This window comes from Azospirillum sp. Marseille-Q6669 (genome assembly GCF_965111635.1).
This window is the reverse complement of the sequence record NZ_CBCOOP010000001.1, coordinates 1,735,001-1,849,846: the sequence shown is the minus strand read 5'-3', so window position 1 is coordinate 1,849,846 and position 114,846 is coordinate 1,735,001. Positions and strand designations below refer to the sequence as shown.

The 114,846-nt window shown below is 70.0% G+C and carries 93 protein-coding genes, 2 rRNA genes and 1 pseudogene (2 of these 96 only partly in view); 58 read left to right on the top strand and 38 right to left on the bottom strand.

Annotated features, from left to right (window positions below; genetic code table 11):
• Positions 1–588, bottom strand: the 5' portion of a protein-coding gene (locus ACWPXE_RS08150) for a GntR family transcriptional regulator (RefSeq protein ID WP_454017404.1). 87 nt of this gene lie to the left of the window's left edge; only the first 588 of its 675 coding nucleotides appear in the window; it begins with the start codon at positions 586–588; its stop codon lies beyond the left edge, outside the window.
• Positions 589–745: 157 nt separating this feature from the next.
• Here ACWPXE_RS08150 and ACWPXE_RS08145 point away from each other — a divergent pair, with 157 nt between their 5' ends.
• The 7 genes from ACWPXE_RS08145 (at position 746) to ACWPXE_RS08115 (ending at position 9,328) form a co-directional block, all read left to right on the top strand.
• Positions 746–1,567: an ABC transporter permease gene (locus ACWPXE_RS08145; RefSeq protein WP_103040514.1), complete on the top strand. Its 822-nt coding sequence runs from the start codon at positions 746–748 to the stop codon at positions 1,565–1,567.
• Positions 1,568–1,634: 67 nt separating this feature from the next.
• Positions 1,635–2,639: an ABC transporter substrate-binding protein gene (locus ACWPXE_RS08140; protein WP_200528063.1), complete on the top strand. Its 1,005-nt coding sequence runs from the start codon at positions 1,635–1,637 to the stop codon at positions 2,637–2,639.
• Between the two features lie 90 nt (positions 2,640–2,729).
• The gene (locus tag ACWPXE_RS08135) at positions 2,730–3,500 is read left to right on the top strand and encodes an ABC transporter ATP-binding protein (protein WP_454017403.1); all 771 of its coding nucleotides are present in this window, start codon (positions 2,730–2,732) and stop codon (positions 3,498–3,500) included.
• A gap of 35 nt (positions 3,501–3,535) precedes the next feature.
• Entirely contained in the window at positions 3,536–4,384 is an 849-nt protein-coding gene (locus ACWPXE_RS08130) for an alpha/beta hydrolase (RefSeq protein WP_454017402.1), read from the top strand.
• Entirely contained in the window at positions 4,381–5,367 is a 987-nt protein-coding gene (locus ACWPXE_RS08125) for an ornithine cyclodeaminase family protein (protein WP_454017401.1), read from the top strand. The genes ACWPXE_RS08130 and ACWPXE_RS08125 overlap by 4 nt, the downstream gene beginning before the upstream one ends.
• A gap of 30 nt (positions 5,368–5,397) precedes the next feature.
• Positions 5,398–7,092, top strand: a complete 1,695-nt coding sequence (locus tag ACWPXE_RS08120; protein ID WP_454017400.1) for a methyl-accepting chemotaxis protein — start codon at positions 5,398–5,400, stop codon at positions 7,090–7,092.
• Positions 7,093–7,264: 172 nt separating this feature from the next.
• Positions 7,265–9,328: an NAD(+) synthase gene (locus ACWPXE_RS08115; RefSeq protein WP_454017399.1), complete on the top strand. Its 2,064-nt coding sequence runs from the start codon at positions 7,265–7,267 to the stop codon at positions 9,326–9,328.
• Between the two features lie 5 nt (positions 9,329–9,333).
• Here the strand turns inward: ACWPXE_RS08115 and ACWPXE_RS08110 are convergent, their stop codons facing one another.
• Positions 9,334–9,837: a hypothetical protein gene (locus ACWPXE_RS08110; protein WP_454017398.1), complete on the bottom strand. Its 504-nt coding sequence runs from the start codon at positions 9,835–9,837 to the stop codon at positions 9,334–9,336.
• The gene (locus ACWPXE_RS08105; RefSeq protein WP_454017397.1) at positions 9,834–11,327 is read right to left on the bottom strand and encodes a nitrilase-related carbon-nitrogen hydrolase; all 1,494 of its coding nucleotides are present in this window, start codon (positions 11,325–11,327) and stop codon (positions 9,834–9,836) included. The genes ACWPXE_RS08110 and ACWPXE_RS08105 overlap by 4 nt, the downstream gene beginning before the upstream one ends.
• Before the next feature lie 394 nt (positions 11,328–11,721).
• On the opposite strand from ACWPXE_RS08105, the gene ACWPXE_RS08100 reads away from it, so the two are divergent.
• Positions 11,722–12,477 carry an SGNH/GDSL hydrolase family protein gene (locus ACWPXE_RS08100; protein ID WP_454017396.1) on the top strand — a complete coding sequence of 252 codons (756 nt, stop codon included), beginning with the start codon at positions 11,722–11,724 and terminating at the stop codon, positions 12,475–12,477.
• 169 nt (positions 12,478–12,646) lie between these two features.
• Here ACWPXE_RS08100 and ACWPXE_RS08095 read toward each other — a convergent pair whose 3' ends face one another.
• From ACWPXE_RS08095 to ACWPXE_RS08075, 5 genes are all read right to left on the bottom strand, one after another.
• Positions 12,647–13,381, bottom strand: coding sequence for an amino acid ABC transporter ATP-binding protein (locus ACWPXE_RS08095; protein ID WP_040134624.1), 735 nt, complete (start codon positions 13,379–13,381; stop codon positions 12,647–12,649).
• Positions 13,359–14,018 carry an amino acid ABC transporter permease gene (locus ACWPXE_RS08090; RefSeq protein ID WP_094305082.1) on the bottom strand — a complete coding sequence of 220 codons (660 nt, stop codon included), beginning with the start codon at positions 14,016–14,018 and terminating at the stop codon, positions 13,359–13,361. The genes ACWPXE_RS08095 and ACWPXE_RS08090 overlap by 23 nt, the downstream gene beginning before the upstream one ends.
• Positions 14,015–14,686 carry an amino acid ABC transporter permease gene (locus ACWPXE_RS08085; protein WP_454017395.1) on the bottom strand — a complete coding sequence of 224 codons (672 nt, stop codon included), beginning with the start codon at positions 14,684–14,686 and terminating at the stop codon, positions 14,015–14,017. Before ACWPXE_RS08085 ends, ACWPXE_RS08090 begins: the two co-directional genes overlap by 4 nt.
• 79 nt (positions 14,687–14,765) lie before the next feature.
• Entirely contained in the window at positions 14,766–15,557 is a 792-nt protein-coding gene (locus tag ACWPXE_RS08080; RefSeq protein ID WP_035677591.1) for a transporter substrate-binding domain-containing protein, read from the bottom strand.
• Between the two features lie 61 nt (positions 15,558–15,618).
• A complete protein-coding gene (locus ACWPXE_RS08075) occupies positions 15,619–16,296 on the bottom strand; it encodes a GntR family transcriptional regulator (protein WP_040134628.1) in 678 nt (225 codons plus the stop codon).
• Between the two features lie 266 nt (positions 16,297–16,562).
• On the opposite strand from ACWPXE_RS08075, the gene ACWPXE_RS08070 reads away from it, so the two are divergent.
• Genes ACWPXE_RS08070 through ACWPXE_RS08060 form a run of 3 tightly spaced genes read left to right on the top strand, consistent with a single transcriptional unit; the run spans position 16,563 to position 19,111 of the window.
• On the top strand, positions 16,563–17,354 hold the full coding sequence (locus ACWPXE_RS08070; RefSeq protein ID WP_454017394.1) for an SDR family NAD(P)-dependent oxidoreductase: 792 nt from the start codon (positions 16,563–16,565) through the stop codon (positions 17,352–17,354).
• 51 nt (positions 17,355–17,405) lie between these two features.
• Positions 17,406–18,578, top strand: coding sequence for a zinc-dependent alcohol dehydrogenase (locus tag ACWPXE_RS08065; protein ID WP_454017393.1), 1,173 nt, complete (start codon positions 17,406–17,408; stop codon positions 18,576–18,578).
• A 14-nt stretch (positions 18,579–18,592) separates the two neighbouring features.
• On the top strand, positions 18,593–19,111 hold the full coding sequence (locus tag ACWPXE_RS08060) for a cyclase dehydrase (protein WP_454017392.1): 519 nt from the start codon (positions 18,593–18,595) through the stop codon (positions 19,109–19,111).
• 204 nt (positions 19,112–19,315) lie between these two features.
• On the opposite strand, the gene ACWPXE_RS08055 is transcribed toward ACWPXE_RS08060, so the two are convergent.
• The 8 genes from ACWPXE_RS08055 to ACWPXE_RS08020 all read right to left on the bottom strand — a co-directional run bounded on the left by ACWPXE_RS08055 (position 19,316) and on the right by ACWPXE_RS08020 (position 28,523).
• Positions 19,316–19,519, bottom strand: coding sequence for a YbdD/YjiX family protein (locus ACWPXE_RS08055; protein ID WP_454017391.1), 204 nt, complete (start codon positions 19,517–19,519; stop codon positions 19,316–19,318).
• 66 nt (positions 19,520–19,585) lie between these two features.
• Positions 19,586–21,652 carry a carbon starvation CstA family protein gene (locus tag ACWPXE_RS08050; RefSeq protein ID WP_454017390.1) on the bottom strand — a complete coding sequence of 689 codons (2,067 nt, stop codon included), beginning with the start codon at positions 21,650–21,652 and terminating at the stop codon, positions 19,586–19,588.
• Positions 21,653–21,796: 144 nt separating this feature from the next.
• The gene (locus ACWPXE_RS08045) at positions 21,797–22,084 is read right to left on the bottom strand and encodes a DUF3325 domain-containing protein (RefSeq protein WP_454017389.1); all 288 of its coding nucleotides are present in this window, start codon (positions 22,082–22,084) and stop codon (positions 21,797–21,799) included.
• A 2-nt stretch (positions 22,085–22,086) separates the two neighbouring features.
• Positions 22,087–23,721, bottom strand: coding sequence for a PepSY-associated TM helix domain-containing protein (locus ACWPXE_RS08040; RefSeq protein WP_454017388.1), 1,635 nt, complete (start codon positions 23,719–23,721; stop codon positions 22,087–22,089).
• 13 nt (positions 23,722–23,734) lie between these two features.
• Positions 23,735–24,016, bottom strand: coding sequence for a DUF3649 domain-containing protein (locus ACWPXE_RS08035; RefSeq protein WP_119508311.1), 282 nt, complete (start codon positions 24,014–24,016; stop codon positions 23,735–23,737).
• Positions 24,013–24,741 carry a cobalt ABC transporter substrate-binding protein gene (locus ACWPXE_RS08030; RefSeq protein ID WP_454017387.1) on the bottom strand — a complete coding sequence of 243 codons (729 nt, stop codon included), beginning with the start codon at positions 24,739–24,741 and terminating at the stop codon, positions 24,013–24,015. Before ACWPXE_RS08030 ends, ACWPXE_RS08035 begins: the two co-directional genes overlap by 4 nt.
• A 27-nt stretch (positions 24,742–24,768) precedes the next feature.
• Positions 24,769–27,252: a TonB-dependent siderophore receptor gene (locus ACWPXE_RS08025; protein WP_454017386.1), complete on the bottom strand. Its 2,484-nt coding sequence runs from the start codon at positions 27,250–27,252 to the stop codon at positions 24,769–24,771.
• Positions 27,253–27,533: 281 nt separating this feature from the next.
• Complete coding sequence (locus ACWPXE_RS08020; protein WP_454017912.1) at positions 27,534–28,523, bottom strand: LacI family DNA-binding transcriptional regulator; 990 nt, start codon at positions 28,521–28,523, stop codon at positions 27,534–27,536.
• A gap of 404 nt (positions 28,524–28,927) precedes the next feature.
• Here ACWPXE_RS08020 and ACWPXE_RS08015 point away from each other — a divergent pair, with 404 nt between their 5' ends.
• The 30 genes from ACWPXE_RS08015 (at position 28,928) to ACWPXE_RS07870 (ending at position 71,890) form a co-directional block, all read left to right on the top strand.
• Entirely contained in the window at positions 28,928–29,692 is a 765-nt protein-coding gene (locus ACWPXE_RS08015; RefSeq protein ID WP_454017385.1) for an SDR family oxidoreductase, read from the top strand.
• Positions 29,693–29,748: 56 nt separating this feature from the next.
• Entirely contained in the window at positions 29,749–30,996 is a 1,248-nt protein-coding gene (locus ACWPXE_RS08010) for a CaiB/BaiF CoA transferase family protein (protein WP_145678100.1), read from the top strand.
• The gene (locus ACWPXE_RS08005; RefSeq protein WP_454017384.1) at positions 30,978–32,129 is read left to right on the top strand and encodes an extracellular solute-binding protein; all 1,152 of its coding nucleotides are present in this window, start codon (positions 30,978–30,980) and stop codon (positions 32,127–32,129) included. Before ACWPXE_RS08010 ends, ACWPXE_RS08005 begins: the two co-directional genes overlap by 19 nt.
• Before the next feature lie 10 nt (positions 32,130–32,139).
• Positions 32,140–32,937 carry an enoyl-CoA hydratase/isomerase family protein gene (locus tag ACWPXE_RS08000; protein ID WP_051140522.1) on the top strand — a complete coding sequence of 266 codons (798 nt, stop codon included), beginning with the start codon at positions 32,140–32,142 and terminating at the stop codon, positions 32,935–32,937.
• 17 nt (positions 32,938–32,954) lie between these two features.
• On the top strand, positions 32,955–34,139 hold the full coding sequence (locus ACWPXE_RS07995) for a fumarylacetoacetate hydrolase family protein (protein WP_454017383.1): 1,185 nt from the start codon (positions 32,955–32,957) through the stop codon (positions 34,137–34,139).
• A 61-nt stretch (positions 34,140–34,200) separates the two neighbouring features.
• Positions 34,201–35,781, top strand: a complete 1,581-nt coding sequence (locus ACWPXE_RS07990) for an aldehyde dehydrogenase (NADP(+)) (protein ID WP_454017382.1) — start codon at positions 34,201–34,203, stop codon at positions 35,779–35,781.
• Between the two features lie 100 nt (positions 35,782–35,881).
• On the top strand, positions 35,882–37,147 hold the full coding sequence (locus ACWPXE_RS07985; protein ID WP_454017381.1) for an ABC transporter substrate-binding protein: 1,266 nt from the start codon (positions 35,882–35,884) through the stop codon (positions 37,145–37,147).
• A gap of 204 nt (positions 37,148–37,351) precedes the next feature.
• Entirely contained in the window at positions 37,352–38,290 is a 939-nt protein-coding gene (locus ACWPXE_RS07980) for a carbohydrate ABC transporter permease (RefSeq protein ID WP_454017380.1), read from the top strand.
• Positions 38,291–38,295: 5 nt separating this feature from the next.
• Complete coding sequence (locus tag ACWPXE_RS07975) at positions 38,296–39,117, top strand: carbohydrate ABC transporter permease (protein ID WP_035677626.1); 822 nt, start codon at positions 38,296–38,298, stop codon at positions 39,115–39,117.
• A 60-nt stretch (positions 39,118–39,177) separates the two neighbouring features.
• Positions 39,178–40,398, top strand: coding sequence for an ABC transporter ATP-binding protein (locus ACWPXE_RS07970; RefSeq protein WP_454017379.1), 1,221 nt, complete (start codon positions 39,178–39,180; stop codon positions 40,396–40,398).
• A gap of 334 nt (positions 40,399–40,732) precedes the next feature.
• Entirely contained in the window at positions 40,733–48,457 is a 7,725-nt protein-coding gene (locus tag ACWPXE_RS07965; protein WP_454017378.1) for a hypothetical protein, read from the top strand.
• A 197-nt stretch (positions 48,458–48,654) separates the two neighbouring features.
• A complete protein-coding gene (locus ACWPXE_RS07960; protein ID WP_454017377.1) occupies positions 48,655–49,974 on the top strand; it encodes a TolC family protein in 1,320 nt (439 codons plus the stop codon).
• Complete coding sequence (locus ACWPXE_RS07955) at positions 49,971–51,668, top strand: ATP-binding cassette domain-containing protein (protein ID WP_454017376.1); 1,698 nt, start codon at positions 49,971–49,973, stop codon at positions 51,666–51,668. The genes ACWPXE_RS07960 and ACWPXE_RS07955 overlap by 4 nt, the downstream gene beginning before the upstream one ends.
• Positions 51,665–53,026 carry an HlyD family type I secretion periplasmic adaptor subunit gene (locus ACWPXE_RS07950; RefSeq protein ID WP_454017375.1) on the top strand — a complete coding sequence of 454 codons (1,362 nt, stop codon included), beginning with the start codon at positions 51,665–51,667 and terminating at the stop codon, positions 53,024–53,026. Before ACWPXE_RS07955 ends, ACWPXE_RS07950 begins: the two co-directional genes overlap by 4 nt.
• Before the next feature lie 196 nt (positions 53,027–53,222).
• Positions 53,223–56,309 (top strand): ABC transporter substrate-binding protein, encoded by a 3,087-nt coding sequence (locus ACWPXE_RS07945; RefSeq protein ID WP_454017374.1) that lies wholly within the window; start codon positions 53,223–53,225, stop codon positions 56,307–56,309.
• Positions 56,310–56,323: 14 nt separating this feature from the next.
• Complete coding sequence (locus ACWPXE_RS07940; protein WP_454017373.1) at positions 56,324–56,701, top strand: hypothetical protein; 378 nt, start codon at positions 56,324–56,326, stop codon at positions 56,699–56,701.
• Between the two features lies 1 nt (position 56,702).
• Positions 56,703–57,167: a hypothetical protein gene (locus ACWPXE_RS07935; RefSeq protein WP_454017372.1), complete on the top strand. Its 465-nt coding sequence runs from the start codon at positions 56,703–56,705 to the stop codon at positions 57,165–57,167.
• Positions 57,164–57,892: a hypothetical protein gene (locus ACWPXE_RS07930; protein WP_454017371.1), complete on the top strand. Its 729-nt coding sequence runs from the start codon at positions 57,164–57,166 to the stop codon at positions 57,890–57,892. The genes ACWPXE_RS07935 and ACWPXE_RS07930 overlap by 4 nt, the downstream gene beginning before the upstream one ends.
• Positions 57,880–60,993 (top strand): type VI secretion protein IcmF/TssM N-terminal domain-containing protein, encoded by a 3,114-nt coding sequence (locus tag ACWPXE_RS07925; protein WP_454017370.1) that lies wholly within the window; start codon positions 57,880–57,882, stop codon positions 60,991–60,993. Before ACWPXE_RS07930 ends, ACWPXE_RS07925 begins: the two co-directional genes overlap by 13 nt.
• A gap of 381 nt (positions 60,994–61,374) precedes the next feature.
• Positions 61,375–61,890 (top strand): YcjF family protein, encoded by a 516-nt coding sequence (locus ACWPXE_RS07920; RefSeq protein ID WP_014197918.1) that lies wholly within the window; start codon positions 61,375–61,377, stop codon positions 61,888–61,890.
• 42 nt (positions 61,891–61,932) lie between these two features.
• Complete coding sequence (locus tag ACWPXE_RS07915) at positions 61,933–62,103, top strand: hypothetical protein (protein ID WP_172428501.1); 171 nt, start codon at positions 61,933–61,935, stop codon at positions 62,101–62,103.
• Complete coding sequence (locus tag ACWPXE_RS07910; RefSeq protein WP_454017369.1) at positions 62,100–62,861, top strand: substrate-binding periplasmic protein; 762 nt, start codon at positions 62,100–62,102, stop codon at positions 62,859–62,861. Before ACWPXE_RS07915 ends, ACWPXE_RS07910 begins: the two co-directional genes overlap by 4 nt.
• Before the next feature lie 9 nt (positions 62,862–62,870).
• Entirely contained in the window at positions 62,871–64,580 is a 1,710-nt protein-coding gene (locus ACWPXE_RS07905; protein WP_454017368.1) for an ATP-binding cassette domain-containing protein, read from the top strand.
• 1 nt (position 64,581) lies between these two features.
• The gene (locus tag ACWPXE_RS07900; protein ID WP_454017367.1) at positions 64,582–65,910 is read left to right on the top strand and encodes a prohibitin family protein; all 1,329 of its coding nucleotides are present in this window, start codon (positions 64,582–64,584) and stop codon (positions 65,908–65,910) included.
• Between the two features lie 7 nt (positions 65,911–65,917).
• Positions 65,918–67,582, top strand: coding sequence for an ATP-binding cassette domain-containing protein (locus ACWPXE_RS07895; protein ID WP_454017366.1), 1,665 nt, complete (start codon positions 65,918–65,920; stop codon positions 67,580–67,582).
• Positions 67,583–67,664: 82 nt separating this feature from the next.
• Positions 67,665–68,819 carry an SDR family oxidoreductase gene (locus tag ACWPXE_RS07890; RefSeq protein ID WP_454017365.1) on the top strand — a complete coding sequence of 385 codons (1,155 nt, stop codon included), beginning with the start codon at positions 67,665–67,667 and terminating at the stop codon, positions 68,817–68,819.
• Positions 68,820–68,839: 20 nt separating this feature from the next.
• A complete protein-coding gene (locus ACWPXE_RS07885) occupies positions 68,840–69,259 on the top strand; it encodes an SET domain-containing protein (protein WP_454017364.1) in 420 nt (139 codons plus the stop codon).
• Positions 69,256–70,083: a hypothetical protein gene (locus ACWPXE_RS07880; RefSeq protein ID WP_454017363.1), complete on the top strand. Its 828-nt coding sequence runs from the start codon at positions 69,256–69,258 to the stop codon at positions 70,081–70,083. The genes ACWPXE_RS07885 and ACWPXE_RS07880 overlap by 4 nt, the downstream gene beginning before the upstream one ends.
• Before the next feature lie 73 nt (positions 70,084–70,156).
• Positions 70,157–71,329: a porin gene (locus ACWPXE_RS07875; protein WP_454017362.1), complete on the top strand. Its 1,173-nt coding sequence runs from the start codon at positions 70,157–70,159 to the stop codon at positions 71,327–71,329.
• Between the two features lie 138 nt (positions 71,330–71,467).
• Complete coding sequence (locus ACWPXE_RS07870; protein WP_454017361.1) at positions 71,468–71,890, top strand: VOC family protein; 423 nt, start codon at positions 71,468–71,470, stop codon at positions 71,888–71,890.
• Between the two features lie 40 nt (positions 71,891–71,930).
• Here ACWPXE_RS07870 and mnhG read toward each other — a convergent pair whose 3' ends face one another.
• The 9 genes from mnhG to ACWPXE_RS07825 form a co-directional block, all read right to left on the bottom strand.
• Positions 71,931–72,332 (bottom strand): monovalent cation/H(+) antiporter subunit G, encoded by a 402-nt coding sequence (gene mnhG, locus ACWPXE_RS07865; protein ID WP_454017360.1) that lies wholly within the window; start codon positions 72,330–72,332, stop codon positions 71,931–71,933.
• Entirely contained in the window at positions 72,329–72,610 is a 282-nt protein-coding gene (locus ACWPXE_RS07860; RefSeq protein WP_174441421.1) for a K+/H+ antiporter subunit F, read from the bottom strand. Before ACWPXE_RS07860 ends, mnhG begins: the two co-directional genes overlap by 4 nt.
• Positions 72,607–73,095, bottom strand: a complete 489-nt coding sequence (locus ACWPXE_RS07855) for a Na+/H+ antiporter subunit E (RefSeq protein WP_454017359.1) — start codon at positions 73,093–73,095, stop codon at positions 72,607–72,609. Before ACWPXE_RS07855 ends, ACWPXE_RS07860 begins: the two co-directional genes overlap by 4 nt.
• Positions 73,092–74,711 carry a monovalent cation/H+ antiporter subunit D gene (locus ACWPXE_RS07850; protein ID WP_454017358.1) on the bottom strand — a complete coding sequence of 540 codons (1,620 nt, stop codon included), beginning with the start codon at positions 74,709–74,711 and terminating at the stop codon, positions 73,092–73,094. Before ACWPXE_RS07850 ends, ACWPXE_RS07855 begins: the two co-directional genes overlap by 4 nt.
• A gap of 23 nt (positions 74,712–74,734) precedes the next feature.
• Positions 74,735–75,079 carry a Na+/H+ antiporter subunit C gene (locus ACWPXE_RS07845; protein ID WP_014197933.1) on the bottom strand — a complete coding sequence of 115 codons (345 nt, stop codon included), beginning with the start codon at positions 75,077–75,079 and terminating at the stop codon, positions 74,735–74,737.
• On the bottom strand, positions 75,079–78,045 hold the full coding sequence (locus ACWPXE_RS07840) for a monovalent cation/H+ antiporter subunit A (RefSeq protein ID WP_454017357.1): 2,967 nt from the start codon (positions 78,043–78,045) through the stop codon (positions 75,079–75,081). Before ACWPXE_RS07840 ends, ACWPXE_RS07845 begins: the two co-directional genes overlap by 1 nt.
• A gap of 116 nt (positions 78,046–78,161) precedes the next feature.
• Positions 78,162–78,650, bottom strand: coding sequence for a PTS sugar transporter subunit IIA (locus ACWPXE_RS07835; protein WP_454017356.1), 489 nt, complete (start codon positions 78,648–78,650; stop codon positions 78,162–78,164).
• A gap of 481 nt (positions 78,651–79,131) precedes the next feature.
• Positions 79,132–80,076, bottom strand: a complete 945-nt coding sequence (locus tag ACWPXE_RS07830; RefSeq protein ID WP_454017355.1) for a D-2-hydroxyacid dehydrogenase family protein — start codon at positions 80,074–80,076, stop codon at positions 79,132–79,134.
• Entirely contained in the window at positions 80,076–81,059 is a 984-nt protein-coding gene (locus ACWPXE_RS07825; RefSeq protein ID WP_014197936.1) for a phosphoribosylaminoimidazolesuccinocarboxamide synthase, read from the bottom strand. Before ACWPXE_RS07825 ends, ACWPXE_RS07830 begins: the two co-directional genes overlap by 1 nt.
• Before the next feature lie 105 nt (positions 81,060–81,164).
• Between ACWPXE_RS07825 and ACWPXE_RS07820 the strand changes: the two genes are divergently transcribed.
• Positions 81,165–81,881 (top strand): 4'-phosphopantetheinyl transferase family protein, encoded by a 717-nt coding sequence (locus ACWPXE_RS07820; protein WP_454017354.1) that lies wholly within the window; start codon positions 81,165–81,167, stop codon positions 81,879–81,881.
• On the opposite strand, the gene ACWPXE_RS07815 is transcribed toward ACWPXE_RS07820, so the two are convergent.
• Positions 81,871–83,598 carry an FHA domain-containing protein gene (locus tag ACWPXE_RS07815; protein WP_454017353.1) on the bottom strand — a complete coding sequence of 576 codons (1,728 nt, stop codon included), beginning with the start codon at positions 83,596–83,598 and terminating at the stop codon, positions 81,871–81,873. The genes ACWPXE_RS07820 and ACWPXE_RS07815 overlap by 11 nt on opposite strands.
• A gap of 305 nt (positions 83,599–83,903) precedes the next feature.
• On the opposite strand from ACWPXE_RS07815, the gene dacB reads away from it, so the two are divergent.
• From dacB to ACWPXE_RS07795, 4 genes are all read left to right on the top strand, one after another.
• Positions 83,904–85,370, top strand: coding sequence for a D-alanyl-D-alanine carboxypeptidase/D-alanyl-D-alanine endopeptidase (gene dacB / locus ACWPXE_RS07810; RefSeq protein WP_454017352.1), 1,467 nt, complete (start codon positions 83,904–83,906; stop codon positions 85,368–85,370).
• A gap of 93 nt (positions 85,371–85,463) precedes the next feature.
• Complete coding sequence (locus tag ACWPXE_RS07805) at positions 85,464–86,096, top strand: chemotaxis protein (protein ID WP_454017351.1); 633 nt, start codon at positions 85,464–85,466, stop codon at positions 86,094–86,096.
• A gap of 29 nt (positions 86,097–86,125) precedes the next feature.
• Positions 86,126–86,923 carry a class I SAM-dependent methyltransferase gene (locus tag ACWPXE_RS07800; protein ID WP_454017350.1) on the top strand — a complete coding sequence of 266 codons (798 nt, stop codon included), beginning with the start codon at positions 86,126–86,128 and terminating at the stop codon, positions 86,921–86,923.
• Positions 86,920–87,942, top strand: coding sequence for an endonuclease/exonuclease/phosphatase family protein (locus tag ACWPXE_RS07795; protein ID WP_454017349.1), 1,023 nt, complete (start codon positions 86,920–86,922; stop codon positions 87,940–87,942). The genes ACWPXE_RS07800 and ACWPXE_RS07795 overlap by 4 nt, the downstream gene beginning before the upstream one ends.
• Here the strand turns inward: ACWPXE_RS07795 and ACWPXE_RS07790 are convergent.
• The 3 genes and pseudogenes from ACWPXE_RS07790 to panD form a co-directional block, all read right to left on the bottom strand.
• A complete protein-coding gene (locus ACWPXE_RS07790; protein ID WP_454017348.1) occupies positions 87,897–88,475 on the bottom strand; it encodes a hypothetical protein in 579 nt (192 codons plus the stop codon). The genes ACWPXE_RS07795 and ACWPXE_RS07790 overlap by 46 nt on opposite strands.
• Positions 88,476–88,545: 70 nt before the next feature.
• Entirely contained in the window at positions 88,546–88,782 is a 237-nt protein-coding gene (locus ACWPXE_RS07785; RefSeq protein WP_454017347.1) for a hypothetical protein, read from the bottom strand.
• 217 nt (positions 88,783–88,999) lie between these two features.
• Positions 89,000–89,398: pseudogene (gene panD, locus ACWPXE_RS07780) on the bottom strand (aspartate 1-decarboxylase); the annotation flags it as partial.
• 347 nt (positions 89,399–89,745) lie between these two features.
• On the opposite strand from panD, the gene ACWPXE_RS07775 reads away from it, so the two are divergent.
• From ACWPXE_RS07775 to ACWPXE_RS07740, 8 genes are all read left to right on the top strand, one after another.
• On the top strand, positions 89,746–90,264 hold the full coding sequence (locus ACWPXE_RS07775; RefSeq protein ID WP_454017346.1) for a chemotaxis protein CheW: 519 nt from the start codon (positions 89,746–89,748) through the stop codon (positions 90,262–90,264).
• Positions 90,261–91,715: a CheR family methyltransferase gene (locus tag ACWPXE_RS07770; RefSeq protein ID WP_454017345.1), complete on the top strand. Its 1,455-nt coding sequence runs from the start codon at positions 90,261–90,263 to the stop codon at positions 91,713–91,715. The genes ACWPXE_RS07775 and ACWPXE_RS07770 overlap by 4 nt, the downstream gene beginning before the upstream one ends.
• Positions 91,715–92,341, top strand: a complete 627-nt coding sequence (locus ACWPXE_RS07765; RefSeq protein WP_454017344.1) for a chemotaxis protein CheW — start codon at positions 91,715–91,717, stop codon at positions 92,339–92,341. Before ACWPXE_RS07770 ends, ACWPXE_RS07765 begins: the two co-directional genes overlap by 1 nt.
• Complete coding sequence (locus ACWPXE_RS07760; protein ID WP_454017343.1) at positions 92,338–94,014, top strand: methyl-accepting chemotaxis protein; 1,677 nt, start codon at positions 92,338–92,340, stop codon at positions 94,012–94,014. The genes ACWPXE_RS07765 and ACWPXE_RS07760 overlap by 4 nt, the downstream gene beginning before the upstream one ends.
• Positions 94,015–94,075: 61 nt before the next feature.
• Positions 94,076–96,346, top strand: a complete 2,271-nt coding sequence (locus ACWPXE_RS07755; protein WP_454017342.1) for a hybrid sensor histidine kinase/response regulator — start codon at positions 94,076–94,078, stop codon at positions 96,344–96,346.
• Positions 96,343–97,443 (top strand): chemotaxis protein CheB, encoded by a 1,101-nt coding sequence (locus ACWPXE_RS07750; RefSeq protein ID WP_454017341.1) that lies wholly within the window; start codon positions 96,343–96,345, stop codon positions 97,441–97,443. The genes ACWPXE_RS07755 and ACWPXE_RS07750 overlap by 4 nt, the downstream gene beginning before the upstream one ends.
• On the top strand, positions 97,440–98,240 hold the full coding sequence (locus ACWPXE_RS07745; protein ID WP_454017340.1) for a response regulator: 801 nt from the start codon (positions 97,440–97,442) through the stop codon (positions 98,238–98,240). The genes ACWPXE_RS07750 and ACWPXE_RS07745 overlap by 4 nt, the downstream gene beginning before the upstream one ends.
• 152 nt (positions 98,241–98,392) lie before the next feature.
• Positions 98,393–99,928, top strand: coding sequence for a hybrid sensor histidine kinase/response regulator (locus tag ACWPXE_RS07740; protein WP_454017339.1), 1,536 nt, complete (start codon positions 98,393–98,395; stop codon positions 99,926–99,928).
• A 36-nt stretch (positions 99,929–99,964) separates the two neighbouring features.
• Here ACWPXE_RS07740 and fdhD read toward each other — a convergent pair whose 3' ends face one another.
• From fdhD to fdnG, 4 genes are all read right to left on the bottom strand, one after another.
• Positions 99,965–100,783, bottom strand: coding sequence for a formate dehydrogenase accessory sulfurtransferase FdhD (gene fdhD, locus ACWPXE_RS07735; RefSeq protein WP_454017338.1), 819 nt, complete (start codon positions 100,781–100,783; stop codon positions 99,965–99,967).
• Between the two features lie 161 nt (positions 100,784–100,944).
• Positions 100,945–101,577 carry a formate dehydrogenase subunit gamma gene (locus tag ACWPXE_RS07730; RefSeq protein WP_454017337.1) on the bottom strand — a complete coding sequence of 211 codons (633 nt, stop codon included), beginning with the start codon at positions 101,575–101,577 and terminating at the stop codon, positions 100,945–100,947.
• Entirely contained in the window at positions 101,574–102,503 is a 930-nt protein-coding gene (gene fdxH / locus ACWPXE_RS07725; RefSeq protein ID WP_454017336.1) for a formate dehydrogenase subunit beta, read from the bottom strand. Before fdxH ends, ACWPXE_RS07730 begins: the two co-directional genes overlap by 4 nt.
• Positions 102,504–102,506: 3 nt before the next feature.
• Positions 102,507–105,572 (bottom strand): formate dehydrogenase-N subunit alpha, encoded by a 3,066-nt coding sequence (gene fdnG, locus ACWPXE_RS07720; protein ID WP_454017911.1) that lies wholly within the window; start codon positions 105,570–105,572, stop codon positions 102,507–102,509.
• 507 nt (positions 105,573–106,079) lie between these two features.
• Here fdnG and fdhE point away from each other — a divergent pair.
• A complete protein-coding gene (gene fdhE, locus ACWPXE_RS07715; RefSeq protein WP_454017335.1) occupies positions 106,080–106,979 on the top strand; it encodes a formate dehydrogenase accessory protein FdhE in 900 nt (299 codons plus the stop codon).
• Positions 106,980–107,001: 22 nt separating this feature from the next.
• Here the strand turns inward: fdhE and ACWPXE_RS07710 are convergent, their stop codons facing one another.
• Positions 107,002–109,134 (bottom strand): sensor histidine kinase, encoded by a 2,133-nt coding sequence (locus ACWPXE_RS07710; RefSeq protein WP_454017334.1) that lies wholly within the window; start codon positions 109,132–109,134, stop codon positions 107,002–107,004.
• Entirely contained in the window at positions 109,131–110,621 is a 1,491-nt protein-coding gene (locus ACWPXE_RS07705) for a sigma-54-dependent transcriptional regulator (protein WP_454017333.1), read from the bottom strand. Before ACWPXE_RS07705 ends, ACWPXE_RS07710 begins: the two co-directional genes overlap by 4 nt.
• Positions 110,622–110,780: 159 nt before the next feature.
• Here ACWPXE_RS07705 and ACWPXE_RS07700 point away from each other — a divergent pair, with 159 nt between their 5' ends.
• Both ACWPXE_RS07700 and ACWPXE_RS07695 read left to right on the top strand, forming a co-directional pair.
• A complete protein-coding gene (locus ACWPXE_RS07700) occupies positions 110,781–111,566 on the top strand; it encodes a class II aldolase/adducin family protein (RefSeq protein WP_454017332.1) in 786 nt (261 codons plus the stop codon).
• A 42-nt stretch (positions 111,567–111,608) separates the two neighbouring features.
• A complete protein-coding gene (locus ACWPXE_RS07695) occupies positions 111,609–111,797 on the top strand; it encodes a 4-oxalocrotonate tautomerase (RefSeq protein WP_454017331.1) in 189 nt (62 codons plus the stop codon).
• Positions 111,798–111,884: 87 nt separating this feature from the next.
• On the opposite strand, the gene ACWPXE_RS07690 is transcribed toward ACWPXE_RS07695, so the two are convergent.
• The gene (locus tag ACWPXE_RS07690; protein ID WP_014197964.1) at positions 111,885–112,187 is read right to left on the bottom strand and encodes a hypothetical protein; all 303 of its coding nucleotides are present in this window, start codon (positions 112,185–112,187) and stop codon (positions 111,885–111,887) included.
• Positions 112,188–112,333: 146 nt separating this feature from the next.
• Between ACWPXE_RS07690 and ACWPXE_RS07685 the strand changes: the two genes are divergently transcribed.
• The gene (locus tag ACWPXE_RS07685) at positions 112,334–112,570 is read left to right on the top strand and encodes a hypothetical protein (protein WP_454017330.1); all 237 of its coding nucleotides are present in this window, start codon (positions 112,334–112,336) and stop codon (positions 112,568–112,570) included.
• A 150-nt stretch (positions 112,571–112,720) separates the two neighbouring features.
• Here the strand turns inward: ACWPXE_RS07685 and rrf are convergent.
• Together rrf and ACWPXE_RS07675 are read right to left on the bottom strand one after the other, a co-directional pair.
• Positions 112,721–112,836: ribosomal RNA gene (rrf, locus tag ACWPXE_RS07680) — 5S ribosomal RNA — on the bottom strand.
• Positions 112,837–112,969: 133 nt separating this feature from the next.
• Positions 112,970–114,846: ribosomal RNA gene (locus ACWPXE_RS07675) — 23S ribosomal RNA — on the bottom strand (it continues 870 nt past the right edge of the window).

Here is a 114,846-nt window from a genome sequence, read left to right as displayed (position 1 = left end):
GCGGGCGGTCATCGCCTCGAATATCTCGCGGATTTCGCGGATCGTGTTGGGCAGCCGCCCCGGCTCGGCCAGCGACACCCCGCGCAGCAGCTGGATGCGGTTGTGCAGCGCCTTGAGGATCTGCGCCATCGTCGGGTTGCCGCAGCCGGCGATCAGCGTGTCGTAGAACATGGTCTTCGCCGTGCGGATGCGCGACGGCACGCCTTCCGCCGCCGCCGCCTCGAAGGCCGCCATGGCGTCGGCGAGGATCGCCCACTGCTCCGGCTTGGCCTGGGCGATGAACTCCGCCGCCGCCAGGCTCTCCAGCGCCCCGCGCACCTGATAGATCTGCCGGACATCTTCCGCCGTCAGGGTCACCACCTCCAGCCCGCGCTGGGGCACGTTGTGGACCAGCCCCTCCGCCTCCAGCTGGCGCAGGGCCTCCCGCAGGATCGGGCGGCTGACCTGCAACGTCTCGCACAGCTCGCGCTCGACCAGCCGGTCGCCGGGCGAATAGCGCCCGTCGGCGATGGCCGCGCGCAACAGGTCGATCACCTGCTGACGCAGGGGAGCGGCGACGCGGACAATATTTATCGGCAAATTTGACATAAAGTTTCTCTTCTTGTCAGACAGTATGACGATATGCTTGCGCCACACTACCACCTTCGATTAGCATACGTATCAACGACGGTCCAAGGCGGCGGCCCAGAGGGCCAAACGCCACACCCACCACACCATACCATCACCTCGCACACAGGAGGCAGGCGTGCAGCGGAGTGCACAAGCGAGCGCCGTTTCAAAAAGCGCCGGCGAGCCTGAGGCCGCGTCCGACCCCAACCGGCAGAGGCGCCGCGAGCGGCTGCTTCAAATCGGCACGCTGGTCCTGCTGCTCGCCGTCTGGGAATTCGCGGCGCGCGACGCGAACAAGCTGCTGGTCGCGGTGCCCAGCGACATCGCCGTGGCGACCTGGGAGCTGCTGCTGAACGGCGAACTGCTCTCGGCGACGCTGGACAGCATGTCGACCTTCGTCCTGGGCTTCGTCATCGCCTCGGTCATCGGCATCGTGGTCGGCTTCGCGATGGGCACGAACCGCACGGTGGAGGTGATCCTCGATCCCTACATCAACGCGCTCTACGCCATGCCGCTGGTGGCGCTGATCCCCATCCTGATGCTGTGGGTGGGCATCGGCTTCCTGGCCAAGATCACGATCATCATCCTGTTCGCGGTCTTCCCGGTGATCATCAACACGGTCACCGGCGTGAAGAACGTGGACCGGCACTATCTGGACATCGGCAAGGCCTTCATGGCCTCGCGGTTCATGGTCTACCGCCAGATCATCGCGCCCTACGCCCTGCCCTACGTGGCGAGCGGCCTGCGCATCGCGCTCGGCCGCGGCATCATCGCGATGATCGTGGCGGAGTTCCTGACCTCCATCTCCGGCCTCGGCGGCCTGATCATCAACTACACCAACGCGTTCGAGACGGCCAAGGCCTTCGCCCCGGTCCTGGTGGTGGCCCTGCTCGCCAACGCGCTGACGGTTCTCGTTCAAAAGGTCGAAGAGCGTTTCGGCCGCTGGCGCCGCCGCTGACCGGCCCGCCTCCCCCCCGCACCACACGCGCCCCACACCACACCGGATTGAGGAAGGAAGAGGGATCATGAGCATGATGTCCCGTTCGCTGAAGGCCGCCCTGCTGGCGGGTGCCTTCTCCGTGGCGATGAGCACCGCCGCGCTCGCCGCCGACGCGCTGAAGATCGGCATGCCGGCCAAGATGTTCCTGAACCTCGTCGAGTTCGTCGCGCAGGACCAGGGCTTCTACGAGAAGAACGGCCTGACGGTGGAACTGGTGCACATCGCCGACAGCTCCATCCCCGTGCGCTCGCTGATCGCCGGGGAACTGGACATCAGCCAGGCCGGCATGTCGGAGACGCTGGCGGCGGCCGACAAGGGCGGCACGCTGAAGACCATCGGCGGCGTCCACACCGGCCTGCATTACGCCTTCTACGCCAACGCCGCGTCGGGCGTGAAGGACGTCACCGACCTGCCGGGCAAGAAGGTCGGCATCTCCTCCCCCGGCTCGCTGCCGCACGTCGTCATCACCGCCCTGATGCGCCAGGCCGGCATGAGCGAGGACCAGATCAAGTCGGTGCAGTGGGTCTCGCTGAAGGGCTCCTCGGCCCGCATCAACGGCATCCTGACCGGCACCATCGACGCGACCGTCTCCAACTACGACCCGAAGGCCGCGCACGACAAGAACGCCAAGGTGCTGTTCGTCGTCTCCAAGAAGCTGCCCAACTACGTGATGACCCCCTGGGACGTCAACGACCAGACCATCGCCAAGAAGCGCGACGTGCTGAAGCGCTTCGTCAAGGCGGAGCTGGAGGCGACCCGCTGGATCTTCGACAACGAGAAGGGCGCGCTGGACGTCGCGAAGAAGCACTTCGACTACAACGACGAGCAGCTCGCCGAATTCTACGAGTTCTACAAGGTCGGCGGCATCTGGAACCCGAACGGCACCGTCACCGCCGATCAGGCCAAGTACATGCAGGAGCTGAACGTCGAAGGCGGCCTGCAGAAGGCCGTCCACCCGGCCGAGAAGGTGCTCGACACCAGCATCGTCCAGGAGGTGCTGGCGGAGATCGGCACCTACAAGCAGCCGTAATCCCGTCGGGGCCGGCGTCGCACCGCCGGCCCCCTCCCGCGCTTTGCCCCATTCCGCCCGCCGTCCCGCTTCAAGACCCGGTGCCGTCCCATGCCCAAGCTGTCCGTCCGCAACCTGACCAAGCGTTTCCCGGTGTCCGGAGGGCCGTCGATGACGGCGCTCGACGGCGTCGACCTGGACGTGGAGGAGGGTGAATTCATCGCCTTCGTCGGGCCCAGCGGCTGCGGCAAGACCACGCTGCTGCGCATCATCCAGGGCCTGGAGACGGCGACCAGCGGCGAGATCCGCATCGACGGCAAGCCGGTCACCGGCCCCGGCCACGACCGCGGCTTCGTCTTCCAGCAATACGGCCTGCTGCCCTGGCTGACCGCTGCCCAGAACATCGGCTTCGCGCTGGAAGCCAAGGGCATCCCGCCGAACCGCCACAGCGAGACGACGGAGCGCGTGCTCGCCACGGTCGGGCTGAAGGGCTTCGGCGACCGCTTCCCGCACCAGCTCTCCGGCGGCATGCAGCAGCGCGTCGGCATCGCCCGCGCCCTGGCGATCGAGCCGGAGATCATGCTGCTCGACGAGCCGTTCGGCGCGCTCGACGCGCTGACCCGCGAGATTCTGCAGAACGAGATGCTCGGCCTGACCGAGCGCATGGGCAAGACGATCCTCTTCGTCACCCACAGCGTGGACGAGGCCGTCTGCCTCGCCGACCGGGTGGTGGTCATGTCGCCCCGCCCCGGCCGCATCCGCGAGATCGTGCCCATCGACATCCCGCGCCCGCGCGCCAGCCTGGGCGAGGCGCTGCGTGACACGCCGGAATACGTCGCCAAGCGGCACCAGCTGTGGACCCAGCTGATGGATCTGGTCTGAGCGCCCCCCTTCTCCGGAACCCAGGAGGTCCCATCGTGTCAGTCGTTCCTGACGATCACGAGTGGCAGTACAACCCCCGCCATTCCGTTCCCGACTTCGCGCGCCACGCCGAGCGCGCCGCCGAGCTGAGCCGCGCCGCTCGGGAACGGAACGCCGGACGTTACGACATCGCCTATGGCGACAGCCCGCTCTCCACGCTCGACGTGTTTCCGGCGGCCGCGCCCGGCGCCCCGCTGCACGTCTTCCTGCACGGCGGCTATTGGCGCGGGCGCGACAAGGCCGACTACAGCTACGTCGCCGACGCGCTGGTGCCGCGCGGCGTCACGACCGTGGTCATGAATTACGACCTGTGCCCGGCGGCGACCCTGCCGGAGATCACGCGGCGCACCCGCGAGGGGCTGCGCTGGATTCACCGCAACGCCGCCTCGCTGGGCGGCGATCCCGACCGCCTCACCGTGTCGGGCCATTCCGCCGGGGCGCATCTGATCGCCATGGCGCTGTCCGACGACGCCGGGGCGGACCGGCTGGAGGACGGCGCCGTCAAGGCCGCCGTCCTGATCAGCGGCCTCTACGAGCTGGCGCCGGTGCTGGACATCACCGTCAACGAGACCATCGGGCTGCGCCCGGAGATGGTCGACGGGGTCAGCCCGATGCGCCACCCGCCGTCCACCGCCACGGCCCTGACGGTCGTCGTCGGTTCGGCGGAGACGCCCGCCTGGATCGCCCAGTCGCGCGACTTCGCCACGCTGTGCCAGTGCCGCGGCTCACGCTGCACCTATCACACGCTGGCCGGGGAGGATCACTTCTCGATCATGGCACGGATGGAAAGGGCGGACGACGCGCTGGCGCGGCTGGTGCTCGACGCCGCGGGAGTAAAAGAATGATCGTCATCGATGAAAACGCCGCCCGCCGTCTGGTGTCCCCCGCCGACGCCATCGACGCCATGGACATGGCCTTCCGAGAAGTCTCCCGCGGGCAGGCGCGCAACTTCCCGGTGGTCCGCGAACGTCTGCTGCCGGGACCGGACGTCTACGGCATCAAGGCCGGCGGCGACCTCGCCATCGGGCTGCTCGGGCTGAAGATCGGCGGCTACTGGACGGGAAACCGCGCCCGCGGCCTGACCAACCACCAGTCCACCACCGTGCTGACCGACCCGGAGACCGGCTGCCCGACGGCGCTGGTCAGCTCCAACCACCTGACCGGGCTGCGCACCGCCGCCGCCTGCGCCATCGGCATCCGCGAGCTGGCCCGGCACGACGCGCGGGTGCTCGCCCTGATCGGCACCGGCGGGCAGGCGGCGCACCATCTGGAGGCGGCGCTTCTGGTGCGCCGCTTCGACCGCGTCCTGGTGGCCAACCGCGACCGCGCGCGGGCCGAGGAACTGGCGGCCTCCTTCGCTGGGCGGCTGTCCGTCGAGGTCGTGGACGCCGAGACCGCGACGCGCAACGCCGACGTGCTCGTCACCCTGACGACGGCGCGCGAGCCGGTGGTCCAGGCCGGCTGGGTCCGCCCCGGCACGCACATCTGCGCCATGGGCGCCGACACCGCCGGCAAGCAGGAGCTGGACCCGGCGATCCTGCTCGGCGCCGCCGTCTGGGTGGACGACTGGGCGCAGGCCTCGGCGCTCGGCGAATGCCAGCACGCGGTGGCGCATGGCCTGACCCGCGAAACCATCCGCGGCACGCTGTGCGACGTGCTGGAGGGCAAGGCGCCCCGCCGCGCCAGCGCGAACGAGATCACCGTCTTCGATTCCACCGGCATGGGCATCCAGGATCTGGCGATCGCCGCCTGGGCCGTCCGCGCCGCCGATAGCGACTCCGGTACCCAGGCCGGCTCCACCATCCACCGCATCGATTTAGCGCGTTAACACCCAAACTGGGCGCCGCCCGAGGCCGACATGCAGTTGAAGAATGTGCGCATCGCCGGGAAGATTCTCGGCATCGTCGTGGTGTTGGGAACCGTTTCGGTGTCCACCGCCCTGGTCAGCGGCTACGGCCTCGCCACGCTCGGCGGGGAGTTGAACCGGGTCGAGGAGGCGGGGCGCGAGGCGACGCAGGGCGCCCGGCTGAACCGCTATCTGGTCGAGCTGAGCCGCGCCGAGTACCAGATGGGCGCCAACCCGGCCAGCGTCGCCACCATCGAGGCGGTCGTCGCCGACCGCAAGGCCGAGGTCCGCGCTCATCTGGAGCACGCCCGCTCCGCCGCCGACGCGCAGCAGCGCCCGCTGCTGGACGGCATCGAGACGCAATACGCCGCCTATGTCAGCAGCCTGGACGCCACGGTGGCGGCGGCGAAGAAGCACGCCGACATGGGCATCACTTACGCCCGGCGCGAGGTGCTGAACAACGTCTCCGGCAGCCAGGAGCAGGTGGAGGCGCTGATCCGCGCCGTCCAGGACTACAACGGCCTCACCGTCGCCAAGACGGCGCGGATCTCCGAGGAGGCGGAAGCACTGGCCGACCGGACCACCTGGCTGATCGCCGCGGTCGCCCTGCTCGGCATCCTCGCCAGCGGGCTGATCGGGCGCTGGCTGTCGGCGCGCGGCATCGTCGCCCCCATCGTGGAGGCGGTGTCCTGCCTGCGCCGTCTGTCCGGCGGCGACCTGACGGTGGTCATCACCGGCGCCGACCGCCGCGACGAGGTCGGCGACATCGCGCGGGCGCTCGCCGTCTTCAAGGACAACGCACTCGACCGCCAGCGCATCCAGGCGGAGCAGGAGGCCGAGGCCCGGCACAAGCTCGACCGCGCCGAGGCGGTCGGCGCGACGATCCTGCGCTTCGACCGCGAGGTCGGCGAGGCCCTGCACGTCATGAAGGACGCCGCCGCCGCTCTGGAGGCCACCGCCAACTCCCTGTCCGCCGGGGCGGAGCAGGCGTCGGAACGGATGACCGTCGTCGGCGCCGCCGCCGAGCAGACCGCCGCCAACGTCCAGACGGTCGCCGCCGCGACGGAGGAGATGACCTCCACCGTGCAGGAGGTGTCGCGCCAGATGAACGAGGCGCGCGGTTTCGCCGACGAGGCGACGCGGCAGGCCCAGCAGGCCCAGGAGCGGGTCGGCGCCCTGACCGAATCCGGCCAGCGCATCAACGAAGTGATCGACCTCATCCAGGGCATCGCCAGCCAGACCAACCTGCTGGCGCTGAACGCCACCATCGAGGCGGCCCGCGCCGGCGAGGCCGGCAAGGGCTTCGCCGTGGTGGCGAGCGAGGTCAAGCAGCTCGCCAACCAGACGGCGCAGGCGACCGACGAGATCCGCAGCCAGGTCGGCTCCATGCAGGAGACCATCGGCGGCGCCGTGTCGGCCATCCAGACCATCGCCACGGTGATCTTCCGCCTGAACGAGATGGCCACCGCCGTCGCCGCCGCCGTCGAGCAGCAGGGGGCCGCCACCGCCGAGATCGGCCGCAACGCCGTCCAGGCGGCGCAGGGCACGGCGGAGGTGACCGGGACCATCGGCACGCTGCGCGTCGCCTCCGAATCGACGGCCGCCGGATCGGCGCAGGTCCTGCAATCCGCCCGCGAGGTGGCCGGCCGCGCCGTGGCCCTCAAGGGCAGCGTCGACGCCTTCATCGCCGAGGTGAAGACAGCCTGATCCCTCCCCCAATCCATCGGCCATAACCAATCGGCCCTGATCAATGGGCCATGATCAATGGGTTGAGCGCCGCGCCGGCAACCGCCAGAATGCGGCGGGCGAGACGACCGGCGGCCTCCGCCGGTTTCTCTCTTGTGTGCATTACCGCAGGACCGGTTGGGAGAGGATCACGATGACGGTTGACGGCGCGGCTCGGACCCTGAGCTTTGGATCACTCTACCGCCATGGGATGGCCCGGGTCGCCGCCTGCACGACGCCCTGCACCATCGCCGACCCCATGGCGAACGCCGCGGCGGTGCTCGACAGCGTGCGGGAGTGCGACGAACAGGCGGTCGCGGTCGCGCTGTTCCCCGAACTGGCGCTGTCCGGCTACGCCATCGACGACCTGTTCCTCCAGGACTGCCTGCTCGACGCCGTGGAGAGCGCCGTCGTCCACCTTGTGGAGCAATCGCGCGACCTGATGCCGCTGATCCTCGTCGGCGCGCCGCTGCGCCACGCCGGCCGAGTCTACAACACGGCGGTCGCCGTGCATCGCGGCCGGCTGCTGGGCGTGGTTCCCAAAGTCCATCTTCCCAATTACCGGGAATTCTACGAGCGCCGCCATTTCGCGTCCGGCGCCGGCACCGAGGGCGGCACGATCCGCATCGGCGCCCACGAGGCCCCCTTCGGCCCCGACCTGCTGTTCCAGGCGGACGACATCGACGGGCTGGTGGTCCACGCCGAGGTTTGCGAGGATCTCTGGGTCGCCGTCCCGCCCAGCTCCGAGGCGGCCCTGGCCGGGGCGATGGTCCTGGCGAACCTGTCGGCCAGCAACATCACCATCGGCAAGGCGGAGACCCGCCGCCTGCTCTGCAAGTCGCAATCGGCGCGCTGCATCGCCGCCTATCTCTACTCCTCCGCCGGGGCCGGGGAATCGACCACCGATCTGGCCTGGGACGGGCAGGCGTCGATCTTCGAGAACGGCGAGACGCTGGTCGAGACCGAGCGCTTTCCCAAGGGCGCCCAGATGGCCGTCGCCGACGTCGACCTCGACGTGCTGCGCCAGGAACGGCTGCGCATGGGCACCTTCGACGACAACCGCCGCCTGCACGGGACGGCTTTCCGCCGGGTCGCCTTCCGCGTCGATCCGCCCGGCGGAGACATCGGGCTGCGCCGCAACGTCCCCCGCTTCCCCTTCGTGCCGGCGGTGCGGGAGCGCCTGGAGCTCGACTGCTACGAGGCTTACAACATCCAGGTCGCCGGGCTGGTCCAGCGGCTGCGGGCGACGGGCATGCCGCGCATCGTGATCGGCGTGTCGGGCGGGCTGGATTCCACCCACGCCCTGATCGTCGCCGCCCGCGCCATGGACCTGCTCGACCAGCCGCGCACCGACATCCTCGCCTTCACAATGCCGGGCTTCGGCACCAGCGACAAGACCAAGGGCAACGCGCTCCGCCTGATGAGCGCGCTCGGCGTGTCGCACCACGAACTCGACATCCGTCCCGCCGCCAACCAGATGCTCAAGGACATGGACCACCCCTTCGCCCGCGGCGAGGCGGTGTACGACGTGACCTTCGAGAACGTCCAGGCGGGGCTGCGCACCGACTATCTGTTCCGCCTCGCCAACCAGCGGGGCGGCATCGTGCTGGGCACCGGCGACCTGTCGGAGCTGGCGCTCGGCTGGTGCACCTACGGCGTCGGCGACCAGATGGCCCATTACAACGTCAATTCAGGCGTCCCGAAGTCGCTGATCCAGCATCTGATCCGCTGGGTGATCGGCTCCCGCCAGTTCCAGGACGAGGTTCTGCACACGCTGGGCGACATCCTGGCGACCGAGATTTCGCCCGAGCTGGTCCCCGCCGGCAGCGACCGCGCCCTGCAGAGTTCGGAAGCCGTCGTCGGCCCCTACGAGCTTCAGGACTTCCACCTGTTCTACACGCTGCGCTACGGGCTGCGCCCGTCGAAGATCGCCTTCCTCGCCCTGCACGCCTGGTCCGATCCGGCGCGCGGCGACTGGCCAGCGGGCTATCCGGTCGAGAAGCGCAGCGCCTACACGCTGGCCGAAATCCATTCCTGGCTGCGCGTCTTCATCCAGCGCTTCTTCGGCTTCAGCCAGTTCAAGCGCTCGGCCATGCCCAACGGGCCGAAGGTGACGGCGGGCGGCTCCCTGTCGCCGCGCGGCGACTGGCGCGCGCCGTCCGACGGCAACGCCCGCATCTGGCTGGAGGAGCTGGAGCGCGAAGTCCCCAAGGAATAGCCGCGCTACTCCGCGGCGCCGGTCCGTTCGTTCATCACCAGCCGCCCGGCTGGCCAGGAGCGGACCAGTCCGGCGGCGCGCAGCTCCGGCAGGGCGCGGGCCACCGCGTCGTGCGACAGGCCGGTCGCCTCGACCAGCGCCGGCCCGGATTTCGCACCACCCTCCAGGGCGTGCAGCACCGCCGCGGTCGGTGTTCCGGCCTGGGCGAGCACCACCTCGCTGCGAGCGGGCCGGCTCGCCCGGCCGGCGGCGACCAGCGCGGCGATGGCACGGAGCTGCCCAAGCCGGTGCATCGCCTCGGGGCCGCGGTCCTCGCGCAATGTCAGCGCCGTGTGGCAGCGGGCAACCTCCCGCGCCAGAGCGGCGAGGTCGGCGGCGCGATCCTGCACGAGGCAAAGAGCCGCCTCTTCCGCAAAGGTATCGATATCCGTGTCGGCCTCGTCCCAGCGGCCGGCCGCGATGGCGTCCCGGATATCGTCGGCCAGAGCCCGATACGCCTCCCCGCTCATGGACAGCCCTCCGTGTTCAGCTCCGGCCAATGTTGTGGCTCCCAGCGCGCCGCGACGCAAGCAGGCTCCGGCGCGTCGATGGGAAGCGACAGCCGCCGGATGCGCGAACTCTGCGCCGGGTCGGCGCGCGGCTGGAAGAACAGCGCGACCCCGCAGTCGGTGATGCGCTTGTCATCCTCCCCATTGGCGTCGCAGACACGGTTGAAGCGGTGCGAGAAGGACATGCTGTTCGCCACCACCACCCGGCACGACCCGGCGCGGGAGGACTCGTCGCCGGCCTGGGCCTGCCACCGCTCCTCCGTCAGGCCGGCGTCCATCACCGGGGTGACGATCCAGTCCAGCAGCTTGGCCCGGCACAGCCACGCCGCCGGCTGCTCGCGCCCGAGATCCTCGCAGATCATCACCGCCAGCCGGCCCATGTTGGGCAGCTCGACGATGGTGACGCCGTCCCCCGGCGCGATGAATTCCTTCGCCTCGTCGAGCAGCCGGCCGTCCGGGCCGCGCACGTCGTAGGAGCGGCACTGGTCGGCGTCGAGGTCCCAGCAATGCAGCTTGGTTTGGCAAAAAATCTCGGCTCCCATCCGGTCGAGCAGGACCGCCGTGCTGCGCGGCTTGCCGCCCTCCTCCCCATCCCGCCGGACGCCGACGAGAACGTAGCGAAGCGGGCCGTCCACGGCGTGACGCCGCACCGCCGCCTTGATGGCGTCGAGCGTGGCAGGATCGGCGGTCACCTCGGGAAAGACGACGATGGTCGCGCCTTCGGCGGCCAACGCGTCGATGGCCGACGCCGCACGGGCGCCGAGGTCACCGGGAACCGCGGCGTACCAGTCCGCGCCGTCCTGGGAAAAGGTCCGGATGGCGAGGTCGTCCTCGGCCAGGGCGAGCGGGACGACGCCGACGACGGGTGCCCAATCGGGATCGCTGGGACACTGGTCGGCGACCTCGGCGACGCGATGGAAGGCCAGCGAGACGGGCCGTTCGCCGTCCTCTCCGTGGGGGCACTCCGCCGCGAGGGTCGGCGGCAGCAGAAGCAGGGTGTGGAAGAGGTCGGCCACGTCGAAGGTTTCGCGCAGGGGCGTGACCTCCCGGATGTTCACCGAGCGGTCGAACAGGCCGGGCCGCAGGATGAGCTGGCCGTCGGCGGCGTGGCCGTTGAGGCGCCCGTGCCGCTTGTACCATTGCCGTGCCCGCAGATGACCGTCAGACACTGCGCTTCGCGGCAGGAAGCGCGAAGCCAGCGGCGCGAACCACTGGTCGATGGCCTGGGCCGCCAGCACGCGCCGGTCCAGCGGCGTCCACTCGTCGGACGTGTCGACCCAAGACTTGAGCGGATCGGCGCCGTCGTCAGCCTCCAACAGCGCCATCAGCCGGCGCAGCACACCACCCGCATCATCCGGTGCGAATTCCAGGCGCTGCGCCGCGCGTTCGGTCTCTTGCGGATCTCGATCCAGTTGGTGCCGCAGCGCGACGAACAGATCAGCCAGATGCATGCCTTCAACCACGCGAAGCGACGGGATGGACGAGCGGGCGCGATCGGCATCCCGTCTCCCCTCCGGGGAGAGGGCTGGATCACCTGAAGCACCCGCATGCGTCCTGTTGAACAGCACAACGGCGGCTTGGTTTCGCGGTTGCGTTGTCGGGTGATCGCGCGCCGGACCTCCCCACGCCCCGACGCCGGCGGACAGCAGCCACATGACCAGAAAGGCCAGCGCCCCACCCATTCGTCCGTATTCCGAAAACAGACGAGCCCGGCAACGCATTCCTTTTGACGAGGAGCGAAGTGGGATTAGCCGCCCTCTCGCTTAGCGATGCATTAACCATGATCGCCGGACCATGGCTCCCAGACAGAGCGCCTTGACGGCGCAAACCAGGGGAGCGTGGCTCATGACGGGACGGGTGCTTGGCGGAGTGTTGGCCGCTTGGGTCTTGTGGAGCGGTGCCGCCGCCGCGTCGGCGCTGTGCCCGGTCCCGCCCGGCGCGGATTCAGCCGCCGCCGGACTGACGCACAGCCGGTCCGCCCTGGCCGGCGGGCAGCCGCTGACCGTCGTCGCGATGGGGTCGTCCAGCACGGAGGGCGTCGGGGCCACCGGCGTCGCCGCCACCTATCCCGCCCAGCTCGACGCCATTCTGGAGCAGCGTCACGCCACCTCGGCCATCCAGGTCCTGAACAAGGGCATCGGCGGCGAGACGGCGGGGGCCAACCTCGTCCGCTTCGACAAGGACGTGCTGGCCGCCAAGCCGGACCTCGTGGTCTGGCAGGTCGGGACCAACGACAGCTTCCAGAAGGTGCCGCTCGACGCCTTCGCCGCCACCCTGCGCGACGGCATCGCCCGCATCCGCAAGACCGGCGCGGACGTCATCCTGATGAACCCGCAGTCCTTCCCCGGCGAGGTCAAGGTCGACTCCTACCCCGCCTACGCGGCCACCGTGGTCGCGTTGGGCCGCGAACTCGACGTTCCGGTGCTCGACCGCTACCGCATCATGGCTTGGTGGCTGGAAAGCCGCCACTTCGCCGCCGATCAGGTGCTGAGCAGCGACGGCCTTCACCTGAAAGACCTCAGCTACCGCTGCCTGGCGGAGTTCGTCGCCGACATGATCGACACCCCGCGGGTGGTGAGCGAGAAGACCGCGGCGCGCTGAGCCTGTCTGAGAGTCCCTCTCCCGCCCCGGGAGAGGGTGCCCGCGAAGCGGGCGGGTGAGGGTCGCACGAAGATCGGGGATTTATCCTTGTCGACACCCTCACCCTTCCCACGCCTGCGGCGCGGGCCCCTTCCCTCTCCCGGGGCGGGAGAGGGGATATCCCCACCCGTCAGACGACCAGTTGCGCCCCGAGGAACTGCCGGAGTTCCGGGGTGCGGGGGTTGCCGAAGACCTCCTCGGGCGGGCCGATCTCGTGCACGCGGCCCTGGTGCATGAAGACCACACGGTCGCAGACCTCGCGGGCGAAGCGCATCTCGTGGGTCACCATCATCAGCGTCATGCCGTCGGCGGCCAGCTCCTTCACCACGGCCAGCACCTCGTTCACCAACTCCGGGTCCAGCGCGGAGGTGATCTCGTCGCACAGCAGGGCCATCGGCTGCATCGACAGCGCCCGCGCGATGGCGACGCGCTGCTGCTGCCCGCCGGAGAGCTGGTCGGGGTAGGCGTCGAACTTGTGGCCCAGCCCCACCCGCTCCAGCATGCGGCGGGCCATCGCCTCCGCCTCGCCCGCGGGCGTCTTCTTGACGACCATCTGCGAGAGCATGACGTTGCGCCCCGCCGACAGGTGCGGGAACAGGTTGAACTGCTGGAAGATCATGCCGACCTTCAGCCGCAGCGCCTTCAGGTGGAGGTCGTCATTGATGAGCTGGGCGCCGGCCACCATGATCGAGCCGTCGTCAATCATCTCCAAGCCGTTGACGCAGCGCAGAAGCGTGCTCTTGCCCGAGCCGCTCTTGCCGATGATGGCGACGACCTCGCCGCGCTCGACGTCCAGATTGATCCCCTTCAACACCTCGACGTCGCCGAAGCGCTTCTTCACCTCAGTGATTGCGATGAGCGACATTGAGCTTCCTTTCCAGAATCTGGCTGCTCTTGGACAGGGGCCAGCACAGCGCGAAGTAGATCAGGGCGACCAGCCCGTAGACGGTGAAGGGTTCGAAGGTCGCGTTGGTGACGACCGTGCCGGCCTTGGACAGCTCCACGAAGCCGATGATCGAGGTCAGCGCCGTGCCCTTCACCACCTGCACGGAGAAGCCGACGGTGGGCGGGACGGCGACCCGAACCGCCTGGGGCAGGATCACGTAGCGCATCTGCTGGACGTAGCCCATGCCGAGGCTGGCCGACGCCTCCCACTGGCCGCGGGCGACCGATTCCACGCAGCCGCGCCAGATCTCCACCAGGAAGGCCGCCGTCCACAGGATCAGCGCCAGCCCGGCGGCCAGCCAGGCCGGAACGTCGATGCCGAACAGCCCCAGCCCGAAGAAGGCGAGGAAGAGCTGCATCAGCAGCGGCGTGCCCTGGAACAGCTCGACATAGCCCTGGACGAACATCCGTCCGGCCCGCGCCTTGCCGATCCGCAGGTAGAGCAGCGCCATCCCCAGCAGCCCGCCGCCGATGAAGGAGACGAGCGAGAGGACCACCGTCCAGCGCGCCGCCAGCAGCAGGTTGCGCAGGATGTCCCACAGGGTGAAGGTCATCATCGCGCGGCCCTCCGCGGGAACAGCATCCGCCCGACGCCGCGCAGCGCCTGCCGCAGCGCCAGCGCCAGCAGCAGATAGAGGCCGGTGGTCAGGAAATAGCTCTCGAAGGCGCGGAAGGTCCGCGACTGGATGAAGTTGGCGGCGAAGGTGATGTCCTCCGCCGCGATCTGCGACACCACCGCCGAGCCGAGCATGACGATGACGATCTGCGACGACAGCGCCGGCCAGATCCGTTGCAGCGCCGGGATCAGCACGACGTGGCGGAAGGTCTCGAACCGCGTCATGGCGAGGCTGGCCCCGGCCTCGAACTGGCCGCGCGGGGTGGCCTCGATGCCGGCGCGGATGATCTCGCCGCTGTAGGCGCCGAGGTTGACGACCATCGCCAGCACCGCCGCCTGGAACTCGGTCATCTGCACGCCGAGCGACGGCAGGCCGAAGAAGATGAAGAACAGCTGGATCAGGAAGGGCGTGTTGCGGATCAGCTCCACATAGGCGACGACCGGCGGGCGCAGCCAGCGCGGGCCGAGCGACCGCGTCCAGGCGCAGGAGATGCCCAGCGCCACCCCGAACAGCGTGCCGATCAGGGTCAGTTCGACCGTCGTCAGCAGGCCCTTCAGGATGACGGGCCAGTATTCGGCGATCCACGAATAATCGAAGCGGTAGGTCATGCGGCCCTCCGGTCAGCCCCCCGTACGCCGGGCCGCCGTGGGGGTCGAAGCCACCCGCGGCGTCCCGGCTCCATCGTCGTCAGAGGTCCTTCGGCAGGTCGGCGGACAGCCACTTCTGCGCGATGGCGTTCAGCGAGCCGTCGGCCTTGGCCGCCGCCAGAATGCCGTTCAGCTTCTCCAGCAGGGCCGGCTGCTCCTTGCTCAGACCGATGTAGCAGGGGGAGTTCTTGATGAGGAACTTCAGCTCCGGCCGCTTCGGCGGGTTGCGGGCGAGGATCGCCGCCGCCACGACGTTGCCGGTCGCCACCACCTCGACCTGACCGGACAGGAAGGCGGAGATGGTGCCGTTGTTGTCCTCGTAGCGCTTGATGACCGCGTCGGCCGGGGCGATCTTGGTCAGCTCCAGATCCTCGATGGCGCCGCGGGTCACGCCGACGGTCTTGCCGGCCAGATCCTCCGGCTTCGCGGCGGTGACGCCGGCCGGGGCGAAGACGCCGTTGAAGAAGGGCGCGTAGGCGTCGGTGAAATCGATGACCTTCTCGCGCTCGGCGTTCTTGCCGAGGCTGGAGATGACCAGATCGACCTTGTTGGTCTGCAGGAAGGGGATGCGGTTGGCGCTGGTCACCGGCACCAGTTCCACCTTCACGCCCATCTTGGCACCGATCAGCTTGGCCACGTCGATGTCGTAGCCGAGCGGGGTCATGTCCGGGCCGACCGAGCCGAAGGGCGGGAAGTCCTGCGGGACGGCGACGCGCAGCGTGCCGCGCTTGGTGATGTCCTGAAGGGCGTCGGCCCGCGCCGCGGGGGCCTGGGCGATGGACAGGCCGGCGACGGCGGCGACGGCCAGGGCGAGCAGGGTCCTGCGCTTCATGTCTCTAACTCCTCTTTGGCTGGTTCGGCCGGTTCTGGATGGAATGGTTTGTGTGAAAGGGTCAGGCGGGGGCGCCGGGCGAGAGGATCTCGCGCAGGCCGGCCAGGGGATCGGGGGCGGCGGCGAGGTCGAGGCCGTCCTCGACACGCCGGATGTGTTCGTCCATCAGCCGCGCCGCCCCGGCGTAGTCGCCGTCGGCCAGCAGCGTCACGATGCCGGCGTGGTCGTCGCTGGACGCCGCGGCGTCCTGGTCGGACTGGTAGAGCATCGAGACCAGCGTCGTGCGCGCGGTCAGGTCGCGCAGGATGTCGGTCAGGAAGGCGTTGCCGAAGGCGTGGGCGAGGTGGATGTGGAAGTCGCCGAGCAGGCAGGTGCGCGACCCGACATGGCCGGTGTGCAGCGCCTCGCGCTCCTCCTCGACATGGGCGCGCAGGTGAGCGACGGCGTCCCCTGGAAGCGTGTGCAGATCGCGCAGCATCCCGGTCTCGATCACACGCCGCGCCTGGAAGGCGGCCCGCGCCTCCGTCGCCGAGGGTTCGACGACGAACCAGCCGCGCCGGGCGCTGACATGGACGATGCCGCGCGTCTCCAGCCGCATCATCGCCTCGCGCACGCGGGTGCGGGACACGCCGTAGACCTCGGCCAGCTTCGCCTCGCCCAGCCGGGTGCCGGGCCGCAGCCGGCCGCCCAGGATGGCGGAGATCACGCTGTCTTCGATGCTGTCGGGAAGCTGGGTCATCAGGCTGCCGCACCAATCTTGTATACAAGACTGTTGAGCAAGCGGCGTGCCAACCGGAACGGCGCGGAAACGCTGGGGCTCGTCCCTTGGTGCGATCAAAAATTGAGCATGCAGCTGACCTGATTAAGCCTTGTGCACCTTTCTGCGGCACCGCTTCGTTGCGCTTGCCCTGGATGGCGAGGACGGCGGCGGAAAAGGCGGAACCAACAGCTGCCATCTCCAGTTGGGCTGAGGGACTCTCCCGCTTCGCAAAGAGGACCGTTCCCATGGCTCGCGCAGCCACCCGTTCCCTTGCCATCGTCACCGGTGCGTCCACCGGCATCGGCCTCGAACTCGCCAAGCAGTGCGCCCGGAATGGCTTCGACCTCCTGATCGCCGCCGACGATCCGGCCATCGAGGAGGCCGCGAAGGAACTCCGCTCCCTCGGCGTCACGGTCGAAACGGTGCAGGCGGACCTCGCTACCCTCGACGGCGTCGACAAACTCTGCGCGGCGGTGAAGGGCCGACCGGTCGACGCCCTGCTCGCGAACGCCGGCCACGGGCTGGGCCACGGTTTCCTCGATCAGGACTTCCAGGAGGCCCGGCACGTCATCGACACCAACATCACCGGCACGCTGTATCTGATCCAGAAGGTCGGGCGCGGCATGCGCGACCGCAAACAGGGCCGCATCCTGATCACCGGCTCGATCGCCGGCTTCATGCCCGGCACCTATCAGGCGGTCTACAACGGCACCAAGGCCTTCATCGACTCCTTCTCCTTCGCGTTGCGCCACGAGATCAAGGATTCCGGGGTGACGGTCACCTGCCTGATGCCCGGCGCCACCGACACCGAGTTCTTCGAGCGCGCCGGCATGGAGGACACCAAGATCGGCCAGGGCAAGAAGGACGACCCGGCGATGGTCGCCAAGGTCGGTTTCGACGCGATGATGCGCGGCGACGGCGACGTGGTGGCCGGCTGGAAGAACAAGCTGCAGACCGCCATGGCCGCCGTGACGCCCTCCGGCGTGCTGGCCGAGCAGCACCGCAAGCAGGCCGAGCCCGGTTCCGGCCATCACTGACCGCAGGTTTCCCGCCCACCTTCCCTACCACCCGTTACGGAGGAGCCCCGCATGAAAGCCCTGGTCTGGCACGGCACCGCTGACGTCCGTTACGACACCGTCCCCGACCCCGAGATTGAGCAGCCCCGCGACGCCATCGTCAAGGTCACGTCCTGCGCCATCTGCGGTTCGGATCTGCACCTCTACGACCATTTCATGCCCGGCATGGAGAAGGGCGACATCCTGGGTCACGAGTTCATGGGCGAGGTCGTCGATGTCGGGGCCGAGGCCAAGAGCGCCCTGAAGGTCGGCGACCGCGTGGTCGTTCCCTTCACCATCTGGTGCGGCGAGTGCGACCAGTGCCGCCGCGGCAACTATTCGGTCTGCGAGCGCTCCAACCGCAACAAGGCGATGGCCGACAAGCTTTTCGGCCACACCACGGCCGGGCTGTTCGGCTACACCCACCTGACCGGCGGCTATGCGGGCGGGCAGGCGGAGTATGTGCGTGTCCCCTTCGCCGACCGCACCCACGTAAAGATCCCGGACGGACTGACCGACGAGCAGGTGCTGTTCCTCGGCGACATCTTCCCCACAGGCTGGCAGGCCGCGGCGCAGTGCGACATCCAGCCGACCGACACGGTGGCGATCTGGGGCTGCGGCCCGGTCGGGCAGATGACGATCCGCAGCGCCATCCTGCTGGGCGCCAAGCAGGTCATCGCCATCGACCGCGTGCCCGAGCGCCTGTCCATGGCCAAGGCCGGCGGCGCCATCACCATCAATTTCGAGGAGGAAAGCGTCGTCGAGCGGCTGAACGAGCTGACCGGCGGCAAGGGTCCGGAGAAGTGCATCGACGCCGTTGGCATGGAGGCTCACGCCACCGCCACGCTCGATTCCATGTACGACCGCGCCAAGCAGGCGCTGGCCCTGGAATCCGACCGCGCGCATGTGCTGCGCGAAATGATGTATGTCTGCCGCCCCGCCGGCACGCTGTCGATCCCCGGCGTCTATGGCGGGCTGATCGACAAGGTCCCCTTCGGCATGTCGATGAACAAGGGCCTGACTTGGCGCATGGGCCAGACCCACGTCAACCGCTGGACCGACGACCTGCTGCGCCGCATCCAGGAGGGCCAGATCGACCCGTCCTTCGTCATCACCCACACCGTGGGTCTGGCCGACGGGCCGGGCATGTACCAGACCTTCCGCGACAAGCAGGACGGCTGCATCAAGGTCGTGCTCAAGCCGTAACAGGGAGGCGCAGAATGGCGTATTACCGCAGGAATTCGTCGGCGGACCGGATGGCCCGTGGTTTGGGCTGGTTCAGCATCGGGCTGGGTGTGGCCGAACTGGTGGCTGCCCGGCGCCTCGCCCGCTGGATGGGGATGGAGGAACAGGCCGGGTTGATTCGCGCCTACGGCGCGCGCGAGGTGGCGACCGGCGTCGGCTTGCTGGCGATGGGCGACGCCCGGCCCTGGATGTGGGGGCGGGTCGCCGGGGACGCGCTGGACCTCGCCACGCTGGCGTCGGCGCACCACGACGGCAACCCGCGCCGGGAGAACGTCGCCACGGCGCTGGGCGCGGTCGCGGCGGTGACGGCGCTCGACGTGCTGTGCACGGCGATGCTGCACCGGGAGGAGGCGACGGCCTGGACTCCGCCCCGCGACTACAGCGACCGCAGCGGCCTGCCGCGCCCGCCCGCCGCCATGCGCGGCGCGGCCAAGGACGCCCCGATCCCCGCCGACATGCGGACCCCGGCCATCCTGCGCTTCCAGCCGGCCTGAGCGGCTCGGTCATAGCCCTCTCCCCTCCGCTCACGCGCAAACTTCGTTTGCGCTGACGCGACAGGCGGACCTTCGGTCCGCCGAAAGCGGGGAGAGGGTGGCCCGGAGGGCCGGTGAGGGGGTTGCGCTTTTGCCGGACGTAGCGCCACGCGCAACCCCCTCACCCAAACCCTCTCCCCGGAGGGGAGAGGGGACAACACCCCCTCAGCAACACCCCGCCTTGCCAGAGCCGTAACGGGCCTGCAGACGGTTGTCGAGGAACTCGGTGTAGGTCATCGCCGGCTGGTCGGGATGCCGGGTCCGCATGTGCTCCAGATAGGTGTCGTAATCCGGCACCCCGATCATGAGCTTGGCCGTCTGCTCGAAGTAACCGCGGAACCGGCTGAGGTTGCTTTTCAAGCCGCTCATCCGTCGTCCTTTTCCAATAGACCGTTCCCTCACTCCCGAAGGAGTGAGGGAACGGTGTTCCCCTACTCAATCCCCCGCCCGCGCGGTGGCGCCGCTGGTCGGGATTTCCCGCGTGGTCGGGCGGTCGCTGCGCAGCGCCTTCAGGCAGGACAGGACGCCGAAGACCAGCACCGCCAGCACCACCAGAACGAACAGCGACGCCAGCGCCGCGTCCAGGTAATCGTTGAAGATCACCTGCCGCATCTGCTCCATCGACGTCGCCGGGGCGAGGAGCCGGCCCTCGTTGGCGGCGGTGCTGAACCGCTCGGCGTGGGCGAGGAAGCCGATCGCCGGGTTGCTGTGGAAGACCTTCTGCACACCCGCGGTCAGGGTGCAGATCAGCAGCCACGCCGCCGGCACCATGGTCACCCAGGCGTAGCGTTCGCGCTTCATCCGGAACAGCACCACCGTCGCCAGGATCAGCGCGATCCCCGCCAGCATCTGGTTGGAGATGCCGAACAGCGGCCAGAAGGTGTTGATGCCGCCCAGCGGATCGACCACCCCCTGATAGAGGATGTAGCCCCAGGCGGCGACGCACAGCCCGGTGGCGATCAGGTTGCCGGCCCAGGATGCGGTCCGCTGCAACGGCTTGAAGAAGACGCCGAGCAGATCCTGAAGCATGAACCGCCCGGCGCGGGTGCCGGCGTCGACGGCGGTCAGGATGAACAGCGCCTCGAACAGGATGGCGAAATGGTACCAGAAGGCCATCATGCCCTTGCCGCCGAACAGCTCAGAGAAGATCTGCGCCATGCCGACCGCCAGGGTCGGCGCGCCGCCGGCCCGCGACAGGATGCTCACCTCACCGACGTCCTGCGCCGTCTGGGTGATCATCTCCGGCGTGATGACGAAGCCCCAGTTGTTGATGACTTGGGCCGCCGACTCCGCCGTGGTGCCGAGCAGAGCGGGCGGGCTGTTCATGGCGAAATAGATGCCCGGCTCGATGCAGGAGGCGGCGACCAGCGCCATGATGGCGACGAAGGACTCCGTCAGCATGCCGCCATAGCCGATGAAGCGGGTGTGGACCTCGTTCTCCACCATCTTCGGCGTGGTGCCGGAGGAGATCAGGGCGTGGAAGCCCGACACCGCGCCGCAGGCGATGGTGATGAACAGGAACGGGAACAGGCTGCCCGACCACACCGGGCCGGTGCCGTCGACGAAGCGGGTGACGCTCGGCATCTTCATCGGCGGCGCGACGAGCAGGATGCACAGCGCCAGCATCACGATGGTGCCGACCTTGAGGAAGGTCGACAGATAGTCGCGCGGGGCCAGCAGCAGCCACACCGGCAGCACCGACGCCACGAAGCCGTAGCCGATCAGGATCCAGGTGATCTGTACGCCGGTCAGCGTGAAGACCGGCGCCCACGTCTCGCTCTGCGCGACCTGACCGCCGAGCAGGATGGCGGCGATCAGCAGGAAGAAGCCGATGATGGAGATTTCGCCGATCCGGCCGGGGCGCAGGAAGCGCATGTAGATGCCCATGAACAGGGCGATCGGCACGGTGGCGGCGACCGTGAAGAAGCCCCACGGGCTGTTGGTCAGCGCCTTGACCACGACCAGGGCCAGCACCGCCAGGATGATGACCATGATCATGAAGGTGCCGAACAGGGCGATGACGCCGGGGATGTCCCCCAGCTCGGCCTTGATCAGCTCACCGAGCGACCGCCCGTCGCGGCGCATCGATACGAACAGGATCATGAAGTCCTGGACCGCTCCGGCGACCACCACGCCGGCCAGAATCCACAGCATGCCCGGCAGATAGCCCATCTGGGCCGCCAGCACCGGGCCGACCAGCGGGCCGGCGCCGGCGATGGCCGCGAAATGGTGGCCGAACAGGACGTACTGGTTGGTCGGGACGTAGTCCAACCCGTCGTTGTGGCGCATCGCCGGCGTCGGACGCGCCGGGTCCAGCCGCATGACGCGGGTGGCGATGAATAGGCTGTAGTAGCGGTAGGACACCAGATAGGTGCAGACGGCGGCCACGACCAGCCAGAGGGCGTTGATGGTCTCGCCGCGCGCCAGGGCGACGGTGCCGAGCGCGAAGGCGCCCAGCACGGCGAGGACCAGCCACGGCGCGTGATTGAGGATGCGGGGCATGCGTACTCCTCCCAAACGATTCGCAATCGTTGAAAAGCACGATGAACCTGATGAAAACGATGGAGAATCATCCTCCCATCACGCCCGAACGGGAAGAGCAAACTCGCCGGTCGCGACAAAATGGGTCAAAAATAAGGCGTAGCCTCAATTTGGGCGGGCAGCCCGCCGCCCTTGGACGATCAGGGCGCCATGGACGATTCCGGCGCCCAGGCTGGTGTGGCCGCTGAACATGACGAGGCCGAGTCCCCAGCCCTGCCACGTCACGAGGAGGCCCAAAGCCCCCAGCAGGGAAACCGCCCCGCCGACGCGCAGGGCGGCCGTCGCGGGGGCCGGCAGGGACCGTCCGAGCAGGTCTTGCTGCGGGCGGTCCATGGCGAAGGCCAGCGCGGCGAACCCCGTCAGGCACAGGATGAAAGACGACAGATGGATCATGCTCATCCCTCGCGCAGCACGGCGCCGCCGGCGGGTTTGTTGACGGGTTGGTGGACGGGTTTGCGGGCGGCCCGCGTCTTGGGCTGGTGGCGGAGCGTGCGGACCGCCAGGACGGCGTGGAGCGCCGCCAGCGCCCAGCACATCAGGTCCATGCCGATGAACACCCAGTCGCCTTCGGCCAGGCTGCGCCAGAGGGGCCGCTGCGTGGTCGCGGCGTTGAGCACGGGCAGCAGAGCCAGCAACGCCGCGGCCAGCCACAACTGCTCGACCCAGGCCTTCTTCGCCGGGCGCAACACGCCGTGCAGCAGTGTCAGCGCCCAGACGATGAAGAAGCTGTGGATCTCCCAGTTGGCGCGGTCCGCCAGGGTCTCCGGCAGCAGGCGGTTCGCCCACAGGAAGGCCGCCATGGCGACCGACAGACCGGCGATGCTGGCGATGTTCAGCCGCTCCACGACATGGAAGCCGACATGGGGCCGGGCCGGATCGGGCAGCTTCTGCCGGCGCTTCACCGTCCACATCACCAGACCGGTGCCCACCATGGCGGTGCCGGCAAGGCTGACGAGGAAATAGAGCCAGCGCGTCACCGAGTCGCTGAAACGCCCCAGATGCAGGGCGTAGAGCACGCCGCGGGTCTCCGCCGCCGGCCCCACGCCTTCGTGGACGGCCAGCAGTTCGCCGGTGGTGCCTTCGAACTCCAGATATTGCGGACTCATCGAGACGCGCCCGCCATCGCCGCGCGCCACCGCCACCCGCGCCGCCGCGTCGCCGGGATGCGTGACGGTGACCCGCCCGACGCCGTCGCGGCCCCAGCGTTCCTGGGCCTCCCGCACCATCGCCTCGATCGAGGCGAGCGGCGCCGCCTCGCCGCTGGGCTTGCCCGGCTGGATGAAGGCGCTGAGTTCGGCGTTGAGCTGCTGGCGATCCGCCGCGGTCTTGATCCCCGCCTGCTGGCCCCAGGGCATGTAGAGCGCCATCAGAGTCACCAGCCCGGTGTAGGTGATCATGGCGTGGAACGGCAGCCCGAACACCGACAGCGCGTTGTGCGCGTCGAGCCAGGAGCGCTGCCCCTTGCCCCAGCGGAAGGTGAAGAAATCGACGAAGATCTTCTTGTGCGTGATGACCCCGCTGACGATGGCCACCAGCATGAACATGGCCGCGATTCCCGCGATCCAGCGCCCCCACACCACCGGCATGTAATGGAACTGGAAATGGAAGCGGTAGAAGAAGTCGCCGCCCAGCGTCGCGCGCGACGACACCGTCTGCCCGGTCGCCGGGTCGAAATTGCCCTCGCCAAAGCCGCGCTGGCCGGGAGCCGCCCCGGCGGTGCGCCAGAAGGCGTAGACGCTGTTGTTGCGGGCGTCCGGCAGGCGGAGGCTCCATTGCGGGCTGCCCGGCACCAGGGCGACGAGTTCGTCGGCCACCCGCTGCGCCACCACCGCCTGATCCGGCACCCCGCTCTGCGCCGGCAGTTCGGGGCGCATCCATTGCGACAGCTCGTCCTTGAAGTAGGACACCGTCCCGGTGAGGAACATCGCGTAGAGCACCCAGCCGAGAAGCAGCCCGACCCACGTGTGCAGGTCGGACATGCTCTGGCGGAGGCCGCGGCCGTCGGGGCGCGCTTGCTGGTCCGTCGTCACGCTCGGCTCCCCATCACCAGACCGACCACGCCGCCAGCAACAGCGGCGCGGCCACGACAAGAAGGCCCGCCCAGGCGCGCAGCGCGCTGCGGACCGCGAAGACCCAGATCACGGCGGCGGCGTAGATGACGAAGCTCGCCAACTGGCCGGTGAGCACCGCCTGCGGCGTGCTCATGGGAAGCGCCAGCACCGCCACGCTGGCGAGTGCTGCCAGCGCATAGCCGCCGAACAGGGCGGCGGCTATGCGCGAGACGAGCGGGCCAACAGAACGGACCCGTCCGGCCACGGAGGTCATTTGTTGGGCGTCGCCGCCGGGCCGGCGGGGACCGGCGCCAGACCGTCGGGGTGGACGTAGGTCACCGTGGTGACGTAGCTGACGCCGTCATACTTCTCGGCGCCGTTGGCGCCTTGGCGCTCACCGGGGGTGCGCTCGTTCAGGCTGACCTCGGCCACGTAGGTGCCCTTCCACGGCAGGTCGAAGGTGACCAGACCCTGCTCGTCGCTGTGCTCCTCCTTGGCCCAGCCGGACTGGGTGACCAGCATCACCTTGGTCTTGGCTTTGGGTTGGCCCTGGAAGACCAGCTTGAACTGGCCGGGCTTGCCGGTGGGCACCAGATCCAGCGTCAGCTTCGGCGCCTGCTCGGCGAAGCCGGTGATCAGGCGCGCGGCGGGATGGAACCAGTTGGTGGTCTCCTTGTCGCCCTGCTTCCACGTGTAGAGCGGGTAGAGCGTGTCCTCGGCGACAATGCTCTCGCCGTTGGCGGCCTTGAAGGGTAGCGCGAAGCCGTCCGCGGTCTTGGCGGCCTCGGCCTTCTGCTCGCCCTTGGCGGAGAGAAGGGTGCCGGCCGGCTTGCCGAACTTGTCGAGCAGGCCGGGCGAGATCTCGCGCAGATTCTCGCCGAACTCCCCGAAGCGGATCGTGGCGTTGCCCTGGTCGGGCTGCTCGATCCAAATCTGGTGGGCCTGGGCGGGCATGGCGAAGCCCAGCGCGGCGATGAGGGCGAGGGACAGTTTGTTCATGACGAATTCCAAAAGGGACGTGAGGGATCAGAAGTCGACGGTGGCGGACAGCAGCACGGTGCGCGGCGACCCGACGGTCACGTAGGTGCCGGTGGTCAGCCAGTACTCCTTGTCGAAGAGGTTCTCGACGCTGGCGCGCAGCACGACCGGCTTGCCCGACACGTCGGTGGTGTAGCGGGCACCGATGTCGAAGCGGGTCCAGCCGTCGAAACGCAGCGTGTTGGCGTTGGTCAGGTAGGATCCGGAGGTGTGGATCACCCGCCCGTTGAGGGCGAGGCCCTCGACCCACGGCGTGTCCCAATCCAGGCTGGCGGAGAAGCTCTTGTCCGGCACGCCGGCGGCATCGTTGCCCTCTTCCGAGGCGACGGCGGTCTTCGTCAGCTCCGGCTTCAGGAAGGTCGCGCTGGCCATCGCGCGCAGGCCGGGGAGGATCTCGCCATAGGCGGACAGCTCCAGGCCGCGGTTGCGCTGCTCGCCGTCGTAGGCCAGCTCGTTGGACGCGGTGCGGATCGAGCTGGGGCGGGTGATCTGGAACACCGCGGCGGTGGTCGTGATGGTGCCCCAATCGACCTTGACGCCGCCCTCGAGCTGCTTCGACTTGTAGGGTTCGAGCACCGCGCCGGTGTTGGCGTAGCCGGCGCCGACGATGGTGCCGCGCGACAGGCCCTCGGCATAGTTGCCGTAGACCGCGACGTTCTCAAGCGGCTTGACGACCAGACCGGCGAGCGGCGTCGTGGCGCTGGCGTTGTAGTTGCTGGTCTGCGCGCCGGTCGTCGTGCTGTAGCCCTTCACCTTCACCGTCTGGTCGCGCACGCCGAGCGTCAGCAGGACGCGGTCGTTGACAAAGGACAGCGTGTCGGCGATCGCGATGCTGCTCAGCGTCGTCTCGGCCGACTTGCGCGGATCGGTGCGCGGCGCGGTGATGACGGGCAGCGGCGCCGGGTTGTAGATGTTCGACGGGGCCGAGCCGGCGGCCTGGATGTAGGCGTTGCCCTCTTCCCGCTGGAAGCCGGTGTAGCCGATGTTGACCTGATGGCGGACGGGACCCGTCTCGAAGCGCAGGCGCGCACCGGCCGTGCCGCTGACCGTCTCGCTGTAGGAGTCGTAGTAGGAGTTGCGGACCGTGAAGTTGCCGAGCGCGTTCACGGCGGGGTTGGACTGCGGGAACACCTGATCGTTCGTGCCGTCGCGGTAGCCGATGCCGGCGTAGGCGGTCAGCCAGTCCGTCACGTCGAACTCGATGTTCGAGGCGATGGTCTTGTCCTTCTGGACCAGCGTGGTGTTCGGGTACCAGTTGCTGCGCGCGTCGGGCGGCGACGGGATGGCCGTCGTCGTGGACAGGATGCTGATCTGCGGGCGGAAATTGTCGGTGTCGTCGCGCTGGATGATGCCGTCGAGCGACCAGCGCAGCCGCTCGCCCCGGTAATCCACCGCCAGCGAGCCGAGGCCGGTCTTGACGTCGCCGTCCTCGATCGAGGCTTCGCCGCCGCGCAGCAGGCCGTTGAAGCGCACGCCCCAGGCGTTGTTCTCGCCGAAGCGGCGCCCGGTGTCGACATGCACGCCGAAATTGGCGTCGCTCTGGTAGAGCCCGGTCACGCGGGTCAGCGGCTGGTCGCCGGCGCGCTTGCTGAGGATGTTGATGCCGCCGCCGATGCTGCCGTTGGGGGCGATGCCGTTCATCAGCGCGCCCGGTCCCTTCAGCAGCTCGATCCGCTCGATGATCTGCGAGGGCACGCGGTTGGAGGACACCAGCCCGTACATGCCGTTGAAGCCGACGTCGCCCGACGGAACGGCGAAGCCGCGGATCTGGAACGTGTCGTCGAAGCCGTTGCCGCCGGTGGTCGTGCGCACCGACGAATCGTTGATCAGCGTGTCGGCCGCGGTGCGCGCCTGCTGGTTCTCGATCAGCTCGGAGGTGTAGTTGGTCGTGCTGAACGGGGTGTCCAGCGTGTTCCTGGTGCCCAGCAGGCCCAGCGATCCACCGCGCGCCACCTGACCGCCGGCGTAGGGCGGCGGCGGCTCGCCCGGCAGTGCGCCGGCGCTGGCCGACACCTGGACGGAGGGCAGCACCGTTGCCCCGGCCGGGGCGTTCACAACCGGCGAGGACCCTTGCGCGACGAGGCCGTACCCCGAGGACGTGGCTGCGAGCTGATAACCGCTGCCGTCCAGCAGGCGGTGGAAGCCGTCCTCGACCGTCGTCGTTCCGCGCAGCCCCTGGGAGGTCTTGCCCCGGACCTGCGCCGGGTCCACGGCAATGCTCACCCCGGCCTGGGCGGCGAAGCTGCGCAGCGCGGCGTCCAGCGGCCCCGCCGGCACGTTGGCGTCGACCGTGCGGGCCGCCGCAGTCTGGGCCTGCGCGGCCGGCGCGAAGGGAAGGCCGCCCGCGAGGACGGCGCTGGCAAAACAAACGGCCATGGCGACCGGGCGCAGACCCGGTGCGAAGACGTCATGCGCGGCGCCGCGGCGGCGGACGGTCAAGCGCAGAGCGTCCTTGCCGCAAGATTGAGACATTGAGCCAGTTCCTCTACCAAAGGGTGTATATGTGGCGTAGCGTCAGCGACCGGCACCCTGTCCGTTTCAAATAAGCCGAACATCTGCGCTGATCGCCTGAATGCGAATGATTTTCATTCTAAGCATCAGCCGACGGATTGCGCAAGGGGGCAACGTCACCGTCCTGGTGATCGTTTGCGCCTTTATGTCCGTGAATTCTCTAGGGGAATTTCGCGGGCGACGTCAGCGCCCGCATGCGGGCGCGAGATGCGGGAGAAGGATTGACCGCCGCGCCGACAGGCTCAGGCGCTGCCCCGCACCAGCAGTTCGAATCCCACGTCCTGGGTGCGGTTCTCCACCTCGCCGCCCTGCATCCGCCGCAACAGGAGGTTGGCGGATTCCGTGCCGATCTTGCGGCTGGCGATGGCGATGGTGGTCAGGCCCGGCGTCAGTTGCCCGGCGATGTCGTAATTGCCGAAACCGGTGATCGCCAGATCCTTCGGCACCGAGATTCCCAGGCCGCTGCAGGCCAGCAGGGCGCCGGAGGCCAGCACGTCGCTGACGAACACCACCGCGTCGGTGTCGGGATGCTGTTCCCGCACCAGCTTCAGCAGCTCCACGCCGGTCGCCATCACCATCGGTCCGCTGGCGACCGTGACGACGCGCGGCGTCACGCCCGGAAAATGACGCTCATGGGCGTCCTGGAAGCCCTTCAGACGCTCCTTGGCGCGGTGGTCGCCCGGCTTCATGACGCCCGTGAAGGCCAGCCGGCGGTAGCCGCGCCCCACCAGATGGTCGACCACGCTCATCAGGGCGGCGTGGTTGGAGAAGCCGACCAGCATGTCGACGGGACGGTTCGTCCAGCTCCAGCTTTCGACCACCGGCACCCCGGTGCGCTTCAGCAGGGCGGTGGTTTCCTGGGTGTGGCGGGTGCCGATGATGAAGAAGCCGTCGGGACGCCGCCCGCTGAAGCTGCGGACCAGCGACTCCTCCCGCCCGGCCATGTAGTCGGTGTGGCCGAGGAAGACCTGATAGCCCTCCGGCAGCAGGACGTCGGTCAGGCCCTGGATGGTTTCCGCGAAGATCGAGGCGGAGATGGTCGGGATGATCGCCGCCACCGTCATGCTGCGGTTGGAGGCGAGGTGGCTCGCCGCCAGGTTCTGCACGTAGCGGGTTTCGCGAACCGCCTCCTCGATGCGGGCGAGCGTGTCCGGGCCGACGCTGCGCGGATCGCGGAGCGCGCGCGAGACCGTCTGCGTGGAGACCCCGGCGGCCTGCGCCACATCGGCCATCGTCACCGCGCGGGTCGCGGAGCGCCGCCGTGACTCCGCCTTCCTAAGCGAAAGCTGTCCTTCGTCCGACACCTGGGATGACCTCTTTCCTGCCTCCGCCGGCCCGCCTTCCAGCAGCGACCGGCCGCCTTCTTGTGCATGGCCGCGCCCGCCGTTGCAAGCCGGGTGCAGCCCCGTTTCCACAATCCATAGCCCATTTCATGTTAGCGGTCACGCGAACGCTAACGTTATTGCTCGCCGAAGATGCTTGATTGCCCCAACCAATCATGTTACCGGTCACGTTAGCGGTCACTCGAAACGAACGCGAAGGCGGACGATCCGGGGGACGCTGGGAGGGACACCGCGGCGGCCCGATGGCCGGACGGCGGGCAAGCAACAATGACAAGCAACGAAGCAGGCAAGACATGAGCGTTCTTGCGGACAGCGTCACCTGGGTCACCGGCGGCGGCAGCGGAATCGGGGAGGCCGGCGCGCGGGCGCTGGCGCAGGGCGGCGCCACCGTCGTCCTGTCCGGACGGCGCGAGGACGCGCTCGACCGCGTGGCGGAGTCCATCCGCGCCGCCGGCGGCAGGGCCGAGACCGCGGTCCTCGACGTGGCCGACGAGGCGGCGGTGCGGCGCGTGGCGGCGGCCATCCTCGACCGCCACGGGCGAATCGACACGCTGGTTGCCAGCGCCGGGATGAACCTGCCCAACCGCAGCTTCCGCGACCTCGGGACGGAGGGCTGGCGGCGGCTGGTCGACGTCAACCTCAACGGCACCATGCACGCCATCCAGGCGGTGCTGCCCGCCATGCGGGAGCGCCGGTCCGGCACCGTCATCATCGTGTCCTCCTGGGTCGGGCGGCACGCGCTCGTCCTCGGCGGCCCCGGCTACAACGCGACGAAGCAGGCGCTGGTGACTCTGAGCCACAGCCTGAACATGGAGGAATGGCGCAACGGCCTGCGCTCCTGCGTGGTCATGCCGGGCGAGGTGGCGACCGACCTGCTGGGCCAGCGCCCCTCCCCGCCCCCGGCGGAGGAGATGGCGCGCCTGCTCCAGCCCGACGATCTGGGCCGCACCATCCGCTTCGTGGCCGAGATGCCGCCCCACGCCTGCGTCAACGAAATCCTCATCAGCCCCGTCTGGAACCGCGCCTTCTTCACCGAAGCCCCGGCGATCAACGGCTGACCGAATTCATCCTTCCGCCATGGCCGGCGGACCCACGGCAACAAGACCCGGACATCATGGACAAGAAACGCAACATCCTCAGCGGCTACCGTGTGCTCGACTGCTCCATCGCCATGGCCGGCCCGCTGGCGGCGCAGCGCCTGGGCGACCTCGGCGCCGACGTGGTGAAGGTGGAGCCGGTGACCGGCGAGTGGCAGCGCCACACCGCGGCGGGCGGCATTACCGGCAACAAGGTGAACGTCTCCTTCCTGTCGCTGAACCGGAACAAGCGCTCGCTCGCCGTTGACCTGAAGAACACCGAGGGCAAGGCCCTGCTGATGGAGCTGGTCAAGACCGCCGACGTCTTCCTCCAGAACTACCGGCCGGGCGTCGCCAAGCGGCTGGGCGTGGATTATGAATCGCTCTCCGCGATCAACCCGCGCCTGATCTACCTGTCGATTTCCGGCTATGGCGAGACCGGCCCCTACGTCCAGCGTCCGGGCCAGGACCTGCTGTTGCAGGGCATGTCCGGCGCCATGCTGTCGGCGGGCCGCGAGGGCGAGGCCCCGACCCCTGCCGGCCAGTATCTGGTGGACGCGATCACCGGCTACACCGCCTTCGAAGGCGTGCTGGCCGCCCTGCTCCACCGCGAGCGCACCGGCGAGGGCCAGCTCGTCCAGGTCAACATGCTGGACGCCATCACGACGATCCAGATGCAGGAGCTGTCGGTCTTCACGGTCGGCGGCAAGCCGCAGACCCGCTCCGCCGAGCCGCACGCCCACGTCTACATCCGCGCCCCCTACGGCGCCTTCGCCACCAGCGACGGCTTCATCATCGTGGCCTTCCCGCCGCTGAAGCTGCTGGGCGAGCTGATCGGCGAGCCATCCTTCCTCGACATGGAGGACGAGACCGACAGCTGGTCGCGCCGCGACGAGATCTTCGCCAAGACCCGCGACCGGCTGACCGCGAAGACCTCTGCGGAGTGGTTGGAGCTGTTCAACGCCGCCGGGGTGTGGGCCGGGCCAGTCTACGGCTACGCCGACCTCGTGAACGACCCGCAGATCAAGCACAACGGCACCTTCGTCGAGTACGACCACCCGACCGAAGGCCGCGTCAAGACGCCGGGCTTCCCGATCAAGTTCTCCAAGACCCCGTCGGAGGTCGAGCGTGGCGCGCCCCTGACCGGCGAGCACACCCGCGAAGTACTGGAGGCCGCCGGCTTCACCGCCGAGGCTGTCGACCGCCTGCTGGCCGCCGGCGTCGTCGCCGCCACCGAGCCGGAGGCGGAGGAAGAGGAGGTTCGGGCATGCGCTACCGCGCGCTGACCTGGGACCACCCGCGCGGCTACAACGCCTTGGCCGCCGCGGTGGCCGGGCTGGACGAGGCGCGCGACGGGCTTGCGATCGATTGGGACAAGCAGCCGCTCGAAGGCTTCGAGGCCCATCCGATCGGCGACCTCTGCGCCCGCTACGACCTGATCGTCCTCGATCATCCCCATGTCGGAGAGGCGGTCGCGGAACGCGGCCTGATCCCGCTGGAGGACCTGTTCACCGCCGAGGACCTCGCCGGCTGGCAGCGCGACAGCATCGGGCCGAGCCTCGCCAGCTACCGCTTCGCGGACCGGCACTGGGCGCTGCCGCTCGACGCGGCAACGCAGGTCACGGCCTGCCGCGCCGACCTTCTGGACGGGCCGGTTCCGGCCAACTGGGCGGAGGTGGCGAGCCTGTCCGAACGGGCGCCGGTCGCCCTGTCGCTGGCCGGGCCGCACGCCTGCCTGACCTTCCTGTCCATGGCCACGGCCTTCGGCGATCCCCCCGCCGTGGCCGATCCCGACCGGCTGGTTTCGCCGGAGGTGGGGGCGCAGGTGCTCGACCTCATGGCGACCCTGGCCGGGCGGATGCCGGCGGCGGTGCGCGGGCTCAACCCCATCGGGCTGCTCGGCCACATGGCCCGCACGGATGAGGTCGCGCTCTGTCCGCTGGTCTACGGCTACGTCAACTACGCGGCCCCGACGGCGGCGGAAGACAAGCCGGTCACCTTCGCCGACGCGCCGCGCGCCACGGCGGACGGGCGTCCCGGCTCGACGCTGGGCGGCACCGGCATCGGCGTCTCCGTGCGCTGCGAGGTGACGCCGGCCCTGCTCGACCATTTGCGCTGGCTGCTCGGCGCCGAGGCGCAGCGGAGCTTCATCCCGGCCCACGACGGCCAGCCGAGCCGCCGCGACGCCTGGGCGGACGAGGCGGTGAACGCCCGCTGGGGCGGCTTCTACCGCAACACCGCCGCGACGCTGGAGGCCGCCTATGTCCGCCCGCGCCACGCCGGCTACATCGCCTTCCAGGCCGACGCCGCCGCGATGATCCGCGACGCGCTGGCCGAGAGCACGCCGCACGCCGCCCTGCTCGACCGCCTGCAACACCGCTACGCCGCCAGCCGTCCGGCTGCTGGCGCCGAACGATAAGGCCCATCCCATGGACTCGCTCAACACCCCCGATCCGGCGCTCGGCGCGGTCACCGTCACGGTGGACGGCTTCGTCGCCACCATCACGCTCGACCGCCCGCAGAAGCTGAACGCGGTGACCCCGGAGATGGCCGCGGAGCTGGTCGCCGCCGTGGCGCGCTGCAACGCCGACGACGACATCCGCTGCGTCGTGCTGACCGGCGCCGGGCCGCGCGCCTTCTGCTGCGGTTCCGACATCCGTGAGCTGGACCGCTACGACACCGCCTGGAACTTCCGCAACCGCGAGGACTATTGCGACGCCATCCGGGGCCTGCGCAAGCCGAGCATCGCCGCGGTCAACGGCTACGCCTTCGGCGGCGGGCTGGAGACGGCGATGAGCTGCGACATCCGCATCGCGTCGGAGAACGCGCAGTTCGGCGCGCCGGAGATCAAGCTCGGCTGGATCGGCGGCGGCGGCGTGGCGGCCTTCCTGTCGCACTCCATCGGCACCTCCAACGCCGCGATGATGATCCTGACCGGCGACCCGATTCCGGCGGACAAGGCGCTGGCCTGGGGTCTCGTCAGCGAGGTGGTGCCCGCCGACCGTCTGCTCGCCCGCGCGCAGGAGATCGCCGCCATCGTCGCCAGCCGCGCGCCCATCGCGGCGGAGACGGCGAAGCTGAACCTGAAGGCCGCCCACACCATGCCGGTGGAAAAGGCCATCGAGTACGAGCGCGACCTGCAGACCATCTGCTTCGCCACCGCGGACGCCGCCGAGGGGCGCGCCGCCTTCAAGGAAAAGCGCAGCCCGGTCTTCCGGCGCAAGTAAGACGAGGAGCGGACACCATGAGCAAGCGACCCCTTCCCCTCGACCCCGCCGCCGCCCTGCCGGCGGACGAGGGCGCGCTCCTGGTCGGGCGCGCCTGGCGCCCCGGCGTCGGCCCCTCGGTCATCGCCGTGCGCGGCCGGAACGTCTTCGACATCACCAGCCGCGACGCGCCCACCGTGCGCGATCTGGTGGAATCCGGCGCCGCCGCGGCCATCGCCCGCGACATCCCCGGTGAGTGGATCGGCACCGCCGCCGCCATCCTCGCCAACTCCGACGAGGACCGGCGTGATCCGGAGCGGCCCTGGCTGCTGGCCCCCATCGACCTTCAGGCGGTGAAGGCGTCCGGCGTGACCTTCGTGGTCAGCCTGCTGGAGCGCGTCATCGAGGAGCAGGCGCGCGGCGCCCCGGAGAAGGCGCTGGCCATCCGCGCCGACATCGACGCGCTGATCGGGCGCGACCTGTCCAGCCTGAAGCCCGGCTCGCCGGAGGCCATGGAGGTCAAGAAGGCGCTGATCGCCCGCGGGGTGTGGTCGCAGTATCTGGAGGTCGGCATCGGACCCGACGCCGAGATCTTCACCAAGGGCCAGCCGATGTCGGCGGTCGGCACCGGCGCCCATGTCGGCATCCCGCCCTATTCGGTGTGGAACAACCCGGAGCCGGAAATTGCCGTCCTGGCCTCCAGCCGCGGAGACATCGTCGGCGCCACGCTCGGCAACGACATGAACCTGCGCGACGTCGAGGGGCGCTCCGCCCTGCTGCTCGGCAAGGCCAAGGACAACAACGCCAGCGGCTCCATCGGCCCCTTCATCCGCCTGTTCGACGACCGCTTCACGCTCGACGGCGTGCGCAGCGCCGAGCTGGGGCTGGTGGTCGAGGGCAGCGACGGCTTCCGGCTGGAGGGCGCCAGCTCCATGTCGCAGATCAGCCGCGACCCGGTGGAGCTGGTGGAGGCCACCATCGGCGAGAACCACCAGTATCCGGACGGCTTCGTCCTGCTGCTCGGCACCATGTTCGCGCCGGTCGAGGACCGCGACCGGCCGGGCGAGGGCTTCACCCACAAGCTGGACGACGTGGTGACCATCACCGCCCCGGCGCTGGGCAGCCTGACCAACCGGGTCCGCCATTGCGCCGACTGCGCGCCGTGGGACTTCGGCGCCGCCGCGCTGATGCGGAACCTCGCGGGCCGCGGCCTGCTCGGCTGATCCCGCACCGAGACCAAGAGCTGCGAGAGCAAGAGCAGCGAGAACAAGAAAGGACCCGCCCGTGACCCTCACCGGCATGATGCTGATCGGCGCCGAGAGCCACCGCGGCCGCAACGGCGAGATCCACGCCATCGACCCGTCCACCGGGGCGACGCTGGAGCCCGCCTTCGGCGGCGGCGGGACGGCGGAGGTGGACCGCGCCTGCCAGCTCGCCTGGGACGCCTTCGACCGCTTCCGCGAAACCGCGCCGGAGGACCGCGCCGTCTTCCTTGAGGCGGTCGCCCGCAACATCCTCGACCTGGGCGACGCTCTCATCGTTCGCGCCATGGCCGAAAGCGGCCTGCCGCGCGCCCGGCTGGAGGGGGAGCGGGGCCGGACCGTCGGCCAGCTCCGCCTCTTCGCCGCGGTGGTGCGGGAGGGCAGCTGGATCGGCGCCCGCATCGACCCGTCCCAGCCGGAGCGCGCCCCCCTGCCCCGCCCCGACCTGCGCCAGCGCCGCATCCCGCTCGGCCCCGTGGCGGTGTTCGGCGCCAGCAACTTCCCGCTGGCCTTCTCGGTGGCCGGGGGCGACACCGCCTCGGCCTTCGCCGCCGGCTGCCCGGTGGTGGTCAAGGCCCACTCCGCCCATCCCGGCACGTCGGAGCTGGTCGGCCGCGCCGTCCAGGCCGCCGTCGCCGAATGCGGGCTGCCGGAGGGCGTCTTCTCGCTGATCTTCGGCGCCGGTTCGTCGGTGGGCACGGCGCTGGTCGCCGACCCGCGCATCAAGGCGGTCGGCTTCACCGGGTCGCGCCGCGGCGGCGTGGCGCTGATGGAGGTGGCGGCCAAGCGTCCGGAGCCGATCCCCGTCTACGCGGAGATGAGCAGCATCAACCCGGTCTTCCTGCTGCCGGCGGCGCTCGCAGCACGGGCGGAGGCTCTGGGCCAGGGCTTCGTCGCCTCGCTGACCATGGGCGCCGGGCAGTTCTGCACCAACCCCGGCATTCTGCTGGCGGTGGACGGGCCGGACCTCGACCGCTTCGTGACATCCGCCGTGGAAGCTCTGGGCGGCAGCGCGGCGCCGACCATGCTGACCCCGGGCATCCACGCCGCCTTCGACGCCGGGGTGGCGGCCCTGGCCGGCAACGCCCGCGTGGCGACGCTGGCCCGCGGGCTGGACGGCGACGGCCCCAACCGGTGCCGGGCGGCGCTGTTCGCCACGACCGCCGAGGCCTTCCTCGACGACCCGGCCCTGCGGGAGGAAGTGTTCGGCGCCGCCTCCCTGCTCATCCGCTGCCCGGATCTGGACAGCTTGCGCGCCGTGGCGGAGCGGCTGGAGGGCCAGCTCACCGCGACGCTTCAGATGGACGCGGCGGACACCGAATCCGCCGCGGTCCTGCTGCCGACGCTGGAGCGCAAGGCCGGCCGCATCCTGGCGAACGGCTGGCCGACGGGCGTCGAGGTCTGCCACGCCATGGTGCATGGCGGCCCCTTCCCGGCCACGTCGGACGGCCGCACGACCTCGGTCGGCACGGCGGCCGTCGAGCGGTTCCTGCGGCCCGTCTGCTACCAGGACATCCCGGCCGACCTGTTGCCGGAGGCCCTGCGCGACGGCAACCCGCTGGGGCTGTGGCGCCGGGTCGACGGAGCGTTGGGCCGGCACTGAACCCCGACCACCGGCCCGCATACTCTGGTATGGTTCCCGGATTGCGGGCCAAACCAACCAAAAAAGACAGCAAACGAACAAATTCAGAGGAGGACGCAGCATGAAGCCGTTTCTGAGCGCAATCACGGGCATCACCCCGATCCTGGCCGGCGGGCTCGCCGCCGCCCTGGCGCTGGGCACCGCGTCGGTCGCCCTGGCCCAATCGTCGGGCAAGACGGTGGTGACCTTCGCTGCGTCCCACTTCGCCGAGGTCGGCCGCGGCGACCGGCTGAAGGCCTGGGTGGAGAAGTTCAACCAGTCCCAGCCCGACATCGAGGTGAAGCCGGTCACCATCCCCTTCTCCTCCTTCGCCACCACCATCTTCACGCAGATGGGCGGCAACGGCGGCCCCGACGTGATCCGCTTCGACCTGCCGGAATTTTACGCCGCGGTGGCCGCCAAGTCGGTCCTGCCGATCGACGACATCGTGAAGGACGGTGCCCACAACTTCACCGCCGCCGACCAGTACATGAAGGTCGAGGGCAAGCGCTACGGCTTCGCCTTCGACACCGCCAACTACGCGATGGTCTACAACGCCGCGCTGCTGCCCAACGGCACGCCGCCCAAGACCTTCGAGGAGTTCGTGAAGCTCGGCAAGGAGGCGACGAAGGACGGCAACTACGGCTTTGCCTTCCGCGCCACGATGGCCGAGCGCGGCGGCGTCTGGTACGACCTGACCAACTTCGTCTACGGCTTCGGCGGGCGCTGGTCCAAGCCGGACGGCACGCCGACCTTCAACAGCCCGGAGGTCGTGGCGGGTGTCGCCGCCTACAAGACCGTCTATGACGCCGGCATGATCCCCAAGGGCACCGACGCCGCCACCTACCGGCGGATGTTCTGGGAAGGCAAGGTCGCCATGGAGATCGACAACGGCGGCGTCGCCACCATCCTGACCTCGCAGGGCAAGGCGCACCCCATCGCCGCCGCCCCGTCGCCCTTCCCGCACAAGGAGCAGGGCATGATCCTGGCTCCGGTGACCATTAACGCCAACACCAAGGTGAAGGACGCCGCCGGCACGTTCCTGCAATGGGCGCTCCAGCCCCAGCAGCAGCAGGAACTCCAGACCCTGCTCGGCGCCGCCAACGTCGCGACGACGGTGGAGCGCACGCCGGAGGAGCTTCAGGCCATGCCCTGGCTGAAGGTCTACGACGCGCAGACCCCGAACAGCGTGCCGGCCCTGCCGCAGGGGCTTGAGACCAAGGCGCCGGAGATCCAGCAGATCATCGTCCAGCAGCTCCTCAAGGTGCTCCAGGGCGGCGTCGCCCCGCAGACCGCCATGGACGAGGCGCAACGCCTGATCACCGCCCGCGTGCTCGCCCAGAAGTAACGCCCGCACAACTCCAGGGCGATTGCCTTCGTCCATCCTTAGCCCTCTCCCCTCTGGGGAGAGGGTGGCCCGAAGGGCCGGTGAGGGGGTTGTGCATGACCGTACGTCCGGCAAAAGCGCAACCCCCTCACCCTAACCCTCTCCCCAGAGGGGAGAGGGGATAACGAATGCGATCGTCTTGGTCCCAACTCCGGATACCGCATCATGATGAGCAGGACCGTGAGCCAGCCCAGGGCCGCCGCGCGGCGCGCGCCGATCGACCATGGCCGCTGGGTTCCCGCACTCTTCGTCGCCCCGGTGGCGCTCTATCTCCTGGTCTTCCAGGGTTACCCGCTGGTGCAGGAATTCCTGCTCAGCGTCACCTCCACCTCGCTGCTCTCGCCCGGCCAGCAGACCTACGTCGGGCTGGACAACTACCGCGAGCTCGTCTTCGACCCGGAGTTCCATCAGGTCCTGCGCGTCACCGCGGTCTACACGCTGGTCTGCGTGGTCGCCTCCATCGGGCTCGGCCTGCTGGCGGCGCTGCTGCTCGACGGCACCTTCCGGGGGCGCGGCATCGCCCGCGCGCTGGTCACCATTCCCTGGGCCGCTCCGCCGGTCGCCGCAGCGCTGATCTTCGTGTGGATGTTCAACGCGCAGTACGGCCTGTTCAGCCACCTCGCCCAATTCCTGGGCCTCGCCGAGGGCGGGGTGAACTGGCTGGACGAGCCGTCCTTCGCCCTGCCGGCCATCCTCATCACCACGATCTGGCAGATCTTCCCCTTCTCCTCCGTGGTCATCCTGGCCGCCCTCCAGGGCGTGCCGTCGGAGCTGCGCGAGGCGGCGGTGATCGACGGGGCCGACCGGCTCAGCATCTTCCGCGCCGTCACCTGGCCGACCATCCGCCCGTCGGTGGCGCTCCTCACTCTGCTCATCACGGTGTGGTCGCTGCGCCGCTTCGACGTGATCTGGCTGATGACCCAGGGCGGCCCGCTGGGCGAGACCAACACGCTGGTCATCGACCTCTACCGCCGCGCCTTCGTCTATCTCGACCTCGGCCGGGCGGCGGCGGTCGGCATCATCGGGCTGGTCGTCGCGATCCTGGTGACGCTGGTCTATTTCTGGCTGTCGACGCGGGCGGAAAAGGCCGCCGGGAAACGGTGATCCCCATGAAGCACAATTCCACGGCCCGCACGCTCGCCGTCCTGGTCCTCCTCGGGGTGGCGGCCTTCCCGCTCTACTGGATGCTGGTGACCTCGCTCACCCCGTCGGAGCGGCTGTTCGACGACACGCCGAACCTGCTGCCGACGCTGTCGCAGATCGGCACCTACGCCGCCGCCTTCACCGAGACCTCGCTGCGCCAATGGCTGGTCAACAGCCTGATCGTCGCGGTCGGCACGACGGTGCTGAGCATCCTGCTGTCGGTGCTGCCGGCCTACGCGCTGTCGCGGCTGACCTTCAACGGCAAGCTGCTGCTCGGCTTCGCGCTGTTCATGACGCAGATGCTGCCGGAAGCGATGCTGGTGGTGCCGCTCTACGACATCTTCACCAAGCTGTCGCTGCTCAACACGCTGCTCGGCCTGATCCTGGCCAACACGGCCTTCACGGTGCCGGTGGTGACCTGGATTCTGAAAGGCGCCATCGACGGCGTGCCCTCGGAGATCGAGGAGGCCGCAAGGGTCGACGGCTGCTCCCGCCTCGGCATCGTGCTGGCGGTGGTGGTTCCGCTGATCGCGCCAACGCTGGCGGCGGCGGCGGTGATCGCCTTCTTCCACGGCTGGAACGAGTATGTCTTCGCCCAGACCTTCATCAGCGACGACGCCCTGCGCACCGCCTCGGTCGGCCTCGCCAGCTTCGTGGGCGAGTTGAGCACGCCGGTGCACACGGTCATGGCGGTCGGCTTCATCTACACGCTGCCGGCGGTCGTCTTCTACCTGTTCGTCCAACGCTACGTGGTCGCCGGCATGACGACCGGCGGCGTCAAGGGCTGACCGTGGGCCGATCCCGCCCCCCTTGCACCGACACGCCCGAGAGATAAAAGGGAAAAGCCCATGGCTATCAAACTGCAGAACGTCACGAAGTCCTTCGGTTCGCTGACCGTGATCGACAACGTGAGCCTGGAGGCCGGCGACGACGAATTCCTGGTGCTGCTCGGCCCGTCGGGCTGCGGCAAGTCCACCATCCTGCGCATGATCGCGGGGCTTGAGACGGTGAGCAGTGGCGAGATCCATCTCGGCGGCAAGCGGGTGGACGAGCTGCCGCCCAGCGACCGCGACATGGCCTTCGTCTTCCAGTCCTACGCGCTCTACCCGCACATGACGGTGCGCCGGAACATCGCCTTCCCGCTGATCATGCGGCAGTTCCGCTGGTGGTTCCACATCCCCTTCATCGGCGACTATTTCAAGCGCCGCATCGAGAACTCGCCGGAGGTGCGCGACCTCGTGGAGCGCACCGCCGACACGCTGGCCCTGACCAAGGTGCTGGACCGCCACCCGCGCACCCTGTCGGGCGGCCAGCGCCAGCGCGTGGCGCTCGGCCGCGCCATGGTGCGCGAGCCGTCGGCCTTCCTGATGGACGAGCCGCTGTCGAACCTCGACGCCAAGCTGCGCACCGCCATGCGGGCGGAGATCACCCAGCTCCACCAGCGGGTCGGCGGCAACTTCGTCTACGTCACCCACGACCAGATCGAGGCGATGACCATGGGCACCCGCATCGCGCTGATGCGCGACGGGCACCTCCAGCAGTATGGCACCCCGCGCGAGATCTACGAGAAGCCGGCCAACACCTACGTCGCCCGCTTCATCGGCACGCCGCCGATGAACCTGATCGACGCCGAGGTCGAGGGCATGACCGTGCGCATCGGCGCCAGTGTCCTGCCGCTGCCCGACAAGGCCGAGCGGCCGGGCGGCAGCAGCCGCATGAAGGTCTGGCTGGGCCTGCGCCCCGGCGCGCTCGCCGTCGTGCCGCCGGGTCAGGGCAAGAGCCTGCCGGGCACCGTCACCCTGGTCGAGCATGTGGGGGCGGAATCGCTGATTTCGGTGAAGCTGTCCGGAGTCCACACCGCCCACGACGACGACGGCGGCCTGACCGACGAAGTGATGGTGTCCGTCCCCGGCTACAGCGAGCTGCGCGTCGGCGAGGCGGTCGGCATCGACTGCCTGCTGAAGGACTTCTCCCTGTTCGAGAAGGACAGCGGAGTCCGCGTCGGCGGGCGGGCCGCGGAGGACTTCCTGGCCGGGGGACGCGTCGGCACCATCCGGACGGCGTCCTGACACGATCCGTACCGACGGCGCCGCCTCTGCATCCCCAGGTGGATCGACAGAGGCGGCGCTGTTCCTGAACACCACTTTTCAGAAAGGCACTTTCGCCTCTTTCACAACCGATGTCTCAAATGTATCAATAATCGACAATTTGCTTCTGCATGAGCCAAAATTCATGCAGTAACCATCCCCGCCCTGCGGGGATTTCGTTGTTGTATGACCACCGATCCAAGCAAAATTAACTTCCGATCGGCCAAAAGACCGGCAGCGTTCAGAATTTCTTTAACAAATCACTTTGTTATTGGCCTTCCCGATACGCGACCGCCGCGATGGCGAGAGGGCCACTATGCCGGACACCCTGGACGCCACCGCCCCGCTCCTGACCATCCCCGATGCCCTGGCGTCCGAAGCGGCGGCGGTACTGCTGGGCGGCGATCCCGGCGCGCTGAAGGCCGTGCAGGAGAAGCTGGCGGCGGCGCTGACCGGACAGGGCTTGCCAGAAGGTGCCGCGGGCAGCGTGGCTGACGGCTGGATGCGCGACGTCGCGGCGGGGGTCGGCGCCAGCGCCACGCCCGACGACGCCATTGCGCAAGCGAGCCGGATCGCCGCCGGCACGGCGGCGCGCATGGCGGAAGCCGCCCAGGAAACCGCGGCGCTGACCGGGGAGCAACGCCTGGCCGTCGCCCTGGCCCAGGGACAAGGAATCGGGTCGGGCGGCGCGAACGATCCCAAGACGGCGTCCGACCTGTCCGCGGCGCTGTTCAGCGGGGTGATGGACCCGGCGGCCCGCCCCGCGGGCGCCGCCGACCCGATCGCCGCCCTGTCGCAGGCTCTGACCGCTTCCCCCACCGCCCCGGCGATGCTGGACGCCGTTCCCGTTTCGCCGTCCGACAAGCTCGCCGCGGCGCTCGCCTCCGGCGTGGGGGTGCAGGATGCGGTGACGGCGCTCGGCCCCGCTCCGGGCGGTCACTTCGCCGAAGCGCTGGAACATGCCCTGTCCAGCGGCGCCGACGCCGCCGGTGCCATTGCCGAGGCCCAAGCGTTGAACGCCGCCGGCACGGTTCAGACCAATTCCGTCGCGGTCGAACAGACCGACGGCGCGCGCCTGCTCGGCGCCCTCGCTGCCGGAAAGACGGATGGCGCAAGCGGCGCGCTGGCTGGCAACCCCGCCTTCACCAGCGTCCTGAACGACGCGCTGGCGCAGGGCGCGCAACCCGACGCGGCGCTCGGCGCCTCGACCCGGGCGCAGACGGACATGGCGGCCCGGCAGGAGGCCGCCGCCGTTCCGGCGAAGCCGGCGGACGCGCTGGTCGCCTCGCTGTCGTCCGGCCAGAATGTGGCGGCCACCGTCAAGACCTTCGCCGCCGCCGCCGGGCTCGACGGCGCGGCGGCCGGCGGCTTCGGCGAGGCGCTGGGGCGGGCCCTGTCCAGCGGTCAGGAAATGTCCGGCGCGCTGGGATCGGCGCAGCAGACCGTGTCCACCGCTCTGGCCCTGTCCGCCGAAACCGCGAAGGGCGTCAAGAGCGACGGCCTGATCGCGGCGCTCGCCAGCGGGCAGAACGTCCAGCAGGCGGTGCAGGCGCTGGGCGGGTCCGGCGCCGCCTTCAACGCCGCGCTCGGGCAGGCACTGGCGGACGGGCGTGCCCCCGGATCGGCGCTCGCTGCCGCCCGCCAAGCGGCGGAGACGGTGCAGCAGAACGCCCAGGGCAGCGAAGTTCCTGTTTCCCCCGAGAACAAGGCGTTGGCCGATCTCGCCAACCCGCCGCCCGCGGGAGAGGCGGCCAAGGACGGCGCCAAAGGAGACGGCGACAAGGGCGGCGGGGAGAAATCCGCCGAGCAGGTCGCCGAAGCCCCGGCCGAGGGCAAGGAGGCCGGCAAGGAAGAGGGCGGCGAGAAGGACAGCGCCAAAGAGGAAGGCGCCAAGGAGGACGGGGCCAAGGAGGACGCGAAGGGCGAAGCCGCCGATAAGACCGCCGGCGCGTCCTCGGCGGAGGGCGAGGCGTCTCCGGCCGCGGCTAGATCCAGCATGGGAAGCGAACCCGCGTTGAAGCCGATCAGCTTCGACGCGGCCGGAACCGCCAAGAGCGCCGACACCGCCGCGCCGAGCATCACCGCCCCCGCGCCCACCACCAGCGCCCCGCCCGCCTCCCCAGCGGTCACCAAGGCGCTGACCAGCGACCCCTTCGCCGTCGCCGCGCAAATCCAGCAGCAGGTGGCCCGCGCCATCGAGGCGGCCGCCGCCACTCTGCCCGCGACGGTGCCGCCGGTGGCGGCCCCCACCCTCTCGGCCGGCTTCGACGCGGCGGCCTTCGCGAAAGCCCTGGCGATCGCCGAGGGCACCGCGGCCCCGGCCGGCTTCGCCGTCTTCCACCTGATCGAGGCGATGTTCCGGCCCGGCGAGGCCGGCAGCCGTGTGATCGGCGTCGCCGTGGTGGCGAACCCGGACTCCCCGTTCGGCGTCTGGCAGTACAGCGTGGACGGCAGCGTGTGGCAGGCGGTGGGCACGGTCGGCGACGGGGCGGCCCTCGTGCTTCCGGACAGCGCCCTTCTGCGCTTCCTGCCGGCCGCCAACTGGAACGGCACCGCACCGTCGCTCGGGCTGCGGGCGGTGAACAGCGAATGGGCCGAGGGCTTCAGCGGCGCCGGGCACCGGCTGTTCACGCTGACCGGCGTCGGCGGCACCACCCCGCTGTCGGGGGACGTCGCCCTGCTTGCGCTGGAGGTGACCCCGGTGAACGGCGCCCCGGTGGCGACCGGCGCACAAGCGGTCCTGGCCCCCATCATCGAAGACAGCGCCGACCCGGCGGGCGCCGGCGTCGCGTCGCTGTTCGGCGGACTGTTCTCCGACCCCACCGACGCGGTGTTCGGCTCCACCGGCAACGGCTTCGCCGGGGTGGCGGTGGTCGGCAACGCGGCGACCGCCGCCCAGGGGCAATGGCAGTATTGGACCGGCACCGCCTGGGCCGCCGTGGGAACGGTGTCGGACGGCAACGCCCTGCTGCTGGCCGCCGACGCCGAGCTGCGCTTCGTTCCCGCCGCCGACTGGAACGGCGTGCCGCCGAGCCTGACGGTTCGCCTGATCGACGATTCGCAAGGGCCGGTCACCAGCGGCGAGCGGGCGGATGTGACGGGTGCCGGCGGCGACAGCCGCTACAGCGCCGGGACCATCGCGCTTGATACAGCGGTCAGCGCGGTCAACGATGCTCCCGTGGCGACGGGCACGGCGGCCACCCTGCCGACCATCGCGGAGGACACCGCCAACCCGGCGGGCGCCACCATCTCCGCCTTGTTCGGTCACCTGTTCTCCGACGCCGCCGACGCGGTGAGCGGCGGATCGGCGGCCAATGGCTTCGCTGGTGTGGTGGTGGTCGGCAACGCCGCCACCGTGGCGCAAGGAACGTGGCAGTATTGGACGGGCACCGCCTGGGCCGACATCGTCGCGGCGAGCGACGCCAACGGGCTTTTGCTGGCCGCCGACACGGCACTGCGCTTCGTTCCCGCCACCAACTGGAATGGCACCACTCCGGCTCTGACGGTCCGGCTGGTCGAGGATGGTGGCGCGCCACTGGTCACCGGAAACCGCGTCGACCTGACCGGTGGGGTCGGCGGCAGCACGGCCTACAGCGCCGGCATCATCGCCCTGACCGGAACCGTCACCCCGGTCAACGACGCGCCGATCGCCACCGGAACAGCCGCGCTCCTGCCGGCCATTGCGGAGGACGCTGCCAACCCGTCCGGCGCCACGGTCACCAGCCTGTTCGTCCACCTGTTCTCCGACCCGGCGGACGCTGTGGCGGGCGGCTCCGCCGCGGACAGCTTCGCCGGCATCGCCATCGTCGGCAACGCGGCGACCGCGCAGGGCGTCTGGCAGTATTGGACCGGCACGGCCTGGACCGCCGTGGGGGCGGTGTCGGATGGCAACGCCCTGCTGCTGTCCGCCGATGCCAAGCTGCGCTTCGTTCCCGCCGCCGATTGGAACGGCGTTCCGCCGAGCCTGACGGTTCGCCTGATCGACGATTCGCAAGGGGCCGTAACCAGCGGCGAGCGGGCGGATGTGACGGGTGCCGGCGGCGACAGCCGCTACAGCCTCGGCACCGTCGCCCTGACCACCGCGGTCAGCGCGATCAACGATGCCCCCGTGGCGACGGGCACGGCGGCCAGCCTGCCGACCATCGCGGAGGACACCGCCAACCCGGCGGGAGCCACCATCTCCGCCTTGTTCGGTCACCTGTTCTCCGACGCCGCCGACGCGGTGAGCGGCGGATCGGCGGCCAATGGCTTCGCTGGCGTGGTGGTGGTCGGCAACGCCGCCACGGTGGCGCAAGGAACGTGGCAGTATTGGACTGGCACCGCCTGGGCCGGCATCGGCACGGCGAGCGACGCCAACGGGCTTTTGCTGGCCGCCGACACGGCGCTGCGCTTCGTTCCCGCCGCCAACTGGAACGGCACCACGCCCGCCCTGACCGTCCGGTTGGTCGAGGACGGCGGCGCGCCGCTGATCACCGGCAACCGCGTCGACCTGACCGGTGGCGTCGGCGGCAGCACCATCTACAGCGCGGGAACCATCGCGCTGACCGGAACCGTCATCCCGGTCAACGACGCGCCGGTCGTCACCGGAGCGACTGCTACCCTACCAGCGATCGCGGAAGACACCGCCAACCCGTCCGGCGCCACGGTCTCCAGCCTGTTCGCCCACCTGTTCTCCGACGCGGCGGACACCGTGAGCGGCGGGTCAGCCGCCAACGGTTTCGCTGGGATCGCCATCGTCGGCAACGCGGCGACCACGCAAGGCGTGTGGCAATATTGGACCGGCACGGGCTGGGCCGCCGTGGGGGCGGCCTCGGACGGCAACGCCCTGCTGCTGGCCGCCAACACGGCGTTGCGCTTCGTTCCCGCCGCCAATTGGAACGGCACCACCCCGGCCCTGACCGTCCGGCTGATCGACGACTCCCAAGGGGTCGTAACCAGCGGCGGGCGGGTCGCCCTGGCGAGCGTGGGTGGTGACAGCCGCTACAGCGCCGGCACCGTCGCCCTGACCACCGCGGTCACCCCCGTCAATGATGCCCCCGTGGCGACCGGCACGGCGGCAACGCTGCCGACCATCGCGGAGGACACCGCCAACCCGGCGGGCACCACCGTCTCCAGCCTGTTCGGCCACCTGTTCTCCGACGCCGCCGACGCGGTCAGCGGCGGATCGGCGGCCGACACACTGGCCGGCGTGGTGGTGGTCGGCAACGCCGCCACCGTGGCGCAAGGGGCGTGGCAGTACTGGACCGGGGCGGCCTGGGCCGACATCGGCGCGGTCAGCGGCGGCAACGGCCTGCTGCTGGCCGCCAACACGGCGCTGCGCTTCGTTCCCGCCGCCAATTGGAACGGCACCACCCCGGCTTTGACCGTCCGGCTGGTCGACACGTCGCAAGGCCCGATCGCCAGCGGCGCGCGGGTCGACGCGACGAGCGTCGGCGGCAGCACCGCCTACAGCGCCGGCACCATCGCGCTGACCGGAACCGTCATCCCGGTCAACGACGCCCCGGTGGCGACGGGCACGACGGCGACCCTGCCGACCATTGCCGAGGACACCGTCAATCCGACGGGCACCAGCGTCTCCGCCCTGTTCGGTCCTCTGTTCTCCGACCCGGCGGACGCGGTGGCGGGCGGCTCCTCCGCCAACGGCTTCGCCGGCGTCGCCATCGTCGGCAACGCGGCGTCCGCCGGCCAGGGCGTCTGGCAATACTGGTCCGGTTCCGCCTGGATCACCGTGGGCGCGGTGGCGGAGGGGGCGGCGCTGGTCATCGCCGCCAACGCGATGCTGCGCTTCCTTCCCGCCGCCGACTGGAACGGCACCACGCCCGCCCTGACCGTCCGGCTGATCGAGGACGGCGGCGCCCCCGTCGTCACCGGCGGCCGCGTCGACCTGACGGCCGGCGTCGGCGGCAGCACCGTCTACAGCGCCGACACCATCGCCCTGGCCGGAACCGTCACCCCCGTCAACGACGCGCCGCAGATCACCGCCGGCACGACGGCGCTGGCGACGATGAAGGGCGTGGCGGTGGCGGTCACCGGTCTGTCGGTGTCCGACGTCGACGCCGGCGCGCTGCCGATGCTGGTCACGCTGACCGCCGGCCACGGCACGCTGACCCTGGCCGACGCCGGGTGGGACGCCGTCATCACCGGCAACGGAACGGACAGCGTCACCATCCGCGCGACGCTCGCCACCATCAACGGGCTGCTCGGCGCCGCCAACGGGCTCCTCTACACGGCCGGCTCCTACACCGGGGCCGACGCCATCCGGATCGTCGTGAACGATCTCGGCAACGGCGGGGCCGGCGGACCGCTGACCGCGACCGCCACCATCGGAGTCACCGTGGCGCCGCCGAACGCCTCCCCCGTCCTGATCGACACCAACCTCGACGTGGCCGTGGCGGCGGAGGCCCTGGCCGCCCCCACAGCGGGCACGGTCGGCTTCGCGGTGTCCAAGCTGGTCGGGCTGAACGGCAGCGGCCCCGCCAACGTCACCGACACGGACGCCGGGGCTGTCGTCGGCATCGCCCTGACCGGCACCAACGAGAGCTATGGCCGCTGGTGGTTCTCCACCGACAACGGCGCGACCTGGAGCCTCGTCGGCGCGGTCAACGACAGCGATTCCGCCCTTCTGCTGCGCGCCACCGACCGGCTCTACTTCCAGCCCAACGCCGCGGTGCCGGCCACCGTCAACGGCGCCCTGACCATCCGCGCCTGGGACCAGACCACCGGCAGCGCCGGCTCCAAGACCGCCGTCACCCTCGGCGACGGCAGCGCCTTCTCCGCCGCGACGGACACCGTCACCCTGCATCCCGGCGTGCTGATCCCCAACGGCACCTTCGACAAGGGGCTGACCGGCTGGAGCTACACCGCCGGCGCCACGGTGGGCGCCACCGGCGACGGGCATGAGGGCACCCTGACCTCCGCGGGCGGCCGGACGCCGACGCAGCTTGAGGACTTCCTTGGCCTTGCCCACGGCTCCATCGCCACGGCGACCGGGACCATTCCATCCTTCGGCAACGCGATGAAGCTGGCCACCACCGTCACGGTGACGAAGGACACGACGCTGACCTTCGACTGGACCTTCATCTTCTCCGACCCCGGCTATCACGACTTCGCCTTCGTCAGCGTCAACGGCGTGGTGACGCTGCTCGCCAAGGACGCGAGCGCCAGCGGGAAATTCAGCGTGGTGATCGCGGCCAACAGCACCCTGTCGCTGGGCTTCGGCACCTCCGACACCAGCGACAACAGCGTCAACCCGATCCTGCGCGTCGACAACATCAAGCTGACCACCGTCGCCAGCGACCCCATCGTGCTGGACATGGCCGGCGACGGGCTGGCCCTGCGGGCGCTGACCGACGGCGTCCTGTTCGACGTCAGCGGCGACGGCGTGGCCGATCGGACCGGCTGGGTCGGCAAGGGCAACGCCCTTCTGGTGCGCGACGACAACCAAAACGGGCAGATCGACGACGGGCGCGAGCTGGTGTCGGAGCATTTCGGAAAAGGCTTCAACAGCAGCCTGGAGGCGCTCGCCTCGCTCGACACCAACCACGACGGGCGGTTGGACGCCGCGGACGAGAGCTTCGCCACGCTCCAGGTCTGGCAGGACGCCGACGGCGACGGGGTGAGCCAGCCGGGCGAGCTGCGCACACTGGCCGAGGCCGGGATCCTCTCCATTGCCACCACGGCCACCCCGACCGACACGACGCTGGCCGGCAACCACATCCTCGGCACCACCAGCATGACCATGGCCGACGGCAGCAGCCGTCTGGTGGCCGGCGTCACCTTCGACGCGCAGGCCACCGTCGCGGCGCAGCTGCACAGCCAACCGATGGCCGCGCCGCCGTCTCCGTCGTCTCAGACCGATCACGGGCGCTTCGACTACGCGGCGCTTCTCTCCTCAGGCCTGGGCCTGCCGGACACCGCTCCGGTTGTGCAAAACAGCCTCGATGCGCACTCTGGAGACTGGGCGATGGCGCTTCACACCGCAGACACACACCATGCCACAACCCATGCATCGACGATTGTGCCAGTCGCAGAAAATTCATGAGCGACTGACAGAATTCGACGCATTTTTAGGTATTTGGATACTGTTTTGTCCTAAATGAGTATGAGAGTTCTCGACTAAGATCATCATCGCTGTAGGCCGAAGAGCCTAGACATGCGGCGATCTCCAGGACCCTCATGCACAAGTTTTGTCTTATCGCCACGGTTGCGCTTCCGCTCCTGACCGGAGCTCCACAACCTTTGGTTGCGGCTCCGCGCGACGAAGTGGTGGCGCTGATCGGCAAGGCGACGGAGACCCACGACCGCCTGCGCGGGGCGGAGGCCGCCGCCGACGGGGCCCGCAACGCCCTGCGGGTCAGTCATGGCGGCTGGTTCCCGACGCTCAGCCTGTCGGCCAACGGCGGGCGCGAGAGCACGACCAAGCCGGCCGGCCTGCCCAACACCGACATGAACGCCTCGCAGTTTTCGGCGCGGGCGACGCAGCTGATCTGGGACTTCGACGCGACCAACGCCGACATCCGGCGCGCCCAGGTGACGCTGGTCCGGGCCGACATCGCGGTGGAGCGCACCCGGCAGGAGCTGCTGGTGGAGGGCCTCACCGCCTACGCCAGCCTCGTCCGCGCCCACCAGCTCCTCGCCTTCGCGCGCCAGTCCGAGGACAACATCCGTCGCCAGACCGGGCTGGAGGAGGTGCGGCTTCAGGAGGGCTTCGGCTTCTCCACCGACGTCCTCCAGGCCAAGAGCCAGCTGGCCGGCGCCCAGGCGCGCCGCGTCGCGGCGGAGGAGGCAACGCAGAACGCGCAGAGCCGCTTCCAGGCCTTCTTCGGCCATGTTCCCTTCCAGGTCAGCAATGCCCAGGTCCTGGCGATGACCCGCGCCAGCCTGCCCGTCTCGATGGACGCGGCGGTGGAGGAGGCGCGCCGTCACAACCCGCGCCTTCAGGAATTGGCCCTGACCACCGCGGCGGCGCAGGAGGCGGTGACCTCGGTGCGCGGCCGCACGCTCTACCCGCGGATCGACGGTTTCGTGGAACACAACATCAAGCGCGATATCGCCGGCCAGCCCGGGCGCCAGAACGAGCTGCTGTTCAAGCTCCAAGTCACCTTCTCGCTGAACACCGGCCTGACCGCGCTCAACAGCATCCGGCTGGCCGAGGCCGACCTGCGCGCCGCCGACGCCACCTGGGCCGACCAGGAGCGCACGGTGCTTGAGACCGTCCGCAACAGTTGGAACCGGCTGGAAAGCGCCCGCGCCCAGGTGCAGCTTCTGAACGATCAGGCGAGCCTCGCCGCCGGCTTCCTCGACGTCGCGCGGTCGGAACGCGAGTTGGGCACCCGGTCGCTGATCGACATCCTGTCGGGCGAGACGACGCTGATCAACGCGCGCAGCGACGCCGCGGCGGCGGAGACGGAACTGGTGCTGGCCGGCTACCGGCTGCTCGCCGCCATGGGCCGGCTGAACGCCACCGACATCCAGACCAAGCCGATGCCGAAGCTGGCCCCGATGGGCCGCGGTGCTTTCCGCGACCTCGGGCGACGCGGGACAGGAGACCAGCGATGAGCGGCGGCGCCCTCGGGCTGCTGGTGCTGCGGCTGCGCGCCAACCTGCGGCTGACCGCCCGCGTCTTCGCGGCATCGCTGGCGGCGAACCTGCTCGGGCTGGCCTCGTCCTTCTACACGATGCTGGTGCTGAACCGGTACGTGACGCACGGCGTCGATTCCACGCTGGCGGCGCTGACCGTCGGCGTCGTGCTGTCCATCGCCTTCGAGCATCTGTTCCGCCATGTCCGGCTGGGCATCGCCGGGCGCATCGGGCGCGCCGAGCACGAGCGTCTGACCACCGGGGCCTTCGGCATTCTGATGACCGCGCGCAGTGGCGCCGGATCGGCGGAGGGCGACGTGGCGCGGCGCGAGGCGCTGCGGGCGCCGGAGCAGATCGACTCCGCGCTCGGCTCCGCCAACCTCGCGACTCTGTTCGACCTGCCCTTTGCGCTCGGCTTCATCCTGGTGGTGGCGCTGATCTCCTGGCCGCTGGCGGCGATCTGCCTCGTCTTCACGCTGCTGGCCATCGCCGCCGGGCTGCTCGCCCAGGCGGACATGCGGGCGGTCGGGCGCGACCTCGCCCAGGCCGGCGCCGACGCCCAGGGGCTGGTCACCACCGCCATCGTCGGGCGTGACGCGGTCGCCCTGTTCGGTGGCGCCAAGCCGCTCCTCGGCGACTGGCAGCGCGCCGCCAAGGCCCTGCGCGTGGTCCGCGAGCGCATGTCGATGCGCCAGGGCCGCGCCCAGTCGGCGGCGCAGAGCCTCCAGGCGCTCCAGGGCGTGGCGGTGATCGCCACCGGCGCCGTTCTGGTGGTGCGCGGCGAGCTGGACGTCGGCTCGCTGATCGGCATCAACCTGCTGGTCGGCCGCGCGCTGGCCCCCTTCACCCGGCTGGCCCAGATCGGAGAGTCCCTGGCGATGGCCCGGCAGGCGCAGGTCCGGCTGGAGCAGTTCGCCCGCACCGCCGTCGAGCCGACCGGCGGCACCAGCCTGCCCCGCTACGCCGGCACGCTGGAGCTGCGCGACCTGACCTTCACCCCGCCGGGCGGCGTCACGCCGCTGCTGCGCCGCCTCAGCCTGTCGGTGCCCGCCGGCAACATCCTGGTGCTGAAGGGCCGCAACGGCTCGGGCAAATCGACGCTGATCCGCCTGATCGCCGGGCTGGCCGACCCGCAGGAGGGTGCGGTGCTGGCCGACGGGGTGGACATCCGCAAATTCGCCCCCTCCTGGTGGCGCCAGCAGATCGGGCTGCTGCCGCAGGAGCCGGTGTTCCTCAACCGGACGATCCGCGAGAACCTGCTGCTCGCCAACCCGCACCTGTCGGAGACGGAGCTTCACGCCGTCCTGCACCGCGCCGGGGCCGACCGTACGGTGGCCGACTGCGCCCAGGGCCTCGACACGCCGCTGCGCAACTTCGGCCACGAGCTGCCGACCGGCCACCGCCGCCGGCTGGCGCTGGCCCGCGCCTTGGCGGTCGGCGGACGGCTGATCCTGCTCGACGAGCCGACCGACGGGCTGGACTCGGAGGGCACCGCCACCGTCTACCGCACGCTGATCGAGCTGGCGCGGAGCGGCCACACGGTGATCATCGCCTCCCACGACCCGCGCATCCTCCAGGGCGCCTCGCTGGTGCTCGACCTCGATCTACCGGCCAATGGAATGTCGACCAGCGCGGCTGTCGTCCGCGAGCCGGCGGGGCTGGTGACGCCATGAAGCCGCTTCCCCTGCTGACCCGCAAGCCCGCCGCCGCCGGACCCGCCGCAACGGCACCGGTCACCCTGGCCGGCGCCGTCACCGCCACCGATGAGACGGAAAGCCGCTTCGGCGACGGCCTGTTCGCGGTCAGCATCGCCGCCTTCCTCGCCGCACTCGGCTGGGCGGCCATCGCCGAGCTGAACGTCTCCAGCAGCGCTCCCGGCGACGTGGTGCCGCTGTCCTACAACCAGTCGGTCCAGCATTTCGAGGGCGGCATCGTCCGCGACATCCTGGTGCAGGAAGGCGATTCGGTCACCGCCGGCCAAGCGCTGGTCGAGCTGGACCAGACCAAGATCCGCGCCGACCTGGAGGAGCTGAAGCTGCGCCTCGGCTCGCTGTCCGCCGACACCGCGCGGCTGGAAGCCGAGGTCGGGCGCCGCGAGGCCATCGCCTTCCCCGAGCGGCTGCTGCGCGAGCGGCCCGATCTGGTGGCGCAGACCCGCGACCTGTTCCGCGCCCGCCGCGACCGGCTGGCCTCCGACCTCGACATCCAGCGCCAGGACATCGCCCAGCGCGAGCAGCAGGCGGCCGCCGTGCGGGCGCGCATCGGCGGTTCCCAGGTGGCGCAGGGGCTGATCCGCGAGCAGCTCTCCATCAGCGAGACCCTGCTGAAGCGCGAGATCACCAACCGCATGAAGCATTTGGAGCTGCTGCGCGACGACGCCCGCGTCAGCAGCGCCATCGCCGAGGACCGCGCCACGCTGGCCCAGGCCGAGGCGGCGCTGGCCGAGGCGCGCAGCAAGCTGGTGTGGATCGGCCGCAAATACGAGGAAGAGAGCCGCAACGCCCTCGACGAGGCCCGCCGCAACCACGACGAGCTGTCGCAGCGTCTGACCCGCTACCAGGACAGCCTGGACCGCAGCAGCCTGCGGGCACCCATGGACGGCATCGTGAAGACGCTGGCCGTCTCCACCAAGGGCGCCGTGGTCAAGGCCGGCGAGACGGTGGTGGAGCTGGTGCCGCGCGACGGCAAGCTGGTGGTGGACGCCCGCCTGCCGGTGCAGGACATCGGCTATGTCCGCCCCGACCAGCCGGTGGTGGTGACGCTGGCCGGCGGCGACGCCTCGCGCTTCGGCCACATCGAGGGGCGGGTGCGGACGATCAGCCCGGACACGCTGCTCGACGCCAACAAGCAGTCCTACTACAAGGTCCGCGTCGAGCTGCCGGTGACCCGTTTCGACTACGGCGGCAAGACCTACGAGCTGTTCCCCGGCGTGCGCGTGACCTGCAGCATCCTGACCGGGCGGCGCACCATCCTCGACTATGTGTTCTCGCCGGTCCTCAACGGCCTCCAGCACGCGATGCAGGAGCAATGAGGATGGCCGGACCGACTGCCTTTCCCCCTCTCCCCTCCGGGGAGAGGGTTGGGGTGAGGGGGTTGCGCTTGTGCCGGACGCACCGCCACGCACAACCCCCTCACCGGCCCTCCGGGCCACCCTCTCCCCAGAGGGGAGAGAGCTACATCCCCCTCGCCCTATGCCACCCCGACACGGACCGCCCGAGGCCCACCCCATGCTGAGCTCGCTCCAGCCCCGCTCCCGGCCGCCGCTGCGCTGGTCGCACCTGACCAAGAAGGCGCGCTTCGCGCTGATCCTGGCGGCGGCGATGCTCGTCACCGTGCTGGTCTCCCTGGTCGTCCGCGCCGGCTTCCTCGGCGACAGCGCGCGCGAGCCGCTGACCGTCGCCGTCGTCGGGCCGCTCAGCGGGCCGGACGCGGCGCTGGGGCTGGCCCTGCGCAAGGGGGCGGCGCTGCGCGCCGACACCATCAACGCGGCGGGCGGCATCGCCGGCCGTCCCGTGGTGGTCAAGCCCTTCGACGACGAGGGCGACAAGGGCAAGTCGCTGGAGATCGCCCGGCGCGTCTCCAACGACCCGTCCGTCCTCGCGGTGATCGGCCACACGCCGGACGCCACCGACAGCGCGACGGCGATCTACGCCCAGCGGCAGATTCCGCTGATCGCCCCGCGCCCGCTGGTTCGTCCGGCGGACGCCGCCCCCAGCCCCTGGCTGTTCAGCATCACGCTGGACCGCACGCACGAGACGCGCTTCCTCGCCAACTACGTGCGCAACGTGGTGGGTGAGCCGACAGTCGCCATCGTGCGCGAGGACAGCGAGCAGGCCGCATCGCAGGCCAGCCAGTTCGACGCGATCCTCCAGCGCTTCGGCACCAAGCTGGTCGGCCAGTGGACCTTCGCGCCGGGCCGCGGCGGCGCGTCCGCCCTGCCGGCGCTGGCCCAGGCGGTGAAGGAGAAGATGCCGACCGGCGCCGTCGTCGTCATTGGCTCGGCGGTGGACAGCGCGCGGGTGGTGGTGGCGCTGCGCGACGCCGGGGTGCGCAACCTGATCGCCGGCAGCTCGGAGATGGCCTCGTCGGCCTTCCGCACCGAGATCGTCGCCCAGGCGCAGGCCAATCCCAAGGCGCTGACCCCGGAGGCCTACGGCCACGGCCTGCTGGTGTCGTCGCCCGTGCTGTTCGACACGGCGAACGAGCGGGCGCAGCGCTTCTACGGCCAGTATGTGAAGCGCTTCAACGCGGTGCCCGACTGGGCGGCGGCGCTGGGCGCCGACGGCGTGGACCTCATCGCCGGCGCCATCGCCAAGACCAACACGGCCACCGGCAAGCCAGACGGCGAAGCGCTGCGCCGCGCCATCGCCGACCACGACCGCGCCGAGACCGCCTTCCAGGGCACGGTCGGCACCTGGACCTTCGACAACCGCGGCCAGGCGACCCTGCCGGTGATGATGGCCTCCTACAACGGCCTGAACCCGGTGGCGGCGCTGACCCAGCTCCAGCCGATCCGCGAGGCCGGCGTCTCCAACTTCCTGGAGGAGGTCACCAAGGGCCGGGCGCTCTACGTCAACGACCGCTTCATGTACAAGACGGACGTCATCTACACCGGCGTCCAGCTCCATGAGATCCGCGACCTGAACCCGGACGCCAACGAGGCGACGCTGAACCTGACGATCTGGTTCCGCTACCGCGGCGCCTTCAACCCGGCGGACGTCGTCTTCACCAACGCGGTCAAGCCGGTCGAGCTGGGCAAGCCCTACCGCGAGGAGCGCGGCGAGGTCACCACCTACGTCGCCTACCGGATCGAGGGGCGCTTCGCCCTGAACGTCTTCGACCAGCGCCCGCCCTACGGCAGCCAGACGGTCGGCGTCAGCTTCCGCCACCGGACGCAGAACCGCAACACGGTGATGTTCGTCACCGACGTGCTCGGCATGTCGCTGGTCGACACCAACGACTTCGTGGAGAAACTGAAGGCGATGGCCGCGGCGGAGACTGCGTCCGCGGCCGATCCCGGCCTCGCCGACCGCTTCCGCCGCGCGCTGGAGGGCGAGAGCGAAAGCTCCACACTGCTCGACCAGCTCCGCGCCAAGCGGGTGCTGGCGCCGTCGCCCGGCTGGCGGCTGGCCCGCGCCTGGATCTCGCAGGACGTCGCCTCGGTCGGCAGCGAGGGCGATCCCAACTATGTCGGTTTCGGGCGCCCGCAGCCGGACTTCTCGCGCGTCGACTTCGGCGTGGTCGCGGCACCGGACTCCCCGGCGGCGCGCGACTTCATCCACCGCGACTTCTTCGTCTACATCGCCATCTTCAGCGCCGTGCTGGCGGTCTTCGCCGCCGTCATGGACCGCCGCGACCGCGGCCAGTTCTGGAAGATCCAGACGCTGTTCATGCGCATCCTGTCCTGGCCGCTGCTGCTGATGTCCGTCGGGAACATCGTGCTGGACCAGGCGGTGGCGACGCTGCCGCCCAGCGGGATCGCCATGGTGGTGAACGGGGTCAACGTGCTGTGGTGGATCGTGCCGGCCATCCTGGTCGACCGCACGCTGGAGCGCTTCGTCTGGACCCCGCTGGAGATCCGCACCCAGCGCAAGATCCCCGGCATCGTCCGCCGCTTCTCGACCCTGATCGTCTTCGGCTTCGCCGGCTGCGGCATCATCGCCTTCGTGCTGAAGCAGCCGATCACCAGCCTGCTCGCCGCCTCCGGCCTCGTCGGCATGGTCATCGGCCTCGCCATCCAGGCCAACATCGCCAACGTCTTCTCCGGCATCGTGCTGAACATCGAGCGGCCGTTCCAGATCGGCGACAGCATCCAGATCACCGATCTGGTGCGCGGCGTCGTGGTCGACATGACGTGGCGCACGGTGCGCATCCGCAACGTCGCCGGCTTCATCGTCGCCATGCCCAACGCCAAGGTGTCGGAGGCGACCGTCGTCAATTTCAGCGCGGTCGACCGGGTGTCGATGAAGCTGGAATACTACGCCGACGCTCGTCACGACCCCGGCCGGATGGGTGGCCTGCTGACCACCGCCCTGCAGAACGCTGACAAGGTGCTGCCCAGCGCCACCGGCGGCCCGCCCTTCGTCCGCTACGACGGCATCCGCGGCGTCAACGGCCAGTGGCTGTGCAAGTACAACATGTTCTTCTGGGTCGAGGACTACGACGCCAGCTTCGTCGTGCCGGAGCTGGTGTGGCGGTCCGTCTACCGGACGCTGGCCGAGGCCGGCATCGAGCCGACCCCGCCCGACCTGATGGAGGCCGCCGGCCCCGCCGCGGTCGCCACCAACGCCCAGCGCCGCGCAATTCCGGCATGAGCAGGACACCCCCGATGATGCGAACCCTGATCGCCGCGACGGCGCTGCTGCCGGTCCTGTTCGCCGGGTCGGGCTGCGCGCCGCTCGGCAGCGAGCGCCCCGGCGCGATCCTGGAGAAGGTGGCCGACGGCGACTACGACGTCGGCATCCGCTACCCCGCCAAGCGCGCCCGCTACGTGATGATCGTAGAGGAGGACGAGGGCGGCTTCGTCGTGACCAACCGTCCGGCCGGCGCCCGCGAGGCGGACGCCGCCCCGGCCCCGGTGGTGGCGCAGCCGCAGCGCAACGACCGCGTCCTCGCCCCCTGCGCCGAGGCGACCGGCAATTGGTACCGCCACACCCCGGCGGGCTACGTCTGCGTCGGCCAGTCGGCGCCCGGCGGCGGTGGCTGACATGAAGCGCCTCGCGATCATCCTCTCCCTGACGCTCGCCGGCTGCGCCGCCGGTGCACCCACGCCCGGTGCGGGGCGCGCCGACGCCCCCGTGCTGCGCATCGTTGCCGAGCCCGACGCCAACGGGCGCCGCCCGGTCGCGGTCGACGTGGTGCGGGTGGCCGACCCGGCGCTGGCCGGACGGCTGGCCGGGCTCGACGCCGCGGGCTGGTTCCGCGACCGCGAGGCGCTGAGCGCCGAGGCCGGCAACCGCATCGCCATCGCCTCCTGGGAGATGGTGCCGGGCCAGAGCGTGCTCCTGCACAGCCTGCCCCCTTTCGCCACCACTCCGACCCAAACCCTCGTCTACGCGCTGTACGGCGTGCCCGGCGCCCACCGGCAGACGCTGGACGGTGCCGGCGCCCTGGACGTGCGGCTGGGACGGGAGACCTTCACCGTGGCTCCGCTGACGGAGGGAACGCCGTGACCGCCCAACTCGCCCCGGCCCATCCCGCTGCGGCGCCGAAGATGGCGCCCGCCGGCGCTAAACCCGCCGGCACGCTGGCCCTGTTCCGCGCCTTCCAGGAGGATCTGCTCGCCGGCTGCGCCGACGCGCAGGCCCCGGCGGGGACGGTGGCCGACCGTCTGACCGCCACGCTCCATGGCATGAGCGGCGCCGCCGTCTCGCAGGGGCCGGGTGCGCACGGCACGGTGGTCAAGGCGGTCTTCGCCATGGCCATGCTGGCCGACCGCGCACTGGCCCAGACGCGGCCCGCCGACGCCGTGGTCTCCAGCCGCCTGTTCGGCGCGAACGCCACGCTGCAAACCCTGTTCGTCCAGGCCGACGACCTGATCCGCCAGGGCGCCAAGGCCGACCGCGGGCTGGCCGCCGTCTATCTTGCGGCGCTGGCACTGGGCTTTCCCGACGACGCCCAGGCGACCGCCCGCCGCCCCGCCCTGCACCGCATCGTCGTCGGCGAGCGCGCCGCGGCCAGCCACCCCAGCCCGCGCGCCTGCGAACCGCCCGACGGCGCCGTGCCCGGCTACCTCGCGCCGTCCGCGCGGCGCTGGTGGTGGGCCGTCGGCGGGCCCGCCGTGCTGTTCCTCGTGGTGTCGCACCTGCTGTGGGCCGGCGCCGTCGGCGGCATCCAACGCGATCTGAGCGGCGCCCACGCCGCGGTCGAGGACATGGGGCTGTCATGGTCCTACTGATGCTCACGCTGGAGCTGGTGCTCTCCACCATCGGCTCCGCCATCGTCTATCTGCTGTCCTTCGCCGTCACGCTGGCGCCCTACGCGCTGCTGGCGCTGCCGCTCTACATCTTCTACCGCGTCGCCCGCGTCTATGGCGAGGGGCTGGACATCCTGACGCGACAGATGCGCGGCCCCCTGCGCCGCGGCGACATCCCGTGGTTCCTCGCCTTCGGCGTCGGCGGCCCGGCCCTGCTCGCCACCGACCCGACCCATGTCCGCTGGCCCGAGGACGGCAACGGCGAGCACGGCTGCTGGTGGTTCTGTGAGGGTGCGGCGATCCTGCACGCCGGCGCCGATTCCGCCGACGGCTCCCGGCTGGGCGCGTCCTGGCCGGCGCTGGTCGCGGCGATGCGCAAGCGGCCGATGCGCCGCCCGCTGGACGGCGTCCTGCTGATGGTCGGCGCCGACGAGCTGCGCGCCGCCGCCGAGCGCCCCGGCCCGCGCGACGCGCTGGCCAAGCGGGGCGCCGCCCTGCGGGAGCGCCTGCGGACTCTGCGCGACGATGTCGGCGTGGTCGGCCCTGTGCATGTGGTCGTGGTCCGCGCCGAGGCGCTGGACGGCTTCACCGACCTCTGCGCCGCCATGCCGTCGGCCCTGCTGGACGGCGTGCTGGGCTGGACCAACCCCCAGGACTGGGCCAAGCCCTTCGATCCGCGCCGCATCGACGAGGCGTTCGAGGCCATCGCCGCCGACATCGCCGTTCTGGAGGCCGACGCCTTCGCCGCCGGCACCGCCGGGGTGCGCCTGCCGCTGCTGCCGGCAGCCCTCGACACGCTGCGCCATCCGCTGGCGCTGTTCCTCGACGGCGCCCTGGGCGGCGATGACCAGACCGAGCCCTTCCCGCTGCGCGGCATCGCCCTGACCGGCGCCTACGCCCCGGCCACCGGCGGGCGCCGCCCGGTCTTCGCCCGCAACCTGCTGCCCGGCCGCGCCTTCGCCGAGGCCGGCTACGGACGGCCGTCCGACGCCGCCTACCAGCAGGCCCACAAGCGCCGCCGGATGGCCCAGGCCGCGCTCGCCGCCTCGGTCGCCGGCCTGTCGGTCGCCGCGTGGCAGGGCGTGTCCAGCGTGTCCGCCGGCAGCCCGCCGGTCGCCGCCGCCACCGCCGATCTGCGCCGGGCGCTGCTGGCCCGCGACGCCGTCACCGACGGGGCTCTGGCCGGTCGGGTGATCGCCGCCACGGCGGTGATGGAGCGCAGCTCCCTCGCCACGCCGCTGCTGCCGACCTCGCTGTTCAGCGGCTTCGACGAGGACAAGAAGCGGCTCGCCTCGGTCACGCTGCGCCGCTCGGTGCTGCGGCCGATCCGCGACGCCCTGCTGCCCAGCGCCACCATGGCCGACCTGCCGCCGGTCGCCAACCCGCGGACGGTCGAGGACCTGCCCGCCTTCCGCCGGCTCGCCGAGCAGCTTGACCGCATCGGCGGGCGGCGCGGCGCGCTGGAGCGCTACGACCGCTTCCGCCGCAACAGCGGCTTCGACGAGCTGAACGCGCTGGCCGAAAGCGTCTACGGCGCGGTCCCCCGGTCGCCCATGACGGCGACGGACGGCTACATCACGCGCATCGCCGCGGGCGCCGACCTGCCCAACCTCGACGCCCGGACCATCGCCGCGGCGGTGCGCGCGGAATCGGTGCAGCTCGCCGCCCCGCTGGCCGAGGAGCTGTACGGCCGCAACCCGCTCCGCCAGCGCGCCGAGGCCCTGGCCGAACGGCTGCGCGGCTTGCCGGAGACGCCGACCGCCGAGGATGTCGAGGACGTCCGCCGCCTGACTGGCGCCGTTGTCGAAGCCGTTTCCTGGCCCATCGCCGGTGCCCTGCAGGAGCCCGCCCGCGGCCTGCCCGACGCGATCCGCGTGGCGCTCCAGAAGGCGGCCATCGCCGATCTGCCGGGGCGCGACACCACCGACCGCATCACCGAGGCCCTGTCCACCGCCGCGACCGGCGCCCGCGCCGCCGTCCTGGCGCTGGACGCGCCGCAGACCGGCGCCCTGTTCGCGGTGGGTGACGGCGGCGCGTTGGCTCTCAACCCGGCGGTGACCGCGCTGCCGGACGCCCTGGCCGCCGCCCTTCCCGCAGCGGTTCCCGACGCTCCGCCCGCCGAAGCCGTCAAGCCGGCCGAAGCCAAGCCCGCTGTATCCAAGCCCGCAGAACCGAAGCCCGCGGAACCAAAGCTCATTTCGCCCGAAGCGGAGCCGGCCAAGCCGGTCGCGGCGGCCCCTCCTCCGCCTCCACGGCCGGCCCCGTCGCCGGAACCCGCGGCTCCGCCGCCCGCCGTCGTGGAGGAGCCGACCGTCGTCGCGCATCTGCCGATCCTGCCCAGAATGCCGGTGGAGGCTCCGGTTCCGGACAGCGACGTCGCCCTGTCGAAGCTGTCCACCGCCTTCGCGCAGACCCTCGCCGGGCGCTTCCCCTTCGTGGGCTCCGAACAGGCGCGCGGCGCGGCCGACGCCGATCCGCAGGACGTCCGCCGCTTCTACCGGCAGCTCGACGAGCACCGGGTGGCGGTGATGCGGACCGCGACCCCCGAGGTCGCCGCCTTCATGGAGCGGATGGAGGCCGCCCGCCCGTTGCTGGAGGCCATCGCGCGCCCGTCGCCGGTCAGCGTCCGCCTCACCTACGGCGCCAACCGCGCGCAGGAGGTCGGGGCGGAGCACATCATCGACTGGTCGGTGCGTTCCGGCGCCAGCGCGGTGGGGGCGACGGCCAACGGCGGGACGCTCGCCTGGACGCCGGGCCAGCCGGTGCTGCTGAGCGCCCGCTGGGCCTCCGGGTCGCCCTTCCGTCCGAAGGGCGCGCCGGCGGGCGGAACCGCCGCGGCCACCGGCGACACCATCACCCTGGCCGAGCGCGGACCGTGGGCGCTGCTGCGCCTGCTGAAAGGCCACACTCCGTCATCGTCGCGGGACGGCCTGCTGTTGCGCGTCGCCCTGCCCACCCAGACCATCGAAGGGCAGCCGGTGCGCGACACCGTCCTGGTGCTGGGCGCGGCGGTCATCGCCGGGACGCGCAACGAGCTTCCGGCACGCGCCCTCGACCTGCCCGCGCGTTTCCCGCAGAGGTAGTGGAGATCGGTGCACAAAGAAAAGCTGATGATGAACTTTGTTACAATTCGCAGAAAGATGACGCAGCTTCCAACAAAAACTCCGACGGTGGTCATAGGCATTTAATGCGTTGTTAATTACTGAAAATGTATCAAGTCGTTGGGGCATATTGGATCGTTGGGCAGTCATTCTTTGCCCAACGACAGTCCCAAGAACCACTCTCTAATTTACCAGCGGCAATAGGGGCATTTTTTTACCAATCGCTTAGGCAGCGGTTGATTGGCGATGCTTTGTTTCTTTCGGAATGCCAAATTTGCGACGCATAACGTCTCAAGACGTGTGTCTGAGCTTACCGTTTCCACCTGAAATCAACCTCACCTGTCCCTCGAAAGGTTTCGGATCATGGTAGACCGCAAGAAGCGCGCCCAGGAACTGATCAAGTATCACAGCTACGCCTCGGGTGCCTTCGGACTCATCCCCGTTCCCGGCGCGGACGTCGCCGCGGTCAGCGTGGCCCAGCTCAACCTGATCCATAAGCTCGCCAAGCTCTATGAGATCGAGTTCGCGCAGGAGCGCACCCGCGCGATCATCGGCGCGCTGATGGGCGGCGTCATGCCCGGCGCGCTGAGCTCCAGCGTGCTCGGCTCCGCCGTGAAGGCCGTTCCGTTCATCGGCACCGCCCTGGGCGTCGCCGTCATGCCGGCCCTGTCGCTGGCCGCCACCCAGGCGCTCGGCCGCGTGTTCGCGCAGCACTTCGAGACCGGCGGCACGCTGCTGGACTTCGACGTCGAGACGATGCGCGAGCATTTCCGCAAGGAGTTCGAGGCCGCCCGGAACGACGCCGCCAAGAACGAGGCCGGCGAGGCCCCCGCCGCGGCGCCGCAGATGGAAGAGCAACCGGTCCAGAAGGCCGGCTAAGGGCACGACGCCGGGGCGCCGGGCAAAGAAGGAAGCATCGCCGTGTTCGAGCTGATCTACATCGGTCTCTGCCTGCTGGTCGGGTTTCTGGGGATCGGCCGCCGCGGCGGCTTCCTGCTTTACGCCTTCCTGGCGGTGGTTCTGACGCCGCCCGGCGCCCTTCTCGTGATGATCCTGCTAACCACCCGCAGCAAGAAGCGGGCGAAGGCATGACGGCGGCGACGGCGTCCATCCTCCGCCCGGCCCTGCGGCTCCTGCTGCCGGTCCTGCTGGCGCTGTTCGCCGCGACCCTTCCGGCGCGCGCCGAATACTGGACCATCGCGTCGGAAGACCATTTCCCGCCCTACAACTACTCCTTCAACGGCACCCGCACGGGGATCGACACCGAGATCGTCGTCGCCCTGCTGAAGGAGCTGACCATCACCCCGGTCCACCGGCCGCTGTCCTGGACCGAGGTCGTCCGGTCGATGGACGAGAACACCGCCGACGTCGGGTTCCAGTTCATCGCCTCGCCCGCCCGTTTCGCGCAGTACAACATGATCGGCCCGTTCCGCACCGGCACGACCGTCTTCATGGTGCGCAAGGACTCTCCCATCGCCTTCGAGCGTCTGGAGGACCTGACCCCCTACCGCATCGGCGTGGTCGACGGCTTCGCCTACGCGCCGGACTTCGACGCCGCGACCTATCTGGAAAAGGTCCCGTCGAGCAGCAATGTGGTCAATTTCCGCCGCCTGATCCTGGGCCGGGTGGACGTGATCGTCGGCGACCTGCATGTGCTGAACCACATGGCCAAGCAGGACGGGCGGCTGAAGGACGTGCGCGTCCTGCCCAAGCCGCTTGGCCTGATCCCCCGCTACATCGCCATGCCCAAGGCGCGCAAGGAGAAGGCCGAGCGGCTGCAGGCCGCCTTCGTCAAGCTGCGCGACAACGGCACGATCACCCGCATCCTCGACTCCTGGCTGGCGGAGTGAGGCGGAGCGATGAGCAAAAGCAAGACAACCAAGCGTGTCGCTCCCAGCCGGCCCGTCTCGGCTCTGCTGCCCCTGATCGGGCTGGCCGACCGTGAGATCCTGACCCGGCTGGTGGTGACCGGCTGCGTCGCCGCCACCGCCAACCTCATCAGCCTGATGAGCCTCAGCGCCGAGTTGAACGGCTGGATGCGCGGCGAGGTGCTGGACACGCCCTTCCTGATCTTCTGCCTGTCGCTGCTGGTCTCCTACGCCTTCAGCAAGCGCTTCGTCGGGCTGGTGCTGACCACCGGCTTCAGCGCGCTGGCCGGGGTGCGGCGGCGCTTCCTGCAGACCGTCACGCTGGGCAACCACGCCGACATCCTCGACATGCAGGCGCGTCGCTCCTTCGATCTGGGCAACCACCATCTGGAGCGCATCGCGGCGCTGCTGCCCAACCTGTCGATCGCCGCCAACATGATGCTGGTGGCGGTCGTCGCCTACCTCTACCTGTGGACGCTGACCACGGTGGGCGCCACCCTGCTTCTGGTGGCCGGCGCGATGATCGGCGGCTGGTACGTGCGCGAGGCACAGCGGACCCGCGCCCTGCTGGGCCAGGCCAAGGAGTCCGAGGTGCGGATGCTCCAGGGCTTCTCCGAGATCGTCGGCGGCAACGCCGAGATCAAGCTGGGCAAGGCGCGGCGCGACGAACTGGCCCAGGCGGTCGAGGCCGACGTCGCCCAATGGGAGGACCTGAAGCGGCGCCACGGGCGCAATCTGGGCGAGCTGTTCTCCTGGATCGCCACCATCGTCATCGGCTTCTCCGCGGTCTTCGTCTTCATCTTCCCGCGCATGGGCGCGCTGTCGGCGGCGGAGCTTCCTCTGGTGACCTCGGTCATCCTGTTCCTCGCCCGGCCGCTGTCGAAGTTCCTCAACGCCGTGCCCGACTACATCGCGGCGGAGGATGCGGCGAACCAGCTCACCACCCTGCTGGCCGCCATGCCGGCGGCGGAGTACGCCCCGTCGAAGCTGGCCCGCGCGCCGCGCCGCTTCTCCGCCATCGAGCTGCGCGGCGTGCGCTTCGCCTACCGCGCCGGGCTGCGGCCCGAGCCCTTCGTGATCGGTCCCATCGACATGACCATCCCGGCGGGCAGCGTCGTCGGCATCGTCGGCGCCAACGGGTCGGGCAAGTCCACCCTGCTGCGCGTCATCCCGCTGCTGTTCCGCCCGGACGAGGGGCAGGTGCTGCTCGACGGGCAGGCGGTGGAGGGCGACCGGTTGGAGTCCTATCGCGACCTGTTCTGCGCGGTGTTCCAGGACCACCACCTGTTCACCCGCCTGCCGCAGGGGCCGACCTTCGACGCGGAGCTGTTCCGCGAGATGCTGGCCTATCTGAAGATCGATCATCTGGTTCCGGAAACCGGCGACGGCCTGCTGAACCGCGACCTGTCCAAGGGCCAGCGGCGCCGCGTCGCCCTGGCCGTCGCGGTCGCGGAGGGGCGTCCGATCATCATCCTCGACGAATGGACGTCCGACCAGGACGCCGAGTTCCGCACCCGCTTCACCAACGAGATCATCGGCAAGCTGCGGGCGCTCGGCCGCACCGTGATCTTCGTGTCGCACGACGGCAACGCCTCGTCGGTCTGCGACGTGACCATTCACATGACAAACGGGCAGATGGACGCGCCGGCCGACAAGGCCGCGCCCCGCCCCGCCACGGCTTTGCTCCAGGAGACCGCGTGACATGGCTGACCAGGCCTTCACCTACGACGACGCCGACGCGACGCCGCAGCCGAAGTCGCGCCTGCGCGCGCTGCTCGGCAACTGGTACGAGGAGCACCGCCGGTCGCTGCTGTGCACGCTGCTGGTCGGCATTCTGATCTTCCTCTACTTCGCGCCGTCGATCGTCGTCTTCATCCCCGCCGGCCACGGCGGCGTGTTGTGGAAGCGCTTCCACCAGGGCACCCAGATGGCTCCGGCCCTGGCCGAGGGCGTGCACGTCATCTTCCCCTGGGACAAGATCGAGGTCTACGACCTGCGCCTGCAGGAGGACACCCGCTCCTACTCGGCGATCGCCAACGACGGCCTGAACGTCAGCATCGAGATCACGGTGCGCTACCGCCCCTACGCGGAGATGCTGGCCGCCCTGCACAAGAACGTCGGGCCGAACTATCTGGAAGTGCTGCTGGTGCCGGAGGTCGGGTCGGTCTCGCGCGAGATCGTGTCGCGCTTCAAGGCCGACGAGCTCTACGCCCACCGCCGCCTGCGCGTTCAGACCGAGACCTTCGAGCAGGTCGCCGACCGCGTGATGTACGCCCAGATCATCGGGGCCGAGGACACGCCGAAGCCGGACGGGCGGACCAAGACCGGCTATCTGCTGATCCAGGACATCCTGATCCGCAACGTCTCGCTGCCCGAAGCGATCATGGTGTCGATCGAGCGCAAGATCCAGCAGGACCAGGCCGCCCAGGAATACCAGTTCCGCCTGCAGCGCGAGCTGTTCGAGAGCCAGCGCAAGCAGCTCGAAGGCCAGGGCATCCGCGCCTTCCAGGAGACGGTCCAGGCCAACCTGACCGAGAACTACCTGCGCTGGCGCGGCATCGAGGCGACGCTGGAGCTGGCCCATTCGCCCAACGCCAAGATCGTCGTCATCGGCAACGCCGCCAGCGGCGGGCTGCCGCTGATCCTCGACGCCGCCTCGGGCCAGGGCGCCACCCTCCCGATGCCGGGCGCCCCCGCCCCCGGTGCGCCGCAGGCGGGGGCCGCGACGGTCACCATGCCGAGCGGCCTGCCGGTGCCGCCCGCCGCGCAGCTTCCCTCGCTGAGCGGCGAAGGCACCCCCGGACAGGTGCCGGTCGCCCAGATGCCCAGCCTGAACACCGCGGGCGCCGAGCCCGCGCCGGCTACGGCGGGCCACGCGCCGACGGCACCGGTCCCCGGCGTCAAGCCGCAGCAGGGGGGCGCAGCAGCAGGGGCCGCCGCCGGGCCGGCCAAGGACGGAAAGGCCGCCGCGGCCCCCATCCTGTCGACCATGTCGCCGTCCCGCCTGCTCGACCTCATCCAGTCCAAGTGAGCCGGCGATGGATCTCTGGCGCATCCTGAGACGCGACGCCCTGCGCAACATGCAGCCGCTGATGCTGCTGGCGGTCCTGGCGGCGGCCCTCAACCTCGCCCTGCTGACCTCGCTGAACAGCGCGCTGGTCATCATGGACGATCCGGAGGGGTTGCAGCGTCTGCTGTTCATCTTCCTGCTGTCCGCCTTCTCCTGGCGGTTCGCGCAGGGCTGGATGATGAGCGCAGCGTCCAAGCGGATGCAGGCGGCGCTGGCCATCTTGCGCGTCGACCTGCTGCGCCGCGCGGTGGCCGCCGACCTGCCCGACGCCATGGCGGTCGGCTCCACCCGCCTCGCCCAGGTGGCCGGGCCGGAGCTTCAGCTTCTCGCCCAGGCGGTGCCGACGCTGGTCATCAGCTTCCAGTCGGTCGCGGCGATCATCCTCTGCCTGCTCTACCTCGCCACCCTGTCGAACGCCGCGGTGCTGATCGTGCTGGCTTTCCTGACGGTCGGCGGCATCCTGATCACCCGCTCGGTCCTGCGGCTGGAGCGGCTGTCGGAGACGATCCACGAGGCCGAGGGCGCGCTGTCGGAGCGGTCGGACCACATCCTGCAGACCCTGCGCGAGTGCAAGCTGAACCGCCGCCGCGCCGCCAACGCGCTGTCCGACGCCACCACCTGCGCCGAGGCGCTGCGGACGGAGCGCCACCGCTTCGGCGCCGAGTACAGCCACTACTTCACGCTGAGCGAGCTGACCTATTACGCGGCGCTGGCCGGGATCATCTTCCTGCTGCCAGCGGTGTCCAACACCGACATCACGACCGTCGTGCTGGCCGGCCACGCCGCCGCCTTCATCGCCTACCCGGTCATCACCATCGTCGCCTCCTACCCCTCCTACATCAGCGCCGAGACCGCCGCCCGCTCATATCTGGCGGTGGAGGCGGAGCTGAAGGCCCCGCCCCGCCCCGCCCAGCGCCGGGCCAAGGACGCGCCGCCGACCGGCTTCGCCGACTTCGCCACCATCGCGCTCGACGGCGCGGCGTACCGCCACCCCGGGCGCGACGGCACCGGCTCCTTCACGGTCGGTCCCATCGACCTGAGGGTGGAGCGCGGCGACGTCGTCTTCGTCACCGGCCACAACGGCGCCGGCAAGAGCACGCTGATCCACATGCTGCTCGGCCTCTACCCGGCGCAGCGCGGCAACCTGACGGTGGACGGCGCGGTGGTGACGGCGGACACGCTGGGCTCCTACCGCGACCTGTTCTCCGTTGTCTTCTCCGACAACCACGTCACCCGCCAGCTTTACGGCGCGGTGTCGCTGGAGGACGGCTTCGCCGACGAGCTGCTCGACCTGCTGGAGATGTCCGACAAGGTGGCGGTCGAGGACCGCGCCTTCACGACGGTGGACCTGTCGCAGGGGCAGAAGAAGCGCCTCGCGCTGGCCGCCGCCCTGCTGGAGCGCAAGCCCGTGCTGGTGCTCGACGAGTGGGCGGCCGACCAGTCCCCCTATTTCCGGCGGAAATTCTACCGCGAGATCATTCCCTGGATGAAGGCGCGCGGCATCACCGTGATCGCCGTGACCCACGACGACGCGTACTTCGACGCCGCCGACGTGCAGATCCAGGTGGAGCAGGGCGGTATCCGCCGGCTCGACACCCCCGCCCTTCCGGCCCCCGGCCTGCTGCCCGCCTGATCCAGACCAGCGGATCGGGGCCAGTCGGTCCAAGCCACCAACCGCACCCTCCCCTCCCCCAGACGCGAGACAGAGGCACACCATGATCCTTCTCACCGGCGGCACCGGCTTTCTCGGTGGTTCCTTCTACCTCGACGCCGTCAAGAACGGGACCGCGGCGGACTGCCTGCTGCTGATCCGCGGCGCCGACGAGGCCGCCTGCCGCGCCCGTCTCGCCACCAACCTCATGCGCTGCGTCGACCGCGCCACGGCCCAGGCCTACGCCGATCTCTGCCAGATCATTCCGGGCGACCTGCAGTCGCTGGCGACCAGCGCCGACCCGCGGCTGGACGCGGTGACGCACATCGTCCACGTCGCCGCCGACACCTCCTTCGACAGCCGGCATTCGGTCTGGCAGATCAACGTCGACGGCACGCTGGCGCTGGCCGCCCGCGCCCGCCGCATGAAGCATCTCCAGCGCTTCCTGCACATCGGCACCGCCTTCTGCTGCGGCGAGACGCCGTGGCTGGAGATGGTCGAGGAGGCCCCGGCCCCCGGCCACGACACGCCGCACATCGTCGAATACACCCGCAGCAAGGCGGCGGCGGAACGAGCCCTGGCCGCCGGCTTCCCCGACCTGCCGATCGTCGTCTGCCGCCCGTCCATCGTCGTCGGCCACACTGCGATGGGCGTGCGCCCGAGCGCCAGCATCTTCTGGTTCTTCCGGCTGGTCGACCGCACCGGCGTCCTGCCCTGCTCGCCGGACGGCTTCATCGACATCGTTCCGGTGGACTGGGCCTCGGCCCGGCTGCACGACCTGCTGCGCAAGCCCGAGTTGAAGCACAACCTCTACCACCTCTCCGCCGGCCTCGGCAGCCGGACGACCTGGAGCGACTTCCAGGCCGCCTTCGCCGCCCACGGCCATGAGGGCACCCGCCCCTACAGCTTCTTTGACCCGAAGGGTCCGGAAGGCTGGAAGCCCTTCGACCGTGCCTTCCGGCTGGCCTTCCCGCAGCGCGACATCCTGCACCGGACGATGATGGCGGGCGGGCGCAAGTACCACCGCTTCACCGCGCAGGACATCGCCTTCGACAACAGCCGCCTGCTCGCCGAGGGCTTCACCCCGCCGCCGCGCTTCGCCGACTACATCGGCGTCTGCCTGACGAACCCCGGCACGACCATCGCCGAGCAGTTCGTGGACGACGCCGCCAGCTTCGAGTTCGACGAGTCGCTGGCCACCGCTACCGCCGCCGCCTGAAGTCACCCCGGAAGGACGCCATGCCGCTCCTCATCCCCACCCGCGTCGCCTCCAGCCCGATCCACGGGCTGGGGCTCTTCGCCGAGGAGGCGGTCGCCGCCGGCGCCCCGGTGTGGGCGTTCGACGCCCGCATCGACCGCCTGCTGGCGCCCGACGACGCCGTGCTGGCCGAGTTTCCCCAGGTCGCCCGGCTGCTCGACTTCCACGGCTGCGTGATCGAAGGGGTCGGCGTCCTTCTGCCGGGGGACGACGCCCGGTTCCTCAACCACGCCGACGGTCCATCCATCGGGCGGGCCGATCCCGGCGACTGGCGGCGCTTCGTCGCTTGCCGCGACATCGCCGCCGGGGAGGAGATCACCTGCAACTATGAGGACATCTGCGCCGACGTGCGAGAGGCCGGGGCGGCGCTCTATCTGACCGGGGCTGGGGCCGAGGGATGACCACGCCCGCGGCGCGTCCTCCCCTGCGGACCAGCTTCGTCGAGCCGGCCGCCCTGACGCCGGAGCGCCGGGCGGCGATGTTCGCCCTGCTCAGCGTCTGGTTCGAAGGCTACGGCGAGGACTACTTCAACGAGGAGCTGGAAGACCTCGACCACTGCGTGCTGCAGGAGGACGCCGGGACCGGGGAACTGGTCGGCTTCGCCACCGTCTACCGGCAGGCGACGGAGATCGACGGCACTGCCGTCGGCGTCTTCCACACCGCCCATTGCATCCTGGAGCGCCGCTTCTGGGGGTCGAACGAGCTGGTGCGCTCGATGGTCGCCGAGATGGTCGCCCGCGCCCGCGCCGACCGCTCGGGACGGCTGTGGTACTGGAGCTACAGCGCAGTCGGCTACCGCTCCTACCGCTACATGCCGATGCTGTTCGTCCGCCACACGCCGCATCCGGACCAGCCCGCCGACGCCCTCGACCGGGCGTTCCGCGACCACATCGGACGGGAGTGCTTCGCCCAGTACTACGACGCCGAGACCGGCACCGTGGACTGGCAGTGGCAGGGCTACGGCCTGACCGAGGAGGCCCGCGCCATCAGCGAGGCCAAGCTGGACAGCCCGGCGGTCGCCCAGTTCCGCCGTATCAACCCGCGCTGGGCCGACAGCGTGGAAGTCCTCTGCCTCGCCCGGCTGCAGGACGACAACCTCACCGCCTTCGGCCGCCGCTGGTTTCCTAACAACCCTCTCCCCTCTGGGGAGAGGGTGGCCCGAAGGGCCGGTGAGGGGGTTGTGCGCAGCGGAACGCTCGGCACAAGCGCAACCCCCTCACCCTAACCCTCTCCCCAGAGGGGAGAGGGGACAACACGACACCATTTCCGCAAGCCTCGACCCTGGAATGACGACGCCCATGAACACCTTGTCCCTTCGCGCCGCCGCTCTCGCCGGCACCGCCTTCGCCGCCCTGACGTCGGCTCCGGCCCTGGCCGAGCCGAGCTTCGATCTGATCCTCGGCGGCGACGCCTATTTCCAGGGCGCCTACATCCGCCAGCAGCAGGACGAGGGCCTGCGCTCGCGCGAGTTCGCCAACCGCTACCGTCTGGTCGTCACCCCGACGGCCACCGCCGACAACGGCCTGACCTACGGCGCGCGGCTGCGCATCGTGGCGGGCAACGGCGACCCGACCGTCTCGACCCGCAACATCGAGAACGACCGCGCCTTCCTCTTCGCCAACGGCGCCTTCGGCACGATCCAGGCCGGCGTCATCAACGGCCTGTCGGACGAGTACGGGATGATCGGCCCGAACGTCGAGGGCGTGGCCGGCAGCCCGGACAGCAACGGCATCCTGTTCCTGAACGGCTCCTCGACCTTCGGCGCCCTGCCGCTGGCCGCCACCAGCCTGCGCACGCTGATCGCCTACGACACCGGGACCAAGTTCGTCTACATCACGCCGAGCTTCGGCGGCCTGTCGGCGGCGGTGTCCTACATGCCGCGCAGCGGCGACTCCAACAGCTCGGTCAACCGCCGCACGACCGACGCACTGGGCGACCTGCTGTCCTTCCGCGACGTGGTCGAGGCCGGCGCCGCCTTCCAGACCGCGGTCGGCGACTTCAGCATCGAGGGCAGCGCCTTCTACGCGACCGGCAAGGCGGTGCGCCAGACCGATGGCGTCGTCAGCCAGTCCTTCGAGGACCTGAACTCCGTCCATGTCGGGGCCAACGTCGGCTATGGGCCGGTGAAGGTCGGCGCCAGCTACGCCTACAGCGGCGACAGCGGCTACGCCGAGGGCCTCGCCCAGACGCGGGCGCAGCAGAACTGGATCTTCGGCGCGCAGTACAGCGCCGGGCCGCTGCTGTTCGCCGCCAACTACCTGCGGGCGCTGGGCAACGACAGCGCGACCATGTCCACGCCGAGCAAGGCGGACATCTGGCAGGGCGGCGTCACCTGGACCGTCGCCCCCGGCTTCACCGCCGGGCTGGAGTACGACTACGTTCAATCCACCTTGCAGGCGGCCCGCCCCGACGGTGGCGACCTGAAGGACCGCGCGCACATCGTGATGCTCGACACCCGTCTGGCGTTCTGACAACGGGAACCGCTGCGGCCCCTGTTCCTGACAGGGCCGCAGCGTTTTCGCGGGGTTGGCCCCCGCTTAAATCGTTTGTTGGCACCACGGAGCGCGTTCTACCCTGAGCACCCGAACCAACGTCAAAAGGGTGCGCCGGTGTTCGCGTTTCATCTCGCCTTTCCCATCAGGGACATCGAGGAAACCCGCCGTTTCTACGTCGATGTCCTGGGCTGCCGCGAAGGGCGTTCCACCGAGCGGTGGATCGATTTCGACTTCTTCGGCAACCAGATCTCCGCCCATCGCTCGTCCGAGCCGCGCTCGACCGAGACCAGCATGGTCGACGGCAAGGCGGTGCCCCTGCACCATTTCGGGGCGGTGCTGCCGCGCCCGGAGTGGGACGCGCTGAGGGCGCGGCTGGAGGCCGCCGGCGCGACCTTCCTTCTGGAGCCGCAGATCCGCTACCCCGGCAAGCCGTCGGAGCAGGGGACCTTCTTCGTCCTCGATCCCTCCGGAAACGGGCTGGAGTTCAAGAGCTTCACCAACGACTCCGGCATGTTCGCCCAGGTCGAGGCGACCTGATTGCCAAAGGTCGAGGCGACCTGACGTACTGGAGGACAGTCTACACCGGCGGAGCGGCGTCCGGGGCCGGCGGAGCGGCGGTCTGGACCGGCGGGGCCGGCGGGGCCGCCGGCACGTCGTCGCTGCCCTCGCTGCGATCGCGGTAGAGGGCGGCGCGGGCGAGCAGCATCAGCGTGATCGGTGTGGTCACGAGCATGGAGACCGCGATCAGAATCTCGTGCAGCACCAGTCGCGACTGCAGCACGGTGAAGCACAGCATCGAGGCCAGCAGCACGAAGCCGATGCCCATGCTGGTGCCCAGCGTCGGGGCGTGGACGCGCTCGTAGAAGCTGCGCAGCCGCACGAACCCGATGGACCCGATCAGCGCCAGCCCGGAGCCGAGCAACAGGAACAGCGCCACCGGGATCGCCGCCCAGACCGGCAGATCGGCCAGATGAGTCATTCGATCACCTCTCCGCGCATGAGGAACTTGGCCAGCGCCGCCGTCGCCACGAAGCCGAGCAGCGCGATGATCAGCGCCGCCTCGAAATAGAGCGTGCTGCCGGTGCGGATGCCGAAGGTCAGCAGCAGCATCGTGGCGTTGACGTAGAGCGTGTCGAGCCCCAGCACCCGGTCCTGCGCCCGCGGCCCGCGCAGCACGCGGAAGGTCGCGCAGGCCATCGCGGCGACCAGCATGATCTGCGCCAGAAAGATCGACCAGAGCAGCAGCGTGGCGGTCATTCGAAGATCTCCATCAGGCGCTTCTCGTACCGTCCCTTGATGGTGTCGATCCAAGTGCTCTCGTCGACCAGATCGAGGATGTGGAGCAGGATCGTGTTGTTCGCGGAGTTGTACTCCACCCAGATCGTCCCCGGCGTTCCGGTGATGATGCAGGCCAGCGTCGCCAGACCGTAGGGCGCGCGCATGTCCAACGGGATGTGGAGGAAGCCGGACACCCGCTCCGTCTTCCGCGGGTTGAGGATGATCTTGACGACTGCGAGGTTGGAGCGGGCGATGTCGGCGATCACCAGCGCGGCCAGCGTGAAGGCGGCGCGCGGCCGCTTCAGCCGCCCGCCCGGCGGGTCGAGCGCCGCGAATCCCCAAACCGCAACGGTCGCCAGGATGCCGCCCATCAGGATGGAGCCCAGCGCCACGCTCTCGGTCAGCAGCAGCCACATCGCCACGAGCGCGGCGGTCAACAGCGGATAGGGCAACCAGCGCTTCATGGCGCAACCCCCTTGCCGGTTCCCGGCGCCGCGGTTGTCATCACTCCCTGGACGTAGCGTTCCGGCCCGTGAAGGGAGCGGGCGGTGTCCTCCATGTAGCGCATCACCGGCCCGGCCTGGACGGTCAGCGCCACGCAGAGCGCCAGCAGCATCATGACCGGCGCGAGTTCGACGAGGCGCACGCGCGGCAGGTCGCCGGCGGGCGACGCCCAGAAGACGTCGATGCCGGTGCGGCTCATCGCGACCACCGTCGCCAGGCCGGACAGGATCAGCGCGGCCATCAGCGCCCAAGTGGTGAAGGGAAGCCCCTCCGCCCCCTGCGCCAGCATCGGCGCCAGGATGGCGAACTTGGCGAGGAAGCCGGACAGCGGCGGCAAGCCGGCGAGCAGCAGCGCGCAGGCCATGAAGGCAATGCCGAGGATCGCCATGATCGCCGGGATCGACACGCCGATGGCGTCGTCGTCGTCCGACTCCTCGTCCTCGCCCTCGCCGAAGGCCTCGCGCGTCACCGCCAGCACGTCGGCGCCGACCATGCGGCCGCGCTCGACCAACTCGATCAGCAGGAACAGCCCGGCGATCGCCAGGACGGAGCTGGTCATGTAGAACAGGGCGCCGCCGGTCACCGCCACCTGCCCGGCGCCGACGGCGGCCAGCAGTGTGCCGGAGGACACCAGCACGCTCGCGCCGGCCAGCCGCGCCAGATTCTGCGTCGCCAGCACCGCGATGGAGCCGAAGGCAATGGTCAGGACGCCGCCGATCAGCAGCCAGTGCCCGCCGAACCCCGCCGAGGTCCCGGCGCTGTCGCCGAAGACCAGCAGCCAGATCCGGATGATGGCGTAGATGCCGACCTTGCTGAGGATCGAGATGATCGCGGCCGATGGCGCGCCGACCGTGGTGTAGGTGTTCGGCAGCCAGAAGCCGAGCGGCCACATGCCCGCCTTGATGAGGAAGGCGACGCCGAGGATCGCCGCCCCGGCCTCCAGCAGGCCGCGGTCCTCCGGCGCCACCGCGGCGATGCGGACGGCCAGCTCCGCCATGTTCAGCGTGCCGGACACGCCGTAGATCATGCTCACCCCGATCAGGAAGAGCAGGGACGCTGCCAGGTTGATGGCGATGTAGTGCAGCCCGGCGCGGACGCGGGCGAGGCCGGAGCCGTGCAGCGCCAGCCCGTAGGAGGCGGCCAGCATGATCTCGAAGAAGACGAAGAGGTTGAACAGATCGCCGGTCAGGAAGGCGCCGTTCAGACCCATCAGTTGGAACTGGAACAGCGAATGGAAATGGGCGCCTGCCTTCTGCCAGCGCGCCAGCGCGAAGACCAGGGCGGACAGCCCCAGGATGCCGGTCAGCACCAGCATCATCGCCGACAGCCGGTCGAGCACCAGGACGATGCCGAACAGCGACGGCCAGTCGCCCAGCCGGTAGACGCGCACGGTGGCGTCCGCCCCGGTGGCGGTGTGGTCCGTCAGATAGAGCAGCAGCACCGCCAGCGCCAGCAGCGCCGACGCCGACGCCACGCCGAGGGTGGCCTTCAGCGCCCGCCGCCGCTCGTCGATCAGCATCAGCAGGGCGCCGACCAGCAGCGGGATGATGATTGGCGCGATCACCAGATGATTCATCCAAGCGCTCATTGCCCACCCGTTCACCGGGACTTCTCCTTGCCGTCCACATGGTCGGTTCCCGTCAGGCCCCGCGCGGCGAGGAGCAGGACGAGGAACAGCGCCGTCGTCGCGAAGCTGATGACGATGGCCGTGAGGACCAGGGCCTGCGGCACCGGGTCGGCGTGGGTGGCGAGGCTGCCGGCCATGCCGCGCTCCAGCACCGGGGCCGCCCCCGTGCGCAGGCCGCCGGTCGAGAAAATGAAGAGGTTGACGGCATAGGAGAGCAGCGACAGGCCGATGATGACCTGGAAGGTGCGGGGACGCAGCAGCAGCCAGACGCCGGAGCCCGTCAGCACCCCGATCCCGAGGGCGAGGATAAGTTCCATCAGTCGTCTCCGGTTGCGGCGGTCGGGGCGGTGGTCGGGACCGGAGCGGACGCGGGCGGCGCGCTCACTGCCGCGGCGCGCGGCGCGGCGGCGCGATGGCCGCGGACCGACTGGCGGGCCAGCGCGATCAGGGTCAGCATGGTGGCGCCGATGACCAGCGCGAACACGCCGATGTCGAACAGCAGCGCGCTGGCCGTCGGAATCTCCCCGATGAGCGGCAGGTCCGCGTAGGCGAAATAGGTGGTCAGGAAGGGCCGGCCGAACAGCAGGGCGCCCAGGCCCGTGCCGGCGGCCAGCAGGAGCCCGAGGCCCATCCAGCGCAGCGGCAGCACGCGCAGCCGCGCCTCCACCCACTGCGTGCCGCCCAGCATGTATTGCAGGATCATCGCGATCGAGCCCATCAGCCCCGCGGCGAAGCCACCGCCGGGCAGGTCGTGGCCGCGCAGCAGCAGGAACAGTGCGACCATGCCCACCACCGGGAACAGCAGGCGCGCGATCACCGACGGGATCAGCAGCCAGTCGGCCACCGTGTCGCCTTCCCGCCGCTCCGGCCGGGCGATGTCGTAGGCGCTCTGGTCGCGCTGCTGCTCCGGCACGTCCACGCTGTCGGGGGCCGGGCGGAAGCGGCGCAGCAGCGCGTAGGCGGTCAGCGCCACCACGCCCAGCACGGCGATCTCGCCCAGCGTGTCGAATCCGCGGAAGTCGACCAGGATCACGTTGACGACGTTGGTGCCGCCGCCCTCGGTGTAGGCGCGCTCCAGGAAATGCTGCGCCAGGATTTCCGGCGGGAAGCGGGTCATCACGCCGAAGGCCAGCCCGGCCATGCCGAGCCCGGCGGTGATGGCGATGGCGAGGTCGCGCAGGCGGCGGCCCGTCCGCATCACTTCCGACGTGCCGGTGCCGGGAAGCCGCTTGGGCAGCCAGCGCAGGCCGAGCAGCAGCAGGATCGTGGTGACGATCTCGACCAGCAGCTGGGTCAGAGCGAGGTCGGGGGCTGAGAACCAGACGAAGGTGACGCAGGTGACCAGACCGGTGCCGCCGAGCAGGATCAGCGCGGCGAGGCGGTGGAACTTGGCCTGCCACGCCGCTCCCAGCGCGCAGGCCGCACCGATCGCCCAGATCAGGGCGAGCACGGGGTCGATGCCCTGCGGCACCAGATTGCCGGGGCCGAGCCCGCGCCGGTAGACCGCCCAGCCCGCGGCCAGGATGGCGACGCAGACGACCAGACGCAGCTGGGGCTGCAGGCGCCGGGTGCCCAGCAGGCCTTCCAGCGTCCGGGCGAGGCGCCAGGACAGGAAGACCATGCTCCGCTCGAACATGCGGCGGCCTTCCAGGCGGCTGATGAAGGGCGGACCCTCGATGTTGTTCCGGAACAGCGGCTGCAGCAGGAAGTAGAGCGTCACGCCGGCCGCCAGGGCGAGCAGGCTCATCACCAGCGGCGTGTTGAAGCCGTGCCAGACCGCCAGACTGTATTCCGGGGTCGCGGCGCCGAGCGCGGCGTGGGCCGCCATGTTCAGGTACGGCCCCACGGTGGCCGCGGGCAGCAGCCCGATGATGATGCAGGCCAGCGCCAGGATCTCGACGGGCAGCCGCATCCAGGCCGGCGGCTCGTGCGGCAGGTGCGGCAGGTCCACCGGGTCGGGGCCGAAGAAGGCGCCGTGGATGAAGCGCAGCGAGTAGGCCACGGCGAAGGCGCTCGCCACCATCGCGGCGAAGGGCAGGATGTCGAGGAGGAAGGTCACGGACCCCTGGGCCGTCAGCGTCTCGGCGAAGAACATCTCCTTCGAGATGAAGCCGTTCATCAGCGGCACGCCCGCCATGGCCGCCGCCGCCACCATCGCCAGCCGCGTCGTGAAGGGCATGAAGCGGTTCAGGCCGGACAGGCGCCGGAGATCGCGGGTTCCCGTCTCATGGTCGATGATGCCGGCGGCCATGAACAGCGACGCCTTGAAGGCGGCGTGGTTGAGGATGTGGAAGATCGCCGCGACCATGGCGAGTTCGCTGTTGAGCCCGAGCAGCAGCGTGATCAGCCCGAGATGGCTGATGGTCGAATAGGCCAGAAGTCCTTTCAGGTCGTTCTGGAAGATCGCCACATAGGCCCCGATCAGCAGGGTGGCCAGACCGGCGCTGCCGACGATCCAGAACCACGCCTCCGTTCCCGCCAGCACCGGCCACAGCCGGGCCATCAGGAAGACGCCGGCCTTCACCAGGGTCGCCGAATGCAGATAGGCCGAGACGGGGGTGGGCGCCGCCATGGCGTGCGGCAGCCAGAAATGGAACGGGAACTGCGCGCTCTTGGTCAGGGCGCCCATCAGGATCAGGACGAGCGCCGGCAGGTAGAGCGCATGCCCGCGGATCTTGTCGCCCGAGGCCAGAACGACGTCGAGGTTGTAGCTGCCGACGATGTGGCCGAGCAACAGCACCCCCGCGAACAGGCACAGCCCGCCCGTCGCCGTGATGGTCAGCGCCATGCGCGCGCCGTCGCGCGCCGCCGCCGTGTGGTGCCAATAGCCGATCAGCAGGAAGGAGAAGAGGCTGGTCAGCTCCCAGAAGAAGGCGAGCTGGATCAGGTTGCCGGAGAGCACCACCCCCGTCATCGACCCCATGAAGGCCAGCAGGAACGCGAAGAAGCGCGGGACCGGGTCGTCGGCCGACATGTAATAGCGCGCGTAGAGCACGACGAGCGCGCCGACCCCGAACACCAGCCCGGCGAACAGCCAGGCGAAGCCGTCCATCCGCAATGTGAGGTCGAGGCCGAGCGACGGCATCCAGGCCATCGAATGGCGGATCACCCCGCCCGCCGCCACCGTCGGGTAGGCCGCCCACACCAGACCCAGCCCGATGATCGCGATCGCACCGGCCAGCCACGCCGCGGTGTTGCGCGCGTGCGTCGGCAGCATCCCGGCGACGATCGCGCCAACAAACGGAAGGCCGGTGGCGGCCAGGAGCAACAGGGCGTCGGACATGGTCTGTGACAAAGGGGGTCTCGGGCAATCGGAGGGGCCAAAATGCTGAGAGCTGGCGGCTTTACGAATATAGGAAGGATGGAGGTCCCTCGCCGCGCCGGCCGGACGTCGTCAGGTCAGAAATCGTCGTCGTCAAGCTCCCGTTCGGCGTTGGGGGGAAGCGCCTGACGGACGAGCTGCACCACCGCGTCGGGCGTCTCCGCCTGACGCAGCTTGCGCAGGGATTGCGGATCGCGCAGGGCCTGGCAGATCTCGCCCATGACGGGGAGCAGGCCCTTGCGGGTCGCGGTCGGCCAGAGGACGAGGAAGAACAGGTCCACCGGCTCGTCGTCGCGGGCCTCGAAATCGATGGGTTTGCGGAGCCGCGCGAACAGCACCAGCGGGCTCTCGGTCCCACGCAGCTCCGTATGGGGAAGCGCCACACCCTTGCCCAGCGCCGTGGAGCCGATGTGCTCCCGCGCCTGCAGGGCCTTGAGAATCTCCTCCTTGGAGGCCGTGATGCGGCTGGACGCCTCGGTGGCGAGAAGGTCGAGCAGGGTTTCCTTGTTGGCCGGCCCTGCATCGAGAATGACGTTGTGTGCGGACAAGAGGTCCGAGATGTTCATTCCTGTCTCCATGGGTGGCAAACCTTCCGTCTCCTGTCCCGACCGTCCGCGGTCCGTGCCGGGATGGCCGTGAACCAACAGACTTCCAATCAAATTCAGCACGCCTTGTCCACGACGCCAATCGCCGCCGGGACCGGTGGCCGCCCCACCCCACGGACACGCAGCGCCGGCAGGGCCCGCGCTTCGCAACACACCTCGTTCCTTTCCCACCCTTGCCGCAGGCTCCACACCCATTTTGGGAATGGAATCGCGCCCCGCAAGTGGCGGGGGTGCCATCCATCTACGTCTTGGCCGCGGCTGTAATCCCACAATCCGTGCTGCGGGGGCGAAAAAGCGGATGGGCGGGCCAAGACGATGCCGCCTGGAGGGCCGATCCGGGAAAGACACGGAAGCCTGAAAATTATCAAGGGCTTACGCCCATGGGGGACGCCCCGCCCTTCCCCGCGCCATGGGGAAAGGGCGGGGCGGTGCCGTCCCGTCCTTAGGCGAGCATCCGCACCGGCTCGCCGGCGTGCCAGGCGAGGATGTCGTCCAGCGCGTCGCGGTAGAAGACGTCGTAGTTCTCGCGTGTGACATAGCCCAGATGCGGCGTCAGCACCGTGTTCGGTGCCTCCAGCCAGGGGCTGTCCACCGGCAGCGGCTCCACCGGGAAGACGTCCAGACCGGCGCCCGCGATGCGGTGTTCGTGCAGGGCTGCCAGCAGGGCGTCCCCATCCACCAGACCGGCGCGCGACGTGTTCACGAAGAAGGCCGAGGGCTTCATCGCGTCGATGTCGTCCGCCCCGACCACGCCGCGCGTCCGCTCGCCCAGCACCAGATGGACGCTGACGATGTCGGAGGTGGCAAACAGGTCGCGCTTGTCCAGCCGGGCGACGCCGGCCGCCGCCGCACGCTCGTCGGTCAGGTTGGGGCTCCAGGCCGCGACCTCCATCCCGAAAGCCTGACCGACCCGCGCCACCTGGGTGCCCAGCTTGCCCAGCCCGACGAGGCCGAGGCGCTTGCCGGCCAGCCCCTGCGTCAGGCCGGCCTGCCAGCGCCCGGCGCGCAGGCCGCGCTCCTCCTGCGGGATGCGCTTGACCAGCGCCAGGATCAGGCCCCAGGTCAGCTCCGCCGTCGGGGTGCCGACCATGCCGGTCCCGCAGACGGTGATGCCGCGGGCCTTGCAGGCCTCAAGGTCGATGGCGTTGTTGCGCCCGCCCGTGGTGACGAGAAGCCGCAGGTTCGGCAGCGCATCGATCAGCGACGCGGGGAACGGCGTGCGTTCCCGCATGATCACCAAGACGCTGTAGGGGGCGAGCGTGCCCGCCACCTCCTCCGCCGGGATCGGCCGTTCGAAGACCGTCAGCGCGCTGCCGTTGGGCAGGCGATGCCATTCCGCCAGATCGCGCGCGACGTTCTGGTAATCGTCGAGGATGGCGATCTTCATCACGGCTTCGCGAAATAGGGCGCCAGATTGGCCCGGATGCGCTCCACCGCCGGAGTCACCTCCGTGGGAACCTGGAAGGTCTGACCGGTGATGGTCTCGAACGCCTCGATGTAGATGCGGGCGGCCTCAAGCACGACCTCCGCCGGGATTTCCGGGATGGCGTCCTTGTAGGGGTCGCAGCGCTGGGTCACCCAGCTCCGCACGAAGTCCTTGTCGAAGCTCTCCGGGCGCTGCCCGGCCTCGTACCGCTCCGGATAGCTGGCGGCGAACCAGTAGCGGCTGCTGTCCGGCGTGTGGATCTCGTCGGCCAGGATGATGTTGCCGGCCTCGTCGAAGCCGAACTCGTACTTGGTGTCCACCAGGATCAGGCCACGCGCCGCCGCGATCTCGCGCCCGCGGGCGAACAGGGCCAGCGCCTTTTCCGTCACCTCGTCCCACTGCGCCTGGGTCAGCAGCCCGCGCTCCACGATCTGGGCGGCGGTCAGCTCCTCGTCATGGCCGGCGTCGAACGCCTTGGTGGTCGGGGTGATGATCGTTTCCGGCAGCTTCTGATTCTCGCGCAGCCCGTCGGGGAAGACGTGGCCGTACATCTCCCGCCGGCCCTTCTTGTACATCGTCCACAACGAGGTGCCGGTGGTGCCGGCCAGATAGTCGCGGACCACGATCTCCACCGGCATGATGGTCAGCCGCTTGGCGACCACGACGTTGGGGTCCGGGTATTCCAGGACGTGGTTCGGGCAGAGGTCCTTGGTAGCCTCGAACCAGTAGCGGGCGATCTGGGTCAGCACCTGCCCCTTGAAGGGGATGGCGGTCAGGATGATGTCGAAGGCCGACAGCCGGTCGGTGGCGATGATGACGCGCCGCCCGTCGGGAAGGTCGTAATTCTCGCGCACCTTGCCCCGGTAGTGGTTGGGCAGCTCGGGAATGGCGGCGTCCTTGACGACGTTGGACAGATGCGGAGCAAGCTGAGCGGTATCGACCATGATTCCAGATCCGGCAAAAGGGAGGCGCATGATAGCGCAATCGCCGCGCGGGGCCAGCGCGGTTATAGTCCCGAATCCGGGGAATGGGGACATCCAATGCGGGAAATGGGAGAGATTCAACTCTGTTATGCCGACCTGCGCGGGCTGGCGCACCGGCTGGAGGCGTTCCGCGCCCTGCTCTCCCCCGACGAGGCGGCGCGGGCCGCCCGTTTCGCGACGGAGGAGCTGCGCACCCGTTGCGCGCTGCGGCGCGGGCTGCTGCGCCATCTGCTCGGGCGGGTGATGGGCCGCGACCCGGCGAGTCTGGTCTTCGCCTACGGGCCGATGGGCAAGCCCTCCCTTCCCGGCGGCCCGGCCTTCAACCTCGCCGACTGCAAGGATCACGTGCTGATCGCCATCGCCCCCGCCACGGCGCGCAGCGCGACGGTGGAACTGGGCGTCGACATCGAACGGCTGCGGTCCGTGGCGGACGCCGCCGGAATCGCCGAGCGCTTCTTCGCGCCGGAGGAGCGCGCCGCCTTCGCCGCCCTGCCCGAGGCGCTGCGGGACGAGGCGTTCCTGAACGGCTGGACCCGCAAGGAGGCCTTCATCAAGGCGACCGGCCAGGGGCTGTCCACGCCGCTCGACCGCTTCGCGGTGGAGCTGACGCCGGGCCGCCCCGCCCGCCTGCTCAGCCTGGACGGCGCGCTGGAGGCCGGACGTGCCACGGACTGGTCGCTGTTCGACCTGCGCCCGGCGCCGGGGCTGGTCGGCGCGCTGGCGGTGCGCGGCGACGGCTGGCGCCCCGTGTTTCGCCCGCTTGACGAGGCGTTCAGCGCTTGACGATTTCCCAGGCGATGCGCGCCGGCTCCTCGCCCAGCTCCGCGGAGCCGATGACGATTTCGCCGCGCGGCGGCAGCGGCAACGGTTCGCCGGCCTTCAGCCGCCGCGGCTCCGCCACCCCCGGCACGGCGATCTGGGTGCCGTTGCGGCTGAGATCCTCCACCACGAAGACGCCATCCTGGCGCGACACCGCGGCGTGCCGGCGCGAGGCCGAGGCGATGTCCAGGACGAACTGGCATTGCGACGAGCGCCCGATGACGAGCTGGGTCCCGTCCTCCGGAATCGCCCGCGTCTGGCCGCGCCAGAACAACACCAGCCGCTCCGCCGCCACCTTCGGGACGTCGATCAGAATCGTCTCCTGGGTCGCCCGCGTCACGGCGGCGACCGCCGGAGCGGCCAGCAAGGGGATGCCGAGCGACCGTTCGCCGTCCGGAATCGCGGCGATCTTGGCGATCAGCCCCTCGGCCAGCGCGCGGGGGATACCGGCGGCGCGCAGGCGACGGCCCAGGCCGCTGCGCACGTCGTCCGTGCTGACGCCGGGGGCGACCAGCTCGCGGGCCGAGGTGATGCTCTCGAACTCGGTGGCGACCTGCCGGATCAGGACGCTGAGCTTGTTGCGCCCGAAGGGGCTGGTGGCGAGGTCCAGCAGATAGCCGATGCGCTGGGCCGGCGCCGGCAGGCGGGTGGCCAGACGCTGCACCGCCATGTCGAAGGACGCGTCCTGCCCGCCGGAACTCCACACCGATTTGGCGCGCCGGGTCAGCGCCTCCGCCATGCCGGCGCCGCCCAGGAAGCCGTCGAAGTTGGTCAGCCGGTTGACGATGACGCCGAAGGCCTTGCCCTCCGCGGCGGTGCCGGTGCGGGTCAGCGGGGTCAGGCCGGCCAGACCGCCCTGGATGCGGCGCAGCAGCGCTTTGCGCGTCTCGTCGAAGCCGCCACCGCCCAGCGCGTTGGACAGGGCCAGCAGTTCGTCGGTGTGGGGCAGCCGGTCGTCGAGGTCGCCGTGCACCGCCGCGATCAGGCTATGCAGCGCCGCCCCCAGGTCGGGCGCGTAGCCGATCAGCGCGCGCACCGGCTCCCGCCCGTCCACCGTTTCCGCCAGCATCTGGTCGAGCAGGCGGCGGTTCGCCTCCTCCTCCCCGTCCTCGCGGTGGAAGCGCAGCAGCGCCTTGACCTTGCCGGGCCAGTCGCGGCAGGGCTCCAGCACCGCGGCGAAGGCGTGGGTGACCAGCCGGTCGCGCTCCTCCGGCGGGCGCTCCGCCGCCGCCGCCAGCAGGCCGCCCACCCCGCCGCAGGCCAGCGCCGCGTCGAAGGGCGCCAGCGTGTCCGACGCCTGCGCCATCTCCTTCAGCCGGGTGAACATCCGCAGGAGCTGGTCGTGGCGGTCGAACGGCTTCACGCCCAGCAAGGGCGCCTGAAGGGTGGCGAGCCGGCTGACCGCCGGGTTGAACAGCAGCGCTTCCCGCTCGAAATAGCGCAGCGGGTAATAGCGGTGGAGTTGCTCGGCCGGGATCACCGCCTGATCGTCCCAATAGCCGCGCAGCAGGCGCAGCAGCAGCATCCGGCTGTCGTAGGAGAAGAGCTGGAGCGCGTCGGTGCAGAGGCTGGCGGGTCCGACGTCGATCTCGTCGATGGTGGAGATGGTGGTCGGCTTCCCGCCGCCGGCGCTGGACTTCTGGAAGATGACCTCTTCCTTGCCCGCCTGATTTACCTTCAAAATCCGGACAACCGGAAATTTCGCAAGACGAAGCAAATACGCCGCGCGTTCCCGGGCCGTGGCCTCGTCGGGAAAGACCCCGTCGATGTTGGGTTTTCCGCCTTGGTCGACGACCACTTCGAACGTGAGGCTGCGGCGCCGTGACATCATGGGCTTTTCAGCTCTTTCCCCAGAGGCGTGGCGTCTTTTGAGGACTTCATCGTACGGTAAGCGGATTTTCCGCGCAGCAAGATTCCTGGGCCGCCCCCGGCCCGACCAACGATTGGCGCGGATGCGGGGCGGCGCGTTGCGCTAGACTGCCCGCCATGCGGATTCCGACCTTCTCCATCCTGCTCCTGCTGGCCTGCGTCACCGCGGTGTCGGCCTGCGCGTCCCCCTATGGCGCCACCGGTCCGGACGACCGGGCGGCGATCGCCCGCAACGGCTTTTCCACCGATGACGTCGGCTACGTGCTGTTCGATCCGGAAGGCGGCGCGGTCCTGGCGGAGCGGCAGCCGGCCAAGCCCTTCGCCCCGGCCTCGGTCGCCAAGCTGCCGGCGATGGCCGCCGCCCTGGCGGTGCTGGGGCCGGAGCACCGGTTCGAGACCACGCTGCACGTCACGGGGTGGCTGGGAGACGGCGTGCTCGACGGCGACTTGATCCTGAAGGGCGGCGGCGACCCGTCGCTGTCCAGCGAAGGGCTGACGGAGCTGCTGCGCGACCTCGGCGCGCTGGGCGTCACGCGGGTGACCGGGCGCTTCCTCTACGACACCTCCGCCCTGCCCGAGATGCCGGAGATCGACGCCGGCCAGCCCTGGACCGCCGGCTACAACACCGGGGTCGGGGCGCTCTCGCTCAACTTCAACCGCTTCCGCTTCGACTGGGCGCGCCCCGCCGCCGCCGGGCAGCCGGTGCGGGTCAGCGCGTGGTCGGTGTCCGACGCCGGGCGCGTGCCGCTGGACAGCGTGACGGTGCAGTTGGGTACAGGGGCCGGGGCCGCCTTCACCCCGCTCGTCGCCGCGGACAGGCAGCCGGCCAATGGCGAACCGGAGGGCGAGCGCTGGCGCTTCGCCCCGCAGCCGGGCATGGCGGCCAGCCTGTGGCTTCCGGTCACCCGCCCCGGTCTGGCGGCGGCCCACGTCTTCCGACGGCTGGCCGCGGAGGCGGGGATCGCCCTGCCCGCCCCGGCCCCCGGCGCGGTGCCGCCGACCGCCACGCTCGCCGCCCTGCACCGCAGCGAGCCGCTGGAGGTTCTGGCCCGGCAGGTCCTGCGCTACTCCAACAACCTGTCGGCGGAGCTGATCGGGCTGGCCGCCGCCCGGCGGCTCGATCCGGCGGTGCAGACGCTGCCGGAGTCGGCGGCGGTGCTGACCGCGCCGGTCATGCTGGCAGCCCCGCGCACCGACTGGACGGGGTTACGTCTGCTCAATCATTCGGGCCTCAGCAGCGCGTCGCGGATCACCCCGGCCCAGACCATGGCGCTGATCCGCGGCGCCGGTCCGGCGGTGCTCGCCCTTCTCCCCGGCGAGGACGAGGGTAAAGTCCTGCCCCCCGGCGTGCGCGCCAAATCGGGCACGCTGGCCTACGCCAAGGCGCTGGCCGGAACGTTGACCACGGCGAGCGGGCGCACGCTCGGCTTCGCCTTCTTCGTCACCGACGAGCCGCAGCGCGCCGCCATGGACCGGACGATGGACCGCCGCATTGCCGAGATCCCCCCGGAGGCCCGCGCCTGGCTGGCCCGCGCCCGCAAGCTCCAGGCCGACCTTCTGGAGTTGTGGATCGCCGGCTTGTGAGAGCCACCGATTGCAGGAGCCCTTGACCACAACGCTTGGCGAAGGGCGACGGTCGGTTGTACACTGCGACCGAATGTCCCACCGAGGTTCTGGATGCCGATCAGCCCGCGCGCACGCCGACTCCAGCAGGGTTCCGACACACCGGACATCGCGGCCAACCGCTACCACGACCGGCAATTGGGCGCAGAGGTGGTCAACATCGTGGTCGGCGGCTGCGTGGTCAGCGACGACCCGAACGTCGTCATCACCACCACGCTGGGCTCCTGCATCGCCGCCTGCCTGTTCGATCCCGTCGCAGCGATCGGCGGGATGAACCACTTCCTGCTGCCCGACCACAACGGCGACCGGCTGTCCATCTCCTCGCGCTACGGCAGTGCGGCGATGGAGCAGCTCATCAACCGGCTGCTGGCGGCGACGGGGCGGCGCGACCGGCTGCGCGCCAAGATCTTCGGCGGGGCCAGCGTGAACGGCGCCCCGCGCAGCGCCGGCATCGGCCAGCGCAACGTCGAATTCGTCATGGAGTATCTGGCGGCCGAAGGCATCCCGACGATGAGCTGGGACGTCGGCGGCACGACGGCCCGCGCGGTGCGCTTCTACCCCACCTCGGGCCGCACCCAGCGCCGCCTGATCGGGGAGGAGACGGTGCGGGACATCGCGCGGTCCGAGACCTCCTTCATGGACCGGCTGCGCAAGACCGGGATCGATGGCGACGTGGAACTGTTCTGATCCCCATGCTCCATGGATTGTCCCGCCTGTTGCCCGCCATCGCGGACCAGAATCTCGACGAGGCCGCCGTCTACCGGCGGGAGTCGCTGTACGAGCGTCCACGCTACGAGGGCGCCAGCGGCCTGGTCCCCGCCGCCGGCCCCCTGCTCTGCCCGCTCTGCGGACGGAAGGCGGCACGCTTCCTGCCCTTCGGCCTGGGGGGACGGCGCAACGCCCGCTGCCCGGACTGCGGGTCGCTGGAGCGCCACCGCTTCCTGTGGAGCTTCCTGGCGGAGCGGACGGACGTGCTGCGCCGGTCGCTGCGCATCCTGCACACCGCCCCGGAACCCTGCCTGGAACCGCTGCTGCGGGCGCGGCACGGCCGGCGCTACGTCACGCTGGACCGCTTCAACCCGGCCGCCGACGTGCAGGCCGACCTGACCGACCTGCCCTTCCCGGACGGCCGTTTCGACCTCGTGCTGTCCAGCCACGTGCTGGAGCATGTCCCCAACGACCGCGCCGCACTGCGCGAGATCGCCCGCGTCCTGAAGCCCTCGGGCCGCGCTATCCTGCTGTTCCCCTACGACCCCAAGGGGCCGACGCGGGAGGACCCGGCGATGGACACGCCCGCCAAGCGGCTGGCCGCCTTCGGCCATCCCTATCACTACCGGATTTATGGTACGGATACCCCCCAGCGCATGGCCGAGGCCGGGCTGGACGCCACGCTCGTCGCCTCCACGGCAATGCTGAGCGCGCACCGCCGGCGGCGGCGGCGCATCAACCGCAACCACCTGTTCCTGGCGCGCCCGCGCGCCGCGGCGGGCCGGGCGTCCGGGGAGGGGTCATGAACCGCAGCATCCGCATCGCCACCTTCAACTTGGAAAGCCTGGACGACACCGGCGACCTGTCCTTCGAGGAGCGCGCCGCCGTGCTGCGTCCGCAGTTGGAGCGGCTGGACGCCGACATCCTGTGCCTTCAGGAGGTCAACGGCCAGCGCGACGCGAAGGGGGAGCCGCGGACCCTGCGCGCTCTGAACCGGCTGCTGGAGGGCGGCCCCTACGCCGCTTTCCACCGGACCTCCGGCAGCGAGGGGACCAAGCTGGCCGACCGCCACAACCTCGTGCTGGTGAGCCGCTGGCCGATCCTGGCGGCGCGGCAATATCGGCACGATCTGGTGCCCTCCCCGCAGGTCCGCATGGTCACCGCCGACCCGGCCCAGCCCGGCGGCGACGCCGTGACCTGGGACCGCCCGGTGCTGCACGGCGAGATCGAGCTGCCCGGCGGGCGGCGGCTGCACGTCTTCAACCTGCATCTGCGCGCGCCGATCGCCGCGCCGGTGCCGGGGCAGAAGAAGAACGCCTCCACCTGGAAGAGCGTCGGCGGCTGGGCGGAGGGCTTCTACCTCGCCTCGATCAAGCGGGCCGGGCAGGCGCTGGAGGCCCGGCTGGCGGTGGAGCGGGTGTTCGACGCCGACCCGCAGGCGCTGATCCTGGTGGCCGGCGACCTCAACGCCGAGATCGAGCAGACCCCCGTCCGCATCATCCGCGCCGACCTGGACGAGACCGGCAACGGCCATCTTGCGGGGCGGTCGCTGGTGCCGCTGGAACGCTCCGTCCCGGAGGAGCGGCGCTTCACCGTGCTGCACGGCGGCGACGCGGTGATGCTCGACCATTTGCTGGTGTCGCGCGCCCTGCTGGGCTGGTTCCGCTCCGCCGAAATCCACAACGAGGCGCTGGGCGACGAGCTGGTCGCCCACGCCACGGTCAGCCATTCCCCGGAAAGCTACCACGCGCCCCTGGTCGCCCGCTTCGAGCTGCCCGATCAGGCGGTGACGGAGACGATGGCGCCCGGCGAACCGGCGCCGTAGGACCCCGCGGCACGGGGAACGGCGGCCGGGGTGGTTCCCGCCGGACCGGCGCCCGTCGCGGGCGGCGTTCCGCTGGACGGGGCGCCGCTCGACGGGATGGCGCCGTATCCTGATCCGACGCTCCGCCCGGCGCCGCCCGGTGTGGCGGAACCGCCGGATGCCGCGGTCCCCTTGCCGGTGTCGTGGCCTTCCGCCGCCGCATCGGTCGCGACGCCGAGGCGGCTGGCGGTGCGGCGGTATTCCTCCACCACCTGTTGCGCCGGGATCTGGTTCTGGGTTTCGCCGGAGGAGCGGTCGCGGAAATAGATGACGGCCAGCCGGGCGCCCTGGTCGTAACGCAGGACCGGGCTGATGTAGCCGCCGGCCACCACCACCGGATCGGACGGAGACGCAGCCGAAGCGGATTGGTCCGCAGCGCTGGAGGCGGTTTGGGAAGTCGGTGCCGCGGCATCAGCCACGGATTGCGGCGTCGGGACCGCCGATGCCGGAGTCGGCCGGTTCGCCTGGATGCCGGAAACGCTTCGGATGTCCATGGCTGGCCGCCTTTCCCCTGCGGGCCCGGCCCCGGACCAGCCGGGCGGGCCCCGATTGGACGACGCGCGATCAGACCGTGATGTTGAGGTTCTGTCCGCGGGTCGGGGTGGTGTTGCCGCCCGACGCCAGGGCCTGCTGGCTCTGCTGCGCCTGCTGATCCTGGGCCTGCTGACGGCGATCCTCTTCGGCCTTCTGGGCCTGCTGGTTCGCGTCGGTTCCCCGTGTCTGCTGCAGGGCCGCCGGCCCGCTGCTTAACGGTGTCGTGAAAGGCTGCTGCTGATAGCCCCCTATGCCGCTGACGCCCATGACACGCACTCCTCGCTGTCCGCACTCCCACCCAAGTAGAGTAGGCAAAAATTGCCGCGCGTTCAAGTGGGACTCGCGGCCTACCCCTCGCAAGACACGCGAAAGCCGTCGATGCGCTCGCTTTGCGCGAGGACTCGCCCGAGACCGCTTCTTTTGTTTGCGGGACGTCGGGGCCGGCGGGTCAGGCCGGTTCCGGTTCCAGGAAGGCGCCCTCGCGAATCGCGAAATCGAAGCGCCCGCCGTCCAGCGCCGTCACGTCGTAGGTCAGCGCGCGGTCGACGCTGTTGTCGGCGTTGAAGGTCAGCACGCGCGGCCGCAGAGTCGCCAGCTCCGTCGGCTGGCAATACCAGGACGCGGCGATGATGACCTCGTCCCCCGGCTGGCAGCTCCGCGCCGCCGAGCCATTGAGCACGCAGCAGCGCGAGCCGCGCTCGCCGTAGATCACGTAGGTGCTGATCCGCGCGCCGGAATTCTTGTTCCAGATCTCCACGAACTCCAGCGGGTAGATCCCGACCGCCTCGCAATGCTCCGGATCGAGGGTGATCGACCCCTGATAGTTCAGGTTGGCGTCGGTGACGCGCAGGCAGTGCAGCTTCGCTCGGACAACCTTGATCATGATCCCCTCTGGTCGGTGCGGCTGGACGGCGGCGGTTGATCGGCGGCTTTTGATCAGGCGGCCGGGGATGTTTGTAACCGCAACTGCGAAAACAGCAAGCGTTCCGGCACCCACAGTATGACCGGCGTCATACCGCCACCTTGGGCTGAGGCTTTTGCCTTTGGTGGTATTTCCATCCCGGGTGCGATGCGGCATGTTCTGCGCCGGTTTCAAGCTCCCCGGCGTCACCCAATAATGGAATCCAAGGTCCGGCTGCGCGTATCGGACCCGGCAACCGGCATAGGCCGACAACCGAATCAGGAAGGTGTGCGCCCGCGATGGCTGCGACGGCATCCGCGACACGGTACGTGATCTTTTCCGTCTCCGGCAGGACCCTGGCCCTGCCGGGGAAACCCGGGCGCGGTTCCCGGCCGCTGCCCCGGCTCGACCGACCGCCGGCGGCGCCCGCCGTGGTCGCCGGCCTGTTCCGCTACCAGGGCCGCGCCGTCCCGGTCCTGCGGCTCGACCTGCTGTTCGGCTTCGACGCCGCGCCGCCGGAGCTGTACGCCCCGCTGTTCCTGACCGAATGGGACGGCCGTCCGCTCGCTCTGCTGGCCGAGCGGGTGTTCAACATCCTGCCGATCCCCGACGCGGAGCGGATGGCGGCCGACCCCGCCCTGACCTTCAACGGCTGCGCCGTGGCGACCATCCCCCACGGCGGCCCCCACGGCGGCCCCCATGATGGCGGAACGGCCACCGTGATCGACCCGTCCCGCCTGCTGACCGAGGCGGAGGGCCGGCTGCTCGCCGCCTTCCAGGCCATGGCCGACGAGCGTCTGGCCCGGCTCGCCGCCCCCGATTCCGAGACCGGCGCGGAGGTCCGATGAACCGCATCGACGCCATCCTGCGCGACCCGGTCTTTCCCCGGATCAAGGCCGCCGTCATCGGGGCGACCGGGCTCGCCTACTACGCCGACAAGGACGCCGCCCTGGCGGAGCGCATCAACCGCCGCCTGTCGGATAAGCCGACCCTCGGCCTCGCCGCCTATCTGGCGCAGCTCGCCGCGGAGGGGCCGACCGGGCCGGAGTATCAGGCGCTCATCAACGAGCTGACGGTCGGCGAGACCTTCTTCTTCCGCTACGCCGAGCAGTTCGAGGCGCTGTGCGCCGTCGCCATCCCGGAATGCCTGCGCCGCAACCGGGAAAGCCGTCTGCTGCGCATCTGGAGCGCCGGCTGCTCGATCGGGCCGGAGGCCTACACCCTGGAAATCCTGCTGAAGCGGCATTTCGCCGACCAGCTGCGCGACTGGCAGGTCAGCATCGTCGGCACCGACCTGAACGCCAGCTTCATCGAGACGGCGCGGCGCGGCGTCTACGGGAACTGGGCGGTGCGCGGGCTCGACCCGGCCGTCCTGGCGGAATGCTTCGACCGGCAGGGCGACCTGTGGGCGGTCAAGCCGCGCTTCCGCGAATGGACGAGCTTCTCGGTCTTCAACCTGGTGGACGGGCCGCTGCCCAACTACCCGCGGGGCCTGGGCGCGCTGGACGTCGTGCTGTGCCGCAACGTCATGATCTATTTCGACGAGCCGACGCGCACCCGGCTGCTGGAGAACCTGCACGAGGTGCTGGTTCCCAACGGCTGGCTGGTGGTCGGCCATGCCGAGACGGGGCAGCAGGTCAACAGCCTGTTCACCCCCGTGCCGGTTCCCGGCGCCACGATCTACCGCAAGCCGCGCCCCGGCAGCGTCCCCGTGGCGGCGGCGCTGCCCGCCTACACGCCATCCATCGCCGTCGAGTCGTCCCCACCCGTCGAATCGAGGCCCGCCGAACCAAAAGCCGCGGAGCCGAAACCGGCGAGGAAACGCAGCACGGCGACGGATTCCGTGGCGCGGCTGCGCGCCACTGCGGCGAAGCCGGCGCCTGCCCCCCTGCCCACCCCGCAGCCGCCGGCGGGATCCCCGGCCGGCAATCCCGCCGTGGCCGACGGCGACCGGGCGGCGGCGCTGGACGCCTGCATCGCCCTGGCCGAGCGCAACCGCCTCGACCCCGTGGTCCATTTCCGGCTGGGCCTGCTGGAGGAGGAGCTGGGCGTCGGCGACCCGATCGCCGCCTTCAAGCGGGCGCTCTATCTGGATTCCGACTTCGCGCTGGCCGACTACCATCTGGCGCTGGCCTATTGGCGGCGCGGCAAGCTGGCCCCGGCGCAGCGCCATTTCCGCAACGCCCGTGCCACCGTCGCCGCCCACGACGCGACGGAACTGGTGGCCGAGGGCGGCGGCCTGACCGTGGCCGAGCTGCGGAGCATGATCGACCTCTGGTTCTCGGGTGAGGAGCCGTGATGGACGACCGGACCGGAACCGGAGAGGCGGCCGAAGTGAAAGACGCCATCGATTGGGCCGCTGTCCGCGCGCGCCTGGCCCTTCAAGGCCGGGAGGCGGAAGCCGCCGCGGCGCCGGGCGGCGCCTGGGCCGACGCGCTGCTGTTGCGCCGCGCCGAGGATCTGGCGCGCGCCCCCTCCTCCATCGAGACCGACGCCGCAGCGGAAGCGGAAGCGCCGGTTACCCTGCTGGCCGGGCGCGGCGCGGACGGGTCCTACGGGCTGGACCTGCGCCACCTGTCCCGTATCGTGCCGCTGCCGCGGGTGGCGCGGGTACCCCACGCACCGCCGGAGTTGCTGGGGCTGATCGCCATCGACGGGCGGGTGATGCGCCTGTTCGACGTGGACCGGCTGTGCGGACGCAACGCCGTTCCCGCCGGCGGCGGCTTCGCCGTCGTGCTGCGCGGCGGCGAGCGGCCGGTGGCGCTGCGCCTACGCACCGTGGACACGGTGATGGAGCTGGATGGAACCGACCTGAAGGCCCCGCCGGAAGCCGGGACCTTCGTCACCGCCATCACCCGGAGCCGCATCGCCGTGCTGGACGTGCCGGCGATCCTGGAGACGCTGAGGAGCATGAAAGAAGAATGAAACTGAAGGTCAAGCACAAGCTGATGCTCAGCTTCGGGGTCGTCTGCCTGCTGACCGGGCTGCTGGCGGCGTTCCAGATGATGCGGTTCGCGGACGGCATGAAGGTCATGATGGGCATCGCCACCTACGACATCCAGGTGTCGGAGGCGGTGCGCGAGATCGAGGTGACCGAGAGCAACCTGCGCAGTTACCGCGAGGCGGCGACCCACGCCGCGGCGCTGGCCCAGATCCAGGGCAGCGTGCCGGACATCACGCAGCTGCGCCAGCGCTATCGTGACGGTTCGGCGGTGATGTTCGAGCAGATCAGCAAGCTCAAGCGGATCGCCGGCGAGCGGGCCGAGGACGGCACCACGGAGGACCGCCGCCGCATCTGGGGCGAGCTGGTCGCCCAGATCAACAGCTTCGACCAGCATTCGCGTCGCATGCTGGAGGAAGCCAACACGCTGATGGAGCGGGTGGCCGCCGGGACCGAACCGGAGGCGCTGGCGCGTCTGACGCGGGTGGAGGAGATGCGGGTGGCCATGGCGGACCAGCTCGCCAGCCTGCACAGCGACATCAGCCGCCTGTCGGAGGCCGGGCGCCAGAACATCCGCGCCCTCTATGACGACGCGGTGCGCTCCTCGATCCTGGCGCTGATCATTGTGGTGGCCCTGGCCGTCGCCATCGCCATCCTGATCGGCAGCTCGGTCACCAAGCGGCTCGGCACCGCCATCGGCTACGTCACCCAGGTGGGCAAGGGCGACCTGACCAAGACGGTGGTCGTGCCCGGCGACGACGAGCTGGCCGAACTGGGCACCCACCTCAACGAGATGACCGGCAACCTGCGCAGCATGGCCAGGACCACCCGCGCCACGGCCGAGAGCATGCACGCCGCGACCGCGCAGATCCGCGCCTCCACCCAGCAGCAGGCGGCCAGCGTCGCCCAGCAGCTCGCCGCCGTGGAGGAGACGACGGCGACGCTCAGCGAGATCACCGAATCCGGCGCGCAGATCAACCGCCGCGCCCAGGACGTGGCGCAGAACGCCCAGGTCGCCGCGTCCAACTCCGAGACCGGCCTGAAGGCGGTGGAGGACACCAACCAGGCGATGGACGCCATCCGCGAGCAGGCGGAGGCGGTCGCCGAGAACATCGTCATCCTGTCGGAGCGCACCCAGGCGATCGGCGAGATCATCCTGACCGTCAACGACATCGCCGAGCGCTGCCACCTGCTGGCCCTGAACGCCGCCATCGAGGCCGCCGCCGCCGGTGAGCACGGCCGGACCTTCGCCGTCGTGGCGAGCGAGATCAAGAGCCTCGCCGACCAGTCGAAGGAGGCCACCGCCCAGGTCCGTTCCAACCTCAGCGAGATCCAGCACGGCATCAACGCCTCGGTCATGCTGACGGAGGAGGCGGTGAAGCGCGTCGGCGCCGGCAAGCGCCAGACCGACGCCACCCAGTCGACCATCCGCGACCTCGCCGAGAGCGTGCAGGAGAGCGTGCTCGCCTTCCAGCAGATCGTCGCCGGGACCAACCAGCAGCAGATCGGCCTGGAGCAGGTGATCCAGGCGCTCCAGAACATCCGCGAGGCGAGCAGCCAGACCGCCGCCGGCACCCGCCAGCTCGAAGGGGCCGCCACCAACCTCAACGATCTCGGCCAGGGTCTGGTCGAGGCCGTGCGGAACTACCGCGTGTGACCATGGCGACGGCACGCGGCGGCGAGGGCACGGACAAGGACGGACGGAAGGCGCCGGCGGCATGAACGACATCCGCGCGCGCCTGCTCGCCGCCTTCGACCTGGAGCACAAGGAGCATCTCGCGGCCATCCGCGAGTCCCTGCGCGCGGTGGAGAAGAACCCGGCGCACCTCCCCGATCTGGTGGAGATCCACCGCCGCGCCCACAGCCTGAAGGGCGCCGCCCGCGCCGTGGACCTGCCGGAGGTCGAGCGGCTGTCCCACTGGCTGGAGGCCGCCTTCATCGCCATCCAGCGCGGCACGGTGCCCTTCGACGCGGCGGCCCGCGACGTGGTGCGCCGCGCGCTGGACGCCATCGAGGACGTGGTGGCCTGGGCGACCCGCGGCGGTGGCGAGGTGGACATCGCCGAGGTGCTGGCCGAACTGACCCGCATGGGCGGTGAGGGCGGCGGCCCGGAACCGGTCCAGCGCCGCCCCTCTCCCGGCCCATCCCCCGCCGCTCCGCGCGCGGATGCCGCCCGTGATGCTTCGCCAACCGCCGCACCGCGCCGCGCCCAAACCACCGGTCCCGCCGAAAACGCGGCGCTGGTCCGCATCCGCGCCGCCGGGCTGGAACGGCTGTTCACCGCCGCCGCCGGCCTCCTGCCGGAGATCGAGAACCAGTCCGCCCTGGTCGCCGAGCTGCGCGAATTGCGCGGCGAATGGCGCGCCCTGGAGCGGAGCTGGCATGCCATGCGGCCCCGCCTGCTCCGCGGCTCCCATGATGCCGCGGGGTCCGGCGCCACCAGCTTCGCGGGCGATGAAACGGCCCTGCGCCTGTCCTCCTTCGAGCGGCGGTTCCGCGCGCTCGGCGCCTCGCTGGACGCGGCGCACCGCGCCCATGACCGGCATCTCTGGTCGCTGCGCCGCTGGGGCAGCGGCTTCCAGGACGAGGTGCGGCAGCTCCGCATGCTGCCGGCGGAGTCCCAGTTCAGCAACCTCGGCCGCATGATCCGCGACATCAGCCGCGCCCAGGGCAAGGAGGTCGAGGCGGACATCCGCGGGCTGGAGACCCAGGCCGACCGGGTGGTCCTGCAACGGCTGAAGGACCCGGTGCTGCACATCGCGCGCAACGCCGTCAGCCACGGCGTCGAAACCCCGCAGGAGCGGGTGGCCGCGGGCAAGCGCGCCGCGGCCACCGTCCGCTTCGAAGCCTCGGTGGTCGGGCGCCGCCTCGTCCTGCGCATCGAGGACGACGGGCGCGGCCCGAACCGCGCGGCCATCGCCCGCCACGCCGTCGAGCGCGGCCTGCTGGGCGCCGACGAGGCGGAGGCGGCGCCGGAGGAACGGCTGCTCGACCTGATCTTCGAGCCGGGCTTCTCCACCGCCCCCACCGCGAACGAATATGCCGGGCGTGGCATGGGCCTCGCCATCGTGCGGCGGGAGGTCGCCCGGCTCCAAGGCTCGGTGACGCTGGCCGCGCGCGAGGGCGGCGGGACCGTCGTCACGGTGGAGGTGCCGCTCAGCCTGCTCAGCCAGCGGCTGGTCTTCGTGGCGGTCCAGGACGACATCCTGGCGATTCCCAGCAACGACGTGGCGCGCGTGCTGCGCGTCCCGGCGGACACGCTGTTCACCGACCTCGCCGCCCCGACCATCCGGCTGGAGGAGGAGGACGTTCCGGTGACGCCGATGGCCGCCTTGCTCGGCTACGACGGCGCCATGCCGCAGGGCAACGGGGCGCCGCTGGCGCTCGTCATCCTGCGCACCGCCGGGCGGCGGATCGCCCTGGTCGTGGACGCGCTGCTGGCCACCCGCGACTCGGTGGTCACCCCGGCGGAGGAGGTGGGAATCGACGCCGCCCGCTTCCTCGGCACCGTGTTGATGGACGACGGATCGCCGGCCCTGGTGCTGAATCCCGCCGCCCTGTCGCCGCGCCCCGGCATGGCCCTGCCGCCGCTGGTCCGTCCGGTCGACGAGTCGGCGCGGCGGCGGCCGCACATTTTGGTTGTGGACGACTCCATCACCACGCGAACTCTGGAAAAGAGCATCCTGGAGGCCCATGGTTACCGGGTCACGCTGTGCGTGGATGGGCGCGAGGCGGTCGAAACGCTCGGCGAGCTGGAGGATGTGAACCTGATCATCAGCGACGTGGAGATGCCGAGGATGGACGGGTTCGCCCTGCTCCAGGCCGTCAAGGGCAACCCCATGACCTCCGACCTGCCGGTGATCCTGGTCACCTCGCGCGCCAGCGACGAGGACCGCGAGCGCGGGCTGGACCTCGGCGCCGACGCCTACATCGTCAAGACCCGCTTCGACCAGAACGAGCTTCTGGCCGGCATCCGGCGGCTGCTGTGACCGGCGCCCGCAAGATCCGCGTCCTGGTGGTGGAGGACTCGCCGGTCGTCCAGCAGCTCCTCGCCCACGTCATCGGCGAGGACCCGCGGCTGGAGCTGGCCGGCATCGCCGCGTCGGGCGAGCAGGCTCTGCGCATGGTCGTCTCGCTGAAGCCGGACGTGGTGTCGCTCGACATCCGCCTGCCGGGGATCGACGGCTTCGCCGTGACCGAGCGGCTGATGCGGGAGCATCCCGTGCCCATCGTCGTCGTCGCCTCCGACGTGCGCGACCTGGACATCCCGATGCGGGCGCTCCAGGCCGGGGCGCTGGCCGTGGTGGAAAAGCCGGGCAGCATGGCCCGCGCCGACTATCAGACCCTCGCCCGTCATCTCTGCACCCAGCTCACCATCATGAGCCAGGTCAAGGTGATCCGGCAGCGCGGGCGCCCGCGCAACGGCGACGAGGAGCCCGTCGGCACCAACGGCCGCCGCAGGGGTGCCAGCGTCCCGACGCCGCCGCCCCTGCCGCCGTCCGTGGTGAAGCGGCAGTTCCGCGCGCTGGGGATCACCGCCTCGACGGGCGGGCCGGCGGCGCTGGTGAAGCTGCTGCGCGGGCTGCCGACCAACTTCCCCCTGCCCGTCTTCGTCGTGCAGCACATCGGCGCGCCCTTCGTGGCCGGCTTCGCCTCCTGGCTGGGGTCGGTCACGCCGCTGCCGGTGGCGCTGGCCTCCGACGGGCCGCACCGGCCCGGTCACGTCTATGTCGCCCTCGGCGAGCTTCATCTGACCGCCGAGCCCGGCGGGATGCGGCTGGTCCACGGCGATCCGGTCTGCGGCCAGAGGCCGTCCGGGGACGTGCTGTTCTCCTCCCTGGCCTCGGCCTTCGGCGCCGCCGCCATCGGCGTGCTGCTGACCGGCATGGGGGAGGACGGGGCACGCGGCCTCACCGACATGCACCGCGCGGGTGCCTACACCATCGCGGAGCACGCCTCCACCGCGGTCATCCACAGCATGCCGGGGACCGCGGTCCGGCTGGGAGGCGTTACCGAGGAGCTGCCCATCGACAAGGTGGCGGCCCGTTTGCTGGAACTGGTTTCGACGGGAGTGGAGCCCTCATGAGTGGACCCAGGGCACTGATCGTCATCGCTTCGCAGACACAGGGACTACTCCTGAAGCTGATGCTGGAGGAGCAGGGCATCGAGGCGAGCTGCGTCGAAACGGTGGAGCCGGCGGTCGCGGAACTGTCGCGCCGTCCCTTCGACCTGCTGATGGTCGAGGCCGACGGCGAGGCCGCCCGCACCCTGACGGAGCTGCGGCGGCGCTGCCCGGCCCCGGCCATGCTGCTGGGTTCGGCGGAACGGGCGGCGGAGGCCGGCGTTCCCGCCGACGTGCATCGGGTGGACCCCGCCGATACCCAGGGCGTGGTGCAGCAGGCCATGACGCTGCTCGACCGGCGCAACGCGCCGCCGACCGTGTCCGACATCCTGCGGCGGGCGCGCATCCTGGTGGTGGACGACAGCGCGACCTACCGCGAGTTCCTGCGCGCCGAGCTGGAGGAGGACGGCTGTCACGTCGTCGCCGCGCGCAACGCCGACGAGGCGGTGGCGGCGCTGGAGGACGGCGGGCTGGACTGCGTGATCCTCGACCTCGTGATGCCGGGCACCAGCGGCACCCAGCTGTGCGAGCGGTTCGACCGTTTCCGCCGGCGCCGCGGCCTGTTCTTCCAGATCGTCATCCTGACCAGCCAGGAGGGCGACGACCGCCTGACCGCCAGCCTGACCGCCGGCGCCGACGACTTCGTCGGCAAGTCGCAGCCGATGGACATCCTGAAGATCCGGCTGATGGCCCTGCTCCGCCGGAAATACATGGTGGAGGACCATCTCGCCCGCCTGTCGCCCCCAATGCCTTCCGCATAGAAGGCGTATAGGGCTTTCAGGCGCTTTCATCCCCAGTGCACCAAAGGTTAAGGTGCTACACCTTCAGCTCTAGCGGGTAGAGAGAGACCGACGTGACGCCTCGGCACAGGAACAGGACCAGCATCGACACCGCGCCAGCGGAGACGGAGTGCGTGGAGAACGCGCTGCGCGTCTGCCGCGCCGCCGCGTTGCCGGCCTTCGTTCTGACCGGGCCGTCGCACGCCGCCACCCTCTTCGCCAACGACGCGCTCTGCGCCCTCCTCGGCAAGGAGCCGGCGGTGGGCGGGCAGCCGGCCCCGGCCTGGTTCGGGCCGGTCTGGCCAGCGGTGCTGGGCGCCGTCGATCCGCTGTTCTCCGGCGACACCGGGGAGCCGGTCGGCATCGAGCTTCTGCCCGTGGGCGACGCCGACCCCGCGGCGTTCGAGGGCGTGCCGCTGACCCAGGACGGGGAGACGGTCGCCGTGCTGGCCCTGGCCACCCAGGCGGCGCCCGACGACCGGGTCGTCGCCCGCATGGAGAGGGAGATGCTCGCGGAGATCGAACGGACCACCGCCGCGCGCTCCCGCTTCCTGGCCTCGGCCAGCCACGACCTACGCCAGCCCTTCCAGGCGATGCGCCTGTTCCTCGACGCGCTGTGCAGCCAGATCAGCGACGAGAAGGCTCTGAGCACGGCCGAGATGCTGGGAAACGCCATGACGGCGGGCGAGCGGCTGCTGAACGCGCTGCTCGACATCTCCACGCTGGACGCCGGCACGGTCACGCCGGACCCGCAGACGGTCTCCCTGGACGAGCTTCTGGGCCAACTCGTCGAGGAGTTCCGCCCGCAGAGCGAGGAGAAGGGCCTGCGCCTGCGCGCCCGCCTGTGCCCCGGCACGGTGAAGACCGACCCGGTGCTGTTCGGCCGGGTGATGCGCAATCTGCTGACCAACGCCATCCGCTACACCCGACACGGCGGCCTGCTCCTCGCCATGCGGCGGCGCGGCAACCGCTGGCGCATCGATGTGTGGGACACCGGCTTCGGCATCCCCGAGGAGCAACTCACCGCCATCTTCGACGAGTTCCACCAGCTCCAGAATCCCAACCGCGACCCCACCCGCGGCCTCGGCCTCGGCCTCGCCATCGTGCGCCGGCTGGCGGAACTTCTCGGTCTTCAGGTGGAGGTGCGGTCGCGCATCGGGCGCGGCACCGTCTTCTCCATCTCGCTGGAAGCCGCGAGCCCGCTGGCCGAACCGCCGTGCAGCCACGTTTCCCCGCCGCCCTCCACCGCCTCGGCGCCGCCCCTGACCGGGATGACGGTGCTGGCCGTGGACGACGAGGCGATGGTGCTGACCGGCCTGCAGATGATCCTGGAAAGCTGGGGCTGCACCGTCGCCGCCGCGGGCGACATGCGGGAGGTCTTCGCGGTGCTGGACGGCCTGCCCGACGCGCCGTCGGTCATCCTGACCGACCTGCGGCTGCCTGGAAAGGTGTCCGGCTTCGACGTGATCGACCGGGTGCGCCGCCTGTACGGGCAGGAGATTCCCGCCGTGGTGCTCAGCGGTGAGACGGCCCAGAGCGCGCTTCTGGAAGGCCAGCGCCGCGGCTGCTCCTTCCTGCACAAGCCCCTCCACCCCGGCGATCTGCGGCAGGTCCTGGAGCGGCTGCGCGGGGGCGAGGACAAGGGTGAAGAAAAGGGCGAGGGGGAGTAAGCCCACCTCCTCCCGCCACGTCCGTCGCGGAGCCGCTTACACCCAGCGGTCGCCGTGGCTGTAGACGACCAACCGGTCGCCGCGGGCGAAGCCGGCCAGCGACACGCCGCAGCTTTCCGCCATGCGCACCGCCATGCCGGTGGGGGCGGAGATGGCGACCAGCCCGCTGATGCCCAGCCGGGCGGCCTTCTGCACCAGCTCGTAGCTGGCGCGGCTGGAGGTCAGGACGAAGCCGCCCTGCCGGTCCACGCCCGTGCGCACCAGCCAGCCGATCAGCTTGTCCAGCGCGTTGTGGCGGCCGACATCCTCGCGCACCGCCAGGATGGTCCCTGACGCGTCCACCCAGGCGACGCCGTGCGCCGCCCCGGTGGCGCGGTGCAGGATCTGGCGTTCGGCGAAGCGGGCCAGCGCCCGCTCCACCGCCGCCACCGACAGCCGCCCGCCCGAGGGGACGGGCTGGCCGGACCGGGCGATGGCCTGGAGGCTTTCCACGCCGCAGACGCCGCAACCCGACCGTCCGGCAATGCTCCGCCGCTTGCCCTTCAGCGCCATGAAGCGCTCCATCGGGATCTCCATGCGGACCTCGATCCCGTCGCAGCCCTCCACCACCCGCAGACTCTCCAGTTCCTCCGCGTCGGCGATGATCCCCTCCGTCAGGGAGAAGCCGAGGCCGAACTCCTCCAGGTCGTCGGGGGTCGCCAGCATCACCGCATGGATGATGCCGTTGTAGGCGATGGCGACGGGCACCTCCTCCACCACCGCGTCGTCGCAGAGCTGGGCGGCGTCCGGACCCAGCCGCAGGACGGTCATGCGATGGGTGGTGGAGGGCGCAGCGAAGTCCGTGGCGAGGCTCATGGCGGTGTCTTTCCTAGTAAATTCCCCTCTCCCCTCTGGGGAGAGGGTCAGGGTGAGGGGGGTGCGCTGTTGCCGGGCGTTCCGCCATGCGCAACCCCCTCACCGGCCCTGCGGGCCACCCTCTCCCCAGAGGGGAGAGGGTTAAGAGCGCCCTCAAGCGATCAGTGCCCGGTTTCCTTGCCGGTTACCTGACGGAACCAACGGGGATGGTGTTTGCGCGCCCAGGCGTGGGTGACGACACCCTCGACCATCGCGCGGATCGTGCCCTGCACCCACAGCGCAGCGTAGACATGGACGATGATGCTGGCGATCAGCACCAGCGCGCTGGCGGCGTGGACCAGAAGCGCCACGCGGATGATCGGGATCGGGAAATAGCCCGCGAAATAGGGCCGCCACGCGATCACCCCCGACACCAGCAGCAGGATCATGCACAGCACCATGACCCAGAACATGCCCTTCTGGCCGCCGTTGTAGCGGCCGATGTCGCCGACCTCGTTGCCCTTCATCACCTCCTTCACCGACATCATCCACGTCACATCCTCCTTGTTGATGAGGTTGTGGTGGGCGTAGCGGAAGAACTGGCGGGCGAAGGCCAGGACCATCACCACCCCGACGAAGGGATGGACGATGCGGGCGAGCTGCGGCGTGCCGAACACGCCGGTCAGCCAGAAGAAGGCCGGGTAGAAGAAGGCCAGCCCGGAGATGGCGAGCAGAACGAAGCAGACCGCCACGATCCAGTGGTTGATGCGCTCCGCGGCGCAGTAGCGTTGGATCAGCTTTTCCGACGTCTTCACAGCGCGTTCTCCCGTTCCTTGTGCTTGGTTCCTTGGGCGGGCGGGACCGGCGGCGTGCCGTGATCCGCCTCGTCCTCGTCATCGGCGCGGTTCGGGCCGACCGTGATGTAATGGAAGAAGCCGAACAGGCCGGCGGCGGCGACGCCCAGCGTCGCCAGCGGCTTCAGCATGCCCTTCCACACCCCGACGACGGCGCTGATCGACGGGTTGGCCGGCAGGCCGGAGTAGAGCGCCGGCTTGTCGGCGTGGTGCAGCACGTACATGACGTGGGTGCCGCCCACCCCGGCAGGGTCGTAGAGGCCCGCCTGATCGTAGCCGCGCGACTGGAGGTCGGTGATGCGGGTCTGGGCGACCTCGATCATGTCCTCCTTGCTGCCAAACTGGATGGCCCCGGTCGGGCAGGTCTTGACGCAGGCCGGCTCCTGCCCCACCGCGACGCGGTCGGAGCAGAGGTTGCACTTGTAGGCCTTGCTGTCGGCCGGGCTGAGGCGCGGCACGTTGAACGGGCAGCCGGAGATGCAGTAGCCGCAGCCGATGCAGTTCTCTTGATGGAAGTCCACGATGCCGTTCTTGAACTGCACGATGGCGCCCGGCGACGGGCAGGCCTTCAGGCAGCCGGGGTCGGCGCAGTGCATGCAGCCGTCCTTGCGGATCAGCCACTCCAGCTTGCCCTTCTCCTCCACCTCGTTGAAGCGCATCACCGTCCAGGCCTGCGAGGACAGGTCGGTCGGGTTGTCGTAGACGCCGACGCAGGTGCCGACCTCGGCGCGCAGCTCGTTCCATTCCGAGCAGGCGACCTGGCAGGCCTTGCAGCCGATGCAGACCGTGGTGTCGATCAGCTTCGCCACCTCCTGCGGGTTGCGGGCCTGCGGGGTCGGCGTCGGGGTGGCGGACCGGCGCAGGATATCAAGGGATTGCAGTGCCATGACTTACGCCACTCCGATCTTCTCGACGTTCACGAGGAACGCCTTGTATTCCGGGGTCTGGGTGTTGCAGTCGCCGACCGCGGGCGGCAGCGTGTTGGACAGGAAGCCCTTCTTGGCCACCGTCTCCCAGCCCCAGTGCAGGGGGATGCCGATCTGGTGGACGGTGCGGCCCGCCACCTTCAGGGCCTTGATGCGCTTGGTCACCACGGCCTTGGCCTTGATGTGGCCGCGCTTGGAGGAGACCTGGACCCAGTCGCCGGCCTGGATGCCCTTCTCCGCCGCCAGCGTCTCGCCGATCTCCACGAACTGCTCCGGCTGGGCGATGGCGTTCAGCCGCACGCTCTTGGTCCAGAACTGGAAATGCTCGGTCAGGCGGTAGGTGGTGCCGACGTAGGGGAACTGGTCATGGGTGCCCAGCCGCTCGCGGTCGGCCTTGAAGATGCGCACCGCCGGGCTGCTGACCACCTTCGGGTGCAGCGGGTTGGTGCCGAGCGGGCTTTCCATCGGCTCGTAATGCTCGGGGAAGGGGCCGTCCACCAGCTTGTCGGTGCAGAACAGCCGCCCGACGCCCTCCGGGTTCATGATGAAGGGGTTCATCCCGTCGGCCGGCGGCGAGTCCACCTTGAAGTCCGGCACGTCGGCGCCCGCCCAGGCGGTGCCGTTCCACGCGATCAGATTGCGCTTGGGGTCCCAGGGCTTGCCCGACGGGTCGCAGGAGGCGCGGTTGTAGATGATGCGGCGGTTGGCGGGCCACGCCCAGGCCCAACCCGGCGTGTTGCCCAGGCCGGCGTCGGTGTTGTCGCGCCGGGCCATCTGGTTGCCCGCCTGCGTCCAGCAGCCGGCGAAGATCCAGCAGGCGCTCATCGTCGTGCCGTCGTCGCGCAGCAGGGCGAAGTTCGGGATCTGCTCCCCCTTGCGGGCCAGGAACTTGGTCGGGTCCTTGGGGTCGGGGATGTCGGCCAGCGCGCGGCCGTTCAACTCCTTCGCCAGCTCCTCCGGCGTCGGCTCCAGCGGGTTCTTGTAGGGCCAGGAGAGGTTGAGGATCGGCTCCGGCGCGGTGCCGCCCTCCTTGGCGTAGAGGGCGCGGACGGCCATGAACAGCTCGGCCAGGATTTCCTGGTCGGTCTTCGCCTCGCCCGGCGGGTTGGCGCCCTTCCAGTGCCACTGCAGCCAGCGCGAGGAGTTGACGATGGCGCCGTCCTCCTCGGCGAAGCAGGTGGAGGGCAGGCGGAACACCTCGGTCTTGATCGACGCGGTGTCGACCTCGTTGACCTCGCCGTGGTTCTGCCAGAAGGAGGCGGTCTCCGTGGCGATCGGGTCGATCACCACCATGTATTTCAGCTTGGCGAAGTCCGCCGCCGTCTTGCGCGCGTCGGGGAAGGAGGTCAGCGGGTTGAAGCCCTGGACGATGAAGCCGTTGACCTTGCCGTTGTGCATCAGGTCCATGACCTGCAGCACGTCGTACATCTTGTCCCACTTGGGCAGCCAGTCGTAGCCCCAGTTGTTCTCCGCCGTCGCCTTGTCGCCCCAGAACCACTTCAGCAGGCTGACGAAGAATTTCGGCGTGTTGGCCCAGAAGTTCAGCTGGCCCGGCGCCTGCGCCTTCGGCGCGGTCTTGGCGATGTAGTCGGCGAAGGTCGGGTGCGCCTTCTCCGACGGCAGGGTCAGGTAGCCCGGCAGGTTGGTGGACAGCAGGCCGAGGTCGGACAGGCCCTGGATGTTGGAGTGGCCGCGCAGGGCGTTCACGCCGCCGCCCGGCATGCCGATGTTGCCCAGCAGGAGCTGGATCATCGCCATGGTGCGGATGTTCTGGGCGCCCACCGTGTGCTGCGTCCAGCCCAGCGCGTAGAGGATCGTGCCGACCCGGTCGCGCACCGCCGTGGAGCCGAGATGCTGGCAAACGCGCAGGAAGCCGTCCTTCGGCGTGCCGGTCAGGTCCTCGACCAGCTCCGGGGTGTAGCGCGCGTAGTGGGCCTTCATCAGGTTCCACACGCAGCGCGGATGCTGGAGCGTCGGGTCGGTCTTCGCGGTGTTCCCATCCGCCTCGACCTCGTAGTTCCAGGACGAGCGGTCGTACTGGCCCTTGGCCGCGTCGTAGCCGCTGAACAGCCCGTCCTCGAACCCGTAGCCTTCCTTCACGATGTAGGCGGCGTTGGTGTAGGCGCGGACATACTCCCACTGGATCTTGTCGTTGGCGACCAGCCAGTTGATGACGCCGCCCAGGAACACGATGTCGGAGCCGGCGCGGATCGGCATGTACTCGTCGGCCACCGCGGCGGAGCGGTTGTAGCGCGGGTCGACGACGACGATGCGCGCGCCGCGCTTCTTCGCCTCGACCGCCCACTTGAAGCCGACCGGGTGCGCCTCCGCCGGGTTGCCGCCCATGATCAGGATGAAGTCGGCGTTGGAGATGTCGACCCAGGTGTTGGTCATCGCCCCGCGCCCGAAGGTCGAGGCCAGCGCCGACACGGTCGGGCCGTGGCAGACGCGGGCCTGCGCGTCGGTGCCGACGATGCCCAGCGAGCGCATGACCTTCTGCGTCAGGATGCCCGTCTCGTTGGACGAGGCCGAAGCGGTCAGCATGGCGGTGGACAGCCAGCGGTTCACCGTCACGCCGTCGGCGGTTCTGGTGACGAAGTTGGCGTCGCGGTCGTCCTTGATGTGGCGGGCGATGCGCTCGATCGCCTCATGCCAGGAGATGCGCTTCCAGCTGTTGGACCCGGCCTCGCGGACCTCCGGGTACTTCAGCCGGTTCGGGCTGTGGATGAAGTCCAGCAGGCCCGCGCCCTTCGGGCAGAGCGAGCCGCGGCTGACCGGATGGTCGGGATCGCCCTCGATGTGGATGATCTCGGCCTTGGCGTTCTTGGCGCCGTCGCCCAGGCTGTACATCAGCAGGCCGCAGCCGACCGAGCAGTAGGGGCAGGTGTTGCGGATCTCCTTGGCGCGGGCGAGGCGGAACTGGCGCACCTCGGCCAGCGCCTCGGACGGCAGGAAGCCCAGAACTCCCATGCTGGAGGCGGCGAGACCGCCCGCCGTGACCTTCAAGAACTGCCGCCGTGATACCTGCATGGGTGTGATGGGCATGAAACCTCCCTGGTGTCGGCCCTGAAGTCAGGATGTGCCGGCCCAGCGCTTGAGCGCCTGGAACCGGTGGCGCGCGCGCCGTCCGGGGTTGACCCGGCCGGAGCGACGCATCCCCCAAAGGGCAGATTCCGTGCCAGCCGGGGCTTATGGCGGAATGCGGTGCGTTTGCTGGGGCGGGCGGACGGAACGACCATGCCCGCACCGCGCCGAGGGACATTTTGTCCAGCCGACGATGGACAAAATGTCCCTAACGTTTGTGTGGAGGACAATCTGTCGGGGGTTGGCGCCGTCAAAATCCCCTCTCCCCTCTGGGGAGAGGGTCAGGGTGAGGGGGTTGCGCATTTGCCGGACGTAGCGCAATGGGCACCCCTCACCGCCCGCTTCGCGGGCACCCTCTCCCCGGAGGGGAGAGGGTTATTCGTCCCCCTGGCACCGTTCTTGCGCTGTGCTATCCCTTCCGACTGTTCGTGATCCGTGACCGGGAAAGCCACCATGACCGCCTCTTCCTCCGACGCCCCGATTTCCGAAGCGGCGATGTCCGAAGCGACTGCCGCCGCCATGGCCGCCGCCGGTCTGGTGCCGGGCCAGTCGCCGGCCCCGCTGCGCCTGCCCGATGCGGCGATCTTCGCCCGGCGGGCGGCGCGCCTGCGCGCGCTGGCGGAGGGGCACGCCATGGGCGACTGGCTGCGCTTCGTCGCCACGCTGGCCGACGCCCAGGCGGCGGTGGCCGCCACCCCCGCCACGCTGCCGCCGGAGGAGCAGTGGGCCGCTGACCTGCGCGCCCTGGCCGCCCGGCTCGACACCCTGCCCGGCGGCGCGCGCGAGGCCCTGGCCGCGCTCGCCGCGTCCGACGCCGACACCTTGGAGGCGCTGGCCGGGCGCTGGGCCGGCGACGCGCTGGAGGACGGCGACCTCGCCGCAGCACCCTTCCTGGCTGCGGCCTTCCAGACCGCCTGGACGCGCCACGCCGCAGCGCTCGATCCCACGTCGGTGACCACCCACGCCACCGCCACCGTCTGCCCGGTCTGCGGCGGCGCGCCGGTCGCCGGCGTGTTGCAGGTCGGCATGGAGAGCGGCGGCCTGCGCTATCTCCATTGCGGGATCTGCCACACCGCCTGGCACCATGTGCGCTCCTCCTGTGTGGCCTGCGGCGACGGCAAGGACGTGTCCCAGCGCTTCGTCGAAGGGGCGGACGGCACGGAAGCCAACGGCGCGGTGCGGGCGGAGACCTGCGACGCCTGCCACAGCTATCTGAAGCTGCTGTTCCTGGAGAAGGCGCCGGGCCTCGACCCGGTGGCCGACGACCTCGCCACCCTGGCGCTCGACCTGCTGCTGGGCGAGGAAGAGTACCGCCGCATCGGCGTCAACCCGTTCCTGGCGGTTGCCGGGTAAAGAGACGCCGGGTAAAGGGGGATCAGCCCCCCGCGGTGATCCGCTGGGCGGCGAAGAAGGGCGCGGTCGGTTGGTCGGAATAGACGGCCTGCCGCCGCAGCCACAGGGTGAAGCGGGTGCCGCGCCCCGGATCGCTCTCCACCGTGATCCGCCCGCCGTAGCGCTGGACGATGGCGTAGCTGATCGACAGGCCGAGCCCCGTCCCGGTCTGCTTCTTGGTGGTGAAGAAGGGGTCGAAGATGCGGGCCAGATCGCCCGCCGCGATGCCGTGGCCGGTGTCCTCGACCCCCACCAGCACCCCTTCGAAGGGCTCCGCCCCCGGCAGACGCTCGTCCGGGCCGATGTCGCGGCTGTCCAGCGTCAGGCGACCGCCCTCCGGCATCGCCTGCATGGCGTTGACGATCAGGTTGATCAGCACCTGCTGAAGCTCGCCGCGGTTCATCTCCACCGGGCCGCCCGCCTGGGCCTTCATCGTCACCACGACCCGCGCCCGGTTCAGGTTGTGCCGGGTCAGCACCAGACAGTCGGACAGCACGCCGTTCACGTCGGTCGGCTCGGCGTAGCCGGCGAAGTCGCCGGGCCGGGCGAATTGCAGCAGCTTGGTCACGATGGCGTGGATGCGCCGGGTCTGCTCGTCGATCAGCCGGACCTCCTGGCGCACCGGCTCAATCCCGTCGCCCAGCACCTCGCGCAGCAGGTCGAGATTGCCCTGGATCACCGCAACCGGGTTGTTGATCTCGTGCGCCACCCCGGCGGTCAGTTCGCCGATGGCGGTCAGCTTCTCGTTCATCACCAGCTGCTGCTGGGCACGGCGCAGGGTGGCGTTGGCCTCCTCCAGCGCGGCGGTGCGCAGCGCCACCTTGCGGTCCAGCTCCTCGGCGGAGCGCTGAAGCTCCCAGCGCCGCGCCGCCACGGAATCCAGCAGATGGTCGAAGGCGCGGGCCAGCCGCCCCAACTCGTCCCGGCTGGCGGTGGGGCCGATGCGTGCGGAATCCTCGCCCCCCTCGATGCGGGCGATGACGCCGGCCATGCGCTCCAGCGGACGGAAGATGGCCCGCGCGCCGCGCAGCCCCACCAGCGTCCCCAGCCCCGACACCAGCAGGAACAGCAGGAACAGCCCGGCCAGCGCCTTGTACAGCGTGTCACGCAGCGGCGATTCCAGGAACCCGACATAGAGCATGCCGATCCGCCGCCCGGCGGTGTCGGCCAGCGGCTGGTAGCCCGACACATAGGTGTCGTTGACCACGAAGGCGGAGCCCAGCCACGGCTCGCCGCGGTCCAGCACCTTGTCCGCCACCGCCTGCGACGCCCGGGTGCCCAGCGCCCGCTGCCCCTCGAACAGCCGGACGTTGGTGGCGATGCGGGTGTCGCCGAGGAACAGGGTGGCGGTGCCCTGACTGCCCAGCGGCAGCGAGGCGTCCTGATAGACGATGGTGTTCAGCCGGTCGACGATGCCCTGGTTGCCGTTCAGCAGCACCCCACCTTCCAGCACCCCGAGCAGACGGCCGTCCGGCCCGTCGAAGGGAATGGCGACCTGGATGACCAGCCCGCGGTCCTCGACGCCACGGGGATCGGGCCGGGCGGCGCGGGTCGGCACCAGCGGCGTGTGGGCGGCCCGGCGCAGCGCGGGGTTCAGCGCCTCCAGTTCCGCCGGAGCGAAGACCTCCAGCCCGTGCTGCGCGTAGCCGTGCAGCGCCTCGCGCACCACCGACCAGCCGCTGCGGTCCGCCGGGACGGCGAAGGACCCGCCCGCCCGCACCATGCCCCCCGCGTCGAGCAGCAGCAGATAGTCCAGCCCGTGCTCCTCCGCCTCCTCGTCGAGCAGCCGGCGCAGGTCGGCGGGCGTCCCGCGCTCCAGAACCAGGGCCAGCCGGTGGGAGGTCGCCACGCCCTCCAGCCCGTTGCGCAGCGACATCTGCACCCGGTCGAAGAACTGCCGCGCCGTCCCCAGGTCGGAGCTGACCTTGTTGACCAGAAGCTGGTCGTAGCCCTGCGTCCCCCAGGCCCAGACGATCATCAGCAGAACCGGCGCGCCGACCAGCAGCGGCGCCAGCACCAGCGCCAGCAGCTTGAGCCGGACCGACTCCGCGTAAGCCGCCGCCAGCCGCTTCAGCATGTTGGGCGGGAGCGGATGGAGGCGGGATGGAGGCGTCACACCCCCCATTCCACGCATTTCCGGTCCAGCGTCTTGCGCGACACGCCCAGCAGATCGGCGGCGCGCGCCTTGCTGCCGTCGCAGCGCGCCAGCACGGTCAGGATATGGCGCTTTTCCACCTCGGCCAGCGGCAGCACGTCACTGTCGCCGTCCATGCGGACATGGCGGACCGGACAGGGGGCGCAGGGCGGGTTTCCGGCCACCGCCGCGGCGCACAGGCTGGGATCCGCGGCCAGGCCGGCCTCCACCGCTGCGGCGTTGGCGGTGTCCAGATCGTCGAGCGGAAATTCGCCGAGCAGCAGCGACCGCTCCACGAAATTCCGCAGCTCCCGCACGTTGCCGGGCCAGGAATGGCACATCAGCGCCTTTGTCACCTCCGGCGTCAGGGTCAGCGGCGGCACGGCCAGCCGCGCCGGCAGGAAGCGCATGAACAGCGCGGCCAGTTCCGGCACGTCCACCGCGCGCTGGCGCAGCGGCGGGATGGTCAGCGTCATCACCTCCAGCCGGTAGAACAGGTCCGGGCGGAAGCGGCCCGCCGCGGCCTCCGCCTTCAGGTCGCGGTTGGTGGCGGTGACCACGCGGACATCCACCGGCACCTCCTGCTCGCTGCCGACCGGGCGGATGCGCCGCTCCTCAAGCACGCGCAGCAGCTTGGATTGCAACGTCAGCGACAGCTCGCCGATCTCGTCCAGGAACAGCGTGCCGCCGTGGGCGTAGTAGAACAGCCCCTTGCGCGCGTCCTTGGCCCCGGTGAAGGCGCCCCGGGCGTGACCAAACAGCTCCGCCTCGATCAGGTCGGCGGAGATCGCCGCGCAGTTCACCGCCACGAAGGGCCGGTCTGCGCGCGGCGACAGGTCGTGCAGCGCGCGGGCGACCAGTTCCTTGCCCACGCCGGACTCGCCCTGGATCAGCACGGTGGACGGGGTCGGCGCCACCCGCTGCACCAGCGAGCGCAGCCGCACCATGGCGTCCGACCGCCCGACGATCTCGTCGCGCCCATTGTCCTTCTTCGACAGCTGTCGGCGCAGCACGTAGTTCTCGCGGGTCAGCCGGGTGCGCTCGACGCAGCGGTCGATGGAATTCAGGATCTGCTCAACTCGGAAGGGTTTCAGCACGAAATCCGCGGCACCGGAGCGCAGGGCGTCGATGGCCGTGTCCATATCGGCGAAGGCGGTGACCAGGATCACCTCCCCGGCGTAGCCGCCGGCCATCAGCTCCTTCAGCCAGTCCAGCCCCGAGCGGCCCGGCAGGGCGACGTCGAGGATGATCACCTCGGCGTGGATGCGCTCCAGCTTCTGGGCGCCCTCCTCGGCGCTGCCCGCCACCTCGACCCGCCAGCCGCGCCGCTCCAGCGCGCGCGACAGAAAGCTGCAGATGCCCTCCTCGTCGTCCACCACGAGGATGGAGGGCTTCGCCTGGTCCTCCATCCGGCTCCCTTCCGGCGCGCTGCGGTCGGACGGGGTGGAGACTGGCGCGGTGATGGTCATCGGTGTGCACTCGGCGGCGGAAAGCCCCACAGTCTAAGGGACCGCAACCAAGCCGGGCCAGTGATTTCCAAAATCCGGAATAGTTCCAGCGTCCCGCTTGGACAACCGCGCCGCGCCATGCGACGCTCCCCCGCTCATCGCACAGACCGGGAGCCGACCGTGACGGACACCAGCGGATCATTCGTCCATGCCGGACCGCGCATCGCCGACACCGGCATCAGTGATGCCGAATGGCAAGCCCGTATCGATCTCGCCGCCGCCTACCGTCTGGTCGCCGAGCGCGGCTGGGACGACCTGATCTACACCCACATTTCGCTGGCCGTGCCGGGGGAGCCGGGACGCTTCCTCATCAACCCCTTCGGCCTGACCTTCGACGAGGTGACCGCCTCCAACCTCGTCAAGATCGACATCCACGGCGCCATCATCGGCGACAGCCCCCATCCGGTGAACGCCACCGGCTTCGTCATTCATGGCGCCGTCCACGCGGCGCGCGAGGACGCGCGCTGTGTCATGCACCTCCACAACGAGGCGGCGGTGGCGGTGTCGATGCTGAAGGACGGGCTCCTCCCGCTGTCCCAGCACGCTCTGCGCTTTTATGGCGACCTCGCCTACCATCGCTACGAGGGGCTGGCCCTGACCGACAGCGAGAAGGTCCGCCTCGTCGCCAATCTCGGCTCCTGCCGGGCGATGCTGCTTCACAACCACGGCAGTCTGGTGACCGGGCGCACGGTGGCGGAGGCCTTCTGCCTGATGGACATGCTGGACAAGGCGTGCCGGATGCAGCTCGCCGCGCAGGCGGCCGGCGCGGAACTGGTGTCGCCGGCGCCGGAGCTGTGCGACAAGACCTACCGGCAGCTCACCGCCGATCCAGAGCCGGAGGGCGAACTGGAGTGGCCGGCGCTGCTGCGACGCCTGGACCGGCGCTGCCCGGACTACAGGAGCTGAGCTTTCCGGACCGCGGTCCGCAACAAAGGGGATGGAACGACTATGCCGCTGATCAACGTTCAGCTTTTCGAAGGCCGCACGCTGGAGCAGAAGCGCGCCTACGCCAAGGCGCTCACCGACGCCTCGGTCGAGGTGCTCGGCTGCAGCCCGGAGGCGGTCGATGTCATCTTCCACGACGTGAAGAAGAGCGATTGGGCCAGCGGCGGCAAGCTGTGGTCCGACCACGAGTGACATCCGCTTCCCGGATGCCCATGGGAAGCGCTGCTCACCCCATGGGCATCCGGACAAAAAACAGGCACGCCAATCCCTGGCCGGCGGTCAAACCGCTCCCACCGTCTTCCCGGTCAGGCGATAAACCGCGGTGGCGACCGCCCGGTCCTCGCTGTCACCGACCTCCATGCGCCGGTCGATGTAGTTGCCGAGAAACTCGACCAGCGCGTCGCGGGTGACCGACTGCACCCACTGGCCATGTCGGCCATAGGCTTGCAGCGTCCAGAATTCCGAGGCCATCAGCGCCGAGCGGACGGATTTGGACGAGCCGTCCCAATGGGACCACAGAAAGTCGATGGCACTCTGAGCGACCGTAATCACCAAACCGGCATTGATTCCGCGTGACGCCATCGTAGTCTCCCTCTCAGCTTGCCGAGCGGACGCTCGTGAACGGAACTCGTTCAGCAAAAGCAGTGCCAGGGAGACCGAAACAAAAAGCCGTACCTCGTTCGGATGCGATTCGCCGGAAATCCAGACCAGACACGGGAGGAGTGGCCATGAACGCGCAGGAAGAGAAACGGGCGCGCGACGCGCTGAAATGCATCGACCGCGATCTCGACGCGCTCGACATCCAGATCGCCGCCTTGCAGGCGCGGCAACGATCCGGGACCTCCCTCGACCAATACATCCGCGTCCGCGACGCCCTGCTGACCGAGGCCCAGACGATCCTGACCCAGCTCGACCACCGTCCCGGCAACCAGTCCCCTCCCCCGCCGGTGGCGGGGGAGGGTTAGGGAGGGGGCCGGCCGCGACACCCCGGACACGACGAAAAGCCGGCGCTTTCCGTTGGGAAAGCGCCGGCCTTGCCGTTCATGAAGCCGATTGTCAAGTGTGTTTGAAACCCATCCATCCAAGTCCTTGATGGCTTGGCGTGTGCCGTGGTGACCTGGCGGCGACCTACTCTCCCACGTCTTAAGACGCAGTACCATCGGCGCTGAGGCGTTTCACGGCCGAGTTCGGAATGGGATCGGGTGTTGGGAGCCTCGCCATGACCACCAGGTCACCAAGGCACACGCGAACCATCCGGACCGGACGGGCGGGTTTCGTTAAGTTTGAGGACGTCTGCTCTTGTTCTTTGCGGTGTTGGCTCGTGCGTCCAGGGCTTGCCGCTGCGCGCGGGCCGCCTGCTGGTAAGGATCAAGCCTTTCGAGCGATTAGTAAGGCTCAGCTTCAGGCGTTGCCGCCCGTCCACATGCCTCCTATCGACGTGATGGTCTGTCACGGCTCTCAAGGGAGTTCTGGTTTTGAGGTGGGTTTCCCGCTTAGATGCTTTCAGCGGTTATCCCGTCCATACTTAGCTACCCGGCCATGCCACTGGCGTGACAACCGGTGCACCAGAGGTATGTCCATCCCGGTCCTCTCGTACTAGGGACAGATCCTCGCAAAACTCCGACACCCACGGCAGATAGGGACCGAACTGTCTCACGACGTTCTAAACCCAGCTCACGTACCACTTTAATCGGCGAACAGCCGAACCCTTGGGACCTGCTCCAGCCCCAGGATGTGATGAGCCGACATCGAGGTGCCAAACGACTCCGTCGATATGGACTCTTGGGAGTCATCAGCCTGTTATCCCCGGCGTACCTTTTATCCGTTGAGCGATGGCCCGTCCACGTGGGACCACCGGATCACTATGGCCGACTTTCGTCTCTGCTCGACTTGTCTGTCTTGCAGTCAGGCGGGCTTATGCCATTGCACTCGTCGAGCGATTTCCGACCGCTCTGAGCCCACCATCGCGCGCCTCCGTTACACTTTGGGAGGCGACCGCCCCAGTCAAACTACCCGCCATGCAGGGTCCCGGCTCCGGATCAACGGAGCGCGGTTAGATGCCAGAGACCTCAAGGGTGGTATTTCAAGGATGGCTCCACCCGAGCTGGCGCCCGGGCTTCCTAGCCTCCCACCTATCCTACACATGAGATCCCTAGCACCACTGCAAAGCTGTAGTAAAGGTGCACGGGGTCTTTCCGTCTGACCGCGGGTACTCCGCATCTTCACGGAGAGTTCAATTTCGCTGAGTTGGTGTTGGAGACAGCGGGGAAGTCGTTACGCCATTCGTGCAGGTCGGAACTTACCCGACAAGGAATTTCGCTACCTTAGGACCGTTATAGTTACGGCCGCCGTTTACCGGGGCTTCAATTCGGAGCGTGAACCCCTCCTCTTAACCTTCCGGCACCGGGCAGGCGTCAGACCCTATACGTCGCCTTGTACGGCTTCGCAGAGCCCTGTGTTTTTAGTAAACAGTCGCCACCCCCTGGTCTGTGCCCCCCGCCCCGGCTTGCGCCGCGACGGGGCCCTCTTCTTCCGAAGTTACGAGGGCAATTTGCCGAGTTCCTTCAACACCATTCTCTCAAGCGCCTGGGTATACTCTACCAGTCCACCTGTGTCGGTTTGGGGTACGGTCTGATGCGGGGGCTGTTTCCTGGAACGGGTCCCCAGCCGGGCCAATCCGATAAGGCCCGACACGCTTTCCCATTCGTCACACACCCGCTGGCCCACGAATATTAACGTGGTTCCCATCGACTACGCCTTTCGGCCTCGCCTTAGGGGCCGGCTCACCCTGCGTGGATTAACCTTGCGCAGGAACCCTTGGACTTTCGGCGACAGTGTTTCTCACACTGTTTGTCGCTACTCATGTCAGCATTCTCACTTCCGATACCTCCAGGCGGCCTCACGGACACCCTTCGCAGGCTTACGGAACGCTCCGCTACCACGTGATCAAAGATCACATCCGCAGCTTCGGTACACGGCTTGAGCCCCGATACATTTTCGGCGCAGGCCGGCTTAACTAGACCAGTGAGCTATTACGCTTTCTTTAAAGGATGGCTGCTTCTAAGCCAACCTCCTGGTTGTCATGGCCTTCCCACATCCTTTCCCACTTAGCCGTGATTTGGGGACCTTAGCTGGCGGTCTGGGCTGTTTCCCTCTCGACGATGGACCTTAGCACCCACCGTCTGTCTGCCGGGCTGTGCTCCACGGTATTCGGAGTTTGGTTAGGTTTGGTAAGCCGCGA

What these genes read in the sequence shown, in the direction of transcription:
- ACWPXE_RS08140 (WP_200528063.1), top strand. Translation starts at nt 1,635, where the DNA reads ATGAGCATGATGTCCCGTTCGCTGAAGGCCGCCCTGCTGGCGGGTGCC.
- ACWPXE_RS08135 (WP_454017403.1), top strand. Translation starts at nt 2,730, where the DNA reads ATGCCCAAGCTGTCCGTCCGCAACCTGACCAAGCGTTTCCCGGTGTCC.
- ACWPXE_RS08125 (WP_454017401.1), top strand. Translation starts at nt 4,381, where the DNA reads ATGATCGTCATCGATGAAAACGCCGCCCGCCGTCTGGTGTCCCCCGCC.
- ACWPXE_RS08120 (WP_454017400.1), top strand. Translation starts at nt 5,398, where the DNA reads ATGCAGTTGAAGAATGTGCGCATCGCCGGGAAGATTCTCGGCATCGTC.
- ACWPXE_RS08115 (WP_454017399.1), top strand. Translation starts at nt 7,265, where the DNA reads ATGACGGTTGACGGCGCGGCTCGGACCCTGAGCTTTGGATCACTCTAC.
- ACWPXE_RS08110 (WP_454017398.1), bottom strand. Translation starts at nt 9,837, where the DNA reads ATGAGCGGGGAGGCGTATCGGGCTCTGGCCGACGATATCCGGGACGCC.
- ACWPXE_RS08105 (WP_454017397.1), bottom strand. Translation starts at nt 11,327, where the DNA reads ATGCATCTGGCTGATCTGTTCGTCGCGCTGCGGCACCAACTGGATCGA.
- ACWPXE_RS08100 (WP_454017396.1), top strand. Translation starts at nt 11,722, where the DNA reads ATGACGGGACGGGTGCTTGGCGGAGTGTTGGCCGCTTGGGTCTTGTGG.
- ACWPXE_RS08095 (WP_040134624.1), bottom strand. Translation starts at nt 13,381, where the DNA reads ATGTCGCTCATCGCAATCACTGAGGTGAAGAAGCGCTTCGGCGACGTC.
- ACWPXE_RS08090 (WP_094305082.1), bottom strand. Translation starts at nt 14,018, where the DNA reads ATGATGACCTTCACCCTGTGGGACATCCTGCGCAACCTGCTGCTGGCG.
- ACWPXE_RS08085 (WP_454017395.1), bottom strand. Translation starts at nt 14,686, where the DNA reads ATGACCTACCGCTTCGATTATTCGTGGATCGCCGAATACTGGCCCGTC.
- ACWPXE_RS08080 (WP_035677591.1), bottom strand. Translation starts at nt 15,557, where the DNA reads ATGAAGCGCAGGACCCTGCTCGCCCTGGCCGTCGCCGCCGTCGCCGGC.
- ACWPXE_RS08075 (WP_040134628.1), bottom strand. Translation starts at nt 16,296, where the DNA reads ATGACCCAGCTTCCCGACAGCATCGAAGACAGCGTGATCTCCGCCATC.
- ACWPXE_RS08070 (WP_454017394.1), top strand. Translation starts at nt 16,563, where the DNA reads ATGGCTCGCGCAGCCACCCGTTCCCTTGCCATCGTCACCGGTGCGTCC.
- ACWPXE_RS08065 (WP_454017393.1), top strand. Translation starts at nt 17,406, where the DNA reads ATGAAAGCCCTGGTCTGGCACGGCACCGCTGACGTCCGTTACGACACC.
- ACWPXE_RS08060 (WP_454017392.1), top strand. Translation starts at nt 18,593, where the DNA reads ATGGCGTATTACCGCAGGAATTCGTCGGCGGACCGGATGGCCCGTGGT.
- ACWPXE_RS08055 (WP_454017391.1), bottom strand. Translation starts at nt 19,519, where the DNA reads ATGAGCGGCTTGAAAAGCAACCTCAGCCGGTTCCGCGGTTACTTCGAG.
- ACWPXE_RS08050 (WP_454017390.1), bottom strand. Translation starts at nt 21,652, where the DNA reads ATGCCCCGCATCCTCAATCACGCGCCGTGGCTGGTCCTCGCCGTGCTG.
- ACWPXE_RS08045 (WP_454017389.1), bottom strand. Translation starts at nt 22,084, where the DNA reads ATGATCCATCTGTCGTCTTTCATCCTGTGCCTGACGGGGTTCGCCGCG.
- ACWPXE_RS08035 (WP_119508311.1), bottom strand. Translation starts at nt 24,016, where the DNA reads ATGACCTCCGTGGCCGGACGGGTCCGTTCTGTTGGCCCGCTCGTCTCG.
- ACWPXE_RS08030 (WP_454017387.1), bottom strand. Translation starts at nt 24,741, where the DNA reads ATGAACAAACTGTCCCTCGCCCTCATCGCCGCGCTGGGCTTCGCCATG.
- ACWPXE_RS08025 (WP_454017386.1), bottom strand. Translation starts at nt 27,252, where the DNA reads ATGTCTCAATCTTGCGGCAAGGACGCTCTGCGCTTGACCGTCCGCCGC.
- ACWPXE_RS08020 (WP_454017912.1), bottom strand. Translation starts at nt 28,523, where the DNA reads ATGGCCGATGTGGCGCAGGCCGCCGGGGTCTCCACGCAGACGGTCTCG.
- ACWPXE_RS08015 (WP_454017385.1), top strand. Translation starts at nt 28,928, where the DNA reads ATGAGCGTTCTTGCGGACAGCGTCACCTGGGTCACCGGCGGCGGCAGC.
- ACWPXE_RS08010 (WP_145678100.1), top strand. Translation starts at nt 29,749, where the DNA reads ATGGACAAGAAACGCAACATCCTCAGCGGCTACCGTGTGCTCGACTGC.
- ACWPXE_RS08005 (WP_454017384.1), top strand. Translation starts at nt 30,978, where the DNA reads ATGCGCTACCGCGCGCTGACCTGGGACCACCCGCGCGGCTACAACGCC.
- ACWPXE_RS08000 (WP_051140522.1), top strand. Translation starts at nt 32,140, where the DNA reads ATGGACTCGCTCAACACCCCCGATCCGGCGCTCGGCGCGGTCACCGTC.
- ACWPXE_RS07995 (WP_454017383.1), top strand. Translation starts at nt 32,955, where the DNA reads ATGAGCAAGCGACCCCTTCCCCTCGACCCCGCCGCCGCCCTGCCGGCG.
- ACWPXE_RS07985 (WP_454017381.1), top strand. Translation starts at nt 35,882, where the DNA reads ATGAAGCCGTTTCTGAGCGCAATCACGGGCATCACCCCGATCCTGGCC.
- ACWPXE_RS07980 (WP_454017380.1), top strand. Translation starts at nt 37,352, where the DNA reads ATGATGAGCAGGACCGTGAGCCAGCCCAGGGCCGCCGCGCGGCGCGCG.
- ACWPXE_RS07975 (WP_035677626.1), top strand. Translation starts at nt 38,296, where the DNA reads ATGAAGCACAATTCCACGGCCCGCACGCTCGCCGTCCTGGTCCTCCTC.
- ACWPXE_RS07970 (WP_454017379.1), top strand. Translation starts at nt 39,178, where the DNA reads ATGGCTATCAAACTGCAGAACGTCACGAAGTCCTTCGGTTCGCTGACC.
- ACWPXE_RS07965 (WP_454017378.1), top strand. Translation starts at nt 40,733, where the DNA reads ATGCCGGACACCCTGGACGCCACCGCCCCGCTCCTGACCATCCCCGAT.
- ACWPXE_RS07955 (WP_454017376.1), top strand. Translation starts at nt 49,971, where the DNA reads ATGAGCGGCGGCGCCCTCGGGCTGCTGGTGCTGCGGCTGCGCGCCAAC.
- ACWPXE_RS07950 (WP_454017375.1), top strand. Translation starts at nt 51,665, where the DNA reads ATGAAGCCGCTTCCCCTGCTGACCCGCAAGCCCGCCGCCGCCGGACCC.
- ACWPXE_RS07945 (WP_454017374.1), top strand. Translation starts at nt 53,223, where the DNA reads ATGCTGAGCTCGCTCCAGCCCCGCTCCCGGCCGCCGCTGCGCTGGTCG.
- ACWPXE_RS07940 (WP_454017373.1), top strand. Translation starts at nt 56,324, where the DNA reads ATGATGCGAACCCTGATCGCCGCGACGGCGCTGCTGCCGGTCCTGTTC.
- ACWPXE_RS07935 (WP_454017372.1), top strand. Translation starts at nt 56,703, where the DNA reads ATGAAGCGCCTCGCGATCATCCTCTCCCTGACGCTCGCCGGCTGCGCC.
- ACWPXE_RS07925 (WP_454017370.1), top strand. Translation starts at nt 57,880, where the DNA reads ATGGTCCTACTGATGCTCACGCTGGAGCTGGTGCTCTCCACCATCGGC.
- ACWPXE_RS07920 (WP_014197918.1), top strand. Translation starts at nt 61,375, where the DNA reads ATGGTAGACCGCAAGAAGCGCGCCCAGGAACTGATCAAGTATCACAGC.
- ACWPXE_RS07910 (WP_454017369.1), top strand. Translation starts at nt 62,100, where the DNA reads ATGACGGCGGCGACGGCGTCCATCCTCCGCCCGGCCCTGCGGCTCCTG.
- ACWPXE_RS07905 (WP_454017368.1), top strand. Translation starts at nt 62,871, where the DNA reads ATGAGCAAAAGCAAGACAACCAAGCGTGTCGCTCCCAGCCGGCCCGTC.
- ACWPXE_RS07900 (WP_454017367.1), top strand. Translation starts at nt 64,582, where the DNA reads ATGGCTGACCAGGCCTTCACCTACGACGACGCCGACGCGACGCCGCAG.
- ACWPXE_RS07895 (WP_454017366.1), top strand. Translation starts at nt 65,918, where the DNA reads ATGGATCTCTGGCGCATCCTGAGACGCGACGCCCTGCGCAACATGCAG.
- ACWPXE_RS07890 (WP_454017365.1), top strand. Translation starts at nt 67,665, where the DNA reads ATGATCCTTCTCACCGGCGGCACCGGCTTTCTCGGTGGTTCCTTCTAC.
- ACWPXE_RS07885 (WP_454017364.1), top strand. Translation starts at nt 68,840, where the DNA reads ATGCCGCTCCTCATCCCCACCCGCGTCGCCTCCAGCCCGATCCACGGG.
- ACWPXE_RS07880 (WP_454017363.1), top strand. Translation starts at nt 69,256, where the DNA reads ATGACCACGCCCGCGGCGCGTCCTCCCCTGCGGACCAGCTTCGTCGAG.
- ACWPXE_RS07875 (WP_454017362.1), top strand. Translation starts at nt 70,157, where the DNA reads ATGAACACCTTGTCCCTTCGCGCCGCCGCTCTCGCCGGCACCGCCTTC.
- mnhG (WP_454017360.1), bottom strand. Translation starts at nt 72,332, where the DNA reads ATGACTCATCTGGCCGATCTGCCGGTCTGGGCGGCGATCCCGGTGGCG.
- ACWPXE_RS07860 (WP_174441421.1), bottom strand. Translation starts at nt 72,610, where the DNA reads ATGACCGCCACGCTGCTGCTCTGGTCGATCTTTCTGGCGCAGATCATG.
- ACWPXE_RS07855 (WP_454017359.1), bottom strand. Translation starts at nt 73,095, where the DNA reads ATGAAGCGCTGGTTGCCCTATCCGCTGTTGACCGCCGCGCTCGTGGCG.
- ACWPXE_RS07850 (WP_454017358.1), bottom strand. Translation starts at nt 74,711, where the DNA reads ATGAATCATCTGGTGATCGCGCCAATCATCATCCCGCTGCTGGTCGGC.
- ACWPXE_RS07845 (WP_014197933.1), bottom strand. Translation starts at nt 75,079, where the DNA reads ATGGAACTTATCCTCGCCCTCGGGATCGGGGTGCTGACGGGCTCCGGC.
- ACWPXE_RS07840 (WP_454017357.1), bottom strand. Translation starts at nt 78,045, where the DNA reads ATGTCCGACGCCCTGTTGCTCCTGGCCGCCACCGGCCTTCCGTTTGTT.
- ACWPXE_RS07835 (WP_454017356.1), bottom strand. Translation starts at nt 78,650, where the DNA reads ATGAACATCTCGGACCTCTTGTCCGCACACAACGTCATTCTCGATGCA.
- ACWPXE_RS07830 (WP_454017355.1), bottom strand. Translation starts at nt 80,076, where the DNA reads ATGAAGATCGCCATCCTCGACGATTACCAGAACGTCGCGCGCGATCTG.
- ACWPXE_RS07825 (WP_014197936.1), bottom strand. Translation starts at nt 81,059, where the DNA reads ATGGTCGATACCGCTCAGCTTGCTCCGCATCTGTCCAACGTCGTCAAG.
- ACWPXE_RS07820 (WP_454017354.1), top strand. Translation starts at nt 81,165, where the DNA reads ATGGGAGAGATTCAACTCTGTTATGCCGACCTGCGCGGGCTGGCGCAC.
- dacB (WP_454017352.1), top strand. Translation starts at nt 83,904, where the DNA reads ATGCGGATTCCGACCTTCTCCATCCTGCTCCTGCTGGCCTGCGTCACC.
- ACWPXE_RS07805 (WP_454017351.1), top strand. Translation starts at nt 85,464, where the DNA reads ATGCCGATCAGCCCGCGCGCACGCCGACTCCAGCAGGGTTCCGACACA.
- ACWPXE_RS07795 (WP_454017349.1), top strand. Translation starts at nt 86,920, where the DNA reads ATGAACCGCAGCATCCGCATCGCCACCTTCAACTTGGAAAGCCTGGAC.
- ACWPXE_RS07790 (WP_454017348.1), bottom strand. Translation starts at nt 88,475, where the DNA reads ATGGACATCCGAAGCGTTTCCGGCATCCAGGCGAACCGGCCGACTCCG.
- ACWPXE_RS07785 (WP_454017347.1), bottom strand. Translation starts at nt 88,782, where the DNA reads ATGGGCGTCAGCGGCATAGGGGGCTATCAGCAGCAGCCTTTCACGACA.
- ACWPXE_RS07770 (WP_454017345.1), top strand. Translation starts at nt 90,261, where the DNA reads ATGAACCGCATCGACGCCATCCTGCGCGACCCGGTCTTTCCCCGGATC.
- ACWPXE_RS07765 (WP_454017344.1), top strand. Translation starts at nt 91,715, where the DNA reads ATGGACGACCGGACCGGAACCGGAGAGGCGGCCGAAGTGAAAGACGCC.
- ACWPXE_RS07760 (WP_454017343.1), top strand. Translation starts at nt 92,338, where the DNA reads ATGAAACTGAAGGTCAAGCACAAGCTGATGCTCAGCTTCGGGGTCGTC.
- ACWPXE_RS07755 (WP_454017342.1), top strand. Translation starts at nt 94,076, where the DNA reads ATGAACGACATCCGCGCGCGCCTGCTCGCCGCCTTCGACCTGGAGCAC.
- ACWPXE_RS07745 (WP_454017340.1), top strand. Translation starts at nt 97,440, where the DNA reads ATGAGTGGACCCAGGGCACTGATCGTCATCGCTTCGCAGACACAGGGA.
- fdhD (WP_454017338.1), bottom strand. Translation starts at nt 100,783, where the DNA reads ATGAGCCTCGCCACGGACTTCGCTGCGCCCTCCACCACCCATCGCATG.
- fdxH (WP_454017336.1), bottom strand. Translation starts at nt 102,503, where the DNA reads ATGGCACTGCAATCCCTTGATATCCTGCGCCGGTCCGCCACCCCGACG.
- fdnG (WP_454017911.1), bottom strand. Translation starts at nt 105,572, where the DNA reads ATGCAGGTATCACGGCGGCAGTTCTTGAAGGTCACGGCGGGCGGTCTC.
- fdhE (WP_454017335.1), top strand. Translation starts at nt 106,080, where the DNA reads ATGACCGCCTCTTCCTCCGACGCCCCGATTTCCGAAGCGGCGATGTCC.
- ACWPXE_RS07705 (WP_454017333.1), bottom strand. Translation starts at nt 110,621, where the DNA reads ATGACCATCACCGCGCCAGTCTCCACCCCGTCCGACCGCAGCGCGCCG.
- ACWPXE_RS07695 (WP_454017331.1), top strand. Translation starts at nt 111,609, where the DNA reads ATGCCGCTGATCAACGTTCAGCTTTTCGAAGGCCGCACGCTGGAGCAG.
- ACWPXE_RS07690 (WP_014197964.1), bottom strand. Translation starts at nt 112,187, where the DNA reads ATGGCGTCACGCGGAATCAATGCCGGTTTGGTGATTACGGTCGCTCAG.
- ACWPXE_RS07685 (WP_454017330.1), top strand. Translation starts at nt 112,334, where the DNA reads ATGAACGCGCAGGAAGAGAAACGGGCGCGCGACGCGCTGAAATGCATC.